The sequence below is a fragment of the Kitasatospora sp. MAA19 genome (genome assembly GCF_029894125.1).
GTDB lineage: Bacteria > Actinomycetota > Actinomycetes > Streptomycetales > Streptomycetaceae > Kitasatospora.
Genome location: NZ_JARXYZ010000022.1, coordinates 56468 through 141742, shown reverse-complemented (window position 1 = coordinate 141742; position 85275 = coordinate 56468). Strand labels below are relative to the sequence as shown.

84 protein-coding genes and 1 pseudogene (1 of these 85 running past the window's edge) are annotated in these 85275 nt (G+C 73.2%); 38 read left to right on the top strand and 47 right to left on the bottom strand.

Going from position 1 to position 85275, the window contains the following annotated elements; genetic code table 11:
• Window positions 1-2554 (top strand): FtsX-like permease family protein (locus P3T27_RS28245; protein ID WP_280683424.1); only part of this gene is annotated, 2554 nt, incomplete at its 5' end.
• Between the two features lie 175 nt (window positions 2555-2729).
• Here P3T27_RS28245 and efeU read toward each other — a convergent pair.
• The 4 genes from efeU to P3T27_RS28225 form a co-directional block, all read right to left on the bottom strand.
• Entirely contained in the window at window positions 2730-3563 is an 834-nt protein-coding gene (gene efeU, locus P3T27_RS28240; RefSeq protein WP_280683422.1) for an iron uptake transporter permease EfeU, read from the bottom strand.
• Between the two features lie 49 nt (window positions 3564-3612).
• Window positions 3613-4953 carry an iron uptake transporter deferrochelatase/peroxidase subunit gene (efeB, locus tag P3T27_RS28235; RefSeq protein ID WP_280683420.1) on the bottom strand — a complete coding sequence of 447 codons (1341 nt, stop codon included), beginning with the start codon at window positions 4951-4953 and terminating at the stop codon, window positions 3613-3615.
• A gap of 107 nt (window positions 4954-5060) precedes the next feature.
• Complete coding sequence (gene efeO / locus P3T27_RS28230; RefSeq protein WP_280683418.1) at window positions 5061-6209, bottom strand: iron uptake system protein EfeO; 1149 nt, start codon at window positions 6207-6209, stop codon at window positions 5061-5063.
• A 193-nt stretch (window positions 6210-6402) separates the two neighbouring features.
• Window positions 6403-7227 carry an ATP-binding cassette domain-containing protein gene (locus P3T27_RS28225; RefSeq protein ID WP_280683417.1) on the bottom strand — a complete coding sequence of 275 codons (825 nt, stop codon included), beginning with the start codon at window positions 7225-7227 and terminating at the stop codon, window positions 6403-6405.
• A gap of 418 nt (window positions 7228-7645) precedes the next feature.
• Here P3T27_RS28225 and P3T27_RS28220 point away from each other — a divergent pair, with 418 nt between their 5' ends.
• Window positions 7646-9238 carry a M4 family metallopeptidase gene (locus P3T27_RS28220; RefSeq protein ID WP_280683415.1) on the top strand — a complete coding sequence of 531 codons (1593 nt, stop codon included), beginning with the start codon at window positions 7646-7648 and terminating at the stop codon, window positions 9236-9238.
• Between the two features lie 7 nt (window positions 9239-9245).
• Here P3T27_RS28220 and P3T27_RS28215 read toward each other — a convergent pair whose 3' ends face one another.
• From P3T27_RS28215 to P3T27_RS28195, 5 genes are all read right to left on the bottom strand, one after another.
• Complete coding sequence (locus P3T27_RS28215; protein ID WP_280683413.1) at window positions 9246-10073, bottom strand: hypothetical protein; 828 nt, start codon at window positions 10071-10073, stop codon at window positions 9246-9248.
• 247 nt (window positions 10074-10320) lie between these two features.
• Window positions 10321-11289: a D-2-hydroxyacid dehydrogenase family protein gene (locus P3T27_RS28210; RefSeq protein ID WP_280683411.1), complete on the bottom strand. Its 969-nt coding sequence runs from the start codon at window positions 11287-11289 to the stop codon at window positions 10321-10323.
• Between the two features lie 105 nt (window positions 11290-11394).
• Entirely contained in the window at window positions 11395-12111 is a 717-nt protein-coding gene (locus P3T27_RS28205; RefSeq protein WP_280683409.1) for a rhomboid family intramembrane serine protease, read from the bottom strand.
• 160 nt (window positions 12112-12271) lie between these two features.
• Window positions 12272-12601, bottom strand: coding sequence for a hypothetical protein (locus P3T27_RS28200; protein ID WP_280683407.1), 330 nt, complete (start codon window positions 12599-12601; stop codon window positions 12272-12274).
• A 63-nt stretch (window positions 12602-12664) separates the two neighbouring features.
• The gene (locus tag P3T27_RS28195) at window positions 12665-13687 is read right to left on the bottom strand and encodes a DUF5937 family protein (RefSeq protein ID WP_280683404.1); all 1023 of its coding nucleotides are present in this window, start codon (window positions 13685-13687) and stop codon (window positions 12665-12667) included.
• Window positions 13688-13735: 48 nt separating this feature from the next.
• Here P3T27_RS28195 and P3T27_RS28190 point away from each other — a divergent pair, with 48 nt between their 5' ends.
• The 4 genes from P3T27_RS28190 to P3T27_RS28175 all read left to right on the top strand — a co-directional run bounded on the left by P3T27_RS28190 (window position 13736) and on the right by P3T27_RS28175 (window position 17338).
• Window positions 13736-14671: an aldo/keto reductase gene (locus P3T27_RS28190; protein WP_280683402.1), complete on the top strand. Its 936-nt coding sequence runs from the start codon at window positions 13736-13738 to the stop codon at window positions 14669-14671.
• Window positions 14672-14791: 120 nt separating this feature from the next.
• Window positions 14792-15445: a histidine phosphatase family protein gene (locus tag P3T27_RS28185; RefSeq protein ID WP_280683400.1), complete on the top strand. Its 654-nt coding sequence runs from the start codon at window positions 14792-14794 to the stop codon at window positions 15443-15445.
• A 61-nt stretch (window positions 15446-15506) separates the two neighbouring features.
• On the top strand, window positions 15507-16103 hold the full coding sequence (locus P3T27_RS28180; protein WP_280683398.1) for a TetR/AcrR family transcriptional regulator: 597 nt from the start codon (window positions 15507-15509) through the stop codon (window positions 16101-16103).
• 170 nt (window positions 16104-16273) lie between these two features.
• Window positions 16274-17338, top strand: coding sequence for an SDR family oxidoreductase (locus P3T27_RS28175; RefSeq protein WP_280683396.1), 1065 nt, complete (start codon window positions 16274-16276; stop codon window positions 17336-17338).
• A gap of 124 nt (window positions 17339-17462) precedes the next feature.
• On the opposite strand, the gene P3T27_RS28170 is transcribed toward P3T27_RS28175, so the two are convergent.
• Window positions 17463-18302, bottom strand: coding sequence for an alpha/beta fold hydrolase (locus P3T27_RS28170; protein WP_280683395.1), 840 nt, complete (start codon window positions 18300-18302; stop codon window positions 17463-17465).
• Window positions 18303-18359: 57 nt separating this feature from the next.
• Between P3T27_RS28170 and P3T27_RS28165 the strand changes: the two genes are divergently transcribed.
• The gene (locus tag P3T27_RS28165) at window positions 18360-18833 is read left to right on the top strand and encodes a MarR family winged helix-turn-helix transcriptional regulator (RefSeq protein ID WP_280683393.1); all 474 of its coding nucleotides are present in this window, start codon (window positions 18360-18362) and stop codon (window positions 18831-18833) included.
• 58 nt (window positions 18834-18891) lie between these two features.
• Entirely contained in the window at window positions 18892-19569 is a 678-nt protein-coding gene (locus P3T27_RS28160; RefSeq protein WP_280683391.1) for a phosphotransferase, read from the top strand.
• 115 nt (window positions 19570-19684) lie between these two features.
• On the opposite strand, the gene P3T27_RS28155 is transcribed toward P3T27_RS28160, so the two are convergent.
• The 3 genes from P3T27_RS28155 to P3T27_RS28145 all read right to left on the bottom strand — a co-directional run bounded on the left by P3T27_RS28155 (window position 19685) and on the right by P3T27_RS28145 (window position 21168).
• On the bottom strand, window positions 19685-20293 hold the full coding sequence (locus P3T27_RS28155; RefSeq protein WP_280683390.1) for a class I SAM-dependent methyltransferase: 609 nt from the start codon (window positions 20291-20293) through the stop codon (window positions 19685-19687).
• 116 nt (window positions 20294-20409) lie between these two features.
• Window positions 20410-20913, bottom strand: a complete 504-nt coding sequence (locus tag P3T27_RS28150) for a hypothetical protein (protein ID WP_280683388.1) — start codon at window positions 20911-20913, stop codon at window positions 20410-20412.
• Window positions 20914-20937: 24 nt separating this feature from the next.
• On the bottom strand, window positions 20938-21168 hold the full coding sequence (locus P3T27_RS28145; protein ID WP_280683386.1) for a hypothetical protein: 231 nt from the start codon (window positions 21166-21168) through the stop codon (window positions 20938-20940).
• Between the two features lie 272 nt (window positions 21169-21440).
• Between P3T27_RS28145 and P3T27_RS28140 the strand changes: the two genes are divergently transcribed.
• Complete coding sequence (locus tag P3T27_RS28140) at window positions 21441-21935, top strand: hypothetical protein (protein WP_280683384.1); 495 nt, start codon at window positions 21441-21443, stop codon at window positions 21933-21935.
• An 85-nt stretch (window positions 21936-22020) separates the two neighbouring features.
• On the opposite strand, the gene P3T27_RS28135 is transcribed toward P3T27_RS28140, so the two are convergent.
• From P3T27_RS28135 to P3T27_RS28125, 3 genes are all read right to left on the bottom strand, one after another.
• Window positions 22021-24303 carry an acyltransferase family protein gene (locus P3T27_RS28135; RefSeq protein ID WP_280683382.1) on the bottom strand — a complete coding sequence of 761 codons (2283 nt, stop codon included), beginning with the start codon at window positions 24301-24303 and terminating at the stop codon, window positions 22021-22023.
• Between the two features lie 159 nt (window positions 24304-24462).
• A complete protein-coding gene (locus tag P3T27_RS28130) occupies window positions 24463-26211 on the bottom strand; it encodes a cellulose synthase catalytic subunit (protein WP_348534141.1) in 1749 nt (582 codons plus the stop codon).
• Between the two features lie 199 nt (window positions 26212-26410).
• Window positions 26411-26977 (bottom strand): GNAT family N-acetyltransferase, encoded by a 567-nt coding sequence (locus P3T27_RS28125; protein ID WP_280683380.1) that lies wholly within the window; start codon window positions 26975-26977, stop codon window positions 26411-26413.
• Window positions 26978-27322: 345 nt separating this feature from the next.
• Between P3T27_RS28125 and P3T27_RS28120 the strand changes: the two genes are divergently transcribed.
• Window positions 27323-28234: a lysozyme gene (locus P3T27_RS28120; protein ID WP_280683378.1), complete on the top strand. Its 912-nt coding sequence runs from the start codon at window positions 27323-27325 to the stop codon at window positions 28232-28234.
• 119 nt (window positions 28235-28353) lie between these two features.
• Here P3T27_RS28120 and P3T27_RS28115 read toward each other — a convergent pair whose 3' ends face one another.
• The 3 genes from P3T27_RS28115 to P3T27_RS28105 all read right to left on the bottom strand — a co-directional run bounded on the left by P3T27_RS28115 (window position 28354) and on the right by P3T27_RS28105 (window position 31497).
• Window positions 28354-30189 carry a M1 family aminopeptidase gene (locus P3T27_RS28115; RefSeq protein WP_280683376.1) on the bottom strand — a complete coding sequence of 612 codons (1836 nt, stop codon included), beginning with the start codon at window positions 30187-30189 and terminating at the stop codon, window positions 28354-28356.
• Window positions 30190-30427: 238 nt separating this feature from the next.
• Window positions 30428-30793, bottom strand: a complete 366-nt coding sequence (locus P3T27_RS28110) for a hypothetical protein (protein WP_280683374.1) — start codon at window positions 30791-30793, stop codon at window positions 30428-30430.
• Between the two features lie 74 nt (window positions 30794-30867).
• A complete protein-coding gene (locus P3T27_RS28105; protein ID WP_280683372.1) occupies window positions 30868-31497 on the bottom strand; it encodes a maleylpyruvate isomerase N-terminal domain-containing protein in 630 nt (209 codons plus the stop codon).
• 213 nt (window positions 31498-31710) lie between these two features.
• Between P3T27_RS28105 and P3T27_RS28100 the strand changes: the two genes are divergently transcribed.
• The 3 genes from P3T27_RS28100 to P3T27_RS28090 all read left to right on the top strand — a co-directional run bounded on the left by P3T27_RS28100 (window position 31711) and on the right by P3T27_RS28090 (window position 33998).
• Window positions 31711-32454 (top strand): TetR family transcriptional regulator, encoded by a 744-nt coding sequence (locus tag P3T27_RS28100; RefSeq protein WP_280683370.1) that lies wholly within the window; start codon window positions 31711-31713, stop codon window positions 32452-32454.
• 125 nt (window positions 32455-32579) lie between these two features.
• Complete coding sequence (locus tag P3T27_RS28095; RefSeq protein WP_280683368.1) at window positions 32580-32909, top strand: hypothetical protein; 330 nt, start codon at window positions 32580-32582, stop codon at window positions 32907-32909.
• Window positions 32910-32924: 15 nt separating this feature from the next.
• A complete protein-coding gene (locus P3T27_RS28090; RefSeq protein ID WP_280683366.1) occupies window positions 32925-33998 on the top strand; it encodes a M14 family metallopeptidase in 1074 nt (357 codons plus the stop codon).
• A gap of 159 nt (window positions 33999-34157) precedes the next feature.
• Here the strand turns inward: P3T27_RS28090 and P3T27_RS28085 are convergent, their stop codons facing one another.
• Window positions 34158-34787 carry a TetR/AcrR family transcriptional regulator gene (locus P3T27_RS28085; protein ID WP_280683364.1) on the bottom strand — a complete coding sequence of 210 codons (630 nt, stop codon included), beginning with the start codon at window positions 34785-34787 and terminating at the stop codon, window positions 34158-34160.
• Window positions 34788-34943: 156 nt separating this feature from the next.
• Between P3T27_RS28085 and P3T27_RS28080 the strand changes: the two genes are divergently transcribed.
• From P3T27_RS28080 to P3T27_RS28070, 3 genes are all read left to right on the top strand, one after another.
• On the top strand, window positions 34944-35702 hold the full coding sequence (locus P3T27_RS28080) for an SDR family oxidoreductase (protein WP_280683362.1): 759 nt from the start codon (window positions 34944-34946) through the stop codon (window positions 35700-35702).
• A 68-nt stretch (window positions 35703-35770) separates the two neighbouring features.
• On the top strand, window positions 35771-36529 hold the full coding sequence (locus P3T27_RS28075; RefSeq protein WP_280683445.1) for an SDR family NAD(P)-dependent oxidoreductase: 759 nt from the start codon (window positions 35771-35773) through the stop codon (window positions 36527-36529).
• Entirely contained in the window at window positions 36526-37497 is a 972-nt protein-coding gene (locus tag P3T27_RS28070) for an NADPH:quinone oxidoreductase family protein (RefSeq protein ID WP_280683360.1), read from the top strand. Before P3T27_RS28075 ends, P3T27_RS28070 begins: the two co-directional genes overlap by 4 nt.
• On the opposite strand, the gene P3T27_RS28065 is transcribed toward P3T27_RS28070, so the two are convergent.
• From P3T27_RS28065 to P3T27_RS28050, 4 genes are all read right to left on the bottom strand, one after another.
• On the bottom strand, window positions 37498-38778 hold the full coding sequence (locus P3T27_RS28065) for an esterase (protein ID WP_280683358.1): 1281 nt from the start codon (window positions 38776-38778) through the stop codon (window positions 37498-37500).
• Window positions 38779-38862: 84 nt separating this feature from the next.
• Complete coding sequence (locus tag P3T27_RS28060; protein WP_280683356.1) at window positions 38863-39090, bottom strand: hypothetical protein; 228 nt, start codon at window positions 39088-39090, stop codon at window positions 38863-38865.
• Between the two features lie 143 nt (window positions 39091-39233).
• A complete protein-coding gene (locus tag P3T27_RS28055; protein ID WP_280683354.1) occupies window positions 39234-40445 on the bottom strand; it encodes an acyl-CoA dehydrogenase family protein in 1212 nt (403 codons plus the stop codon).
• The gene (locus tag P3T27_RS28050; protein WP_280683352.1) at window positions 40445-41473 is read right to left on the bottom strand and encodes a phosphotransferase family protein; all 1029 of its coding nucleotides are present in this window, start codon (window positions 41471-41473) and stop codon (window positions 40445-40447) included. The genes P3T27_RS28055 and P3T27_RS28050 overlap by 1 nt, the downstream gene beginning before the upstream one ends.
• 74 nt (window positions 41474-41547) lie before the next feature.
• Here P3T27_RS28050 and P3T27_RS28045 point away from each other — a divergent pair, with 74 nt between their 5' ends.
• Window positions 41548-41817: a hypothetical protein gene (locus P3T27_RS28045; protein ID WP_280683350.1), complete on the top strand. Its 270-nt coding sequence runs from the start codon at window positions 41548-41550 to the stop codon at window positions 41815-41817.
• 141 nt (window positions 41818-41958) lie between these two features.
• On the opposite strand, the gene P3T27_RS28040 is transcribed toward P3T27_RS28045, so the two are convergent.
• On the bottom strand, window positions 41959-42168 hold the full coding sequence (locus P3T27_RS28040; RefSeq protein WP_280683328.1) for a DUF397 domain-containing protein: 210 nt from the start codon (window positions 42166-42168) through the stop codon (window positions 41959-41961).
• Between the two features lie 3 nt (window positions 42169-42171).
• Window positions 42172-42471: a Scr1 family TA system antitoxin-like transcriptional regulator gene (locus P3T27_RS28035; RefSeq protein WP_280683325.1), complete on the bottom strand. Its 300-nt coding sequence runs from the start codon at window positions 42469-42471 to the stop codon at window positions 42172-42174.
• A gap of 90 nt (window positions 42472-42561) precedes the next feature.
• Between P3T27_RS28035 and P3T27_RS28030 the strand changes: the two genes are divergently transcribed.
• From P3T27_RS28030 to P3T27_RS28020, 3 genes are read left to right on the top strand one after another with little or no spacing between them, the layout of a single operon-like run.
• Window positions 42562-42933: a hypothetical protein gene (locus P3T27_RS28030; protein ID WP_280683324.1), complete on the top strand. Its 372-nt coding sequence runs from the start codon at window positions 42562-42564 to the stop codon at window positions 42931-42933.
• On the top strand, window positions 42930-43136 hold the full coding sequence (locus tag P3T27_RS28025) for a hypothetical protein (RefSeq protein WP_280683323.1): 207 nt from the start codon (window positions 42930-42932) through the stop codon (window positions 43134-43136). Before P3T27_RS28030 ends, P3T27_RS28025 begins: the two co-directional genes overlap by 4 nt.
• Window positions 43133-43333, top strand: a complete 201-nt coding sequence (locus tag P3T27_RS28020) for a hypothetical protein (protein ID WP_280683322.1) — start codon at window positions 43133-43135, stop codon at window positions 43331-43333. The genes P3T27_RS28025 and P3T27_RS28020 overlap by 4 nt, the downstream gene beginning before the upstream one ends.
• A 75-nt stretch (window positions 43334-43408) precedes the next feature.
• Here the strand turns inward: P3T27_RS28020 and P3T27_RS28015 are convergent, their stop codons facing one another.
• The 3 genes from P3T27_RS28015 to P3T27_RS28005 form a co-directional block, all read right to left on the bottom strand.
• Window positions 43409-44818 (bottom strand): solute carrier family 23 protein, encoded by a 1410-nt coding sequence (locus P3T27_RS28015; protein WP_280683443.1) that lies wholly within the window; start codon window positions 44816-44818, stop codon window positions 43409-43411.
• A gap of 152 nt (window positions 44819-44970) precedes the next feature.
• Window positions 44971-45951: a helix-turn-helix domain-containing protein gene (locus tag P3T27_RS28010; RefSeq protein WP_280683321.1), complete on the bottom strand. Its 981-nt coding sequence runs from the start codon at window positions 45949-45951 to the stop codon at window positions 44971-44973.
• 107 nt (window positions 45952-46058) lie between these two features.
• On the bottom strand, window positions 46059-46667 hold the full coding sequence (locus P3T27_RS28005; protein WP_280683319.1) for an RICIN domain-containing protein: 609 nt from the start codon (window positions 46665-46667) through the stop codon (window positions 46059-46061).
• Between the two features lie 270 nt (window positions 46668-46937).
• Here P3T27_RS28005 and P3T27_RS28000 point away from each other — a divergent pair, with 270 nt between their 5' ends.
• Both P3T27_RS28000 and P3T27_RS27995 read left to right on the top strand, forming a co-directional pair.
• A complete protein-coding gene (locus P3T27_RS28000; RefSeq protein WP_280683317.1) occupies window positions 46938-49271 on the top strand; it encodes a tetratricopeptide repeat protein in 2334 nt (777 codons plus the stop codon).
• Window positions 49272-49546: 275 nt separating this feature from the next.
• Window positions 49547-49912, top strand: coding sequence for a hypothetical protein (locus P3T27_RS27995; protein ID WP_280683315.1), 366 nt, complete (start codon window positions 49547-49549; stop codon window positions 49910-49912).
• Window positions 49913-50005: 93 nt separating this feature from the next.
• Here P3T27_RS27995 and P3T27_RS27990 read toward each other — a convergent pair whose 3' ends face one another.
• Window positions 50006-51148: a serine hydrolase domain-containing protein gene (locus tag P3T27_RS27990; RefSeq protein ID WP_280683313.1), complete on the bottom strand. Its 1143-nt coding sequence runs from the start codon at window positions 51146-51148 to the stop codon at window positions 50006-50008.
• 265 nt (window positions 51149-51413) lie between these two features.
• Between P3T27_RS27990 and P3T27_RS27985 the strand changes: the two genes are divergently transcribed.
• Both P3T27_RS27985 and P3T27_RS27980 read left to right on the top strand, forming a co-directional pair.
• Window positions 51414-52190 carry a MerR family transcriptional regulator gene (locus P3T27_RS27985; protein WP_280683311.1) on the top strand — a complete coding sequence of 259 codons (777 nt, stop codon included), beginning with the start codon at window positions 51414-51416 and terminating at the stop codon, window positions 52188-52190.
• 111 nt (window positions 52191-52301) lie between these two features.
• A complete protein-coding gene (locus tag P3T27_RS27980; RefSeq protein WP_280683309.1) occupies window positions 52302-53405 on the top strand; it encodes a hypothetical protein in 1104 nt (367 codons plus the stop codon).
• Window positions 53406-53524: 119 nt separating this feature from the next.
• Here the strand turns inward: P3T27_RS27980 and P3T27_RS27975 are convergent, their stop codons facing one another.
• The 6 genes from P3T27_RS27975 to P3T27_RS27950 all read right to left on the bottom strand — a co-directional run bounded on the left by P3T27_RS27975 (window position 53525) and on the right by P3T27_RS27950 (window position 58913).
• On the bottom strand, window positions 53525-54424 hold the full coding sequence (locus tag P3T27_RS27975) for a Gfo/Idh/MocA family oxidoreductase (RefSeq protein ID WP_280683307.1): 900 nt from the start codon (window positions 54422-54424) through the stop codon (window positions 53525-53527).
• 32 nt (window positions 54425-54456) lie between these two features.
• The gene (locus P3T27_RS27970) at window positions 54457-55125 is read right to left on the bottom strand and encodes an O-methyltransferase (RefSeq protein WP_280683305.1); all 669 of its coding nucleotides are present in this window, start codon (window positions 55123-55125) and stop codon (window positions 54457-54459) included.
• Between the two features lie 89 nt (window positions 55126-55214).
• Window positions 55215-55880, bottom strand: coding sequence for a DedA family protein (locus tag P3T27_RS27965; protein ID WP_280683304.1), 666 nt, complete (start codon window positions 55878-55880; stop codon window positions 55215-55217).
• A gap of 201 nt (window positions 55881-56081) precedes the next feature.
• Entirely contained in the window at window positions 56082-56894 is an 813-nt protein-coding gene (locus P3T27_RS27960) for a class I SAM-dependent methyltransferase (RefSeq protein WP_280683302.1), read from the bottom strand.
• Between the two features lie 184 nt (window positions 56895-57078).
• Complete coding sequence (locus P3T27_RS27955) at window positions 57079-57873, bottom strand: fused MFS/spermidine synthase (protein WP_280683441.1); 795 nt, start codon at window positions 57871-57873, stop codon at window positions 57079-57081.
• 53 nt (window positions 57874-57926) lie between these two features.
• Window positions 57927-58913 (bottom strand): alpha/beta hydrolase, encoded by a 987-nt coding sequence (locus P3T27_RS27950; protein WP_280683300.1) that lies wholly within the window; start codon window positions 58911-58913, stop codon window positions 57927-57929.
• A gap of 272 nt (window positions 58914-59185) precedes the next feature.
• Between P3T27_RS27950 and P3T27_RS27945 the strand changes: the two genes are divergently transcribed.
• Window positions 59186-60598 (top strand): selenium-binding protein SBP56-related protein, encoded by a 1413-nt coding sequence (locus P3T27_RS27945; protein WP_280683299.1) that lies wholly within the window; start codon window positions 59186-59188, stop codon window positions 60596-60598.
• Here the strand turns inward: P3T27_RS27945 and P3T27_RS27940 are convergent.
• Window positions 60589-61797, bottom strand: a complete 1209-nt coding sequence (locus P3T27_RS27940; RefSeq protein ID WP_280683297.1) for a globin domain-containing protein — start codon at window positions 61795-61797, stop codon at window positions 60589-60591. The two genes, P3T27_RS27945 and P3T27_RS27940, sit on opposite strands and share 10 nt — an antisense overlap.
• Before the next feature lie 79 nt (window positions 61798-61876).
• Complete coding sequence (locus tag P3T27_RS27935) at window positions 61877-62836, bottom strand: helix-turn-helix transcriptional regulator (protein WP_280683295.1); 960 nt, start codon at window positions 62834-62836, stop codon at window positions 61877-61879.
• A 195-nt stretch (window positions 62837-63031) separates the two neighbouring features.
• Here P3T27_RS27935 and P3T27_RS27930 point away from each other — a divergent pair, with 195 nt between their 5' ends.
• Window positions 63032-64117 carry an NAD(P)-dependent alcohol dehydrogenase gene (locus P3T27_RS27930; protein WP_280683439.1) on the top strand — a complete coding sequence of 362 codons (1086 nt, stop codon included), beginning with the start codon at window positions 63032-63034 and terminating at the stop codon, window positions 64115-64117.
• Between the two features lie 147 nt (window positions 64118-64264).
• Here the strand turns inward: P3T27_RS27930 and P3T27_RS27925 are convergent, their stop codons facing one another.
• From P3T27_RS27925 to P3T27_RS27915, 3 genes are all read right to left on the bottom strand, one after another.
• Entirely contained in the window at window positions 64265-64771 is a 507-nt protein-coding gene (locus P3T27_RS27925; protein WP_280683294.1) for a DUF6114 domain-containing protein, read from the bottom strand.
• Between the two features lie 2 nt (window positions 64772-64773).
• Window positions 64774-65430, bottom strand: coding sequence for a DUF6230 family protein (locus tag P3T27_RS27920; protein WP_280683292.1), 657 nt, complete (start codon window positions 65428-65430; stop codon window positions 64774-64776).
• Between the two features lie 141 nt (window positions 65431-65571).
• Entirely contained in the window at window positions 65572-66324 is a 753-nt protein-coding gene (locus P3T27_RS27915) for a TetR/AcrR family transcriptional regulator (RefSeq protein ID WP_280683290.1), read from the bottom strand.
• A gap of 417 nt (window positions 66325-66741) precedes the next feature.
• Between P3T27_RS27915 and P3T27_RS27910 the strand changes: the two genes are divergently transcribed.
• Complete coding sequence (locus P3T27_RS27910; protein WP_280683288.1) at window positions 66742-67413, top strand: Tat pathway signal sequence domain protein; 672 nt, start codon at window positions 66742-66744, stop codon at window positions 67411-67413.
• A gap of 100 nt (window positions 67414-67513) precedes the next feature.
• Here the strand turns inward: P3T27_RS27910 and P3T27_RS27905 are convergent, their stop codons facing one another.
• The gene (locus tag P3T27_RS27905; RefSeq protein ID WP_280683286.1) at window positions 67514-67903 is read right to left on the bottom strand and encodes a hypothetical protein; all 390 of its coding nucleotides are present in this window, start codon (window positions 67901-67903) and stop codon (window positions 67514-67516) included.
• Window positions 67904-68060: 157 nt separating this feature from the next.
• Here P3T27_RS27905 and P3T27_RS27900 point away from each other — a divergent pair, with 157 nt between their 5' ends.
• Both P3T27_RS27900 and P3T27_RS27895 read left to right on the top strand, forming a co-directional pair.
• Window positions 68061-68942 (top strand): MoxR family ATPase, encoded by an 882-nt coding sequence (locus tag P3T27_RS27900; protein WP_280683284.1) that lies wholly within the window; start codon window positions 68061-68063, stop codon window positions 68940-68942.
• The gene (locus P3T27_RS27895; RefSeq protein ID WP_280683282.1) at window positions 68939-70405 is read left to right on the top strand and encodes a VWA domain-containing protein; all 1467 of its coding nucleotides are present in this window, start codon (window positions 68939-68941) and stop codon (window positions 70403-70405) included. The genes P3T27_RS27900 and P3T27_RS27895 overlap by 4 nt, the downstream gene beginning before the upstream one ends.
• Window positions 70406-70566: 161 nt before the next feature.
• Here P3T27_RS27895 and P3T27_RS27890 read toward each other — a convergent pair whose 3' ends face one another.
• Entirely contained in the window at window positions 70567-71244 is a 678-nt protein-coding gene (locus tag P3T27_RS27890; RefSeq protein ID WP_280683280.1) for a GAP family protein, read from the bottom strand.
• 342 nt (window positions 71245-71586) lie between these two features.
• Between P3T27_RS27890 and P3T27_RS27885 the strand changes: the two genes are divergently transcribed.
• The 3 genes from P3T27_RS27885 (at window position 71587) to P3T27_RS27875 (ending at window position 74867) form a co-directional block, all read left to right on the top strand.
• Window positions 71587-72177 carry a hypothetical protein gene (locus tag P3T27_RS27885; protein WP_280683278.1) on the top strand — a complete coding sequence of 197 codons (591 nt, stop codon included), beginning with the start codon at window positions 71587-71589 and terminating at the stop codon, window positions 72175-72177.
• Window positions 72178-72324: 147 nt separating this feature from the next.
• A complete protein-coding gene (locus tag P3T27_RS27880; RefSeq protein WP_280683276.1) occupies window positions 72325-73677 on the top strand; it encodes a Dyp-type peroxidase in 1353 nt (450 codons plus the stop codon).
• A gap of 53 nt (window positions 73678-73730) precedes the next feature.
• The gene (locus P3T27_RS27875; protein WP_280683274.1) at window positions 73731-74867 is read left to right on the top strand and encodes a catalase family protein; all 1137 of its coding nucleotides are present in this window, start codon (window positions 73731-73733) and stop codon (window positions 74865-74867) included.
• Window positions 74868-74961: 94 nt separating this feature from the next.
• Here P3T27_RS27875 and P3T27_RS27870 read toward each other — a convergent pair whose 3' ends face one another.
• On the bottom strand, window positions 74962-76164 hold the full coding sequence (locus P3T27_RS27870; protein WP_280683272.1) for an MFS transporter: 1203 nt from the start codon (window positions 76162-76164) through the stop codon (window positions 74962-74964).
• Between the two features lie 289 nt (window positions 76165-76453).
• Here P3T27_RS27870 and P3T27_RS27865 point away from each other — a divergent pair, with 289 nt between their 5' ends.
• Genes P3T27_RS27865 through P3T27_RS27855 form a run of 3 tightly spaced genes read left to right on the top strand, consistent with a single transcriptional unit; the run spans window position 76454 to window position 79748 of the window.
• Window positions 76454-77230 carry a (5-formylfuran-3-yl)methyl phosphate synthase gene (locus P3T27_RS27865; protein ID WP_280683437.1) on the top strand — a complete coding sequence of 259 codons (777 nt, stop codon included), beginning with the start codon at window positions 76454-76456 and terminating at the stop codon, window positions 77228-77230.
• A gap of 8 nt (window positions 77231-77238) precedes the next feature.
• Window positions 77239-78642, top strand: coding sequence for an aldehyde dehydrogenase family protein (locus P3T27_RS27860; RefSeq protein WP_280683271.1), 1404 nt, complete (start codon window positions 77239-77241; stop codon window positions 78640-78642).
• Window positions 78643-78644: 2 nt separating this feature from the next.
• Entirely contained in the window at window positions 78645-79748 is a 1104-nt protein-coding gene (locus P3T27_RS27855; RefSeq protein ID WP_280683435.1) for an NAD(P)-dependent alcohol dehydrogenase, read from the top strand.
• A 42-nt stretch (window positions 79749-79790) separates the two neighbouring features.
• Here P3T27_RS27855 and P3T27_RS27850 read toward each other — a convergent pair whose 3' ends face one another.
• Window positions 79791-80768 (bottom strand): class I SAM-dependent methyltransferase, encoded by a 978-nt coding sequence (locus tag P3T27_RS27850; protein ID WP_280683269.1) that lies wholly within the window; start codon window positions 80766-80768, stop codon window positions 79791-79793.
• A 385-nt stretch (window positions 80769-81153) separates the two neighbouring features.
• On the opposite strand from P3T27_RS27850, the pseudogene P3T27_RS27845 reads away from it, so the two are divergent.
• Window positions 81154-81285 (top strand): annotated as a pseudogene (locus P3T27_RS27845) (helix-turn-helix domain-containing protein); the annotation flags it as partial.
• Between the two features lie 39 nt (window positions 81286-81324).
• Here P3T27_RS27845 and P3T27_RS27840 read toward each other — a convergent pair.
• Window positions 81325-82530: an MFS transporter gene (locus tag P3T27_RS27840; RefSeq protein WP_280683267.1), complete on the bottom strand. Its 1206-nt coding sequence runs from the start codon at window positions 82528-82530 to the stop codon at window positions 81325-81327.
• Between the two features lie 217 nt (window positions 82531-82747).
• Window positions 82748-83749 (bottom strand): MBL fold metallo-hydrolase, encoded by a 1002-nt coding sequence (locus P3T27_RS27835; RefSeq protein WP_280683265.1) that lies wholly within the window; start codon window positions 83747-83749, stop codon window positions 82748-82750.
• Between the two features lie 244 nt (window positions 83750-83993).
• Here P3T27_RS27835 and P3T27_RS27830 point away from each other — a divergent pair, with 244 nt between their 5' ends.
• Both P3T27_RS27830 and P3T27_RS27825 read left to right on the top strand, forming a co-directional pair.
• Window positions 83994-84203 carry a hypothetical protein gene (locus P3T27_RS27830; protein ID WP_280683263.1) on the top strand — a complete coding sequence of 70 codons (210 nt, stop codon included), beginning with the start codon at window positions 83994-83996 and terminating at the stop codon, window positions 84201-84203.
• Window positions 84190-85275 carry the 5' portion of an amidase gene (locus P3T27_RS27825; RefSeq protein ID WP_280683261.1) on the top strand. 312 nt of this gene lie beyond the right edge of the window, so the window shows 1086 of its 1398 coding nt (coding positions 1-1086); it begins with the start codon at window positions 84190-84192; its stop codon lies beyond the right edge, outside the window. Before P3T27_RS27830 ends, P3T27_RS27825 begins: the two co-directional genes overlap by 14 nt.

Genomic DNA, 85275 nt, shown 5'->3' with positions numbered 1-85275 from the left:
CGCACTGCGCAACGTGCTGGCCCACAAGGGCCGACTGCTGATGACGGCACTCGCCGTCATGCTCGGCACCGCCTTCGTCGCCGGGACCATGGTCTACACCGACACCTTCGGCAACGCGCTCAGGTCCCAGAACTCCAAGAGCTACACCGACATCGCCGTCACGGTCAGCGACCGCAACGCCGTCAGCCGGGGCTACGACCACGGCGGCAGGACCGCCTCCGGCCCGGCCCTGACCGAGGAGACCCGCAAGGCGGTCGCGGCGCTGCCCGGCGCCGCCGAGGCGCGCGGCGTGGTCAGCGGCTTCGCCGGCATCGCCGACCGGAAGGGCGCGCTGATCGGCGACGGCTTCTCCACCACCGGCACCAACTACGTACCGGGCGCCGACGGCACCGACGCACGCTACCCGCTGGTCGAGGGGCGCGGCCCGCGGACCTCGGGCGAGGTGGCGCTGGACGCCAAGACCGCCGAGAAGGGCGGCTACCGGGTCGGCGACACCGTCCGGGTGGCCGTCAACGGCCCGGTGATGGAGCTCAAGCTCACCGGTACCCTGCACGCCAACGACCCGCGCGTGATCTCCGGCGGTTCGCTCGCGGCCTTCGACACCGCCACCGCCCAGCAGCTCTACCTGAGCCCGGGCCGCTTCGCCGAGCTGGACGTCAAGGGCAAGCCGGGCGCCGACGACACCGCCCTGCTCGCCGCCGTCCGGCAGGCCCTCCCGCAGGGCGGTGACATCGAGGCCAGGACCGGCCGCGAGCTCGCCGACGAGCAGGACCGGATGATCGCCGAGGGCACCAAGGTCATGAGCACGGTGCTGCTGGGCTTCGCCGCGATCGCGCTGTTCGTCGGGATCTTCATCATCGCCAACACCTTCACCATGCTGGTCGCCCAGCGCACCAAGGAACTCGCCCTGCTGCGCGCCGTCGGCGCCAGCCGCAAGCAGATCACCCGCTCGGTGCTGATCGAGGCTCTGCTGCTCGGCCTGACCGCCTCGGTGGCCGGGCTGCTCGCCGGCATCGGCATCGCGGCCGGGCTGCAGTCCCTGTTGAACGGCCCGATGGACGCCAACCTGCCGGACGGCCCGCTGGTGATCAGCCCCTCCACGATCATCGCCTCGCTCCTGGTCGGCGTGCTGGTGACGGTGCTGGCCGCCTGGCTGCCCGCCCGCAAGGCCTCCCGGATCGCCCCGGTGGCCGCGATGAGCTCCACCGAGCAGCCCGCCACCCAGAAGAGCCTGCTGGTCCGCAACACGATCGGCCTGCTGTTCGGCCTGGCCGGCGCGGGCGCGCTGGCGGCGGGTGCGGGCGGCAAGGAGGCCAAGCTGGTCGGCCTCGGCGCGGGCGCACTGATGATCGGCGTGTTCGTGCTCACCCCGCTGCTGTCCCGGCCGCTGATCGCCCTGTTCGCCCCGCTGCTGCGCCGGCTGTACGGCACGCCCGGCAAGCTGGCCCAGGAGAACGCGATCCGCAACCCGCGCCGGACGGCGGCCACCGCCTCGGCGCTGACCATCGGCGTCACCCTGATCACCGCGCTGACCGTGGTCGGCGCCTCGGTGAACAAGGCCGTCGAGGAGGCGACCACGAGCGACCTCAAGGCCGACTACACGGTCGCCATGCAGAACTTCTCGATGCTCTCCCCCGAGGTCGCCGGCCAGATCGCCAAGGCACCCGGTGTCAGCGCGATGAGCGTGATGCGCAGCGTACCGGTGACGACCGGCGCGGACGGCTCCGACAACGAGTGGCTGACGGCGGTCGACGCCGCGGCCATCGACCAGCTGGCCACCGTCAAGGTCAAGGACGGTTCCGCGGACGCCCTCAGGCAGGGCCGGCTGATGGTGAGTTCGGGCACCGCCGAGCGCAACGGCTACAAGGTCGGCGACACCCTCGCCGTCACCTACCCGGACGGCACCAAGGGCTCGCTCACCATCGGCGCCGTGCTGGAGGCCAACACCGCGCTGGCGGGCATCGTCGCCCCGGACACCGTGGTCGGCCCGCACGCGCTGCCCGGCTCCGGCCTGCAGAAGATCCTGGTGAAGGGCGCCAACGGCGCGGACGAGAAGCTGAAGCAGGCGCTGCGCGACGCGACCGGCGGTAACCCGCTGATCGCGGTCAAGGGCGAGAAGGACATCAAGGCGGAGACCCGCCGGATGGTCACCGACGTCCTGAACGTCATGTACGGGCTGCTCGGCATGTCCGTGGTGGTCGCGGTGCTCGGTGTGGTCAACACCATGGCGATGTCGGTGTTCGAGCGGCGCCGGGAGATCGGCATGCTGCGGGCGATCGGCCTGGACCGGGTCGGCATCCGCCGGATGGTCCGGCTGGAGTCGCTGCTGATCGCGCTGTTCGGCGGCGTGGTCGGGGTCGGGCTCGGGGTCCTGGTGGCCTGGGCGGGCAACCACGCGATCGCGGACTCGTTCAAGAACATGACCACCGTGGTGCCGCCGCTGCAGATCGTCGGCTTCCTGGTCGCGGCCGCGGTGATCGGCCTGCTGGCCGCCCTCTGGCCGGCCCACCGGGCCGCCCGGATGGACATCCTGGGCGCGATCAAGAGCGAGTAGTCCCACCCGGAATACGCCTGGGGCCCCGGACGATCGGCGATCGTCCGGGGCCCCGCGCGTGTCCGGTCCCACTGCGGGACGGACCGTCGGTGGTGCGTACAAGGATGCGTCCGCCTACGACACCGCCCCGTCCGGCGGGTGCCGGGCGGGGCGGTGCGGAGGGCGAACGGGCCGGTCAGGCGGCCGGCTTGGGCGCGAGGGGCTTCACCTTGCGGCCGAGCAGGCCGAAGAAGACGGCGAGGGTCGGCAGCAGGTAGAGCAGCCAGACCACCAGCTGCAGCACGGTCGGGTCCGGCTGGAAGTTGAACACGCCCTTGAGCAGGGTGCCGTACCAGCTGTCCTTGGGGATGGTGCTGCTGATGTCGAAGGCCACGCTGTGCAGCCCGGGCAGCCAGCCGGCCTCCTGCAGGTCGTGCACGCCGTAGGCGAGCACGCCGGCCGCGACGACCACCAGCATCGCGCCGGTCCAGGTGAAGAACTTGGCCAGGTTGATCTTCAACGCGCCGCGGTAGAACAGCCAGCCGAGCACCACCGAGGTGAGCAGGCCGAGCGCGGCGCCGATCAGCGGGTTGTAGCCGTCGTTCGTGGCCTGCACCGCCGACCAGATGAACAGCGCGGTCTCCAGGCCCTCGCGGCCGACCGCCAGGAAGGCGGTGACCACCAGGGCCGTGGTGCCCATGGCGATGGCCGCGTCCAGCTTGCCGTGCAGCTCGGTCTTCAGGTGCCGGGCGGTACGGCGCATCCAGAACACCATCCAGGTGACCAGCCCGACCGAGATGATCGACAGCGAGCCGCCCAGCGCCTCCTGGGCCTCGAAGGTGAGCTGCGAGGAGCCGAACTGGAGCACGGCGCCGAAGGCCATGCTGAGTACGACGGCCGAGGCGACGCCGATCCAGACCGGCGGCAGCTTGTCCGTGCGGCCGGTCTTGACCAGATAGGCGATCAGGATGCAGACGACCAGGCTGGCTTCGAGGCCTTCGCGCAGGCCGATCAGGTAGTTGCCGAACACGCGGGCTCCTGGGGGGTCGAGGTGGTACGGGGGGAAAGCGGTCGGGGCGTCAGCCGAACAGGGCCTGGCCCCACCACTCCCCCGGCTTGCGGACGCCCGCCGGACAGGCGAAGTGGGCGGAGCCGACGTGCTGGATGTACTCGTTGAGCTTGTCGCTGGCCGCGAGCCGCTGCTGGAGCGGCACGAAGGCCTTGCGGGTGTCCCGCTGGTAGGCGAGGAAGAACAGGCCGGCGTCCAGGCGGCCGAGGCCGTCGGTGCCGTCGGTGAAGGAGAAGCCGCGGCGCAGGATCATCAGGCCGTTGTTGGCGTCCGGGTGGGCCAGGGCGACGTGCGAGTCGGCGGGCATCGCCTTGAGGTCCGGCGCGTCGTGCTCCTTGGCCTTGCCGTACGGGGCGCCCTCGCCCTTGGTGCGGCCGAAGGTGTCCTCCTGGTCCTTGAGCGAGGCGCGGTCCCAGGTCTCGACGTGCATCCGGATCCGCCGGGCGACCAGGTAGGAACCGCCGGTCATCCACTCGGGGCCGTCGCCGGGGGCGGCCCAGACGTGCTCGGCCAGCCCGGCGGCGTCGGTGCCCGCGATGTTGTGGGTGCCGTCCTTGAAACCCATCAGGTTGCGCGGGGTCTGGGCGTCCGGGGTGGTGGAGGAGGTCTTGCCGAAGCCGAGCTGGGACCAGCGGATGTTGACGGTGCCCATGCCGATCCGGGCCAGGTTGCGGATCGCGTGCACGGCGACCTGCGGGTCGTCGGCGCAGGCCTGGACGCAGATGTCGCCGCCGCTGCGCAGCGGGTCGAGCTTGTCGCCCTTGAAGGTCGGCAGGTCGATCAGGGCCTCGGGTCGCTTGGTCCGGAGGCCGAAGCGGTCGACGGGCTGACCGTCCGGTCCGGCCTTCTCGAACAGGGTGGGGCCGAAGCCGATGGTGAGCGTGAGCCGGGAGGCGGGCAGGCCGAGGGCCTCGCCGGTGTCGTCCGGCGGCGCCTCGGGCAGGCCGTTGGCGGCGCCGGTGCCGACCTCGCGGCCGCCGGTCATCGCGGCGGCGGCCTTGGTCCACTCCTTGAGCATCTTGACCAGCGACTCGCGGGTGGCCTTCTCGGAGACGTCGAAGGCGGCGAAGTGCAGGCGGTCCTGGACCGGGGTGGCTATGCCGGACTGGTTCTCGCCGTAGAAGGGCACGTCCGCGCCGGTCTGGGCGGCCGGTGCCGGGTCGGCGTCGTCCTGCCGGGTGGCCGCGGCGACCGAGCCGACGGCGGCGGCGCCGAGCGCGACGCCCGCGCCGGCCCAGCCGATCACGGCCCGTCGGCTGACGGCGCCCCCGGACGCACTCGGCGTCCTGGGCTGTTGCGCGGTGTCGACGGCCTGGGCGTTCTCGACGGCCTGGGCGTTCTCGGCGTCCATCGGCGGCGGATCCTTCTCTGTGCTGACTCGCCGATGCCGTGGCGGCCGCTTCGGGCCGCCACGGCGTCGGTGGGGTGGGGATGGTGCTCGGGGTGGAACCTGGGGCGCTACTTGACGACGACGGCGGCGGCCAGCTTCGACAGCGGCTCGCCCAGCGAGTTGACGGCGTCGGAGAAGGTCTTGCGCTCGGCCTCGGTGACCTTGTCGTACGAGGTGTAGGTGCCGTCGGCCTGCTTGTACTTGGCGAGCAGGGCCTGGATGGCGGCGAACTCGGAGTCCAGCGTCTTGGCCAGCTCCGGGTCCTTCTCGGCGGCGACCGGCTTCAGCAGCTCGTAGGCCTTCTGCGCACCCTCGACGTTGGCCTGGAAGTCGGCCAGGTCGGTGTGGCTGTAACGGTCCTCCTCGCCGGTGATCTTGTTGGTGGCGACCTCGTCCAGCAGTTCCTTGGCGCCGTTGGCCATGCTGGTCGCGGTGATCTCGGCCTCGGGGATCTTCTTCTGCCAGTCCTTGAGGTCGTTGACCAGCTGGTCGGCGAGCTTCTTCTCGTCGTCACCGATCTTGGCGTCGGCCCAGAGCGACTTCTCCAGCTTGTGCCAGCCGGTCCACTGCTGGCCGGCCTCCAGCTTGTCCTCGCGGGTGTCGGTCTTGGGGTCGACGTCGCCGAAGCTCTCGGCGACCGGCTCGGTGCGCTCCCAGCCGGTGCGCGACGGCGCGTACAGCGACTTGGCCTTCTCCACGTCGCCGGCCTTGATCGCGGCGGCGAAGGCCTCGACGGCCGGGATGGTGGCGTCGGCCTGCTGCTGGGCGTACGTGCGGTACGCGTCGACGGCGGCGGCCAGGCGCGGGTCGGCGGCGGCGGAGCTGCCGCCCTCGCCGGTCACGGTGATCTTCTGACGGATGCCGTCGCCGACCATGCCGGGCTTGCAGGCGATCTCGTACGAGCCGGCCTTGATCTCGGCGTTGATGGTGGCCTTGGTGCCGGGGCCGATGTTCTCGCGCTCGGTGACGATCTTGTCGCCGGCGGCGTAGACGTAGACCTCGGTGGTCTTCGAGCCCTTGTTGCCGATGTCCAGGACGACGTGGCCGGCCGGGAAGCTGGTCTTGGAGACCTCGCAGGCGGTGTCGGTGGCGTTGATCTTGACCGCGTCCGAGCCGCCCGCCTTGTCGTCCTTCTTCTCCGCACAGCCGGCCAGGGTGGCGGTCGCCACGGCGAGGGTGAGCAGCGCGGCTGCGGTGGAACGGCGGCGGGCGGACATGCGGGCTCCAACGGAAAAGGGCATGGGGGTGCCGGGGCAGGGCTGAGCGCCGGTGGGGCGACGAACGACGACCCCGCCTTAGCTAAGGCATACCTTACGTAAAAAGTTATTTACGTCTACACCCGCCCCCCAACCGGAAGCGAACCGCCCGCCCGCAGCGGCCCCTGGAAACCGCCGGCCCGATCGGGGCCCGTCAGCGCCCGGGCGCCCGGCGGGCGGCCGCGCGGGCCGTCCACCGGCCCTCGTGGCGGCTGATCCGGATCGGGTGGCCGAAGGTCAGGCTGATCAGCTCGGTGGTCATCACCTCGGCCACCGGTCCGGCCGCCACGCACTGGCCGTCCCGCAGCAGCAGGGCGTGGGTGGTGCTCTCCGGCAGCTCCTCCAGGTGGTGGGTGACCAGCACGCTGGCCAGCTCCGGATGCTGGTGGCGCAGCAGGTCCAGGCTGTCCAGCAGCAGCTCGCGGGCCGTCAGGTCCAGCCCGGTCGCGGGCTCGTCGAGCAGCAGCAGCCGGGGGCTCGGCATCAGCGCGCGGGCGATCAGGGCCCGGCCGCGCTCGCCCTGCGACAGGGTGGTCCACGGGGACTCGGCGATCGCGGTCATGCCGAGCGTCTCGATCAGCTGCTCGGCCCGATCCAGCACCTCGGGGCCGGGCTTGCGGTGCAGCTCCGGCTCGATGGTGTTGGCGTGCCCCGTCAGCACCACCTCGCGCACCGTCAGCGGCGAGCGCAGCGGGTGCCGGGGGTTGACGTGCCCGAGATGGGCGCGCAGCTCGCGGATGTCCACCCGGCCGAGCCGGCGGCCGAGCACGTCCACCTCGCCCCGGGTGGGGTGGGAGACCGCGCCCAGCAGGGCGAGCAGGGTGGACTTGCCCGCCCCGTTGGGCCCGAGCAGCGCCCAGTGCTCGCCCGGCTCGATGGCGAGGGTGATCCCGCGCAGCAGGTGGCGGCCGTCGCGCACGACGTCGACGTCCTGGGTGCGCAGCAGCGGGCCGTCGAAGGACGGGACGGACGAGCTCATGGGGGCGGACCTCCGGAATGCGGCGCCGGGCAGGGTACAGGGCGTGGCGCCGTACCGGACGGGCCGGCGCCGACCGTCCGCGTGCAGAGTACAACCACCGCTCCGCACCGGGCCGGGCCGTCCGAGGAGTGGACGGCCCAGAACCCTGCTGTGCGGCGGGAGTTGAGGAGATGATCGGAGGCGTCGACGGGGTCGAGGGGAGAACCGAGGCCGACGGACGGGGAAGCGGGCGGGGAAGCGGACGGGGAAACCGGCGGGGAAGCGTCGGAGCGTGACGGGTTGCCAGCTTCTGATCACTTTTGATTTGAGCAGGACACAACTTGGCAAAGATATGACCTTTCCTCTAGCTCCACCTGACTGATCGCCATCAATCTCAGTCCCAGCTCTTTTCCCTGCAGCTACCCCGACTGGAGTCAGAGTGAGCCCCACCTCCTCCTCCCGCCGCCCCCTCGCGGTCGGAGCCATCGCGGTCGTCGCCGCGCTCGTCAGCGTCGTCGTCCCCACCGGTACGGCCTCCGCCGCCACCGGCACGCGCGAGGCCGCGATAGCCCAGGCCCGCGCCAACGTCACCCGCAACGCCGGGGTGTTCGGCTTCGGCGCCGGCCAGGACCTCGTGGTCAAGGACGTCGTCCTCGACGCCGACGGCACCCAGCACGTCCGCTTCGACCGCACCTACCAGGGCCTCCCGGTGGTCGGCGGCGACCTGGTCGTCCACCAGGACGCCCGCGGCCGGCTCAAGGACTCCTCCCGCGCGGCCGCCCACGACGCCGCCGTCACGTCCACCGTCCCGAAGGTGCCCGCGCAGGCCGGCGCCGCCAACGCGATCGCGGCCGCGCCGGGCGTCCAGGACGCCACCAGCACGCCCGAGCTGGTCGTCTGGGCCGCCGACGGCACGCCCCGGCTCGCCTGGCGGACGACCGTCGAGGGCAGCGGCGAGCACGGCCAGCCGGCCGGCAAGGTGGTCGTCACGGACGCCACCACCGGCGAGCAGATCGAGACCTACGACGCCGAGCACCAGGCCGCCGGCACCGGCCACTCCGAGTACACCGGCGACATCACGATCGACACCACCGCCCAGAGCGGCGGCTACACCCTCAAGGACCCGGTCCGCGGCCACGTCACCAAGGACGCCAACAACGTCGCGGCGAGCGCGCTCAAGGCGACCTCCGGCACCCCGTTCACCAGCACCACCAACGTCTGGGGCGACGGGAAGAAGTTCTCCACCGACCGCTCCACCGCCGCCGTCGACGCCCACGCCAACACCGCCTGGACGTTCGACTACTACAAGAACACCTTCGGCCGGAACGGCATCAAGAACGACGGCAAGGGCGCCACCGTCTTCGTCCACGTCGGCACCAACTGGGACAACGCCCAGTGGTCGGACAGCTGCTTCTGCATGATGACCGGCGACGGCGACGGCAGCACCGACCCGGAGCAGGTCGACCTCGACACCATGGGCCACGAGATGACCCACGGCGTCACCAGCGCCACCGCCAACCTGCGCTACAGCGGCGAGTCCGGCGGCCTCAACGAGTCCACCAGCGACATCTTCGGCACCATGGTCGAGTGGTACGCCAACAACCCGGTCGACACCGGCGACTACCTCTTCAGCGACCAGTCCACCCCGCCGTGGCTGCGCCGCTTCGACAAGCCCTCCCTGGACGGCCGGTCGGCGGACTGCTGGAGCAGCTCGGTCGGCAAGCTCGACGTGCACAACTCCTCGGGCGTCGGCAACCACTGGTTCTACCTGGCCAGCGAGGGCAGCGGCAGCAAGACCATCAACGGCTTCACCTACAACAGCCCCACCTGCAACAACTCCACGGTGACCGGCATCGGCAACCAGAAGATCGCCAAGATCTGGTACCGCGCGCTGACCGTCTACATGACCTCCACCACGAACTACAAGGGCGCCCGCACCGCTTCCCTCAGTGCCGCCAAGGACCTCTACGGCCTCAACAGCACCGAGTACAAGGCCGTCGCGGCGGCCTGGAGCGGCGTCAACGTCAACTGACGCACCGTCAGGCGGTGAACCCGACGTGGACGTGGTCGTGGTGGGTGTCGTCGGTGAAGAACTGACTGCCGACGCCCGGGATCGCCACCGGACCGCCCACGTTGTACGAACCGGCGGCGGCCGCGTCCCGCATGAAGGACTCGACCAACTGCCGGGGCGTCGCCGGGTCCACCACCGCCCGGCCGTCGATCCGCCAGACGTCGAAGGCCCGGCCCCGCGGATGGTCGCTGGGCCGGGTCGTGCCGAAGACGTCCAACGGATGGCCGGTCCGCACCACGCTCACCGAGAGCGTGTACGGGCCGGCCAGCCGGAGCATCGCCTGCACCACGCTGTCGTGCACGGTGCCGCTGCGCAGGTCGGCGGCCGCCTCGGGCGGCAGCTCGATCCTCGGCTGGGCCAGCACCTGCGCCACCCCCGGGGAGGGCGTGGCGGTGGCCGGCCCCGGGTCTCCCGGGTTCAGGCCGGTGACGGTCCAGCGCGGCTCGGCCCGGCTCAGCCGGACGTCCACCGTCGTGCCGCCCTCCGCGATCGAGCCGTCGGACCCGCGGGTCCACTGCCGGCAGACCACCAGCACGCTCGCCGAGTCCGCGAGGATCCCGCCGTACTGGGCGTCGATCACCTCCAGGCTCGCCTCGAACACCGCCGGGGTCAGCGGCCCGGCCTGGTCCGCCAGCGCGGGCGGCAGGCCGAGCGCCGCCACCCTGGCCCGGGCCGCCTCCGCGCCCTGCCCGGCGGGCGGCCAGGCGCCGAGCGCAGCGACCAGCTCGACGGCGCGGCGCTTGACGTCGGGCTGCACCTCGGACGGGCCGGGCTGCCAGAGCGGGGGCTGCGGCAAGGGGGATGCCGCTGGCGTCGCCGGTGGCGTCTGCCCGGACGTCCCCGTCGTGGGCTGCCGGGTGCCCGAACTCGCCGACGCCACCGGCTTCCCGGCGCCGCCCGCACAACCCGCCGCGCCCAGCAGGAGCGCGGCCGCACCCGCCCTCAGCACACCGCGCCGACCCGTACCCCGTCCACCGTCTGTGCTCGTCACGCGGCCAGTATGCGGCCGGGGCACGCGCGGCGGGCGGACACCGCCACGGGTGTCAGCCCAGCCGGCGGATCGGCTCGCCGGCCAGGAAGGCCGCGATGTCCTCCACCGCCTCGCCGTAGTAGCGGCGGTAGTTGTCCCGCGACACGTACCCCAGGTGCGGGGTGGCCAGCAGCCGGGGCGCGGTGCGCAGCGGGTGGTCGGCGGGCAGCGGCTCGACGTCGAAGACGTCCACGGCCGCGCCCGCGATCCGGCCTTCGGTGAGCGCGGCCAGCAACGCGTCCTGGTCGACGATCGCCGCCCGGGAGGTGTTCACCAGGTAGGCCTCGGGCTTCATCAGGGCGAGTTCGGCCGGGCCGAGCAGCCCCCGGGTGCGCTCGCCCAGCGCGAGGTGGATCGAGACGAAGTCGCTGCCGCTCAGCAGTTCCTCCTTGGTGGCCGCCCGACGCACGCCGACCTCGGCGGCCCGCTCGTCCGTGAGGTTCCGGCTCCAGGCCACCACGTCCATGCCGAAGGCCAGTCCGACCCGGGCGACCAGGCTGCCGATCTTCCCCAGCCCCAGCAGCCCGAGCACCCGGCCGTGCAGATCGGCGCCGACGGTGCTCTGCCAGGGGCCGCCCTCGCGCACCGCCGTGCTCTCCGGCACGATGCCGCGGGCCAGGCCGAGCAGCAGCGCCCAGGTCAGCTCGACCGGCGGGGTGGAGGAGCTGGCCGTCCCGCAGACGGTCACGCCGTGCGCCTCGGCGGCCGCGTAGTCGATCACCGAGTTCCGCATGCCGGAGGCGATCAGCAGCCGGAGCCTCGGCAGCCGGGCGAACACCGAGGCCGGGAACGGCACCCGCTCGCGCAGGGTCACCACGATGTCGAAGTCGACCAGCGCGGCGGCGAGTTCGTCCTCCGAGCCGAGGTGCTCACGGAAGGCCGTCACCGCCACCCGGTCGGCGACCGGGGACCAGTCGACGACGCTGGTGGCGACGCCCTGGAAGTCGTCGAGGACGGCGCAGCGAAGTGTCCGAAGTGTCATACCCGCACTCTCGCAGTCCCCCCTCGGTGCACGGCACCCGGGGGAAGAGCAGCGGGTATGGCGATGACACCGGGACCAGCGGTCCGGGCCGTGGCAGCGGAACGGTCAGGGCGTGACGGGCTGCGAGCGGCCCGCCGTCCCGAAGGTCCCCGGGGCGACGGCCAGGCCGAGCAGACAGCCCGCCAGCAGGCCGGCGCCGTGGTTGTTCTCCATCGCGCACAGCACCAGCGCGGCCGCCGGGACGAGCAGCACGAACCAGTTGGCCTTGAATGCGGGGCCTCGGAGGTCCCCGCGCAGCAGGCAGGTGACGGCCAGGGCGCCGAGCAGACCGCAGACCGCCACGGAGTCGCCGCCACCGCGCGGCGACCAGCCGGCCAGGCTCACCACATGCGCGAGGACACCGCTGACGAGGAAGACCGCCAGGGTCCGCCACCACCCGAGGACCGCCTCGGCGACGGCACCGACCACGAGCAGCGCCGGCAGGTTCATCGCGATCTGCCCGAGGCCCGAGGACTGCACCAGCAGCGCGGTACCGGCCCGCCACCACTGCCCGTCGGACAGCGCACCCGGCTGCCGCATCAGATCGTCGACCACGGCGGGCACCGCGTACTGCAGGACGGCCAGCACCGCCATCACGGCGAACAGCGTGACCGTGACCCAGGGCCGCCGTGCCAGGGCGGCGCGGACGACGGCCAGCACCTCCCCCGGCCGGCCGGCGGCTGCGGAGCCGCCGGCCGGTCCGACGGCCAGCACCAGCAACCGCAGCCCCGAGCCGACCACGGCGGCCGCGCTCGCGTACAACCCGATCTCATGCGGCGACATCGCCGATCCCCCGTTCGAACACGCCCGGGGCGACCCGCCCCGTTGACCTGGCTCATCATCCCGATCCGGCCGGATCCCGCGCCAGTGCGGACGATCATGAACCAGGCGTGACAGTCGTCACTGCCGCGGCATGACGGCGGGAACCGCCGCCGGACAAGCCCTACGGGCGCTCCGGGGCGCGCAGGCCGTAGCCGTCCTCGGTCCGTTCGATCCACGACGGCTCGCCGAGCTTGAAGGTCAGGACGGCCATCGGCACCCGCAACTCGCGCGGGTCCGGCCAGCAGCCCCAGACCCGCTCGATGATGTCCAGCGGGTCGTGCACCCCCTCACCCAGCTCGATCAGGGCGCGCAGCACCCGGGCGTCCTGGCGGGTGAGGTGGACCTCGCGGCCGTCCACGGTGGCGATCCGGGTGTCCGGGTCGAGCAGGAGACGACCGTCGAGCGCGGTGAGCGAGCCCTGCGGCTCCTCGACGATGCCCTCCCAGTCCATGCCGGGCAGCCTACCGAGCGGCGCCCGACTGCAGCCAGGCCGCGTGGGCACCCCCGTGGGCGGTCAGGCCCGCATCAGCGGCGCCAGCAGGGCCTCCGCCGAGGCCGTCCGGGCGTAGAGCACCGAGCGCCCGGCGCGGTGGGCGCTGACCAGCCGGGCGTCCCGCAGCGCCGTCAGGTACTGGGAGACGGCCGAGGGCGACAGCCCGGTGCGGTGGGCGAGTTCGGTGGTGGAGGCCGGGGCTGCGAGCTCGGTCAGCAGCAGGGTCCGGGAGCGGCCGAGGACCGCGGCGAGCGCGGCCGTGCCGGTGGCCGGGGCGGCGCCGGCGGCCCACAGGGTACCGATCCCCCGGGCGGGGTAGGCGAGTTGCGGCGGGTCCGGCGGGGCGAGCCGGCTGAACAGCGCCGGGCCGGTGAAGGCGGACGGGATCAGCAGCAGGCCCGCCCCCGCCGTCCGGCGCGACAGCGGGCGGGACCGGCGGCGCAGCCGCAGGGTGTCCTCCGTCCAGCACAGTTCGGCGTGCAGGTCGTTCAGGGCCCGGGCCGCGCCGTGCTCGGCGACCTGACGGGCCCGGTGCAGCACGTCCGCGTCCAGGACGGCGCGGATCCGCGCCCAGTACGGCGCGAGCGCGAGATCCCAGTACGCCTCGATCGCCTCGGTGAGCCGGGCCAGGCCGGCCGCCGGGTCGGCGTACAGGGCGCGCAGCCGGGGGCCGAGCCGGCCCTGGCCGTCCCGCATCCGGTCGAGGTCGCGGCGCACCCGCTCGGCCGGGGTGGCCCGGATCGCGGCCAGTTCGCCCGCCAGGGTGGGCGCGGGCCCGGCCGGGGCGGGGTTGACGAAGTCGGGCACGTAGCCGGCGGGCGGGACGAGTTCGGCCAGCCAGCCGTGGGCCGGCCCGGCGGCGGCCAGCCGGGGCCGGACCTGTTCCACCCAGGGCTGGTGGACGGCGTGCGCGAGCCCCGAATGCAGCAGGCGCAGGCTCGGGCCCACCTCCCACATCGGCGAGACCGCGAAGCGCATCCGCGCCAGGTCGCCCGCCGTGAACAGCAGCTCCGCCGCCAACTCCGCCCCCGTGGATTCACACATGTCCGAATCGTTGGCGGTCAGGGTAGTGCAGTGGCGATCATGACGGGCATGACCTCCCACACCACCGCCCCGTCCGAACCCGCCGCCTCCCCCGTCACCGCCGCCGCCTCCGGCAGTTGGACGCTCGGTGACCGCGCCGTCCACCGGATCGGCTTCGGCGCGATGCGCCTGCCGCAGACCGGCCGGGCGCTCGTCCCGCACGCCGTGCCGCGCGACCGCGAGCAGGCCGTCCGCGTCCTGCGGCGCGCCGTCGAGCTGGGCGTCAACCACATCGACACCGCCGCCTTCTACTTCTCCCCGCTGCGCTCCGCCAACGAGCTGATCAACCGGGCACTCGCGCCGTACGCCTACGACCTGGTGATCGCCACCAAGGTCGGCCCCGGCCGGGGGCTCGACGGCGCGTGGGTGGAGCATGCCCGCACCCCGGAGCAGCTGCGCGGCCAGGTCGAGGAGAACCTGCGCCAACTCGGCCGCGATCACCTCGACCTGGTGAACCTGCGGATCGTCGGCACCGACTCGATCGCCGAACGCTTCGGTGCCCTGGCCGAGTTGCGCCAGGCCGGGCTGATCCGCGAGCTCGGCGTCTCCAACATCCACCCGCACCAGCTCGCCGAGGCGCAGGCCATCGCACCCGTCCGCTGCGTGCAGAACCCGTACGGCATCGGCGCCTCGCCGGAGCAGGACGCCCTCCTGCGGCTCTGCGGCGAACAGGGCATCGCCTTCGTCCCGTTCTACGCGATCGCCGGGGCCGGGCGGGAGTCCGGCACGGGCGAGACCGAGCCCGCCCAGGTACGGGCGGTGGCGCAGGCGCGCGGGGTCAGCCCGGCCCAGGTCCGGCTGGCCTGGACCCTGCACCGGGGCCCGCACGTCCTGGCCATCCCCGGCACCGGCGACCTGGCGCACCTGGAGGACAACATCGCCGCCGGGGCGCTGCACCTCGCACCGGAGGAGCTGGCGCAGCTGGACGAGGCCCACGCGGGCTGATCCGGAACCGGGCCGGGCCGCGACGGCGTCGCTCCGGGAGGAGCCCGTGATCGCCACCGCGAGCACGGGGGCGCCCGAGCGCACGTGGGCCCGAAGACCCGAACGAAGGAGTCCCGGAGCATGGCCGAGTCCGCCACCCGCTACCTCTACCTGACCCGCCACGGCGAGGCCGCCCCCGACGGCAGCGGGCTCACGGCCGACGGGCGCTGGCAGGCCGTCCTGCTCGGACGGCGGCTGGCGGACCGCCCGATCTCGGCGGTGCACCACGGGCCGCTGCCCCGGGCCGCGCAGAGCGCGCGGCTGATCGCCGAGCAACTGACCGCCGGGCGGGCAGCCAGTGGGCAGCTGGACCGCGTGAGCCCGACGGTCCGCGAGGAGGCCGGCGACTACCTCCCGTACGTCCCGTCGCGGCCTGAACTGCCCGCCGACAGCGCCGACTTCCTGCTGGACTTCCTCGCGCAGCCCACGGCGGAGGAACGCACCCGCGGCCCAGAGCTGGCGCGTCGGGCCGTCCGGCGGTTCACCGGGCCGGTGCCGGGCGGCGCGGACCGGCACGAACTGGTCGTCACGCACGCCTTCCTGATCGGCTGGCTGGTCCGGCACGCGCTGGACGCCCCGCCCTGGCGCTGGCTCGGCCTGAACTCCGGCAACGCGGCGCTGACCGTCATCCGCTACGCGCCCGGTCGGCCGTCGGCCGTGCTGCTCCACAACGACATGCGTCACCTGCCCGACGAACTGCGCTGGACCGGCTTCTCGCCCGAGCTGCGGTGCTGAGGACGACGCTGACGCTACGTCCCGTCGACAGGAATATGCAGACCGGTCTATTGTTTTCCGCATGGGAGTCAAGGGTGAGGAGACCCGGGCCCGGCTGATCGCCGGCACCCGGACGCTGATCGAGGCACAGGGCTACTTCGGGACCGGCCTCAACCAGATCGTGGCCGAGGCCGGCGCACCGCGCGGCTCGCTCTACTTCCACTTCCCCGAGGGCAAGGACCAGTTGGTCGCCGCCGCCCTCACCCAGGCCGGCCAGGAGGTCGGGGACCTGCTCGCCTCGCTGGCCGCCGAGGGCGCTGACAGCGGAGCACTCACCGAGCGGCTCACCGAGGTGTTCGCCGAGCGGCTGGCGCGGTCCGACTACACCAAGGGCTGCCCGATCGCGACCGTCGCCCTGGAGGTGGCCGGCACCAACGAGCCGCTGCGCGCCGTCTGCGCGGAAGTGTACGAGAGCTGGCAGCGCGTGCTGGCCGGCCGGCTGGAGACCGAGGGCTTCCGGCCGGCCGAGGCCGCGACGGCCGCCGGACAGGCGCTCGCCCTGATGGAGGGCGCGGTCCTGCTCGCGTCGGTCCGGCGCAGCCGCGAGCCGCTGGACCACGCCCAGCACGCCGTCCGCCACCTGCTGGGCACGCAGCCGGCCGCCGCCCGCACCGCGTAGGCCGTCGCACCGCGTAGGCCGTCGCACCGCGTAGGCCGTCGCACCGCGCGGGCCCTGACGAGGTGGGGCCGCCACCGTCCGGTGCGCGGCTCAGCCCTCTCCCCGCACTCCCAGGGGCGTCCTCGCGCCCAAAAAATATACAGACCGGTCTACAGATTCAGGAGCGCCGCATGCCGCCCCTCGCGCCACCGCCCAGCACCCTCGTCCTCGGCGCCACCGGCTTCCTCGGCCGCTGGCTCGTCCTCGAACTCCTCACCCGCGGCGAGCCCGTGGCCGCCGCCGTCCGCGGCACCGGTCGAGGCACCGACCTCCGCCACTGGCTGCGCGCCCACGGGGCCGACGACACCGCGCTCACCACCGTCGCCGCCGACCTCACCCGCCCCGGCCTCGGTCTCTCCCCCGAGGACGACGCCCGGCTCGCCGAGGTCCGCGACGTCCACAACCTCGCCGCCCGCTACCGGTTCGGCCTCACCCCCGCCCAGGCCGAACCCGCCAACGTCCACGGCGCCCTGCACGCCCTGCGGTGGTCCGCCACCCGGCCCCGGCTGCGCCGCCTGGTGCACCTCTCCGGCTACCGCGTCGGCCGCGACCCGCAGCCGCAGTACCCGCTCGACCCCCGCGCCACCACAGCCCTCTACGCGCGCCTCGGCGCGTACGAGGCGTCCAAGCAGCTCGGCGACGCCGCCGTCCGCGTCACCGCACCCCGCCTCGGGGTCCCGCTCACCACCGTCAACCCCAGCAGCGTGATCGGCCACTCGCGGACCGGCGAGGCCGGCCAGTACCTCGGCCTGGCCCAGCTCGTCCGCCAACTCCACCGCGGCCGCCTCCCCCTGCTGCCGGGCACCCGCCGCACCTTCCTGCCCGTCGTCACCGTCGACCACCTGGCCCGGTTCCTCGCCGCCGTCCCCGAGCACGACCGGGCACCCGTCCAGGCTCACAGCGTTCTGGACCCGGCCACCCCGGTCCTCCCCGACCTGATCGCCCTGCTCGCCGCCCACCTCGGCGTTCGCCCGCCCCGCGGCCTGGTCCCCGTCGGCCTGGTCCGCCGGCTCCCCCGCGCCCTCACCGGCGCCGACCCGGAGACCCTCACGTTCCTCTCCGAGGACCGTTACGACACCGCCTCCGCCGACCGCCTCACCACCGCCGCCGGTCTCACCCACCCGCCCCTCATCCCGGCCCTCCGGCACTGGGCCGCCCGGCTGGTCGCCGAGGACTTCGGTGCCCCGCCCCGGTGAGCCCCCGCACAGGACGTCGAGCGGGCCGACTTCCCGCGTGCCGCCCCCGGGCGGCGAGGAGCCGCCCGGCGGACGGGGAGGCTGCCGCCCACGGCCGCCGGGCCCGCTCCGAATTGACGCCAGGTCAGTCCGTCCGGGCGGCCGACACGGTCCGGAGAAAGTCCCCGAGGATCCCGTTGAAGACCTCCGGCCGTTCCATGTTGGGGTAGTGCCCGGTGCCCTCGACCGTCGTCGCCCGACCGTCGGCGACGATGCCCACCAGCCGTTCGGCCGCGCCGATGTGGTCCGCCGAGTCGAGGCCGCCGTTGATGGCCAGCACCGGGACCGTGATCTTCGCCGCCCGCTCCCAGGTGTCGGTGACGGGCACCTGGTGATCGGGTTCGTCGGGGGTGTGCTTGGTGATGGTCCGCCGGGTCATCTCCCGCAGCCTGTGCACGACGTCCGGGTCGACCTCGTCGAGCGTGCGGTTCGGGCCGGTCGAGAGCCGGGTGAACGCCGCGATCCAGCCCTCGATGTCGCCCGCGGCCAGCGCGCGCATCTCCTCGTCCCGGATCTCGCCGATCCACGGGTCCTGGAACACCGGCTCGCTGGTGCCGACCCCGCTGATGACCAACGCGCGGACCAGGTCCGGGTGTTCGAGCGCGGTGTCGACGGCGACGGCACCACCCATCGACAGCCCGACGACGAGCGCGGGGCCGGTGTCGAGGTGGCGCAGCAGGGCGGCGAGGTCGTCGGTGTGCCGGAACGGCCCGGTCGCGTTGGAGGACCCGCCGTGGCCCCGGGCGTCCGGCGCGATCACCCGGTAGTCCCGGGCGAGGTCGGCGATCTGGTCGTCCCACATGCGGTGGTCCAGGAGGCCACCGTGCAGCAGGACCAGCGGCTGCCCGGACCCGGCGTCACGGTGGACCAGGTGGCCGCGACCGTCGTCGAATTCGAATGAACAGACGTCAGAGGTGTCAGTCATGACAACCAAGTTGCCATCCTCTTCGGGAATTGGCAACCAAGGTGTCATGATGGGCGGGTGACCGATACTGACGCCCCGCTCCCGCCCGACGTCCTCGCCCGCCGGCTGATGGAGGTGTTCGACCTGGTCGGCCCGCTCTACCGGCGCGTGCTCCGCAAGGTGGAGCTGGCGGCGCCCATCGAGGGGCTGTCCGTCGGTGTGCGCGCCGTGCTGCTCCTGCTCGTGGAGCACGGGCCGATGACCGTCCCGCAGATGGGCCGCGCCCAGGCGCTGAGCCGACAGTTCGTCCAGCGCATGGTCAACGACGCGGCGGCCCTGGAGCTGGTCGAGATCACCCCGAACCCCGCCCACCAGCGGTCCTCGCTGATCCGGCTGACCGACCACGGCCGGGCCGCCGTCACCGCGGCGACCGACCGCGAGCACGATCTGCTCCGCCAGGTCGGCGGCGACCTGACCGACGCCGACCTGACCGCCTGCGTGCACGTCCTCACGCAGATGCTCGAACTCTTCGACCACGTCGACGTGAACTGACCCGAGCGCGCCGGGTATTCGCTGGCTCCACCCGCCCCGGCTCAACGATGATCAGCGTATGCATCCCATGCGGCACGGCTACACCAACCACACCACGGGCGACGGCAGTGTCGTGGTGAAGCGCTACCACGGACCGGGCCGGGAGGCCCGGCTGGCGCGCGAGCGGCAACTGCTGGCACACCTTCAGGGCGTGCTGCCGGTGCCGCCGGTGCTCGCCGCGCAGGGGGATGAACTCACCCTCGGGCACCTACCCGGGGTACCCGCCCAGGACTTGCTGGACGCCGGGCACGGGCCCCAGGTGCTCGCCACCTGCGGACGGGTCCTGCGCCGACTGCAGGAGCTCGACCCGGGCGTGCTCGCCAACGGACCGGCCACGGCCGGTGCGGTGCTGGTGCACGGCGACTTCGGCCCCAACAACCTCCTGCTCGACCCGGTCACCTTCGAGATCACGGCCGTCCTGGACTGGGAGTTCGCCCACCTCGGCGACCCGGTGGAGGACCTCGCCTGGTGCGAGTGGATCGTACGCATGCACCACCCCGGCCACCTGGACGCCCTCGACCACCTGTTCCGCGCCTACGACCGACCGGTCCCGCCCTGGCCGGAGCGCCGCCGCTCCATGCTCGCCACATGCGCTTGGCTGGAGGATTTCTGCCGCCGCCGGGATCCGAGCGGCCCGGGCGTGCGGCAGTGGGAGGAGCGGGCCCGGACCACCGCCGGGTGGTCGGACGACCGGTAGTCGACGCCCTGCGCCCCGCTTGTCGGCGCGGGCCGCCACGGGAGTGGCGCAGGACCGTGATCACCGGCCGGTCCACCACCGACAACCACTCGATCTGCTCGACCTGCTCCGCCGATCAGCACGGAGCGCGCTCGAAGACCAGGCCCGTCCAGCGGACGTCGGCGCGGCCGTGGAGGTCGGCGCGCTCGGTGCGGTGGAGCAGGTGCAGGCCCCGGGCGGCGGCGAGCGCGACGGTCTCCTCGGGCCGGATGTCGAACATCCGGCGGCCCGGCGGGACGGGGCCGTGGCGCAGTGTCAGGGCGAGGCGGCCGCCCGGAGCGAGCAGTCGGCCGATGGCGTCCATCGCCAACGGCCGTTCGGCGGGGGCGAGATGCATCCAGACCGCCGTCACCAGGACGAGGTCGAAGCGTTCGGCCCCGGCGCTCAGCTGTGGCAGCCCGGGCAGTGCGTCGGCGACCCACCGCACGCCGGAGCCGGCGTGCAACCGCTCGCCGACGGCACGGAGTTCGGCGGTCGGCTCGGCGGCCACGACCGGGTGGCCGAGGGCCGCGAGGGCGGCCGCGTCCCGCCCGGTGCCGGCGCCCACGTCGAGGACGGCGGCGGGCGGCCCGGGGTAGCAGTGCAGCAGGTCCCCGTGGACCTCGGCGAACGTCACGCTCTCGTACTGGACGGCGAGCTCCTCCGCCGCCTCACGGTAACCGGCCGTGCTCGAAAGCCCGTTCAACCCGTCCGCCCCTTCCACCCCGCGCAACCCTTCCATGCTCCGCAACCCTTCCATGCTCCGCAGCCCCTCCATGCCCCGCAGCCCTTCCACCCCGCGCAGCCCCTCCGCCCCCGCGTTCACTCCGCCTCCCGGACGACCACCGCGTCACCGGCCGCGGCCGCATCGCCAAAGAAGTCGCGCAGCTCCCGCAGGTCGGCGACCACCCGCGCCGCCCAGGACTCGGACCACGGCGTCGGGTACCCGAGGTGCGCGACCGTACGGGCCAGCACGGTGTCCTGCTGGCGCACGAGTTCACCGAGCGCCGAGTCGCGCAGGAAGGTGAAGGCGGCCGCGACCTGCTCGGGGCGCAGCACCAGCGGGCCGGTCTGCGCGGCGTCGGGCTCGCGGCGCTCGCCGCCGTACACGGGCAGCCGCGCGGCCGGGTCGGGGTGCAGGCCGTTCTCGGTGAGCGCGAGTTCCATCAGCCGGGCGGTGCTCCGCACGCCGAGCAGGAGGCCGGCGGCGGCCAGCTGGTCGTACCGGACGTCCTGCCGGTCGGGCACGAGCTCGCCGAGTTCCTTCGGCGAGCAGGTGTCGACGGCCGGACCGGGCAGGCGGCACCAGAAATGATCCACACTCACCCGGACAGCGTAACGAACGGCGACTCACGCCTCACCGGGGTGCCAGGCGGGCCACTCCCAGGGGCGGTCGGCCCAATGGACGCGGATCGGATCGCGCGGGTCGAGGTCGGGAAAGAGCTGGTGGATCCGGGGCTCGAACTCCTCGGGGGCGAGCGGCTCCCAGCCGTGACCCTCGAAGTGGACCAGGCGGTAGCGGCTGTCGGTCCGGAAGTCGGCCACCTCGACCAGGGGCTTGGACGTGCTGTTGGTCTCCATGCCCCCAAGCATGTGGCGCGGTGGCAATCGGCGCCCGTCCAGAACCCTCTTCCGGGTCATGTCCCGGAGTCGGCGCGCTCGTTGAGCACAGGTAAAGGTACGGCGGGGGTTCGGCGGGGGTTCGGCGCTGGAAGGACGGGAACATGACTGGGCAGCCCACCGGAGGACGATGGCAGTGGCCGCAGGACGCGTGGCAGCCGCCCCCGGTACCGGCCGGTCACCCGCCGGCCCCTGCTCCGGCGCCGGCACCGGTCCGACGGCGGTCCCGGAAGGTGTGGGCCGCCGCAGCCGTCGGGACGGTCGCCGCACTCGCCGCGGTCCTGGCGACGTACGGGCCGGGGACGGGTGACGAGCTGGACGTGGTGACGCTGCCGCACACCTCGCCCTCCGCCTCCGACTCGCCCGCCGACCCGGCGGGACGGCCCGCGTTCTCCCCGCCGGCCACCACTCCCGCGCCGTCCCCGCTGCCGCCCCCCACTCCGGAGGGCGCCGGACCGGCCCCGGCCGCACCGGCCACCGCGCCGGGCGAGGACGAGTCGGCCGACGCGCAGCACGCGGCGACCCCGCGCGCGAAGCCCGGCCGCACCCCGCACCCCACCCCGTCGACCCGGGGCACCCCCGCCCCGGCCACGCCCGGCGCCGCCCCAGCTGCCCAGGCGCCCGGCGCGAGCCTCGGCCCGGGCGGCATCTGCGACCAGGCCGAACGCATCGGCCGCTGGCCCGCGGGCTCGGAGCAGGCCCGACTTTGCCGCAGCATCTACGGCTGAGACGGCCGCCCCGGCCGCCGCTCCGCCACCCCGGACCGACGAGGCGGCGGAGCGGCGGGACGGCGGCCGAAACAGCGGGCCGGCCCTACCCGGCCGCCTCCAGGAGCCCCTTGTCCAGCCGCGGCGCCAGCACCCGGGCCAGGGTGTCGGTGATGTGGCCGGTGTCGCGGTACAGCACCACGCCCTCCAGCACCGCCGGGCAGTCCGGACCGCTGCCCGGGCACAGCAGCGGGCCGAGGTCGAGGGTGCGGACGCCGTAGCGCGCGGCGAGGCCGCCGTCGAGCATCGGGTCCGGTTCGAAGGCGGTGTCGCGCGGGAAGAAGCAGGCGTCCGAGCGGCCGTCGGAGGCGGCGAGGCAGGTCGGGATGTCCTTGCCGGGCATCGGGGTGTCGCCGAGGTAGGCGAGCGGCGCCCCGAGCGCGGCGAGGCGGTCGAGGGTGCGGGTCCAGCCCTGGACGCGTTCCTCCTGGCTGCCGTAGCGGTTGAGCCCGGCCATCAGGACGAGGCGCGGTCTGGGGCCGGAGGTGAGCCGGGTCAGGGAGTTCTCGCGCCAGCGGTCGCACTCCTCGAAGGTGCGGCCGAGGACGTTGTTGCGCACGGTCAGGGTGGCGAGCGGGCAGCCGGGCTTGACCAGGACCTCCAGGGCCCAGTGCCGTTGCCCGGCCATCGCGAGTGCGGCCGATATCCACTGGCCGGCGTGCGAGTCGCCGATCAGCACGATCCGGTCGGGGCTGTCCTCGGCGCCGAACAGGCAGCGCGGGCTGCTGTCGGCGTTGAGCGCGATCTCGCAGCCCTTGCCGGGCGGGAAGTCCTCCCGGGCACGGGCCAGCGAGGGGGTCAGGCCGAGCACCCGGGCGCCGGGGGCGAGCAGGGCGGGGCCGGACGGGGCCCCGGCCGGGGCGGCGACGGGTGCGTCGGCGGTGCCGCCGAGGGCCCGGACGGTGCCGCCGCCGAGGGTGAGGGCCGCGATCAGCGGAATGACGAGGGCGCTGGCGCCGACCGCGAGGCCCCGGCGCGGCGCCGGGCTGCTGCCGTACCGCAGCGGCTGCTCGACGAGCCGCATGGTGAGCCAGGCGGGCAGCGCGCTGGCGGCGGCGAGCGCGGCCAGGGTGGTCCAGGGCAGGGCGCCGTACCGGGCCTGGGCGATGGTCAGCACCGGCCAGTGCCAGAGGTACCAGGCGTACGAGAGGCGCCCGGCGGCCCGCAGTGGGCGGGTGGCGAGGAGGCGTCCGACGTCGGTGGCGCCGAGCGCGCGGTGGGCGGGCCCGGCGAGCAGGACGGCGGCGGTGCCGAGGACGGGCAGCAGCGCGGCGGTGCCGGGGAAGGGGGTGTCGCGGTCGTAGGACAGGACCGATCCGAGGACGGCCGCGGCGCCGCCCCAGCCGAGCACCCGCAGCGTCCAGGCCGTCCCGCGCCCCCGCTCGCGGCCGCCCGGTACGCGGCCGGCCGGCTCTCGGCCGGCCAGGGCGCGGTTGGCCAGGGCGCGGTTGGCCAGGGCGCGGTTGGCCAGGGCGCGGTTGGTCAGCGCGCCGCCGAGCAGCGCCGCGCACGCGCCGGCCGCGAACTCCCAGAGCCGGCTGGCGGTGGAGAAGTAGGCGAGCGGCGCCGAGGTCGCCGTCCACCGGACGCACAGCAGGAGCGAGACCGCGCCGATGGCCGTGGTGGCGATCGTGATCGCGATGGTGCGGCGGCGGCCGTGCAGGTAGCGGGCGAGGCCGAGCAGCAGGACGCCCCAGAGCAGGTAGAACTGGTTCTCCACACCGAGCGACCAGAAGTGCTGGAGCGGACTCGGGTCGCGTCCGGCGGCCAGGTAGTCGGTCTGCTGGCCGACGAAGCGCCAGTTCGCGAACTGCCCGGCGGCGGCGATCAGGTCGCGGGCGAGGTCGGTGCCGCGCAGCGGGTCGAGCAGCGCGCCGCCGGCGGCCGCGGTGGCGACCAGGACGGTGGCGGCGGCGGGCAGGATGCGGCGGGCCCGGCGGGCGGCGAAGTCCCACAGGCCGATCGGTCGGCCGAGCAGCAGGCCGGTGATGAGGAAGCCGGAGATGACGAAGAAGACGTCGACGCCGACGTAGCCGCCGGCGAGGCCGGGAACGGCGGCGTGGTAGGCGAGGACGGCGAGGACGGCGACCCCGCGCAGTCCTTCGATGTCGGGACGGAAGGCGGAGCGACGGCCGGCCTGCGACGGCGCGACGGCGTCCGCGGCGGCGCGCCGCTCGGGCGCGGCCGGCCGGTCCACCCGGACGACACCGGGCAGCAGTTCGGACGGAGCGGAGGAGTCGACGGAGGCGGAGGCGGAGACGGAGGCAGCGGCGACAGAAGAGGCGGCGGATGAGGACGGCGACGACGGTGGTGGTACGGCCGTTGACACGGCGGTGCTCCTTGCAGGGGCTGGCAGCGGTGGTCGGGGCCGCCGGGCCGATGGGGCGGCCGGGCGGCGGAGTCCGCGCCGGTGGGGCGACGCGCAAGGAAACAGGGGAGGATCCGGCCGAGTTGACGATCCGTCACCTCAGCAGCGGAGAATCGGGGTTCAGAAGATCAGCGGATCGGCCCAGCCGGACGCCAGCAGACCGCAGAGCAGCAGCACGGCGGTGACGGCGACGGCCTCCGCGTGGCCGAAGCCCAGGTCGGACCGGCGTCGCACGGGCGGGGCGACCTCGCCCACGGCGGCTCCGTTGCCGCCGCGCAGGAGCGGCCGGAGCGACCGGACCAGCGGGATCACGGTGTACGCGGTGAGCGCGAGCAGCGCGGTGAGCGCCCAGTACGGCTGCCAGCCGTACAGCGCGACGGCGCGGACGAGTCCGGCGACGCCCGCGAGGACGACGAACCCCAGCCAGCCGACCCCGATCCGGGCGACCGTCCGGGCGAGCGAACTGCCGCCCGACACGGCGCCGGTGGGCACCCAGTCGGCACTGCGGCGGCGCAGCGCGTGCGCGATCGCGACCACGTGGCAGAGCCCGCCGAGGAGTTGGACCCGGGTGACCTCGAAGCGCCAGCGGGTGCGCGACATCGCGGGCAGCAGGACGAGCGAGACCCAGATCGGCGGCAGGAACGGCAGCACCTGCCAGGGCTCGATCTCGCCGGGGGCGAAGAACAGCATGATCAGGGCGGGCAGCGGGACGGCGAAGACGTTCACCGCACTGGTGACGTAGCCGAGGATGCCGTTCCAGAAGCAGAGCCGGGCGGAGCGGGACAGGGTCCGCCGGTCAGGCCTTTCCGATCCGCGGCGGAAGTCCGGGTCGCGGACGAGCGCCAGGGAGCCGAGGCACCAGCGGTACTGCTGGCTGATGAAGGCGGGCAGGCCGGTGGGCGACATACCCTTGGCGACCAGGGCGGGCACGTACCGGGTGGTCCACCCGGCGCGGGCGAGCGAGAGGCCGGTGTAGAGGTCCTCGCTGTGGTCGATCTCGGCGAAGCCGCCGACGCGCATGAGTGCGGCGCGGCGGTAGAGGGCGTTGGTGCCGCAGCAGACGGTGCCGTCCTGCGCGTCCCGGGAGGGCTGGATCCAGCGGTAGAAGATCTCCTGGGTGGCTCCCGCGGCGCGTTCGAGCCAGGACATGTCGGCGTCCGTGTCGAAGCACTGCGGGCTCTGCACGATGCCGACCTCGGGGTTGTCGAGGTAGGGCACCAGGTGGTGCAGGAAGTCGGGGCGGGGGCAGAAGTCGGCGTCGAGGACGGCGATGACCTCGCCGCTGCCCTCGGCCAGGCCGTGGTTGAGGTTGCCGGCCTTCTTGAACCGGCCGCGGTCGGGGCGGGCGCGGTACCGGAAGCCGTAGGACTCGGCGAGTTCGCGCACCTCGGGGCGGGCGGCGTCGTCGAGGACCAGGACGGTCAGCTCGCCGGGCCACCGGACGGCGGCCGTGTGGCGGTAGGCGTTCTCCAGGACGGCCAGCGGTTCGCCGGCGGTCGGCAGCAGCAGGTCGACGCTCGGGTGGCGGGCGGGCCGCCAGGCCCGCATCAGCAGGTCGTGCGAGTCGCGGGTGAAGCGGCGGGCGCGCTGGCCGTCGGCGAGCGAGAGCAGCCAGGTGGCCGCGTTGAGCACGGTGAGCACGAGGAAGGGCCAGAGCAGCGGCCGGCTGAGGGCGAACAGGCCGAGGGTGGCGGTGGCTCCCGCGTAGGAGAGGGTGGCGCAGAGCAGCACCCAGCGGCGCTGCGGGCCGAAGTACCAGTAGAGCTCCTCGTCGTCGGGCGGGCTGGGGAGGCGGAGGACCGGGTCCTCGGGTATCCGGCGCGAACCGGTGTCGGGTGCGGGCATGGCGGTGCCATGGAGTACGGGCATGCGGAAATGGCCCCCCTGGGCATGGGACGGAACGTGGCCGTTCGCCCTCAGCCTCTCACATTGGCCTAGACCAATCATGAACGAGGTATGACATCTCCGCATCGGCCCTGGTCAGTGGCTTGACGTGGCATCACGTACCGACCGACCGTCCAGCGATCACGGATCCGATCCCGAGCACCGCCCGCCCGCACCCCGCTGATCACGCCTCCTTCAGCACCTTCGTCAGCTTCTCGAACCGCAGGTCGGGGCGCAGCGGGACGCCGAAGCGCTCGTCGCCGTACGGGAACGGGGTGTAGACCCCGGTCCGGCGGAAGCCGCGCCGCTCGTACCAGGCGATCAGGTCGGACCGCTGCTCGATGACGGTCATCTCCAGCTCGTCGACGCCCCACTCCCGGCCGGCCACCCGCTCGGCCTCGGCGAGCACCACCCGGCCGAGCCCGCCGCCCTGCAGGCCGGGGCGCACCGAGAACATGCCGAAGTAGGCGCGGTCCCCGCGGTGCTCAAGCTGGCAGCAGGCGACCAGCTCGCCGTCTCGCTCGGCCACCAGCAGGACCCCGTCGGAGCGGCCGATGACCTCGGCGACGCCCTCGGCGTCGGTGCGCTGCCCCTCCAGCAGGTCCGCCTCGGTGGTCCAGCCGGCCCGGCTGACGTCGCCGCGGTAGGCGGACTCGACCAGCTCGACCAGGGCCGGTACGTCGGCGAGGGTGGCGGGGCGGAAGACGGGTTCCCCGGCGGGCCGGGCGGGGCTGGGGATGGTCTCGGACATGGCGGGTCCCTCTCTGCGTGCACGGGCGCCGCCCGCCGCTCGATGCCTGCGGCGTGGCGCGGGCCGTCCCTGCTGACCGGCCTGCGGGCATCGTGCCACAGCGCGCGGACCGGCCCCGAGGCGCGGGACCTGCGGATACGGGCCCCGGCTCCGCCTTCGCACCCCCGCCCGCGCGGCGACGCCGGGGCGCGCGACGGCGGCCGTCCACCCGTGACGGAGGTTCAGGAAGTGGCCGGGGACACCTGGCGACGCTGGCGGGTACATGGCTACTCTGCTCCCCGGCCGGACCAACCCCCGGCCGTCCCAGGCCCCTTGGGCCCACCAGCACGGACCAGAGGAGTGTTCATGCCCCGCACTTCCCGCTCCGCCGGCACCACCGGAACCACGACCCGCCGCCGACTGCCCGCCGGAACCACGACCCGCCGCCGACTGCCCGCCGTGGCCGCGCTCGCCGCCGCCACCGCCCTGGTAGCCGGCGCCACCGCCCCGGCCTACGCGGCCGAACCCGCGCCCGTCGCCCCCGTCGTCGAGGGCCGGGCGGCCTTCCACCCCGACCGCGACTTCGCCGGCTCCACCGTCGCGGCACACGAGGGGCGGTCGGGCACCGCGCCCCTCGCCGCCCTCGCCGCCACCCAGACCCCCGGCCTGGACGTCTCCAGCTACCAGGGCAACGTCAACTGGTCGGGCGCGGCCGCCAACGGCGCGCGCTTCGCCTACGTCAAGGCCACCGAGGGCACCGGCTACGTCAACCCGTACTTCGCCCAGCAGTACAACGGCTCCTACAACGCCGGACTGATCCGCGGCGCCTACCACTTCGCCCTGCCGAACAGCTCCTCCGGCGCCACCCAGGCCAACTACCTCGTCGACCACGGCGGCGGCTGGTCCGCCGACGGCAGGACCCTGCCACCCGCCCTCGACATCGAGTACAACCCCTACGGCGCCACCTGCTACGGCCTCAGCCAGAGCGCCATGGTCAGCTGGATCCGCTCCTTCAGCGACACCGTCCACACCCGCACCGGCCGCTACCCGACCATCTACACCACCGTCAACTGGTGGTCCCAGTGCACCGGCGACAACGGCGGCTTCGGCGCCACCAACCCGCTCTGGCTAGCCCGTTACGGCTCCACCATCGGCGCTCTCCCGAACGGCTGGGGCTACCAGACCATCTGGCAGTACTCCGACTCCGGCACCTTCCCCGGCGACCAGGACCTGTTCAACGGCGCCGCCGACCGCCTGCGCGCACTCGCCCTCGGCTGACGGCCCACGGGTCGGTGCGGGGCCGCCACAGCGTGCCCCGCACCGACCGACCCCGCGCGGAGTCAAGGGCGCCGACCCCGGTCCGGGGGCCGGGGTCGGCGCGAGGCGTGCGGCTGCGCTCAGCCGTCGATGCGGTGCTGGCTCCAGAAGGAGGTCAGGTCGACGGTGGTGGCGGCCTGCGCGGCGGCCTTGAACTCAGCGGTGGTGGAGACGCCGTACCAGTGGGACTGCGCGTAGTCCCGCAGCAGCTTGGCCATGGCGGTGTCTCCGAGCAGGCGGCGCAGGTCGTGCAGGGCGCACTTGCCGTAGCCGTACACCACCGTGGAGTAGCGCGAGGAGTTGGCGTCCCAGTACGCCATCGAGTTGGTGATCTTCTCGGCGGACGAGGCCCAGGACACGCTGTTCCAGCAGCCGGAGCCGGTCTTGCCGAGGGCGAGGTCGGTGGCGTAGTCGGTGAAGGCCTCGTCCAGCCAGGGGCCGTTGTACTCGTCGTCGCCCACGATGCCGTAGAACCACTGGTGGCCGATCTCGTGGGTGAGCGCCGTGGTGCTGACCAGGTCGAGGACGAAGCCGGGGTACTCCATGCCGCCGAACCAGAAGTTGTTGTCGATCACCGCGTCCAACTCCCCGTACGGGTAGGCCCCGAAGCGCTGGGCGTGCGCGTCGACGGCCGAGACGGCGGTGGAGAGCATCGACTGGGCGTCGGCGGCGCTGATCCCCGCCACCGAGTAGACGTTGACCTTCACCCCGGCCGGCGAGGTGCCGGATATCCGCGTGAACGGCCCGGCGCCCCAGGCGAAGTCGCGCACCTTGCTCGCGGTCGCCCTGGTGACGGTCCGTCCGGCACTGCCGGGGGTGTCCACCGAGGTGCCGGTGGCCGGCACCAGCAGGCTCGACGGGTGGTCCAGCGTGACGGTGAAGTCCGAGGCCAGCGAGTAGAAGGACTCACCGTTGTTGGTGTACGGGTCGAGGTGCCAGCCGGCCGCGTCCCGGACCGCCAGCACCGGCAGGGCGTTGCCGATGAAGGCGAACGCCCCGTCGCGGCCGAACCGATCCGCGCCGCTCGGCACGGTGATGCCGAGGTCGAAGCCGACCGTACCGCTCTGCCCCTGGGCGAGCGGCGCCGGCAGCGCGATCCGCAGCGCGGTGCAGTTCACCGAGAGCGCGGACGGCGTCCCGCCCGTCACCTTGGTCACGGTGATCGGGGTGCTGGGGCAACTGCCGTGGTAGTTGTCCCACAGCCGCAGGTACACCTCGTTCAGCGGGGCGGCCGAGGCGTTGGTGAAGGTCACGCTCTCGTGTCCGGTCCAACTGCCGCCGGAGGCGTCACTGCTGAGGTCGACGGTGTAGGCGGGTGCGGCCGGGGTCCGGGTGGGATCGCCGGGCTGCGGCGGGGTGGTGCCGCCGGAGACGTCCAGGGTGACGTCGTCCAGGACGAAACTGGTCTGCAGGCTGGAGTCCTCCGCCCCGGTGAAGGAGAGCGTCACGGTCTGCCCCGCGAAGGCGGAGACGTCGACGGTCTTGTGCACGTAACCGGCCTGGGCGTCCAGGTTCGAGTACGTGGCCACCGTGGTGGAGCCGAGTCCGACGGCCAGTTTGTCGTAGGCGGTGCTGGTGCTGGTCTCCGCCGTGTCGACGTGCAGCCAGAAGCCCAGCGAGGCGGTGCCGCACCCGGCGGGGAGGGTGACGGACTGGGAGAGCGTCTCGGTGTGCGTGGAGCCGTAGCCGTCGAGCCAGGCGAAGGAGGCGCCGGAGTGCGCACTCTGACCGCCACCGCCGGTGATCGCGCCGCTCGGCGCGGTCCAGGGCGAAGTGCCGGACTCGAAGCCGCCGTTGGCCACGACCTGGGCCGCCGTGCAGTCCGCGGCGCTCGCCACATTGGGGGTGGCGAGGGCCGCGGCGCCGGCCGTGACGAACAGTGCCGCGCCGGCCAGCGCGTGCAGGAGTCTTTTCATCGAAACCTCTCGGACGATCGAACCGGGAGCAGCAGCGTGACAGCAAAGCCCCCTCTTTGAAAGGGCCATGACAGATACTCCGCCACCGATCGCCCCCCCAGCCCGGCACCACGCGCTCCCGCGCCCCACCGGGCCACCGGAGAGAAAGGAGAGGAAGGGAGGATCGGGCGACCCGAACCGCCGCCCCGCCTGCGAGGGCGGCCCCGCGCGGTGAGCCGACGCCAGGGGCCGGTGCCGGTCAGCGCGGGTCGGTGAGCTCCGGCGCGAAGACCGTGTTCAGGGGCTCGGGGCCGATGTACTGCTGGCAGTTGCAGGGGCGCGGCTCGTACTGGAGCGGGCGGCGCTCGGCGTCCCATGCGGTGGGGGCCTCGACCACCTCGTGGCAGCGGCCCTGCCTGTCGTGCTTGGCCAGGTGGTGGGTGCAGCCGCAGACCGGCTCCGGCGGGCGCTGGGCCGCCTCCACGGACAGCCGGCGGCGCTCGGCCGCGTCGAGCAGCTCGATCCTGCGCTCGTGCCGGACCTTCAGCGCCCGACGGGCATTGTTGGCGACCCAACCGCCGCCGTACAGGGCTGCGGGCAGCATCCACCATGCGATGTCGACCATCGACCGTTCCCCCGGTTCCCCCGTTGTGGCCTCGGCCAGATGATACGCCCGGCCTCGGCAGGCGGGGTCTCGGGTCAGCGGATGACCGGCAGCACCGCCCCAGTGCCGCGACCCGCCGCCGCCTCGATGAAGGCCACCGGATCGGCCACCTCGACCAGCAGGGCACGGGTCGCCCGCAGGGCGCCGTCGGCCGGAGGCGGGCCACCGACCGCCGCGATCAGGTCGAGCAGGTGGACGGTCGCCTCCATCAGCGCCACCTCGCCGAGCGCGCCGACCGTCACGCTGCCGAGCAGCGGGTGGGCCACCGCGGTGGCGGGCGGCAGGTCGGCGATGCCGGCCAGGGCGGCCGGGCCCTCGACCCCGAACCGAGCGATCAGCTCGGCGGGTTCGGCTGCCGAGGCCGCCAGTTTCGCCGCCTCGGCGACCTGCCCGGCGGCGGTGTGCGCGATGCCGTCCGGCCGGTTGTAGGCCCGCAGGATACCGGCCCCGCTGGTCACCTCGGCCGGGCCGTCCACCACGGCCTCGCGCAACCCGGCGAACATCGCCGGCACCGGTGCCACGTGCGCGTACAGCTCCCGGACGCTCCAGCCGGGCAGTCGGGTGGCGAGGTCCCACGACGCGGCATCCAGGGTCGCGCCGCGCTCCGCCCAGGAGGCCCAGGCCTCGGCCAACAGGGCTGGCACGGAGTCGTTCTGACTGATCATCGGTCCTCCTCGGAACGGCGGCTCATCGGGCTGCCACGCTACCCGCCGGTGGTCGAGGACCGGCGGCCACCCCCGCCCGACGTCCCCGAGCGCCCACCCAAGCCCGCTTACGTACGTTTACGCTGGAATCGTCCCTTGTATCCTGGTGGTGTATCCGCCTGACCGCTCAGACGCGGCCCGACGGTGTCGGCACCGAAGCGGAGGAGTCCGGACGTGGCTGAGCAGGACGGCCCGGCGAAGCGGGGACGCCTGAGTCGCCCGCTGGTGCTCGACGCCGCCGTGGCGCTGGTGGACCGCGAGGGCCTGGCCGCGCTGACCATGCGGCGGCTGGCGGCCGAACTCGGCGTGGAGTCGATGGCCCTCTACCGCTACACCCCCGGCAAGGAAGCCCTGCTCGACGGCCTGATCGAGGCCTTCTTCACCGAGATCAACGCACGGCTGCGCACCACCGCCGACACCCCCGCGAAAGGATCCGGCGACCGGCCGGACGAGCCCGCCTGGCGCACCGAACTGCGCCGGATCGCCCGGGCGTTCGCCGCCGTGGCGCACTCCCACCCGGAGATCCTTCCGCTGGTCGCGACCCGGCCGCTCAGCGTGCCGGTGGCGCGCCGGCCCCCGTCGATGCTCGTACTCACCGAGCACCTCCTCGCGGTGCTCGGACGGGCCGGCTTCGACGACGCCACCGCGCTGACCGTCTACCGCGCCTTCGTCGCGTGGAACCTCGGCTGCCTCCTGGTGGACAAGCGCCAGGTGGTCGACAACCTGGCGGAACCGGACCCGGTCCTGCGTTTGGGCCTGCACCGGCTGTCCGCCGCCGACTACCCCCGGCTGCGCGCGCTGGTCCCCCGGTTCGCCGACTTCGACCCCGAGGCCGAGCTGCTGACCGGCCTGGACAGCCTGCTGGACCTGGTGCCCGAGGCGCCCCTTGACGCCTTCTACGGCGACGGCGCATCCTGAGGATACGAGGTACACGTCGGACGTATCCGCTCATCAGCACGGCGCCGCCACCCACGTCACGGGCCGCGATCGCTGAGGCGTGACCGGCCGGGGCGCGCGCCCGACGGCGCCCGGAAGAGGTCGCCATGTCCGCTCCCTCACCCACCCCACCCCGGCACGACATCCTCCGGCTCCGCGTGACCGCCAAGGACGCGGACACCCTGCTCGCGCTGCTGCGCGAGACCCGTCCCGACACCGGCGGCCGTCCGCACGTCGAACCGGACGGGCGCATCAGCATCGACGCCTACGTCCCGGACGACCGGGTCGCTGGCCTCGAACGCGAGGGCGTCTCGGTCACCCGGATCGGGAACGCCAGCGAGGCCGGGCGCGCCGCCCAGGCCGAGGTCGGCACCGGCGACCGGTTCGCCCCCGCCGACGCCGTCCCGCACGGCCTGGCCGCCAAGCTCGCCGGCTGACCGGGGAGGAACGCCATGCCGTACCTGAACATCACCGAGGTGGAGTCCGCCCTGACCAGCCTGGCCACCGCGTACCCCACCACCTCCCACCTGCTCACCCTGCCCGAGCCCTCGATCGAGGGCCGCACCGCGCACGCCCTGCAGATCGGCGCCCCCGCCGGGACCCCCAGGGCCTGCGTGATGATGATCGGCGGCGTGCACGCCCGCGAGTGGGGCAGCTGCGAGATCCTCGTCCATCTCGCCGCCGACCTGCTGGAGGCCCACCAGAACGGCACCGGCCTCGGCTACGGCGGCACCACGTTCACCGCCGACCAGGTCGGCGGTCTGCTCCAGCGGCTGGACCTGGTGTTCTTCCCGCTGGTCAACCCGGACGGCCGGCTGCACAGCCAGACCGTCGACCCGATGTGGCGCAAGAACCGCGACCCGGCCAACTCCGGTGGAAGTGCCGACCCGAACTGCGTCGGCGTCGACCTCAACCGCAACTACGACTTCCTCTTCGACTTCGCCACCGCCTTCGCCCCGACCGCCACCCCGCAGGTCTCGGCCAGCCCGTGCGACCCGCAGGTCTACGCGGGCCCGAGCGCCTTCTCGGAGCCGGAGACCCGCAACGTCCGCTGGCTGCTGGACCAGTACCCGCGCACCGGCTGGTTCGTCGACGTGCACAGCTACTCCGAGGACATGCTCTACAACTGGGGCGACGACGACAACCAGTCGATCGACCCGACGATGAACTTCGGCAACGCCCAGTACGACGGCAAGCGCGGCCTGCCGGGCGACGTCGCGTACGCCGAGTACATCCCCAAGACCGACGCCGACAACGCCGCGCTGCTCGCCGAGCGGTTCTGCCAGGGCGTCGGCGGCGTGCGCGGACGCCCCTACAAGCCGCTGACCGGGTTCCACCTCTACCCGACCAGCGGGACCAGCGACGACTACGTCTTCTCCCGGCACTTCGTCGACGGCGACCAGGGCAAGGTGCTCGGCTTCACCGTCGAGTGGGGCACCGCCTTCCACCCGCCGTGGGCGGAGATGCGGAACATCGTCCTCGACGTGGACGCGGGACTCGTGGCGTTCTGCCTGGCCACGACCTGACCACCCCGACCATCGCCCGGCAGCAGGGCGTCCGCCGCGACCTGTCGTGGCGGGCGCCCCACGCCGTACCGTGCCGCCCGAGCCGGGCGCCTCGGACCTGAGCTGCGCCTCGGACCCGGGCTGCGCCTCAGACCCGGGCTGCGCCTCAGACCTGGGCGATCAGACCCGGGCGCCGAGCATTCTGAGGACCAACTCGCCGTAGCGGCGCCCGAGTTCATCGGGCGTCTCGGTGGACCGGTCGGTGTACCAGCGGGAGACGTCGATGCCCAGCGAGGTGACCGCACGGGCCGCCGTCCGGACCTCGGACACCTGGAAGGCGCCGTCCGCCACCCCCGCCTCGATCAGCGCGCTGACCTCGCGCTCGATGTCCAGCCGCAGCGCCGCGACCACCGCGTAGGCGTCCTCGGGCAGCGCGTGCAGCTCGTAGTTGACCACCCGGCCGACCGTACGGGCCCGGGCGTGCCAGGCGGTGAACTCCTCGACCAGCCGACGCATCCGCTCCGCCGGGTCGCCCTCGCCGGCCGCCGCCCCCCGGACCAGCTCCAGCGTGGCCGCGTGCCCGGCCTGGCTGATCTCGGCCAGCAGCCCGGCCTTGGACTGGTAGTGGATGTACAGCGCGGCCGGGCTCATCCCGGCGGCGGTGGCGATGTCCCGGGTGGTGGTGGCGTGGAAGCCACGCTCCGCGAACGACTCGACGGCCGCCTGGAGCAGCCGGTACGCCGCCTCGGGGCGGGTGTCGGCACCGTCGGGCAGGGTGCGCCAGAGGTCGGCGATGGGCGTGCTGGTCATGGCGCCATCCTCCCAGAGAACTCGTACACACATTCCCGCCGACCGGTCGGCGGACTGTTGACAGGCTCCCGCACCGACACCATGCTGAGCAAGCGCTTAGTCAGCCGGTGAACCGGCATCCCCGTCGAACGTTCCGCGCGAAAGGCAGGACCCTCCGTGGCGTACTCCTTCAAGGGCCGGGTGGCCGTCGTCACCGGATCGAGCCGGGGCATCGGCCTCGGCATCGCGCGCGAGCTGGTCGCCCGCGGCGCCAAGGTCTGCCTGACCGCCCGCAACCCCGAGCCGCTCGCCGAGGCCGTGCGCGACCTGGGCGGGCCGGACAACGCCATCGCCGTCGCCGGCAAGAGCGACGACCCGGCCCACCAGGAGGAGGCGGTCGCCCGCACCCTGGAGGCCTTCGGCCGGCTCGACCACCTGGTCAACAACACCGGCATCAACCCGGTGTACGGCCCGGTCCTCGACACCGACGAGGCCGCCGCCGCCAAGATCCTCGCCGTCAACGTCCTGGCCCCGCTGGCCTGGACCCGCCGCGCGCACGCCGCCTGGATGGGCGAGCACGGCGGCTCGGTGGTCAACGTGGCCTCCGTCGCGGGCATCCGCTCCTCGCTCGGGATCGGCATGTACGGGGTCAGCAAGGCGGCGCTGATCCGGCTCACCACCGAGCTCGGCGCCGAGCTGGGCGCCCAGGGCATCCGGGTCAACGCCGTCGCCCCCGCCGTGGTCAAGACCAGGTTCGCCGAGGCCCTGTACGAGGGCCGGGAGGAGCAGGTCGCCGCCGCCTACCCGCTCGGCCGGCTCGGCGTGCCCGAGGACGTCGCGGGCGCGGTCGCCTTCCTGCTCTCCGCGGACGCCGCCTGGATCACCGGCCAGACCCTGGTCGTGGACGGCGGAGTCACCCTCGGCGGCGGCCTGTGAGCGGCGGGCCGGCGGCCGGCGCACCGGAAACCAGCGCGCCAGCGCCCGAGGACTTCACCGGCCAAGGCGTGGTGGTGACCGGCGGCGGGCGCGGCATCGGCGCCGCCCTGGCCCGGGCGTTCGCCGCGGCCGGCGCCCGGATCGTGGTCAATGACCTGGACGCCGACGCCGCCCACGCCGTGGCCGAGGACTGCGGCGGCACCGCCGCCCCCGGCGACGCCGCCTCCGCCGAGGGCCTGGCCGCCCTGGTCGGGCAGGCCCGGGCCGCGCTCGGCGAGATCGACGTGTGGTGCGCCAACGCGGGCGTCGCCCCGATCGGCGGGGCCGACGCGCCCGCCGCCGCCTGGGCGAGCGCCTGGGAGGTCAACGTCCTCGCCCACGTCCGGGCCGCCGAGCTGCTCCTCCCCCGCTGGCTGGAGCGCGGCGGCGGCCGCTTCCTCGCCACCGTCTCCGCGGCCGGGCTGCTCACCATGCTCGGCTCGGCCCCGTACGCGGTCAGCAAGCACGGCGCGCTCGCCTTCGCCGAGTGGCTGTCCGCGACCTACCGCCACCGCGGCCTCCGGGTGCACGCGCTCTGCCCGCAGGGCGTGCGCACCGACATGCTCACCTCGACCGGCGCGGTCGGCGAGGCGCTGCTCGCGCCCACCGCGCTGGACGCCGAGGACGTCGCCGCGGCCGCGCTGGCCGGGCTGCGCGACGACCGCTTCCTGATCCTGCCGCACCCCGAGGTCGCCGAGTACTACCGGGGCCGGGCCACCGAACCGGACCGCTGGCTCGCCGGGGTGAACCGGCTCCAGCAGGGGCTGGAGAGGAGCGGGGCGCTATGAGGGCCTGGCAGGTGGACGCGCTCGGCGAGCCGGTCGAGGTGATGCGACTGGCCGAGGACATGCCCCGGCCGGTGCCCGGGCCGGGGCAGCTGCTGGTCCGGGTGCGGGCCGCGGCGGTCAACTTCCCGGACGCGCTGATGGTGCGCGGCCAGTACCAGGTCCGCCCGCCGCTGCCGTTCACGCCCGGCGTGGAGCTGTGCGGCGAGGTGGCGGACGGCGCCCGGCGGGGCGAGCGGCTGATCGGCAACCCGGTGCTGCCGCACGGCGCCTTCGCCGAGTACGCACTGCTGGACGCGGCGGCCGCCTTCCCGGCGCCCGAGGCGCTGGACGACGCCGAGGCGGCCGCGCTGCACATCGGCTACCAGACCGCCTGGTTCGCCCTGCACCGCCGGGCCCGGCTGCGGGCCGGTGAGACGCTGCTGGTGCACGCGGCGGCGGGTGGGGTCGGGAGCGCGGCGGTCCAGCTGGGCCGGGCCGCCGGGGCCAGGGTGGTCGCCGTGGTCGGCGGTCCGGCCAAGGCCGCGGCGGCCCGGGCGCTGGGCGCCGACCTGGTGGTGGACCGGACGGCCGGGGACTTCGTCGCCGCCGTCAAGGAGTTCACCGGCGGGCGCGGCGCGGACGTGGTCTTCGACCCGGTCGGCGGGGACGCCTACACCGGCTCCACCAAGTGCGTGGCCTTCGAGGGCCGGATCGTGGTGGTCGGCTTCGCCGCCGGGCGGATCCCGGCGCCGGCCCTCAACCACGCCCTGGTGAAGAACTACGCCATCCTCGGCCTGCACTGGGGCCTCTACAACACCCACGACCCGCAGGCCGTCCGCGCCGCCCACGACGAGCTGACCGGGCTCGCCGGCCAGGGCGTGGTCCGCCCGCTGGTGAGCGCCCGGGTGCCGCTGGCCGGGGCCGCCGAGGCCGTCCAGTTGGTCGCCGACGGGCGCAGCACCGGCCGGATCGCCGTCCTCGGGGAGTAGCTACCTCGCGTACTCCATCTCCGGGAAGCGCGGCGAGGGCCCGTCCAGCAGGTGATCGTCGTGCCCGCGCAGCCAGCGGTCGAAGAAGGACGCGACGTACGACCGGGTGGCCAGCACCGCCCGGTCGGGGCGGCCGTCGCCCACGTCCCTGCCCAACTGCTCGGGGGTGATCGCACCCTGCCGGGCGAGCTGTGGCAGCAGGGACTGCGCGTCGGTGTAGGAGCCGTGCCGGGAGTCGTTCAGCGTGACGTCGGCGTGCCAGCCGGTGCTGTGCTGCCAGAGGGCGTCCCAGCCGGGCTGGTGGTGGTAGTCCCCGGAGTCCTCGTTGCGGGTGCCCATCAGCAGGAACGGGCGGTCCAGCCCGTCCTGGGCGACGGTGGGCAGGACCACCCCGGTGTGGCCGTCCGGCCCGGGGAAGTGCAGTTGGCCGTCCAGGTTGACGGCGGCCGCGATCCGCGGGTCGTCGTGCATGGCCTGCACCGCGGTGAAGCCGCCCGCCGAGTGGCCGGCCATGCCGATCCGGTCGAGGTCGAGCGAGGCGGCGAGGCCGGCCGGCAGCCGCGGGTCGTGGCGCAGCCCGCCGAGTTCGTCCAGCACGAAGCGGGTGTCGTCCACCCTGGTCCGCAGTGAGGTGCGCAGCACGTCGGCGACGTCGAGGTCGGCCTGGCCGAGCAGGTCGGGGAAGACGGAGGTGGCGAGGTCCCCGTTCGGGAACGCGACCTCGGAGGCCTCGTAGGTGTGGTCGATGGTGACGACGACGTAGCCGCGCGAGGCGAGGTCCTCGACCAGGCCGGTGCCCCAGGTGCGCGGGTCGCCGAGCCCGGCCGAGTAGAACACGACGGGACGCTTGCCGCCGGGCAGGGCGGGCGCGTCGGTGCGGGCGTGGGTGCGGATGCCGGCCCAGTCGGTGCGGCCGGGTTCGAAGCCGTTGTTCATGCGGCCGACGCTCCCGGCGCTGCCGAAGTGCTCGGCGGCGGCGGGTTCCATGTACCGGGCGCGGTCGGCTCCGGTTGCGGGGCGGGCGGTCGGGTACCAGAAGCTGATCATCAGCTCGCGGGGCTGCCCGGGCTTCCAGCGGTACTCCCGGCCCGGGTCGGTGAGGTGCAGGGTCGTGGTGCCGACGGGGTACGGGCCGGTGGGCTGCGGCAGCCAGGCCCGGGCCTGCTTCCCGGTGCCGCCGTCCTCCGGCACCGCCGCCACCGCCCCGGGCGCGCCGACCACCCCGAGCACCGCCGTCGCCGCCAGCAGTGCCGCTGCCACGGCCCGTCCCCGCCTGCTCATGCCGTCTCTCCTCGTCCCGCGTCGATCCGTTGGCAGGACGGTACGGGCGGGGACGGGCCGAAGCCGTCATACCGGGGAGCCAAATCAACCCTGAGTACCCTGGTATGACCCCTGGGGGTAGGCGACGGGGGCCGGGTCGCGGGGCAGGCCGGGGCGGAAGATCTCCGTCGGCGACGCCGTTTCCCGCCGCCGCTGGTCGGCCGTGGGGTCGGCGATCCCCCGGCGGCGGGCGAGCACCAGCAGGGCGGGCAGCACGCCGAGCCAGAACATCGCCCGCCACGCCCAGGCCTGCGGCAGGACGGCGACCAGCACCGAGTAGGCGACGAGGGTGAAGGCCCAGCCGACGGCCCAACCGCTCTGTACCGCCCCTGATCGGCCGGCGGCGGCGCAGTCGCGCCAGCCGCACAGGGTCGGCCGGACCGCGCTCGGGCGCGCCGGACTCGGGCGCGCCGGACTCAGGCGTGCCGCTTCAGCTCCCGGCGGGCCAGCGAGCGCTTGTGCACCTCGTCCGGGCCGTCGGCCAGCCGCAGGGTGCGGTTGCCGGCCCAGAGCTGGGCGAGCGGGGTGTCCTGGCTGACGCCCGCGGCGCCGTACGCCTGCACGGCCTTGTCGAGGATCCACTCGACGGTGCGCGGGGTCGCGATCTTGATCGCCTGGATCTCGGTGTGCGCGCCCCGGTTGCCGACGGTGTCCATCAACCAGGCGGTCTTGAGCACCAGCAGCCGCAACTGCTCGATCCGGACCCGGGATTCGGCGATCCAGTCCTGGACCACGCCCTGCTCGGCGAGCGGCCGACCGAAGGCGACCCGCCCGCTCACCCGGCGGCACATCAGCTCCAGGGCGCGCTCGGCGATGCCGATCGCGCGCATGCAGTGGTGGATCCGGCCGGGGCCGAGCCGGGCCTGGGCGATGGCGAAGCCCGCGCCCTCCTCGCCGATCAGGTTGCCGACCGGGACGCGGACGTCCTCGAACAGCACCTCGGCGTGGCCGCCGTGGTCCGCGTCGTCGTAGCCGAAGACCGTCATGCCGCGCTTGACGGTGACGCCGGGGGTGTCGCGCGGGACGAGCACCATGCTCTGCTGGCGGTGCGGCTCGGCGTCCGGGTCGGTCTTGCCCATGACGATGAGGATCCGGCACTGCGGGTTCATCGCGCCGGTGATGTACCACTTGCGGCCGTTGACGACGTACTCGTCACCGTCACGCTCGATCCGGGTAGCGATGTTGGTGGCGTCCGAGGAGGCGACCTCGGGCTCGGTCATCGCGAAGGCGGAGCGGATCTCGGCGTCGAGCAGCGGGCGCAGCCAGCGCTCGCGCTGTTCGGCGGTGCCGAACTGGGCGAGCAGCTCCATGTTGCCGGTGTCGGGGGCCGCGCAGTTGAGCGCGGGCGGGGCCAACTGCGGGCTGCGGCCGGTGATCTCGGCGAGCGGGGCGTACTGCAGGTTAGTCAGGCCCGCGCCGCCCTCCCCCGGGAGGAAGAGGTTCCAGAGGCCCTGCTTCCGTGCCTCGGCCTGGAGTTCGGCGACCACGGGCGGGACGTTCCAGGACGGGCGGGCGGGGTCGGCGAGTTGTTCCGCCAGGACGGCCTCGGCGGGGTGCACGTGCCGGTCCATGAAGGCCAGCAGCTGCTCGCGGAGCGCGTTCGTGCGGGCGTCGTAGGCGAAGTCCATCAGTTCTCCTTGAGGGTACTCAGGCCGTGCCGGGCGAGGATCGGGGCCATCTCACCGGCCCGCTCGAAGCCGGCGCCGAGGGTACGGCCCTGCTGGTAGCGGTAGTGGATGCCCTCGGCGACGGCGGCGAGCTTGAAGGACGCGAAGGCGACGTACCAGTCGAGGTCTTCTGCTTGACGCCCTGTCGATTCCGCGTAGTACGAGACGACTTCGTCGGCCTTCGGGAAACCCGGGGCGGTCATGGCGGAGGGGATGATGCCGCCGCCGACGCCGGCCAGTTCGGTGTACATCACCAACAGGCCGATGTCGGTCAGCGGGTCGCCGAGGGTGGACATCTCCCAGTCCAGCACGGCGGCGATCGCATCGGTGTCGTCCACCAGCACGTTGTCGAGGCGGTAGTCGCCGTGCACCAGCGCGGGCGCCGGGGAGGCGGGCAGCCGGTCGGCGAGCAGCCCGTGCAGCCGGTCGAGCTCGGGCAGCTCGCGACTGCGGGACGCGGCGAGCTGCTTGGACCAGCGGCGCAGCTGGCGCTCCAGGTAGCCCTCGGGGCGGCCGAAGTCGGCCAGGCCGACCTCGGCCGGGTCGATCCGGTGCAGGACGGCGAGGGTGTCGACGAGCCGCAGGCCGAGGGCGTGCACGCGCTGCTCACCGAGGGCGGCGAGCGGGGCGACGTCCCGGTGCGCGACGCCGGGGACGTACTCCATCAGGTACCAGGGGGCACCGAGGACGTCCGTACCGGGGTCGAGCAGCAGGGTGTGCGGGACGGGCACGCCGGTGTCGCGCAGCGCGGTCATGACGCGGTGCTCACGGCCCATGTCGTGCGCGGTGGCGAGGACGTGCCCGAGGGGTGGGCGGCGCAGCACCCAGCGCGCGGCGCCGTCGGTGAGGACGTACGTGAGGTTGGAGCGGCCCCCCTCGATGAGCTCGGCCCGCAGCGGGCCCTGGACGGTGCCGGGCAGCTCGCGGTCCAGGTGGGCGCGCAGGCGGGCCAGGTCCAGGCCGGGCGGATCGGCGGGGATCTCGGGCATCGGGCGGCTCCTCGCGGTGGGACCTCGTTGACTAAGCGCTTGCTTAGCATTCAACCGGACGCCGCCCCCTGTCAATGCCACCCGCCCGCGAGGAGCCCCCGGACCCGAGGGGCGGCGACGGCCGCGCAAGCAGCCCTGACGCGCGGGAAGCCGGGCGGGCCGACTTCCCGCGCGGGGCCACGCTCAACGAACTGGCCGAAGTCCCCGGATTCAAGCGGAACTTCGACCACGCGGTGCAGGACGGGAAGATCACGCTGGCGGGGGACTTCGCGCAGGCCGCGGCGGACAGCGTCTTCGAGACGCCGACCCTCCCCGACCCAAGGTGCCCGATCGTCACTCCGTAGTCGTCCGGAGTAGTCCCCAGTCGCTCGACCGGCGGCCCCTCGCTCCCCCGAGGGGCCGCCGCCGCCACTTCGCGGCGCTTCGCCCCGCATCAACCAACAGCATCCCCAGGGGTCCCGGGGGCTCGTCGGACAGATCGTGGATCAGATAGGGCCGAACTCGCCGGCAACGGTCGCGGCCACGAAGGACTGCCACGCCTCGATCGGGAAGAGGAGCGCCGGCCCTTCCGGATCCTTCGAGTCGCGGACGGGAGCGACACCAGGGAAGTCAGCCGAGACCTCTACGCAGGAACCGCCGTTGTCGGAGTGCGACGACTTGAACCAGGAAGCGCGGGACAGGTCTGGGCGGGTCATGGGTCAGAGTTCCTTTCGGGCCTTGTGAATCAGGTCGAGGGACGCAGCTCTGGTCAGTGCTTCCACCCGCAACCGATCGTAGGCCCTTTCCCATGCCCTGACAGTCCTGTCCTCCCTCACCACGAAGCCGTGATCCGCAGATTCCGTGTAACCGACCACAGAACGGTCGGCGAACGTCAACAGAGTGACGAACGCACGGAACGGGGCGTGCTCAGCCAGGCTGAACGGGGCGCGTGACCTTCGAAGCAACGCCCCGAAGGACTCGCGGGGAGATGACGCCGGATCAAGCTCCTTGCGGTTCACCGCTCACATCCAATTCCACTTGAGCGGTTGCCAAGCCTAGAGGACATTGGGCACTCCTGGTAGTCACAGAACTACGGAGAGGAGTGGACGTTGAAGACCCACAAGCCCTCGCAGACCTTGCACACCACCCGAGTTGAGGTCGTCGATCGCCTCCAGGTGGTGATCTACCTGGCCAAGACCGATTCCGACTTCCCCGAGCGGGAGTTGCGCATGTGCGAGGCCTACGCGCACGCCTTCCGCTGGGACGTCGCCCTGATCGTCGTCGACGACGAGGTCGACGCGCCGGGGCCGGAGCGGCGCCCCATGCTCCAGGCCGCCCTGCAGCGACTCCTGGACAACCGGGCCGGCGCGATCCTGGTCCCGAGCAAGGCGGCGATCTCGCCGATCGAGGGCGAGTTCAACGAGTTCGCCGAGCGCGTGGAGAAGGCCTCCGGGTTCATCCAGGTGGCGACCCGCCGATGACTACCCGCTACACGATCATCCCCGCCGACGCCCTCAACGGCGCCTCGTACCCCGTGTGGGCCATCCGCGACCACCAGACCGGCCAGCTGGTGAAAGCCCTTCCGCCCCGCCCCGAGCCGCTGCGGTTCTACTCCTACGACCGGGCGGAGACGTGGGTGCGCAGGAACGAGACGCCCACACCGGCCGAGGGAGTCGCGCGATGACCACCCGGACCGACCACCACGAGGTCCGCCTGATCGACTCCTGGAGCCCGCACTTCCTCCTCCTGGAGCGCTGGGGAATCTGGGACCGCGAGCGCCACGAGTACCTGCGCGTCCCGGGCTCCTCCCGCCGGATCAGGCGCTTCTACACCCTCACGTCCGCGCAGGCCTACCTGCACATGCCGCCCGCGGCCGCCTGACTCCAGAGCTGCCGCCGGCCGGAGCCGGTCGGCGGCAGCCGCTACCCGTCGCTGCGCCGCGGCGCAGCGCGGCGGTCAGCCGGTGGGACGACCCGGGTCGCCGTCGGCCCCGGCCTCCGCGTCGTACGAGGACGTGCCGGAGTCCAGCAGCGGCTCCTGCATCTTGAGGTGCGCGGGGGCCAGTGCCCGCAGCGCGTGGTAGCCGGTGATGACGACCAGCGTGCCCAGCGCGATGCCGCTGATGGTGAAGGTGTCGGTGAACTTCATGCTGACGTTGCCGACGCCGATGATGATGCCCGCGGCGGCCGGCACCAGGTTCAACGGATTGCGCAGGTCCACCCCGGACTTGGTCCAGATCTGCGCGCCGAGCAGGCCGATCATGCCGTACAGGATGACGGTGATGCCGCCGAGCACCCCGCCGGGGATCGCGGCCACGACCGCGCCGAACTTCGGGCAGAGGCCGAAGAGGAGCGCGAAGCCCGCTGCCGCCCAGTAGGCGGCGGTCGAGTAGACCCGGGTGGCGGCCATCACGCCGATGTTCTCGGAGTACGTCGTGTTCGGCGGGCCGCCGACCGCGGTCGAGAGCATGGAGGCGACGCCGTCCGCGGAGATCGCCGCGCCCAGCTTGTCGTCCAGCGGGTCGCCGGTCATCTCGCCGACGGCCTTGACGTGCCCGGCGTTCTCCGCGACCAGCGCGATCACCACGGGCAGCGCGACCAGGATCGCGGACCACTGGAAGGTCGGGCCGTGGAAGGAGGGCAGACCGATCCAGTCCGCCTTGCCCACGCCCGACAGGTCCAGGCGCCAGTGGTCGGTGAGCTTGCCGCTCGCGTCCACCGAGTGGATCCTCCCGGAGATCCGGTCGAACGCCCAGGAGATCCCGTACCCGAAGACCAGCCCCAGGAAGATCGCGACGCGCGACCAGAAGCCGCGCAGGCACACCACGGCCAGCCCCGTGAAGAGCATCACCAGCAGCGCCGTCCACTGGTCCTGCGGCCAGTACGTCGACGCGGTCACGGGGGCGAGGTTGAACCCGATCAGCATGACGACCGCGCCGGTCACGATCGGCGGCATCGCCGCGTGGATGATGCGCGCCCCGAACCGCTGGACCATCAGGCCCACGAGGAACAGCGCCACGCCCACCACGAACACCGCGCCGGTCACCGTCGCGCTGGTGCCGCCCTGCGCCCGGATCACCGCGGCGACGCCCACGAAGGAGAGCGAGCAGCCGAGATAGCTGGGCACCCGGCCGCGGGTGGCCAGCAGGAAGATCACGGTCGCGACGCCGGACATCATGATCGCGAGGTTCGGGTCGAGCCCCATCAGCACGGGCGCCACGAAACTCGCGCCGAACATGGCCACCACGTGCTGGGCGCCGAGCCCTACCGTACGGGGCCAGGAGAGCCGTTCGTCGGGGCGGACGACCGCCCCCGGCGCGGGCGTGCGCCCGTCACCGTGCAGCTTCCAGCGCACGCCGAGATCCATGGTGAGGTTTCGCTTTCTCTGTACGTTCAAGAACTTCCGGACCATTGTCAGGGGTGCCAGGCGCTCCTACGTCCACACGCCCCGCTCGGGGGCCACCTCGGCGTCACCGGTCGGCGCGGCGCGGTGCTCGTCCTCGGCGTCGGGGCGAGCCGTCAGAGCGGGTTGGCCGTGAGCAGGCCGGTCCCGAGGGGGGTGAGGGTGTGGACGACACACTGTCCGTCGCGGATCGACGTGATCATTCCGGCCGCGCGCAGGGTGGCGGTGTGCTGGGAAGCGGCGGGGGCGCTCACTCCGAGGCGGACGGCGAGCTCGGTGGTGGTGCATCCCGCGCCGATCGCCCGCAGCGCGGCGGCTTTCCCTTTGCCGATGAGCGCGGTCAGGCCGTCGACCGCGGGGGGCGGCGGCTGGACGGCCTCGGAGGCGGTGTAGGCGAACAGGGGCTGCTGCCACGGGCTGGCGATCGACGGGGAGATCATGCCGCCGAGGAACAGGTTGGGGGACAACACGAATCCGGCCGCGGCGCTGCGCTTCAGGTGCTCCGGGACGGTCGGGGCGGTGCCCTGGAGGGTGAGCTGGAAGCGCGTGGGGTCGCTGAACGCCTGGTGGACGTCGGCCAGCATCCTTCCCGTCCCCTGATCTCCGAGGGTGCCCCGGCGCATGCTGATGTCGGCGTTGAGCCGCTTGACCATGTCGGGCCAGTCGTCGGCCAGACAGGCGCGGTAGAGGGCGTGGACGGCCTGGATCAGACGGTTCACCTGTGCGGAGCCACCGTCCAACAGCTGCGCCACCGGTCTCGGGGTGGGACCCAACTCGGCGTACCGGCACAGCTCACCGTGCACCTGCTCCGTGCTGACCGCGCTGATCACGTCCAGTTCGTCGGCGATCGACACACCGCCCGGGACCAGTGGTATCGGGGGCGTCAGGAAGTCCGGGAGGTACAGCGGATGGGCCGCGACCAGCTCGATCAGCGGTAGGGCCCGGCCGGGCACACGGGAGCGGACCGAGCGCCACCACCGCCGGGCCGGCAGCGGAGCCCCGCTGTCCTGTTGGAGCCCGATCACCAGGTGCTGGATCGGCGAGATCGCGAACCGCACGTTGGCCAAGTCCCGTGCCCCGAACGCCACTACAGCCACTCGCACTGCTTGCCGCCCCCTCGGTCCGCTTGATCACCTTGCGCCCTGCGAGCGGCACCGGCCTCCCCCGTCCTGGGACGGGGGAGGCCGGTGCCGTGTGCCGTGGGTCAGGTCTGGTCGAGGACGGTCCAGCCCTGGTAGCCGGAATCCTGGGAGGGACCGTTACAGGGATAGCCGCGGGTGCCCACGTTGGAGACGTCGAGGCACATGTCCGTGTTGTCCTCCTCCCAGCGGCCGCTCTTCAGGACCGACTCGTAGGCGCCGGCCGCGGTGTAGCGGTTGACCATGGCCCACTGCTGGAAGCCCGAGTTGAAGCTGGGGCCGTTGCACTCGTAGGTCCGCAGGCCGAAGTGGTTGCCGTCGTTGGAGTAGTCCAGGCACCGACCGGTGGCCAGGTTCATGAGCTGCGCCCAGCCGTTGGCGTACTCGGTGACCTTCCACTTCTGCCAGGCCATGCCGTTGCAGGTGAAGGCGCGCAGGTTGTCGGTGCCGTCGCCGTTGTTGGAGTCGTCCAGGCAGGAGTCACCGGCGTCGGGCGACCAGGACACGAAGGTGTAGGTGTGCGCGGACATCCAGTAGTAGGCCCTGGTGCTGGCGCTGGCGTGGGCCGTCCCGAGGTCGGCGGTCCCGGCGTCGGCGGTCCCGACGTTGGCCATGCCGAGGCCGGCGGCCAGGGCTATGGCGGTGGCTGCGGAGCCGAGGGTACGGAGCTTCAACGGAGGTCCTCTTTCTCGTGTGGCCGAGCCGAGGCTCACGGCGAGATGAGCACGTGGCCCGGTCAGAGGTGATCGGCTGGTGCTTCGGTCATCCCGTCCGTGCGTGCGCTGATCGCACGTGAAGTGGCGGGTCCATGCTGCCCGGGGCGGTCGGCTGAAGTCCTGTTTCCCACACAACCCCACACACCCCGGCAGCTCGCTCGTAGACTCAGGCTGTCAGGAACACGGCACCACGGGTCGGGGGACAACGTGAGTGAGCAGCGGAGCCGTATGCCGGATCCCGGCAACGCGGCCGATCTGACGGAGTTCATCGGCATGCTCGGGGAGCTGCGCGCGTGGGCGGGGATGCCGTCCTACCGGTCGCTGGCCAAGCGGGCCGGACCGTTCATGAGGCCAGCGCGCGTCGTCTCGCCCTTCACCGTCGTGGACGCCTTCAAGCCCGGGCGCCGCCGCCTGGACCTCGACCTCGTGGTGGCGATCGTACGGGCGCTCGGGCTGGAGGGGGCCGAGGCCGCCCAGTGGCGGGATGCCTGTCTGCGGGTCCATCGCGGGGCGCGGACCCGCGGCCCGAACGGGGTGCCGCGGCAACTGCCTGCCGCGGCGCGGCATTTCACCGGGCGAACCCGCGAGCTCCAGGAGCTCGACGAGCTGCTGGGCGATCGGATTCCCAGCTGCGGCGCGGTCGTGATCTCGGCGATCGCCGGCACCGCCGGAGTGGGCAAGACCTCCTTGGCCGTGCACTTCGCACACCGGGTCGCCCACCGCTTCCCCGACGGCCAGCTCTTCGCCAACCTGCGCGGCTTCGACCCCGCCGGACCCCCGACCGAGCCCGCGAACGTGGCCCGCGGCTTCCTGGACGCGCTCGGCGTTCCGGCCCCACGCATCCCCGCCGACCCGGACGGACGACTCGCGCTCTACCGCAGCCGTCTCGCCGGCACCCGGACACTGATCGTCCTCGACAACGCCCGCGAGGCAGCACAGGTCCGCCCGCTGCTCCCCGGCTCGGACACCTGCCTCGTTCTGGTCACCAGCCGAAACCGGATGCCCGGCCTCGTCGCCCTCGACGGCGCCGTCCCGCTCGCCCTCGACGTGCTCTCCCGCGAGGAGGCCCGCGAACTGCTCGCCCGCCGCATGGGCCCCGAGGCCGTACTGGGCCAACCGGACGTGGCCGACGAGCTGATCGATCTGTGCGCCCGGCTGCCGCTGGCCCTGAACATCGCCGCCGCACGTGCGGCCGAGCGCGCCGACACCCCGCTGAGCACCTGGACCCGCGAACTGCACGACACCCGCGCCCGCTTGGACCTGCTGTCGGCCGACGACAGCCAGGCCGACGTCCGGGCGGTGCTCTCCTGGTCCTACCACGCCCTCGCCCCGCAGGCCGCCCGCCTGTTCCGCCTGCTCGGTCTGCACCCGGGTCCGCGCATCAGCGCAGCCGCGGCCGTGAGCCTCGCGGGCCTGCCGCTCGCCGAGACCCGCCGCCTGCTGGACGAACTCCATCGCGCCCATCTGATCACCGCGGTGGACCGGGACTGGTACACCTTCCACGACCTGCTGCGCGCCTACGCCGCCGAGCTGGTCGCCACCGACTCCACGAGCACGCAGACCGAGGCGTCACGGCGGATGCTCGACCACTACCTCTGCACCGCGCACCGGGCCGGTTCCCTCGCCTACGCCGACGACGCCTCGTGGCATCCGCTCGACCTCCCGGCGCCGGCCGTCGGGGTGACGCCCGAGGTTCTCACCGACCGCGGGCAGGCCCTCGCCTGGTACCAGGACGAACAATCCGTGGTCGAGCAGCTCGTCTCGTGGGCCCACCGGGCGGGGTACGACGATCACGCCTGGCAGCTCGCCGCCGCGCAGGTGTCCTACCTGCAGAAGTCGGGGCTGTGGCAGCAGTGGCAGCAGGTCAGCGAGACCGCGCTGGGAGCCGCTGAGCGCGCTGCGGACCTCGCCCGGCAGGCACACGCGCACCGCTGGCTCGGCCAGGTGCACCGTTCTCAGGGCCGCCAACCCCAAGCCCACCTCGAACTGCGCCTCGCCTGCGACCTGTTCGGCACCCTCGGGGAGCTGACGTGTCAGGGAAAGACCCAGCTCGACATCGCCATCACCCACGGTGAGGAACACGCTTACGCAGAGGCGGTGGCCGAGGCCCACCGGGCACTGGCACTGTTCGAGTCCACCGGGGACTCCTCCGGACAGGCCCTCGCCCTCAACCTCGTCAGCTGGTACCTGACGCGACTCGGCCGGGCCCGCGAGGCCCTTCCGTACGGCCTACGCGCCCTGGAACTCGCGCGCAGCTGCGGCAGCCTGCCCGCCCAGTCCTCCATCTGGGACAGCATCGGCTACATCCACCACCACCTCGGCGAGTACGAGCAGGCGCTCCCCGCGTACCACGAGTCACTGCGCCTGCGCCAAGCCGCCGGGGACTACTTCCTCCAGGCCGAGATTCACACCCACATCGGCGACGCCCACCTCGCGCTCGGCGACACCGAGGCCGCCCGGCACGCCTGGACCCAGAGCCTCGCCATCCTCGAACACCTGCAGCATCGCGACGCCGACGCCGTACGCGCCCGTCTGGACACGAACACCGCCCGACAACCGTGACCGGGACACGGTCCGCGCGGGCGAACCGGGCCGCGTCCACGGGCTGTCCTGTTCAACCGGGTCCAAGGGCTGTCCTGTTTAAGGCGAGAGCTTCATGGCTGTCCTGTGCGCGGGAGAGAGGAACACCATGGGCCGCAGACGCCACCGCGACGGACGCCGTGCCCCTGCGGCCGAGCCTCCTCGGCGGCGCCAGCACCTCCACACCGGGCCGACACCCGGTGTCACGACGCCCCGGCACCGAGTCCGGGGCCAGACCGAGTAATTGGGGGAGCTCCATGCGACTCACCAGGACGACGAAGCGCGCAGTGGCCGTCACCTTCGCGGCTGCCGCGCTCGGATTGGGTGCCACAACCTCGGCCTACGCGGCCGAGGGCACCTGGACCGTCACCAACGGCGGCGGCTGCCAAGCGCTGGAGAAGGTCCAGCTCATGAGCGGCCACGACTACATGGCGAACGACCCGATCGCCAACAGCGGCGGCTGTTCCTTCGGCATCTACAGCTGGAACACCTCCAGCTGGGTGTACGGACCGACCGGCAGCGGCGCCCAGTCGCCCTGGATCTACGACGGCCCGGGCAACAGCCTGTCCGCCTGCGTGTGGTCGTCGGGCAACCCGAACTGGGTGTGCGGCCCGGCCAACTGAGCAGGGTGCGGTGACGGAACCGTAGCCATCGGCGAGGCGGGAGCGGCCCCGGGTCCGCGCCCGCCTCGCTTGCCCGTCGGAGGTCCGGGGTGCTCAGTCCGTCGGCCGGGCCGGCCCGGTCTGCCCGCCGCAGAACACCTCCGTGACGAGCCGCTGCTTCACCTTCTCGAACACCGCGGCCAGGGCGGCCCAGCCGAGCTCGGCGCCCCCGAAGGTCAGCGAGCCGGTCAGGGTCCTACGGCCGTCGGGCGTGCTGTACATCAGCGACGCCCAGCCCCAGAAGCCGCCGTTGTGCTGGAGGATGGTGCCACCGCCGTCCGTCTCCTCCACGAACACCCCCAGCCCGTAGCCCATCTTGGGGTGCGGCGTGCACATCTCGGCCAGCAACGGGGCCGGCAGGAGCCTGCCGCTCATCAGCGCGGAGAAGAACGTGTGGAGGTCCTGGCTGGTCGAGATCATGTCGCCGGCCGCGGAGATCCAGGAGGGGTTGAAGCGGGTGGTGTCGATCACCTTCCACCGGCCGGCGTCCTCGAACCCGTAGTAGCCGTGGGCGTGCGGCCGGGGGATCTCCGGCGAGGCGCCCGGCAGCACGGTGCCGGTCAGCCCGAGCGGACCCAGGATCAGCCGCTGCATCTCCTCGGCGCAGGAGCGGCCGGTGGCCTTCTCCACCAGCAGCCCGGCCAGCACGTAGTTGGTGTTGGAGTAGTTCCAGTCCGCCCCTGGCTCGAACCGCGCCGGCTTGGCCAGCGCCAGCCGCACCAGCTCCTCCGGCCGGTAGGTGCGGAACTGATTGTCCGCCCACTCCTTGCCCACCCCGGGGACTCCGCCGGGCACGACCGTCCCGTCCTCGTAGACCTCGCCGGTGAAGCTGAACAACCCGCTGGTGTGCTGGAGCAGCATCCGCACCGTGATCCGGCGGTCGAGGCCGAACTCGGGCAGGTAGTCGTCCGCCGGGGTGTCCAACCCGATCCTGCCCTCGGCGACCAGTTGCAGCACCAGGGTCGCGATGAAGGTCTTGGTGATGCTGCCGATCCGGAAGTGCCCGTCGGTCGGTGGCTTCGCGGCCTCGCCCAGCTTGCGCACCCCGGCGGCGCCGACCCACTGCCCCTGCTCGTCGTGCACGCGCACCTGCACCCCGGCGAAACCGGAATCGACGATCTCCTGGAGGGCCTTCCGCAGCTCGGGGCGATCCGGCGCGGCAGCGGTGTTCTTGATGGTGTGGAGGGAGTCCCCCATGATCGTTCCCTATCTCGCGACGGTAGGTGTTCGGCACGGCTCAAAAGCGCCGCGGTGGCCCTGGCGGCCACCGGCCCCTTCGCGGCGGCCATGTGATGAGCGTGCACGTTGACCCAAGGTCAAGGTCAACCCCGGCTGCCGGCCTCGGCGACCAGGGTGATGAGCTCCGAACGGATGCGCGCTACCCTCACCCCTGTGATCGCCCGCAACCCGCACCTCCAGGCAAGCGCGAAGGCCGCCCACGATCCGGAGGTGCGCTGAACCGATGGCGACCGGGCTCACGATCGGTCAGGCGGCCGCGTTCGCCGGTGTCACGATCAAGACGGTGCGGCACTACCACCGGCTCGGTCTGGTCCAGGAGCCGGAACGCGACGGTTCCGGCTACCGGCGTTACCGGTCGACCGACCTGCTGCGGCTGGTCCAGGCCCGGACCCTGGCCGGGGCGGGCGTGCCACTGGCCGAGATCGGTGACCTGCTCGACGCCGATCCCGAGCGGTTCGCCGCCGCCCTGGACGACGTCCATCGCCGGCTCACCGAACGGATCGAGGACCTGGTCGCGCGCCGCGACACGCTGCACCGGCTCACCCGAGGTGACCGGGCCCTGCTGCCCGACCGGGCCTGCGCGGTCCTGGACCGGCTCGCCGACCTCGACTTCAGCCCCGACTACGTGGCCACCCAACGGGAGGCCCTGGTGCTGGCCCAGGCGCTGGTCCCGGAGGTCTTCGACCCCTTCCTGACCCAGCTCGAACACTGGCTCGACGACCCCGAATGGATCGAGCTGACCAAGCGGGGCTGGGCCGCGATGTCCTGGGACCCCGACGACCCACGGATCGACGGGCTGGCGTCCGCCCTGGCCGCCAAGCTGCTGGCGAACCGCGCACTGCTGGCGATGCCGAACGGGGTTCAGTACCGGTCCGACACCGCCTCCCGGTACGGACTGGTGAACCACCACCGGGAAGAGCAGTCGCCGTCCATCGCCCGGTTGAACGCCCTGGTCGAGGCGAAGCTGCGCGCGGCCGGCATCGACGTCCCGCGTCAATGACGGCCGCCCGGCTCCCCGGAAGCCGCCGCCGACCGGGGCCGGTCGGCGCCGGCCCGCCCGTCGAGGGTGCCCGATGCCTCATCTCCCCCGCGCGCCCGACAGAATGACGCCATGAGGATGATCCACACCCTGGCCGGCGTGCTGCTGCTGATCGTCGTCGTCGGCAGCATCCTGCGCACCCTGGTCGTCCCGCGCGGGCTGTACTCGGCGCTGGTCCACCGGCTCTGGCGGGCCCTGCGGACGGCGCTGCGCTGGTCCGCCCTGCCCTTCGACACCTACCGCGCGCAGGACCGGGTCCAGACCTGGCTGGCCCCGCTCATCCTGGTCGGGATGCTCGCGGTGTGGCTGGGCGGCATGCTCGTCGCCTACACCCTGCTCCTGCACGGCACCTCGGACCTGAACTGGTCGGTGTCCTTCCGCGAGGCCGGGTCCAGCCTCTTCACCCTCGGCTTCGCCAGCGGCGAGCGGCTCCACCTGTCCGTGATCGACTTCCTGGCCGCCGCCACCGGCCCGCTCGTGATCGCGCTGCAGATCGCCTACCTGCCGACGCTGTACGCCGCCTACCAGCGCCGCGAGACCGAGGTCACCCTCCTGCAGTCCCGGGCCGGCGAGCCCGCCTGGGGCCCCGAACTGCTCGCCCGGCAGTCCCTGGTCGACACCGAGACCGCCCTCCCCCAGCTCTACCGGGACTGGGAGCGGCTGGCCGCCGACATCGGCGAGAGCCACTCCAACTACCCCGTGCTGCTCTCCTTCCGCTCCCCGCAGCCCAACCGCAGCTGGGTGGTCGGCCTGATCGCGGTGATGGACGCGGCCGCCCTCCACCTCGCCCTCTGCCCCCGCTCGGCGCCGCCCGAGGCCCGGCTGCTCCTGCGCGCGGGCTTCACCGCGATGCGCGACATCGGCCGCTCGCTGCGCGTGGACTTCGACCCGGACCCGGACCCGGACGTCCCGATCCGCCTGACCTACACCGAGTACATCGGCGCCGTCGCCATGATCACCGCCGCCGGCTTCCCCCGCGAGCGCGCGGTCGAGGAGGCCTGGCCGCACTTCCACGGCTGGCGGGTCAACTACGAGACCGTGGCGTACGAACTCGCCCGCCGCAGCGACGCCGTCCCCGCCCTGTGGACCGGCCCGCGCGACTTCCGCGCCCCCGTCATCCCCCCGGCCCGCCCCACCGACCGCCGCCCGTCGAACCCGCCCCACCCCACCCTTTGAGATCCTCGTGGTCTCCGCCAGGAGAGGCCCCGCCTTCCCCCGGGAGTATCACCTTTGGTGCGTGCAGCGGGCGGCGGGCGTGGAAACCGCCGTGGCGATAAGCGAGGCATGACGCAGGCTCAGACCTCCACCGGCGCGCCGGTGGCCAGCGAGCGCTCGGCGCCGGCGAGGATCTCGACCACCCGCAGGCCGAAGTCGACCCCGCAGGGGTGCGGTTCGCCGGTGCCGGCCGAGGTCTGCAGGGCGTCCAGCGCCCGGTGCAGGGCGGCGATCGGGCCCTCGCCGCGCTCGGGCAGGTGGGCCACGCCGTGCTCGCCGCGCAGCTCCATGCCGGTGCCGCCGGCCGCGACCGGCGCGGTCAGGCTGAGCGCGAGGGTGCTGGACGCGCCGGCGGCGTGCCGCACCACCAGGTGCACGGTGTCCAGCGGGCCGGCCACCGCCGTCACCTGCGTCACGTCGCCCAGCACCGGCAGCAGCACCGACAGCGCGTGCGGGCCGACATCCCACAGTGCGCCCTTCTCCTGCCGCCACGGCGAGGCCGCGTACGGGCTGGCGCTGCCGGGGGCGAACACCGAGCCGAGCCAGTCCGAGCGGCCGGTGAACCAGCCGCCCAGCGCCGCCTGCCGCTCGATCCACGGGATCTGGTCGCCGCCGAAGCGGACGGTGAAGAAGACCACCGAGGCGACCTCGTGGGCCCGGACGGCCTCGGCCACCGCGCGCGCGTCCGGCACGGTCAGCGCCACCGGCTTGTCCAGCAGCAGGTGGCACCCCGCCTGCGCGGCCCGCACCGCGAGGCCCGCCTGCACGGTCGGCGGCAGCGCGATCGAGACCGCGTCCACCTCGTCGAGCAGCCGGTCGAGGTCCGCGTACCCGGGGACCCCGTGCGCCTCGCCGAGCGCCGCGGCCGCCTCCGGCCGACGGGCCCAGACGCCCGTGAACTCCAGCCCGGGGTGCGCGGCCAGCACGGGCGCGTGCACCCGCTCCGCCCAGGGGCCGGTGCCCAGCAGTCCGATCCGCACGATGTCTCCGTTCGTTCTTGTCGTTCTGTGGTTCAGCTCTGGACGCGGGCCAGCGTGAAGCCGTCGTAGCCCTTGCTGCCGACCGTCTGCACCGAGGTCGCGGTGACCCTCGGCTCGGCGGCGATCAGCTCGTGCAGCGCGCGGGTGCCGACGACCGCCGGGTCGGTGCTGTCCGCGTCCGCGACGGCGCCGCCGCGCACCACGTTGTCGACGATGATCAGCGAGCCCGGCCGGGTCAGCTGGAGCGCCCGCCGGAAGTACTCGGGGTTGCTGGGCTTGTCGGCGTCGATGAAGACCAGGTCGAAGGGCTCCACGCCCTGCTCCACCAGCGCGGCCAGCGAGTCGGCGGCGCGGCCGAGCCGCACCTCGGCGACCTTGTCCAGCCCGGCCCGCACCAGATTCCCGCGGGCGACCTCGGCGTGCTTCGGGTCGATCTCCAGGGTGATCAGGGTGCCGTCCGCGGGCAGCGCCCGGGCCAGCCAGATCGCGCTGTAGCCGCCGAGCGTGCCGACCTCCAGGATCCGCCGGGCGCCCTGGGTCAGCGCCAGCAGGTGCAGCAGCTTGCCCTGGTTGGGGGCGACGGCGATCTCCGGCAGTCCGGCCGCGTCGGCGGCGACCGCCGCCTCCTCCAGGGCCGGATCGTGCCCGACCAACTGCTCGGAGAAGTACGCGTCCACGGCGTCCCACGTCGACTGGGTCATCGGGCCCTCCAGTGTGCAAGATCGGCAGGTACCCGCCGATGCTACTCCGGGGGCCCAACACCCCCTCCGCGGTCAGGCCCTACGATCCGTCACTCCGCGACCGGCGCCTTGGCGGCAGCAGCGGCAGCAGCCGCCTCCTCCGCCTCGATCTTGGCGTGCGTCTTGGCCGCCCGACGCTTCATCACCCACGCCGAGAGGCCGCCGACCAGCACCGCCGCGGCCAGGCCCGCCCAGGAGAACCGGGACAGCCACGGCTCGATGCTCTTGCCGACCTTGTAGACCAGCAGCGTCGTCCCGCCGGCCCAGACCACGCCGCCCAGCACGTTGGCGACCAGGAACTTCCAGTACGGCATCTTCAGCGCGCCCGCGAGCGGCCCGGCGAAGATGCGCAGCAGGGCGATGAACCGGCCGAAGAAGACCGCCCACATCCCCCACTTCTGGAAGGAGCGCTCGGCGGTGGCCAGGTGGGACGGCCCGAAGTGCTTGGGGAACTTCCGCCCGAGCTTCTCGAACAGCGGCTTGCCGCCCTTGCGCCCGATCGAGTAGCCGATCGAGTCGCCGATGATCGCTCCGAGGATCGCGCACACCGCGACCCCCATCGGGCTCACCACACCCTTGACCGCCATCAGGGAGGCCGTGACCAGCGCGATCTCGCCGGGCAGCGGGATGCCCAGCGACTCCACCCCGATGATCAGGGCGACCAGGGCGTACACCGCGGTCGGTGGGACGCTCTCGATCCAGGCGTCGATGTGCAAGGCCAGTACCTCCGTGGCAGGACGGGACCGGCGCGGCCCTCAGCGGTGCCGCACGCCGATCCCGGCAGTTGTCCGATGGCGGCAACGCGGCCGCTTCCCCATCAGGGCAGCCTAACGTGCCGGGCGGCCTGTCCCCCGGCCGATCACCCGTGGTTACGACGTGTGGCGCCCCGCCGTGGTTCCAGCCCGACCAGGCTTTCCTCAAGATTCGGCAAAGAGCAGTGCGACCACGGACGGCCGCCCCTTCGCCCGGCGCACGAAGGGCAGCAGGGCACGCACCAGGCCCCGCCCGCCCTCCGGGTACACCTCGCGGGCCTCGCTCACCGCCGGGTGGGCGGTGAGCAGCTTGCCGCGCTCGTCCGCGTCCATGCCGAACGGCATCGGCGGCGCCTGGTAGTGCCGGTCGCGCAGCTTGCCCCGGACGGACCGGTCGCTGAACCAGCGCGGCACCGCGTCCAGGACGAGCGAGGCGCCGGGGAAGCGCTCGGCGCAGGCCGCGATCAGCGTGCGCACCTCGTCCGGCTGCAGGTACATCAGCAGCCCCTCGGCGCAGATGATCACCCCGCGGCCCGGGTCCACCTCCTCCATCCAGGCCGGGTCGGTGGCCGAACAGGCGAGGATCCGGTGCCGCTCGTCCGGCGGGAGCAGCCGCTCCCGCAGCGCGGCGGTCTCCGGCAGGTCCACCGACAGCCAGTCGGCCCGGCCGTTGTCGACCCGCCAGGCCTGGGTCTCCAGGCCGTCCCCGAGGCCGACCACGGTGCCGCGCGGGCACCGGGCGAGGAAGTCCGCCACCTCGCGGTCGAAGCAGGCCGCGCGCAGCGCCTGCAGCTGGCTGACCAGCGCGCCCTGCCCGAAGCGCTCCGCGAACGGGAAGTCGATCCGGTCGACCAGCTCGACCGCCTTCGGATCCTCCAGCACCGTGTCCGGCCGACGTGCCTCCACCGCCCGGTGCCACAGCGTCCACAAGGCCGTCTCCGGCACCTGCGCCAACTCCGGCCGCTCCCCACCGCTCATCGCTCACTCCCTCGGACGTGCTCCGCGCTGGACGTGCTCCGCGCTCCGGCCTGAACCCGCCGATTCTGACACCCCGGACGTGGGGAGGCTCGGGGCGACGCGCGGACCTGCGGACGACCGCCGCGGCGCCGCCGGGCCCGGCCGGGCGGCCCGGACGGCCCGGCCCCGTCGACCGGCGTGCGGCTCAGCCGATGCTGAAGGCGCCGTCCGGCGGGGGTGGGGAGTCGGTGGCGTCGGCGTCCGTGACGGGGGCGGTCCGGCCGACCAGCGCCGTCAGGTCGGCGCCCTCGGTGAGCCGGGCCGGGAAGATGTCGCCGGCCAGCAGCCGGGTCAGCTCGGCCACCGGCAGCGGCGCCGTCGAACCGGCCAGCAGGATGTTGCCGTACCGGCGTCCGCGCAGCACCGGGGCCTCGGCGACCAGGCAGGTGTACGGGAACACCGCGCCGACCGTCGCCGCCTGTGCCCGGGCGAAGGCGAGCGGCGGGCCGTCCGCCAGGTTGGCGGCGTAGCAGCCGCCGGGCCGCAGGGCGGCCGCGGCCAGCCGCAGGAACTCCACCGAGGTCAGGTTCGCCGGGGTGCGCGAGCCGTGGAAGACGTCCGCGATCACCAGGTCCTGGGAGCCGGCCGGGGTCTCGGCCAGGGCCGCGCGGGCGTCGCCGACGGTCGCGGTGATGTCCGCGCCCGGCCCCTGCCAGGGCAACTGCTCGGCGACCAGGTCGAGGAGCGGCCCGTCCACCTCGACCACCCGCTGGCGGGAGCCGGGGCGGGTGGCGGCGAGGTAGCGGGGCAGGGTGAGCGCGCCGCCGCCGAGGTGCAGCGCGTCCAGCGGCCGCCCGGCGGGGGCGAGGGCGTCGGCGAGGTGGCCGAGCCGCCGGGTGTACTCGAACTCCAGGTGGGTCGGGTCGGCGAGGTCGACGTAGGACTGCGGGGTGCCGTCCAGGGTGAGCAGCCAGCCGCCGTCCCGGTCGAGGTCCGGCATCAGCTTGGCGAAGCCGAGGTCGGTCCGCCGACCGACCGGCACCGGCTCGTTCGTCACGCCTTCTCCTCCACCGGCTGCTCCCCCACCGACGCGACGTCCAGGTAGGCGGCGAGCCAGCGGTCGAGTTCGGCGAAGACCTGGGTGCGGGCGGCCTCGCCGGAGAGGACCAGGTCGTGCATGCCGCCCTCGATCCGGACGATGGTGACGTGCCGGCCCAGCCGGGGGCCCTGGTCGGCGATGTCGTCGGCGCGCAGCACGGCGTCGGCGTGGTGCAGGGCGTTGTGCCACTTGGTGGTGGCGATCGACCTGGTGGAGGCCATCAGCAGCACCGGCACGTCGATCCCGAGCCCCTGCCGCAGCCGCCGGTGCCCCTGGTGGATGGCGGCCAGCCAGCCCGCGAACAGCGGGAAGCCCTCGGCGGGCTTGAGGGTGAGGTCGAAGTCCCACTCGCCCTTGTGGTCCTTGTGCAGGCTGTGCGTGTAGTGCGGGTTGAGCGTCGACGGCAGCACCCGGGTCGGCGCCAGCCGCCCGATCGCGATCACCGCCGGGCCGCCGACCGTCCGGACGGCGGGCGCGGCCGGCATGGACAGGAACGGGCTGTTCAGGAACAGCCCGTCCACCAGGCCCCGCCCCGATCGCCGCCCGGCCCACAGCGCCCCGATCAGCCCGCCGGTGGAGTGCCCGTTCATCAGCAGCTGCCGGTGCCCGTCCACCTCCCGGATGATCCGCACCGCCTCGTCGATCTCCTCGTCGTACTCGGCGAGGTCCCGGACGAAGTTCGGCGACTGGTGCGGGCGCAGCGAGCGGCCGTACTTGCGCAGGTCCAGGGCGTAGAAGGAGAACCCGAGCGCGGCGAAGTGGTCGGCGAGGTTGGTCTGGAAGAAGTAGTCGTTGTACCCGTGGATGTACAGCACGGCCCGCTCCGCCCCCGGCACCACCCGCCGCACCAGCGTCGCGCAGACCTCCCCCTCCTCGTCCGCCCGCAGGGTCAGCTCGGCCGCCTCGTAGGGGGCACCCAGGACGTCTTCCCGAAACTCCATCTGCGCCGCACCCGTTCTCTGCTCTGCCCGCCGACCTGGCAGGCGACCACCGTTCCGAGCCACGACCATACCGGCCGGTAGCCCCCCACTGCGCGGCGGCGTCCGCCTCCGGGGCACATCGGGCCGGTTCCGGGTGGGGCGGGGCTGCGCGGGGGCCGGTCCGCGCGCACCCCGGCCGCTCCCCGTGCGCCTGCTGTGCGCCGGTGGTCGTGTGGAACGCTTCCCGGACAGATCCGACTCCGGTTGTCACGCAGGCGAGTTGAGGAGAACACATGCCGCAGGCCGGCCAGAGCCACACCGATCCGTCGCTGTACCGTTCGGCCGCTGAGGCGATCGCGGCGCCGCCGGAGCGGCTGGCGTACGTCGCCGGGTTCGACCGGGCCGGGGAGCGGCCGGACGCGCTGCTCACGGTGGACACCGACCCGGCCTCGGCGAGCTACGGGAAGGTGGTGAACTTCGCCGAACTTCCCACCTTGGGCGACGAGTTGCACCACTTCGGGTGGAACGCCTGCTCCAGTGCCCTCGCGCACGCCTGCCACGAGAACCCGGAGCGGCGGTATCTGCTGCTGCCGGGGTTGCGGTCGTCGCGGCTGCATGTGATGGACACCAGGCCCGACCCGGTGCGGCCGCGCCTGGTGAAGACCGTCGAGGCGGAGGAGCTGGCGGCCAAGGCCGGGTACTCGCGGCCGCACACGCTGCACTGCGGGCCGGACGGGGTGTTCCTGTCCTGTCTGGGCAGCGGGGACGGCACCGACGGCCCGGGCGGGGTGGCGCTGCTGGACCACACCACCTTCGAGGTGCTGCGCCCCTGGGAGACCGAGCGCGGTCCGCAGCACTTCGCGTACGACGTCTGGTGGCACCTGGGCACCAACGTCGGCGTGACCAGCGAGTGGGGCACCCCGCGGATGGTCGAGGACGGGGTGGTGCCGGAGCTGCTGCTGGGCCGCAAGTACGGGCACGCGCTGCACTTCTGGGAGCTGGACTCGGGGCGCCACCTCCAGCGCGTCGACCTCGGCGACCAGTACCAGATGGTGCTGGAGCTGCGCCCGGCGCACGATCCGCAGGCGGAGTGGGGCTTCGCCGGGGTGGTGACCAACGTCGAGGACCTGTCCTCCTCGGTCTGGCTCTGGTACCGGGAGGGACCGGCGTTCACCGCGCGCAAGGTGATCGAGATCCCCGCCGAACCGGCCAAGGTCGAGGATCTGCCGCCCGCGCTGCAGCCGTTCGGCGCGGTGCCGCCGCTGGTCACGGACATCAACCTGTCGGTGGACGACCGCTGGCTGTACGTGTCCGCCTGGGGCACCGGCGAGTTGTTCCAGTACGACGTCTCGGACCCGTTCCACCCCCGCCTCGCCGACTCGGTGCGCCTGGGCGGCGTCACCGCGCGCACCCCGCACCCGGCCGAGCCGGGGCGCCCGTTGAGCGGCGCACCGCAGATGGTGGAGATCAGCCGGGACGGGCGGCGGCTCTACCTCACCAACTCCCTCTACGGCGCCTGGGACGACCAGTTCTACCCGGACGGCATCGAGCCGTGGATCGTCAAGCTGGACGCCGACACCGAGGCGGGCGGGCTGCGCATCGACGAGCGCTTCTTCCCGCACGGCGCCGACTTCCGGGGCCTGCGCGTCCACCAGACCCACCTGGCGGGCGGCGACGCCTCCTCTGACTCGTACTGCTACCGGTAGAGCGCCTGGTCGTACCGGACCCGCGCCAACGGCAGCCCGGCCGCGAGGAGTTCGGAGCGGACGGCGGCGACCATGCCGACCGGGCCGCTGATGCAGGCCAGGTGTTCGCGCCAGTCCCCGGCGCCGGCGACCGCGTCGGCGAGCCGCCCGGCGGTGACCGGGGTGAGCGCCAACCAGGGCTTGTGCAGGCCCAGTTCGGCGACGGCCGACCAGTCGTAGAGGTCGGTTCGGTCCCGGGCGCCGACGAACAGGTGCACCCGGCGCCCGGGCGGCCGGTGGGCGGCCTGCTGCTCGATGATGGCTTTCATCGGGGCCAGCCCGGTGCCGCCCGCGACGAGCAGCAGGTCGCGGGGGTCGTCCTCGGGCGGCAGGCCGCCGCGCGGCGGGCCGAGGCGCAGCCGGTCGCCGACGGCGGTGCGCTCGACCAGTGCCGCGCTGACCCCGTCCGGGCCGGTGCGGCGGACGTGGAACTCCAACTCGTTGTCGGTGCGCGGGGCGCAGCCCATCGAGTACTGCCGCCAGGTGTGCGGCAGCCGCGGGTGTTCGACGGTGCCGTACTGCCCCGCCCGGTACGGGTACGGCTCGCCGGTGCGCACCCGCAGCACGGCGAGGTCGGGGCGGCGGCGCTCGTGGCCGGTCACCACGGCGTGCCAGTACGGGGGTTCGGTGAGGGCGGAGTCGGCGCCGGCGGTCATCGCGCCGACGGCGAACCGCAGCATCCGCACCCAGGCGGCTTCCAGTTCCCCGCCCCACCGCTCGCCGGCCCGGTGCCGGATCGCCGCGCACAGGGCCTCCTCGAAGGCCTCGTAGTGGACCGGCCGTACGCCCAGTTTGCGGTGGTCACGGCCGAGTTGGCGGAGCATCGACTCCAGTTCGGCCGGTCGGTGCAGCTGGTCGATCAGGTGCCGGAAGATCCGCTCCAGGTGAGCCTGCTGGAAGTCCATCGAGGCGGGGAAGAGCGGGCGCAGGTAGGGGCGTTGGCCGAACATGACCGCGTAGAGGTGGTCGATCAGGCCGGCGAGCGGGGAGACCAGGCCCAGGCCGCGTCGGATCACGCGCTGGTCGGCGGCGCCGTCGTAGCCGTCGCTCCCGGTCTCGGCCTCCGACGGCGAGGCGGGGGTGAGGAGTTGGCGTCGCAGTCGCATCGCGTGGTGGCGGGCGATCAGGCGGTCGTACTCGTGTGTGCTGCTGTTGTCCATGACCTGCCCAGTCAACCGCCGTCCGCCGAAACGGTGAAGGGCCGATGGCCCCGGACGCTCCCGGGACCATCGACCCCGCTCAGGCGCCCTGGCCGGCTTGACCGCCCTGGCCGCCCTGAACGGCCTGCCCGGCCCGGGCCACCCCGCCCGTCGAACCGCCCGTCGAACCGCCCGTCGCCGCGGCCGCCTCGGCGTGGTCGTCAGTGGCCGCCCAGCTGGCCAGCAGGCGCAGGGACTCGGCCGAGCTGGAGCCGGGCTCGGCGTGGTAGGTGACCAGCACCTGGTCGGGCTCCCCCGCCGGGCGCAGCGTCTCGTACTGGAGGCTGAGCCGGCCGACCACCGGGTGGTGCAGCTGCTTGGTGCCGTGGCCCTTGTCCTGGATGCCGTGGGCCGCCCAGAGGCGACGGAAGTCGGCGCTCTTGAGGGAGAGTTCGCCGATCAGCGAGGCGAGCCGGGGGTCGTCGGGGTCGCGTCCGGCGTCCAGCCGCAGCATGCCGACGACGTCGGTGGCCTTGCCCTCCCAGTCCTGGTACAGCTCGTGCGCGGCCGGGTCGAGGAAGACGTGCCAGGCCATGTTGCGCTGCTCGGGCGGCATCGCGGCGAAGTCGCCGAGCAGGGCGGTGCCGAGCCGGTTCCAGCCGATGACGTCCAGCCGCCGGCCGATGACGTACGCGGGCACGCCCTCCATGGCGTCCAGGAGCTGCTGGAGCGCGGGCCGGACACACTGCCGGCGGGCGGCGGCCCGGCCGGGGCGGCGGCGGGCGGGCTTGGTGAGCCGGCCGAGGTGCTCACGCTCGGCGGGGCTGAGCCGCAGGACCCGGGCGATGGCGTCCAGGACGGCGACGGAGACGTTCTCGCCGTGGCCCTGTTCGAGCCGGGTGTAGTAGGCGGTGCTGACACCGGCGAGCTGGGCCAGTTCCTCCCGGCGCAGCCCGGGCACCCGCCGCCGGGTGGTGGTGCCCGGCAGGCCGACGTCCTCGGGCCGCAGCCGGGCGCGGCGGGATCGGAGGAACTCGCTCAGTTCGGTGCGCTGGTCCATGTCTGCAGTATGCGGGGGATCCGCGCGGACAGGGCGGGCCAGGGTGACACTGCCATGCGTACGCTCCCTGGTCGTACGTCCGGTTTCCCTACGCCCGGGGTTCGTACGTCCTGACTTCGTACGAAGACCTCGGGACTGGTTGGCCGCTCCGCGCCGCCGCAGGCTGGAAGCATGACGAACACGACGACGAACGCCATGACGACGAGCACCACCGAGGTCGCCCCCGAGGGCACCACCCGCACGGTCGCCGCCTACGCCGCGGCGCGGCCGGACGCCCCGCTGGAGAAGACCACCATCACCCGCCGGGCGGTGGGCGAGCACGACATCGTGATCGACATCAAGTTCTCCGGCATCTGCCACTCCGACATCCACCAGGTCGGCGAGGACTGGGGCTCCGGCATCTTTCCGATGGTGCCGGGCCACGAGATCGCCGGCGTGGTCCGCGCGGTCGGCCCGGGCGTCACCCGCTGGCAGGTCGGCGACCGGGTCGGGGTCGGCTGCTTCGTCGACTCCTGCCGGGAGTGCGACAACTGCCGGGCCGGCCTGCAGCAGTACTGCACCGGCCAGGGCGGCGCCGTCTTCACCTACAACGGCGTCGGCCACGACGGCCTGCCGACCTACGGCGGCTACTCCTCGGAGCTGGTCGTCGACGAGGGGTACGCGCTGCGCATCCCCGACAACCTGCCGCTGGACGCCGCCGCGCCGCTGCTGTGCGCCGGGATCACCCTGTACTCGCCGCTCGCGCACTGGGGCGCGGGCCCGGGCCGGAAGGTCGCGATCGTGGGCCTCGGCGGGCTCGGCCACATGGGCGTGAAGATCGCCCACGCCATGGGCGCGGAGGTCACGGTGCTCAGCCAGTCGCTGCGCAAGCGGGAGGACGGGCTGAAGCTCGGCGCCGACCACTACCGGGCCACCTCCGACCCGGCCACCTTCACCGAGCTCGCGGGCACCTTCGACCTGATCGTCAACACGGTCTCCGCCGACCTCGACCTGAGCGCCTACCTCGGCCTGCTGCGCACCGACGGCACCCTGGTGCAGGTCGGCGCACCGGAGAAGCCGGTCACGGTGAACGCGCACGCGCTGCTCACCGGCCGCCGCTCGCTGGCCGGCTCGATGATCGGCGGGCTGCCCGGCACCCAGGAGATGCTGGACTTCTGCGGCGAGCACGGCATCACCGCCGAGATCGAGCTGATCCGCGCCGAGCAGATCAACGAGGCCTACCGGCGGGTGCTGGCCGGCGACGTCCGGTTCCGCTTCGTGATCGACGCCGCGACGATCTGATCCCGCAGGTCCGCAGCCGGAGCCCCGACCTCAGCGGCGCCCCGGCGCCCCGTACCCGGCGACGCCCGCCCCCCGGTGCTCTCCCAACACCAGGGGGCGGGCGTCATCGCGGGCCGGGGCGCCCTACACCCCGACCGCCGGGGCGCCCTACACCCCGACCGTCTTGGCCCGGGAGGATCGGCGTTCCTGGCGCCGGTCCTCCCGCCGCTGCCGCCCCCGGCGCAGCGGCTGCTCGGGCAGCCAGCCGAAGGTGAGGCAGGAGCCCACCAGCCCGAGCAGCATCCCGATCAGGAAGCCGCCGAAGTTGGAGGTGAGCCAGCTGGCCAGCGAGGCGAGCACGCCGATGACGGAGTAGAACAGCCGCTGAGCCGGGTTGAACAGGATCAGCAGACCGCACACCACCATCACCGCCGGTACCAGGTACCCGGCCAGGCCCTGGATCCCGACGTGCAGGATGACGGGCAACGGGGCGCGCTCGACGAACAGGATCTCGGCGCCGCCGAGGAACACCAGCAGCCCGCCCCAGAACGGCCGCTTGCCCCGCCAGTCACGTTTGACCGGGCGGGTGGCGGGGGCAGGGGCGGGGGCCGTCCCCTCGGCACCCGCCGCCACGCCCTCGCCGGGGCCGGCCGGCTCCGGCACGGACTCCGCCATGGTCAGCAGCCCTTGGAACTGAAGCTCAGCCGCAGGTTGGGCAGCTTGAACCCGACCGCCGTGCTCGCGTAGTTGTGCTGGTTGAGGTGCGTCAGCACGACGGTGTCGGCCTGCTGCCCGAAGACACCGGGGTTGCCCTTGCCCTTGTCGCCAGCCTTGGTGTACGTGCTGGCGTCGCCGCCGATCTCGATGTTGGTGAACTCCGCGTCGCCGGACAGCATGTCGGAGTCGGTGGTGAGGTCCGTGGCGCTGACGGGAGTACCGCCGTCGCCCGCGTGGATCACCAGGTTGACGCCGCCGAGGTCGACGCTCTGGCACAGGTTGGTGATCTGGGCGTTCTTGATCGCCGAGACCGCGACCAGGACCTGACCGCCGGTGGAGCCCTGGTTGGGGCTGTCGGGGATCATCGAGTCCAGGCCGCCGAACTGCGCGAAGCCCTTGCCGTCGAGCCTGTCCGCAGTGATCGTGAACGGCATGCCGCTGATCGAGAACTGGGCGGCGAGTACGCCCTGGGCGGTGAGGGTCATCAGCACGGCGCCCGCCGCGACGGCCGGGACGGCCATCAGGGCGCTGCGCTTCAGCCGTACCCGACCTCTCCTGGCGCCGGTCGGCGTCTCCGGTGCCTCGGCCGCGGCGGCGGCCTCCTCGGACATGGCCATGTGTGCTCCCTGTAGGTGGGTGGGGTGTACAGGCACTGGCACGGTGCCCTGGCGCGGACAGCGTTCCACGGCCCGGCCGGGCCGCCCGCCCCTCGGCAGCGGGGCGGGCGCGGTCGGACCGCAGGTTGAGTAACTGGGAAGCTACTGCTCGGTATTGGCCGGGTCAATACGGGTGCACGAAGGATCTTCACCAATCGGCAACCCGAGCCGACCGGCCGCTTCCGCCGCCCCGAGGAAGGGGGCGAGGCAGAACATGCTCAACACCGGTAGGAGTTCCGGCAGTTGAACGGTCCTACCGGAGTCGATCCGCCGGTAGACCGCGCTGTAGACACCACCCACCACGGCATCCACCATCTCCATCAGCCGTACACCAGCGGGTGGTTGGGGAACCTCTGCGAAGAACGCCCGGAATCGGGTGAGGAGTTGGTCTCGCTCGCGGCGCCCGGCCGGGCCGACCGCCTCGATCTCGATCACCGCCATGGTCGCGAAGGCCGGTGTCCCCGCCAGCAGTTGGAGCATCGCGCCGAGCGCCTGCCGGATCCCGGCGCACCAGTCGGACTCCGCCGCGAAGGCCGCCGCCATCCGCCGGATCACCACCCCGGTGCCGTGCCGGTGCGCGGCCAGGAAGGCGTCCTCCTTGCCGCTGAACAGCTCGTAGAAGACCGGCCTGGTCACACCCGCGGCGCGGCAGATGTCGCTGACCGTGGCGTGCTGGTAGCCGCGCTCGGCCACCGTGTGGACCAGCCCGTCGAGCAGCCGCTCACGCTGGGTGGCGGCGACCACGCCCGGGGGCAGCCGGCTCGGCCCGCGCTTGATCGACCGGGCCGGGTCACGGCCGGTCCGCGCGCCCGGCAGCAGGATCACGTCGGCACTTCGGAGGTGTTTCCGTTCCATCACCAACTCCTGTGACCTGTCTTGACATTGACGCAACGCCGGGTTTACAACACTGACAGGTTTCCAACCGGTGGGCGACCCTGTCACCACCGGATGACCTCCAGGGCTCCGACGGCCCCGGGCCAACCGCCCGGGCCACGGGACCACGAGCGGACGCAGGCCCGCGGCGGTGGCAGCCGCCGACGTGCACCCCACTGCACTGCAGCGCACGTCCGCACCTTCACGCCGTTGTGCCTTCACACCGCTGTGCCGTACGAGCGGGCCCGTGGCGCCGGGCCCGCCGCACCACGGGCCCGCGGAGCCCCCGGTACGCCGGGCCACGCACGCCATGCCCACGCACCTCCCCCGCCGTGCACGCCATCACACCCGCACCGCGGGCATCCCCCACCCGTCTCCGCACGGAGAGAAGTCACCCTCATGCGCTTTCGCCGCACCCTCGGTACCGCCGCCCTCGCCGCACTCGCCCTCACCTGCGCGGCCGTCGCACCCGCCCAGGCCGACGGCTCCGCGGTCCTGACCACCGGCAGCTCGACCGGCCCGGACGTCGCCGTCGGCGACGTCCTCACCGCCAACCTGGTCTCGGGCACCAACGCCACCTTCTACAACAGCGCCACCGGCTCCAGCGGCATCAGTTGCGCCAACTCCGCCTTCTCCGCCACCGTGACGGCCAACCCGGCCGCCCCCGGCAACGCGGTGGAGCAGCTCAACACCCAGACCTTCGGCTCCTGCTCCTCCAACGTCCTCGGCGTCACCGGCGTCAAGAGCATCACCGTCAACAACCTGCCGTTCACCAACACCGTCGGCGACGGCCCCGGCAACCCGGTCTCCCTCACCCCCGGAGCGGCCGGCGCGATGAAGACCACGGTGGTGCTCAACACCATCCTCGGCAGCATCAACTGCGTCTACCAGACCACCACCGGCATCTCCGGCACCACCTCGAACACCGGCAACACCATCGGCTTCTCCAGCCAGCCGTTCAGCCTGGTCTCCGGCTCCGGCCTGTGCTTCTCGACCGGCTACTTCAGCGCCACCTACGGCCCGGTCACCGACACCTCGGTGGCGGGCAGCCCGCTCGTCTTCGTCAACTGACGGTCGGCTGACGGTCGCCCGACGCCCCGGGCGGGCCGGAACGAACGAACGGCGTACGGCGACCCGGGGTCGCCGTACGCCGCTTCGTCAGGTCCAGGGTCTACGGGGCGATCCAGACGCAGTACACCGCCACCATCACGGCGGCGGCCAGGAAGGTCTGGCCCACCATCGTCGGCGGCCAGGTCCTGTCCTCCGACTCCCCCTTGCGCTTCGCCTCCATCAACCGCCGGGCCAGCTCCTTGCGGTGGCCGATGGCACCCAGCGGGAAGATCAGCACCACCGACGTGTACATCGCCAGGACGGTGGCCTCCTCCAGCTGCTTCGCCGCGTAACTGCCCAGCGCGAAGACCGCCATGGCGAACGGCGCCAGCGCGGTGCGGATCCGGTACTCGCGCGTGGGCATCTCCGGCACCATCAGCACCAGGAACACCGCCGTCGCCAGGATGGCGATCCACCACCACGACACGGCACCGAGCCCCAGCACGTCCACCTCAGACCCCCTTGTCACGGACGTTCGGTCACGCACGTCCACTCGCAGGCAGCCTAGCCATGCACCAGGGAGGCGCCCGCGCCACCCCCGCGACAGCGAAGTGACCGGCGGGTAGGGTGCTGCCGCACGGACACGGCCGACAGGAACGGGGCGGGGCATGGGCAGCGGCGACGGCGACGGCACGGGCTTCTTCGCATCGGTGGCGGACACCGCCGACCAGCTGGCCGCCACCGGCTACCTGGCCTCCACCGCCGTGGCCACCACCGTCTTCCTCGCCGACCGGCTCGGCAAGCCGCTGCTGGTCGAGGGCCCGGCCGGCGTCGGCAAGACCGAACTCGCCAAGGCGGTGGCCGCGGTCGGCCGGGCCCGGCTGGTCCGGCTGCAGTGCTACGAGGGCATCGACGAGGCCCGCGCGCTCTACGAGTGGAACCACGCCAAACAGCTGCTGCGGATCACCGCCGGCCGCGACGAGGGCTGGGACCAGGCCCGCACCGACATCTTCGCCGAGGAGTTCCTGCTCACCCGCCCCCTGCTCACCGCCATCCGCGGCGACGAGCCCACGGTGCTGCTGATCGACGAGATGGACAAGGCCGACGTCGAGGTGGAGGCGCTGCTGCTGGAGGTGCTCAGCGACTTCCAGGTCACCGTGCCCGAGCTCGGCACCATCACCGCGAGCCGGCGGCCCTTCGTCCTGCTCACCTCCAACGCCACCCGCGAGCTGTCCGAGGCGCTGCGCCGCCGCTGCCTCTTCCTCCACCTCGACTACCCGGACGCCGAGTTGGAGCGCCACATCGTCCGGCTCAAGGTGCCCGGCCTGGACGACACGCTGGCCGCCTCGCTGGTCCGGGTGGTCGGCGCGCTGCGCGCGATGGAACTGCGCAAGGCGCCGTCCGTCGCGGAGACCATCGACTGGGCCCGTACCCTGCTCGCGCTCGGCGCGGACACCCTCGACGAGGCGGTCGTCCAGGACACCCTCGGAGTGATCCTCAAGCACCAGGACGACATCCGGAAGGCCGCGCAGAAGCTGACCGTCGCATGACCACCGCCCCGCCACCGGCCGACACCGCCACCCGGCTCACCGGCCTGGTCCGCGCGCTGCGCGGGCACGGCCTGCGGATCGGCCCGGCCGAGACCGTGGACGCGGCGGCCGTCCTCGACGTCCTCGGGCTCGCCGACCGCGAGCAGATGCGGGCCGGTCTGGCCGCCGCGCTGCTGCGCTCGGACGGCCAACGGGCCGTCTTCGACGCCACCTTCGACCTGTTCTTCCCGCTCGGCGTCGGCACCCCCGAGGCCCTGCGCACCCACCCGGCCGGACACCCGGCCGAACACCCGGACGGGAACCCGCCCAGGAAGCCGGACGACCCCCCGCCACCGCGCTTCGGCCGACCCGACCCGCTCCGCGACGACCTGCGCGAACGCCTCGCCGCCGCCCTCGCCGCCGACGACCGGACCGCCCAGTCCCGGCTGGCCCGCGAGGTGGTGGAGGCCTTCGGCCGGTACGGCACCGGCAACACGCCGACCTCGGACGGCTGGTCGGCTCACCAGGCCCTCGGCCGGCTCGCCCCCGAGACGCTCCTCGCCCGGATCCTCGCCGCCCTGCGCGAGCAGGCCGGCGCCCCGGACCTCTCCGACCGCGTGCTCGCCGACGAGATCCGCCGCCGCATCCAGGACTTCCGCGCCCTAGTCACCACCGAGGCCCGCCGCCGGGTCGCCGAGCTGCGCGGCGCCGAGCGGATCGCCGAGCGCGCCGTCGCCCCCACCGCCGACCGGATCGACTTCCTCGCCGCCGGCCGCGACCAGCTGGCCGAACTGCGCCGCACCGTCCACCCGTTGGCCCGCAAGCTGGCCACCCGGCTGGCCGCCCGGCGCCGCCGCGCCGCACGCGGGCAGATCGACCTGCGCCGCACCCTGCGCCGCTCGCTGTCCACCGGCGGGGTGCCGCTGCGCCCGGCGTACCGGCTGCGCCGCCCGGCCCGGCCGGAGCTGGTGCTGCTGTGCGACGTCTCCGGCTCGGTCGCCGGGTTCGCCGACTTCACCATGCTGCTGGTGCAGGCGATGAACGAGCAGTTCAGCAAGGTACGGGTGTTCGCCTTCGTCAACCGCACCGCCGAGGTGACGGCCCTGCTGTCGCGCGGCGGCGCCGACCCGGCCCGGCTCGCCGCCCGGATCCTCGCCGAGGCCAAGGTGATGGGCCACCACGGCAACAGCGACTACGGCTCCGCCCTGGGCGAGTTCGCCGAGCGGCACCTCGACGCGGTCGGCCCGCGCACCAGCGTGCTGATCCTCGGCGACGCCCGCAACAACCACCGCGACCCGAACCTGGACGCGCTGCGCCGGATCGCCGGCCGCGCCCGGCGGGTCTACTGGCTCAACCCCGAGCAGCCCGCCCTCTGGCCGACCGGCGACTCCGCCGCCCTCGCCTACACGGACGTCGTGGAGATGCACTCCTGCCGCAACGCCCGCCGCCTCACCGAGCTGATCGCCCGCCTGCTGCCGGTCTAGGGCCAAGGCCACTGACTTGACAGCGCCCGAAAGTCGTTGACCTGCGGCGATGCCGGGGCCCAAAGGCTCCGGCAGGCCACCAGGTCAGTGGCATTGGCCCCAGGGTCCGCACGTCTGCGCGGACCACACGGCCACGCCTGTCAGGACCACCGCCACGCCTGTCAGGAGGTGAGGATGGAGATGCCGTCTCCGAGCAGTTTCAACCCAAGAACGAAGAACAGGGCCGCCATCACAGCGACATTGTGCTGGGCCGCCCAGTCTTTCCAACCGCCGAGCGTGGTTCTCGCTCGCTCTCCTCCGAGCAGGAAGACCCCCAGTGGGGCCAGCAGGCCGAGGGAGGCGATCAGGACGAAGATCGCCAGCGACGCGATCTGCTGCCCGACCGGTAGTCCGGCTGAGCCGATCGCGGCGCCTGCGGCGATGGTCAGCGGGGCGTTCTTGGCGTTGAGCGCGGCCAGGGCCGTTCCGAGTCCGAACACCTTGACCGGCGTGAGGCGGTCGATCGCGCCCATCCACTTCGGCAGCTGAGCTTGCGAGGGATCCACCGGGCGCCGGTGCCACTGCCGGGCGCCGAAGAGGACGAGCAGCACGCCCAGAGCGAGCTTGAGAACTCCCACCCAGGTGGCCGGGTGATCGCGGGCGGAGGCACCTGCGGGGGAGGCGATCGCCAGCATCACCGCGCCCAGTGCCGAGAGTCCCAGGATCCAGCCGGCGGCGAAGAGCAATCCGTTGAGACGTCCCCGAGGCGTGGCGAGGGTGAGGATGATGGCGATGATCGGGAGCGGGCTGACCGCGACACCGGCCGCAAGCCCCAGCACGTCACCGAGGACTTTGCCCATGCTTGCCTCCAGCTGAGGGGTCGGGTGGCGATCGAGTTGAGCACGGCCGGCGGGGAGTGCGAGCCCTGACCGCCGGCACGCGGCGCGGCGGGACCGTCGTGGACGTGTCCGGGGCGTGTTGAGCGGATCGGCGGCTCCCCGTTCCATGGTCCTGCGCCATTCCGCATATGTCCTCCGGAGCTTCTCGGAGGGCTCTCGACAAGCCACTCCCGGTGACCACCTCGCCTCGGGCCGGAAGTGCGAGGCGGCGCGTGGGCGGCCAGGATGAAGGGTGAGGGCGATGGCGCCTCGTGTCGGGTGCTTGGCGTCTCTCGCACCGATCCGTGGCAGGAGGATCTCACGATGACCGCAACGGCAGGAGCAGCCCAGTCGGCTCAACCCGAGCGTCCGGGCAGGAAAGATGGGGTCTGTGGCGAGTTCACGGTGTTCACCAGGATCAAGCCGGGCCATGCGGATGCGCTGCGTGAGGATCTCGCCAGGATCGCCGACACGTCGGACAACGAGGGGAACCGTGCGGCGTTGCGCCAGATCGGCACCCTGCACGACGCACGCCATGTGATATTCGACAACGACACCCGGTTCATGTTCGCCAGCGTCTTCGACGGCTCCTGGGACACCTACATCGACGACTTCGGCAAGACGGCGGTCGGAGCGAACTTCGAGAGGGTCTTCTCGCACAGCGAGGGGTTCCCCGGCGTCAGCGATCCAGGGGCGAAGGACTGGTTCGTCGCTCACCAGGAACCCGCGGGTGTCTTCGTCAGCGCCTATCCCGATCTGACCGTTCAGCAGATCTGGAAGGACCAGCACGTGAACGAGGCGTTCCAGGAGGTGCTGGACACCCCTGAGTTCCGGGCGGCACTGGAGAACCCGGCCAACGCGGAGCTGCTGGCGACGCCTGCCTTCCAGAAGCTGCTGGAGGAAGCCGCGGTCTAGGGCCTGTCCGGCCCTAGCACCCGGACACGACCAACCCTCACAGCCGGCCCGACACCATCGGCCCCACGCGGGCGGTGGTCGGCCGGCTGCGGCTGGGCTGTCCGGACCGAGACCGAGACCGAGACCGATACGGAGGCAAAGGCACACATGAATACGGCGGACAGCAGCAGCGCAGCCGCGGTGGGCGTCGAGATCGACGACGTCCAGAGCGGCGCGCTGCGTCCACGCCCAGTTCCGTACCAGGGAAAGTTCGTCTTCCTGCACGTCGACGACCGCCACGCCGGGCGTGCCCTGCTGCAGCGGCTGCTTCCGTTGACCTCGGGTGGTCTGCCCAGCGTGGACTCGAACCAGGGCGCCTGGGTGGCGGTGGCGTTCACCTACCAGGGACTGAGGGCCCTGGGGGTGCCTCAGGAGTCGCTGGAAAGCTTTCCGCGGGCGTTCCGTGAGGGCATGGCCGCTCGGGCGAAGCTGATCGGTGACGTGGGCGAGAGCGGCCCGGCCCACTGGGAGGCACCGTTTGGAACGGGCGATGTTCACATCGCGTTGAGCGCCCTCTCCTCCGACGCGGCACAGCTGGACCAGGAGCTGGAGCGGGCCCGGGTCGCCTTCCAGGACACGCCCGGTGTCCAGGTGATCTGGCAGCAGGAGGTCCATCAGCTTCCGACCGGGCGCACCACCTTCGGCTTCCGCGACGGCATCAGCCATCCGAACATCGAAGGCGTCGGACTGCCCGGCTCCAACCCGCAGGAAACCCCCATCAAGGCCGGTGAGTTCATCCTCGGCTACCCCGACGAAACCGGCAATCTGCCGCCCATGCCCAGCCCCGAGGTGCTGGGGCGCAATGGCACCTACGCGGCCGTGCGCAAGGTCCACACCAACGTGGCGGCCTGGCGCCGGTACCTGCGCGCGAACAGCTCCAGCGCCGAGGAGGAGGCACTCCTGGCGGCGAAGATGGTCGGGCGCTGGCCCAGCGGGGCGCCACTGACGCTGACGCCGGAACGCGATGATCCGGAGCTGGCGGCCGATCCGCACCGCGTCAACGACTTCCTGTACCGGGAGAACGACGATCGTGGCTTCCGGTGCCCCGCCGGTGCGCACATCCGGCGCGCCAACCCCCGCGATGCCACCATCATCGGCGATGCCCGGATGCACCGCCTCATCCGCCGCGGCACCACCTACGGCCCGCCGCTGCCCGAGGGCGTGCTGGAGGACGACGGCGCCGACCGGGGCCTGGTCGGAGTCTTCATCGGGGCTCATCTGGAACGGCAGTTCGAGTTCATCAAGGCCGAGTGGGTCAACGACGGCAACTTCATCGGCTACCCCGGCGAGAAGGACCCGGTAGCGGGGCATCACGGCGGAACCGGCAGCGTCACCATCCCGGAGAAGCCGGTCCGGCGTCGTCTGCGGAACCTGCCCAGCTTCGTGGTCACCCGGGGCGGTGAGTACTGCTTCGTGCCGGGTCTGCGTGCCCTGCGCTGGCTCGCGGAACTGGAAGGCTGAGGGGGATTTCCGCCCCCTCAGACCCCACTACGCTCCGAGGAGAGGTCGAAGCCATGGCAGCACAGTTCGTCCCCTACACGCCGGATGTCGAAGACGATGATCCGCATTTCGACCGCGCCCTGCGGACGGTGATCGAAAGGACCGAGAGCTACATCAGCGAGTCGGTCAGCGCCGGTGGCACCGGCCGGGCCCTCCGCGACGCCCATGCCAAGGGCTACGGGCTGGTCCGAGGGCAGGTGGAGATCCTGGACGGGCTTCCTCCCGAATACGCCCAAGGCATCTACGCGACTCCGGGAACCCACGATGCGCTCATCCGCTTTTCCAACGGTTCGCCTCACGCCGGAGCCGACGCGCGACTGGGCAGCGCCACCGGACTGGCGCTGAAGATCTTCGACATCGCCGGCCCGACCCTGCTGGACGACGAACCGGACACCGGCACATTCGACTACGCGAACATCAACGCGCCGATCTTCTTCTGCAATACGGTCGAGCACTACCTGTTCATCCAGGAATTGTTCTTGAACGCGCCGTCCTACTTCTCCCAGGGCCGGCCCGGAGCACATCGTTTCTTCACCGATTTCGTGACCGGAAAGGGAACGCTGGACCAGGACGACTGGGCGTGGGACGAGTTCCTGGCCTTCGTGCGTCTGTCGAAGATCGCCCCGGTCAACGTACTGCTGTCGAGCTACTGGACCATGGGAGCGGTCAGGCACGGAGACTACATCGCAAAGGTGCGCATCGCCCCCGACCCGCGCTTCGCCGCCGCGGTGGTTCGGCGTGCCATCGACCCGGCCTCCGCGGCGGAGGTCTTTCGACCGGCCCTGCAAGCCGAGCTGCAGGAACGCCCCTACGCCTTCGACATCCAGGTCCAACTCTGTACCGACCTGGAGCGCATGCCGGTGGAGGACACCACCGTGGAGTGGCCCGAGCAGCTCTCGCCATCCGTCACCGTGGCCAAGCTGCGGCTGCCACAGCAGGACATCTCCGGCCCGGAAAACCTCGAGACGATGGATGCGCTGTCCTTCACGCCCTGGCGGGTCACCGCCGAGCACGCACCCCTGGGCAACATCATGCGGGCCCGCAAGGAGGTCTACCGGCATTCCTCCATCGAGCGCCACAAGCTCAACCGGCAGCCGCGCACGGAGCCGCGCAGCATCGACGAGGCGCTTGGCCCGGCGCGCCACGGCTAGGTCCGGTCTGGGGCCTGCCCGGCAGCGGCCGCCGGAGGGGCGGCGGCTCAGGTGGTGACGACGGTTCGGCGGTGGTTCACGTGGTGCCGGCGGTTCAGCTGGTGGCGCCGGCCCGGCGCAGCAGGTACGCCCCGGAGGCAGCGGCCAGGAAGGCCGTGCAGACGGCGACGGCCAGACCGGCGTCGGCCAGGCCGATCAGTTCGGCGAGCAGGCCGACCCCGAGGACCGGGATCGAGATGCCGAGGTAGGCGACGACGAAGAGCGCCGAGAGGACGCCGCCGCGGTGCTCGGCGGGAGCCGCGACGGCGACCTCGCCCACCGCGCCGCGCAGGCCCATGCCCTGGCCCGCGCCGCCGATCAGGGCGCTGAGCACCAGGGGTGGCAGGGTGGTCGAGGCGAGCGAGGCGGCCATCAGGGCCAGCCCGGCGATGAGCACCAGGCAGCCCAGCGGGATCGCCCGTGCGGTGCCCAGCCGGGGCACCAGGAGCTGGCCGAGGGTGGAACCGAGGAAGGCCGTGAAGACGATGAGGCCGACCACGGCGGTGTCGTGCACGTGCAGGACCGTGGCGAGGAAGGCGGGGCTGACCGCGGTGAACACGCCCAGCAGGGAGAAGCCGGCGAACGCGGCGATCCCGGCCGGGACGAACACCCCACGGACCTCCGGCGGCAGGGACGGCCGGCACGGCCGGGCGGTGCGCAGCCGGCGGGCGCCGGCGACCGTCTCCGGCAGGAGCCAGGTCACCGCGAACGAGACGGCGAGCAGCCCCAGGTGCACGACGAAGGGCAGGACCAGGGGGCCGGGCGCGTACCGGGCGAGCACTCCCGACAGCAGCGGTCCGCAGCCCAGGCCGCCCATGTTGGCGGCGGTCGCGGCGAAGCCCGCACGGCCCCGGTCCCCGGGCGGGGCGAGCTCCAGCACGTACGCGGTGGCGGTGCCGGTGAACAGGCCCGCCGACAGGCCGGACAGCAGGCGGCCCAGGGACAGCAGGGGCAGGCCGCCCTCGGCCAGGAAGGCGAGGGCGCTGCCGGCCGAGAGCACCAGGCCGCACAGCAGGACGGGCCGGCGTCCGACGGAGTCGGAGACGTTGCCGACGAGCAGCAGGACGCCGATCACACCGACGGCGTAGATCGCGAACACGACCGTCACCATCAGTTCGGAGAAGCCGATCTCCTCCTGGTACAGCCCGTACAGCGGGGTGGGCAGGGTGGTCCCCGCCATGGCGACGGCGAAGGCGCCGGCGGCTCCGAGGTAGCCCGCCCGGCCTGCGGCGGGCCGCTTGGTCCGACGATCGGTCATCCGCCCACGGTAGGCGCCCGCCCGGGCCGGGCCCGCGACGCGCGGAGCCGGCTGCGCCGAATGGCCGTCACCTGCCGCTGGAGGAGGGCGGGACGCCGCGGCGGCCGGCGGCGGGCACGGGTGTCCGGTCGGTTCGAACTGGTGTGGACGGCGCGTCGGGGGGCGGACACGCCGTGGCAATGATCCGGTCGGGCAGCGCGCGCCCTACCAGCGGCCACGGGCCGCGGTGATGATGAGCGGACCACGCGTGATCCAGACGACTCCGCAGGCCGGCCCGGCACGGGCGGACGTGCGGTGGAAGGAGTCCACGTTGTTGCTTCTCATCTCCCCGGACAGCGTCGAGGAGGCCCTCGACTGCGCCAAGGCGGCGGAACACCTCGACATCGTCGACGTCAAGAAGCCCGACGAGGGCTCGCTCGGCGCGAACTTCCCGTGGGTCATCCGGGAGATCCGCGACGCCGTCCCGGCGGACAAGCCGGTGTCCGCCACCGTGGGGGACGTGCCGTACAAGCCCGGTACGGTGGCCCAGGCGGCGCTCGGCGCGGCCGTCTCCGGGGCCACGTACATCAAGGTCGGCCTCTACGGGTGCACGACGCCCGAACAGGCCGTCGACGTGATGCGGGGCGTCGTCCGGGCGGTGAAGGACTACCGGCCGGACGCGTTCGTCGTCGCCTCGGGCTACGCCGACGCCCACCGGATCGGCTGCATCAACCCGCTCGCGCTGCCCGACGTCGCCCTCCGCTCCGGCGCCGACGCGGCCATGCTCGACACCGCGATCAAGGACGGGACGCGGCTGTTCGACCACGTCCGGCCGGACGTCTGCGCGGAGTTCGTCCGGCTGTCCCACGAGGCCGACCTGCTCGCCGCCCTCGCGGGCAGCGTCAAGGCGGCGGACCTCGGCGAGCTGACCCGCATCGGCACCGACATCGTGGGAGTGCGCGGGGCGGTCTGCGAGGGCGGCGACCGCACCACCGGACGGATCCGACCGCACCTGGTGGCCGCCTTCCGGGCGGAGATGGACCGGCACGCCCGGGAGCACTCGGCCGCCGTCACCGCCGCGAGCTGACCGCCGGCATGCCGACACGTCAGCCCCGCCGCGCACCGCTGGCCGGCGCGGGTCGCCTCGCCGTCCTCGATCCGGCCACGGGTGAGGCCTTCGACGAGGCTCCCGACCAGTCGCCGGACGAGTTGGACGCCGTCGTCGACCGGGCCCGCGAGGCCTGGCGCGGCTGGCGGGCCGACCCCATCGCCCGCACCACCGCCCTGCTCGCGGCGGCCGACGCCGTGGACGCGGCCGGGGCCGACCTCGCTCCGCTGCTCACCCGGGAACAGGGCAAACCCCTGGCCGAGTCGTCCGCGGAGGTCGCCCGGACGGCGGCCCGCCTGCGCTACTTCGCCGCACTGGACCCCGGGCCCCGGCCGATCACGGACGGTCGGCCGGTGCGCAGCGAGGTCCACTGGCGGCCGCTCGGGCCCGTCGCCGCGATCGTCCCGTGGAACTTCCCCCTCCAGCTCGCGGCGGCGAAGTTCGCACCGGCGCTCGCCGCGGGCAACACGATGGTGCTCAAGCCCTCCCCGTTCACGCCCCTCGCCACCCGGCTGCTGGGGTCCGTCCTCTCCGCCGCCCTCCCCGAGGGCGTCCTGACGATCGTCACCGGTCGCGAACCCCTCGGTGCCCGCCTCGTGTCCCATCCGGGGATCCGGCATGTGACCTTCACCGGTTCGATCCCCACCGGACGGGCCGTCGCGCAGGGCGCGGCGGCCTCGCTCGCCCGGGTCACCCTGGAGCTGGGCGGCAACGACGCCGCCATCCTGCTGGAGGACGTGGAGGTGGACCGGATCGCGGACCGGCTGTTCTGGGCGGCGTTCCGCAACTGCGGGCAGGTCTGCATGGCGGTCAAGCGCGTCTACGCCCCGGCCCGGCTCTACTCCCAGGTGGTGGAGGCCCTCGCCCAGCGCGCGAGGTCCGCCGTCGTCGGAGCCGGGCTCGATCCCGGCACCCAGCTGGGGCCGGTCAACAACGGCCCCCAACTGGCCCGGGTCGAGCGGTACACGGCCCGGGCCCTGGCGGACGGCGCCCGGGCCGCGGCCGGCGGCCACCGGCTGGACCGGCCGGGCTACTTCTTCGCCCCGACGGTCCTGGCCGACGTCCCGCCCGACAGCCCGGTGGTGACGGAGGAACAGTTCGGACCGGTCCTGCCGGTGCTGCCCTACGAGGACCTGGACGACGCCGTCGAGGCGGCCAACGACACCGGCTTCGGGCTGGGCGGCTCGGTCTGGGGCAGCGACCTCGACCGGGCCGAGGCGGTGGCCGACCGGCTGGAGTGCGGGACGGCGTGGATCAACCACCACGCCGAACTGTCCCTCGCCCAGCCCTTCGCGGGCACCAAGGAGAGCGGTGTCGGCGTCGCGGGCGGGCCGTGGGGGCTCTACGGGAACCTCAGTCCGTTCGTCGTGCACCGCCCGGAGGAGGCGTGACCGTGAAATTCGCCGCGGCGGTGCTGCGTTCGTACAAGAGCCGGTTCGCCGTCGAGGAGGTGTGCCTGGACGCGGGACCGGCCGACGGCGAGGTCCTGGTCAGGATCGCGGGCTGCGGGATGTGCCGGACGGATCTCGCGGTCCGGCGCTCGGCGGGCCGCTCGCCGCTGCCGGCGGTGCTCGGTCACGAGGGGGCCGGGGTCGTGGTGGAGGCGGGCGGCCCGGACACCGGCCTGAGCATCGGCGACCACGTCGTGCTGAGCTTCGACTCCTGTGGGCGCTGCCGGAACTGTCTGGGCGCGGCCCCCGCCTACTGCGACTCCTTCGCCCCGCTCAACCTCTTCGGAGGCCGCGAGGAGAACGCCGCGAGGTTCACCGACGCGGCCGGGGGCGCGCTGGCCCCCCGGTGGTTCGGACAGTCCTCGTTCGCCGAGTACGCGGTGGTCGCCGCCCGCAACGCCGTCCGGGTCGACCCCGACCTGCCCGTCGAGCTGCTCGGACCGCTCGGCTGCGGCTTCCTCACCGGCGCCGGGGCCGTCCTGAACTCCTTCGGCGTCGGCCCCGGCGACACCGTCGCGGTCTTCGGCGCGGGGGCGGTGGGCCTGGCCGCGGTGCTGGCGGCCACCGCCGCCGGGGCGGTGACCGTGGCCGTCGACCGGCAGCCCGAACGCCTGGCCCTCGCCGAGCGGTTCGGCGCGATCCCGCTGCACGCCGCTTCGGCGGACCTGCCAAGCCGCATCCGGCGGCCGACCGGCGGCGGCGCGCAGTACGCGCTGGACACCACGGGCTCCGCCCGGCTGATCAACGACGCACTCCGGGCGCTGCGCCCGACCGGCCACCTCGGACTGGTCGCGCGGCTCCACACCGCGCTGGCGCTCGAACCGGGGACGCTGGACCGGGGCCGGCGGATCTCCCACATCTGTGAGGGGGACGCGGTGCCGGGGCTGCTGATTCCGCGGCTCACCGGGCTGTGGCGGGCCGGGCGGTTCCCCTTCGACCAGCTGATCCGCACGTACCCGCTCGCCGACATCAACGAGGCGGAACGGGACTGCGAGGCGGGCCGGGTGGTCAAGCCCGTCCTGGTTCCGGAGGGGCCGGGGCGGTGAACGGAGGCTCCGCCCCCGCCGCCGGGCCGTCCGACAACGGCGTTACGGGATCGGCTTGTCGAGAGGCCCGTCGAGAAGCTTGTCCACGGGCTTGTCGAGGGGCTTGTCGAGAAGCTTGTCGAGGGGCTTGTTCGCGAACACCCACCGGTTGCCCGCCAGCGCGTCGTTCGGCTCGGGCAGCGGGCCCCGTCCGTGCCGGTGGGTGAACTCGAAGGGGGTGTGCACCGAGGTGGACCAGCCCCTGTCCGCGAGGTCGCCCGCGGAGTCGGGGCGCGGCTCCCGGTCGAACAGGTTGAGCAGGTCGATGCCGATCTGGTGCTTCGTCGAGGTGTAGAGCGGGCTGTCGCGGTACTCCAGCAGGTCCTTGTCGAGCTTGACCTCGAAGGCCAGGGCACTTCCCGCCGGGCTCAGCCGGTCCACCGTGTCGATGAGGGACGTCTCGACGGCGTTGGGCAGGTAGAACATCAGGCCCTCGGCCAGCCAGACGCTCGGTGCGGCGGTGTCGAAGCCGGCGGCGGTCAGCGCTTCGATCCAGTCGGCGCGCAGATCGGTCGGGACCGGTACCCGCGCCGCCGTCGGGGCGGCCGACAGCCCGCCGAGCACCCCGTGCTTGAACGCCAGCACGCCCGCCCGGTCGATCTCGAACACCACGCAGCCGGGCGGCCAGTCGAGTCGGAACGCCCGGGTGTCCAACCCCGCACCGAGCAGGACCACTTGGCGGGCTCCGGCGTGCGTCGACCGGAGGAGGAAGTCGTCGAGGACCCTCGTCCGCAGACCGAAGTAGCGCGCGAACCGCCCCCACAGCGGGTCCGCGTCCCCGTCCGCCACCTCCTGGATGCGGACCGGCCAGGCCGCGGACGCCGGAGCGGCGAGCACGAAGTGCTCCGCGTAGACGTCCTGCGCCAGGCTGTCGTGGCGGTGGGTCTCGATCGCCCGGGCCGCGGCGACCAGGAGGGCCGTCAGGCCGACTCCCCCCTCCACGCCTTCCACACCGGTGCTCGGATGTGCTGTGCCGACCATGTGTCCTCCCTTGGGGCGAGTCGAGACCACGAACAGCGATGCGGATTGGTGCCCGGTCGTCACCTCGACCGGCGGTCGGGCGCCGAGGCGGCGCGGCGTCGAAGCGCCGAACCGTCGAGGGCGTCCAGGTCCCTGCGGTCGTGGCCGATGGGGTTGGTCCACGCCGTGGGGGTCGGCCGTTCAAGGCGAGCCCGTCGCCGTCCGGGCCGCCTCCCGAGACCCCCTCACTATCCAGCCGACGATCGGCCCCCACCGGCAAAGGCCAGCGGCGTTCACCTGAAAGGGTGAACACCGTGGGCGCCGCAGGTCAGGCGTCCAGGTGGGTGGGGGCGAACATCCGCAGCACGGCGGGCAGGACCAGCACGTCGGGGTCCGGTGCGGCCCTCGTACCGCCGCGGCGCTCCCGCTCCACCGCAACACCGTGCGCCAACGCATCGCCCGGGTCGGCGAGTTGCCGGAGCTCGACCTCCGCGACGCGGACGTCCGGATGGAGCTCTGGTTCGCGCTGCGCTGGCTTCCGCCCGACACGGACCGACCGCCGGCCGGCCGGCGGCACTCACATGAGGGGCGCGCTGCGGGGGCCCCGGAGCGGAGCCCTGAGGCGGTGGGCCAGGGCGCTGGCGGCCACGCAGAGGCCCAGACCGGCCCACAGCTGCGGGGGGTTGTGCAGGCCCAGGCCGATGACGGCGGGCCCGACGGCGTAGGACACGGTCCAGGTCACCTGGAACAGGGACATGTACGGTCCTTCGTCGCCGGTGGGGGCCATCGTCACCGCCTCCGCGGCGGCGGTCGGTTTCGACGCGAGTTCCGCCAGGGCCAGGACCGCCGCCACCAGGACGGCGAGTGGCCCTTGCAGGGCGTGCGGGGCCTCGGAGATCGTCGCGGTCAGGGCGATGGCCCCGGCCACCACGCCGATCGAGAGGCGCAGGACCCGCGACCGGGTCCAGCCGCGCAGACGGCGGCTGATCGGCATCTGCAGGCAGGCGATGGTGGCGTAGCGGACGGCGACCACGGCGGTCGGCCAGTAGGCGGGCTGGTCGAGGGACTGAACGAGGTAGACGGGGAAGGCCACCGTCGGAATCAGCCAGGCCGCCGACAGGAGCGTCTGCGACACGACCAGCGACAGGAAGAGCCGGTCGCCGATCGCGCCTCGGATGCTGGACCTCGCCGCCTTCGCGTCCTGCGGTCCGGGCTCCGGTGCCGTGACCCCGAGGAGGAGGACGGCGGAGAGCAGGGAGCTCGCACTGTTCAGCGCCAGCGCGATCTCCAGGCCGCGCCCGCCGGCCAGGGCCATCAGCGCGGTCGCCCCCAGGGTGCCGGCGCCGAGGCAGGTCGTCCTGAGGGCGCTGATCGAGGAGAACCACTGGGTGAGCTCCCCCGGTTCCGCGAGCCGCGCGAGCAGCGTCGGCCAGGCGGCTCCGTAGAGGCGGTCGGCGACCATGACGACGAAGGCGGCGGCCGCCACGACGAACAGGTCTCCGGCCGCGAAGTACAGGGCGTATCCGCACGCGGTGAACACGTTGCTGATGAGGAGGCAGGATTTCGGCCCGGCGGCCTGGACGATCCTGCCGCAGACCGGCACGACGGCGAAGGAGGCGATCGATCCCGCCGTCACGGCGGTACCTGCGGCCGCCGCCGAGAAGTGCTGGACGGTGACGAAGAACAGCAGCGACAGGGGCATGAAGACACCGGCGCCGACCGTGTCGATCCCGACGGCGAGGAAGAGCCTCCGCTGCCGGCGCAACTGCTCGGCGCCTATCACTCCACCCCCACCTCGGACCGGATCCGCTGCGCAGACGTCGACGCCGCGGCTGCGCCGGTCGCACAACAGGCGTGCGCCGGCGCGCTTTTGGGGCGCACCTGTCATGACCACTTATAGGTCTAGACCACGACTGCCGCAAGCGGTTCGCGGGCGGAGCGATATTTTGTGACGCCGGTCACGTGGTTCGACGGTGGCTTTTGGGCGAGTGCGCCAGGATTCACGGGCACCTGGCGGTATTCGGGGGTTGGCGGCCGGTTTCGGCGCAGTCGCGGCGGACGCCGCCCTCCCGGGCTCCTCGAAGGGCTCGGCCGCGCGGCGGCCAGACCGCGGGCACGGGCAGGAGCCGGTAGGCACCCCCGTGCGTGATCACGCGGCCGGCGGTGGGCGGCGCGAAGTGGGTGCCGAGGACGAGGGTGTCCGTGTCGGCGACGGAGGCGAGCAGCGCGCGACGGGAGGCCTCGGACCGCCTCGGGTCGATGTCGACGCAGGCGCCGATCGCGGGGTGGGCGAGCTGGACCGGGTGGTGGATGCAGTCTCCGGTGATCAGCGCCGCCGCACCCCGGCTGGTCAGTTCGACGGCGACGTGGCCGGGGGTGTGGCCGGGCGTGGGGATCAGGCGCAGACCAGGGGCTATCACGACGCCCCCGGCCGGGACGTCGACGGCGTCCAGCAGTCCCGCCCGCTCGACCGGGATCACGGAGTCGCGGAACATCTGCGCACGCGCCTCGTCCATGGCGTACCCGGCCCAGAACTCCCGCTCGGCACGGGTGGTGAGGTAGCGGGCGTTGCGGAAGGTGGGGATCCACTCGCCGTTCACCTCCCGCGTGTTCCAGCCGACGTGGTCGGCGTGCAGGTGAGTCAGGATCACCAGGTCGACGGATTCCGGCGGGAAGCCGCCGGCGGTGAGGCGCTCCAGGTAGTCGGTCCTCAGGTCGTGCCAGGCCGGGTTGGCCCGCTCCTTGCCGTTGCCGATGCCGGTGTCGACCAGGACCCGCAGGCCGTCCACGACGAACGCGAAGCTGTGGCTGGCGAGGCGCAGGGCGCCCTCGTGGTCGGCGAAGTGGGGGCGCAGCCAGTCCTGGCCGGCCACCACCTCGGGGGTGGCGTCGGGCAGCAGCCACTGTCCGGTCGCGGGCGGCAGGAGGACCTCGTCGACCCGGTGGACGGCGACGTCGCCCACGGCCCAGAAGGGGATGGGGGCGGCGGGGGAAGTCTGCATGATCCGTCGTTCCTTTGCTCTCGGCGGCCGCTCTCAGCGGCGCAGGCGGTTGCCTGCGGGGCGCGGGCGGGTCGACACATCCCGCTGGACGCGCGAGCCCCGCTCCACAAACGCAAGGGATTTGCTTTAAGCCACGATAGAACCTACAGTCCACCTAAAGCAAACCATTAGCTTTTGGAGCGAGGGCCATCTCGCTCCAGCCCCGACCAGGCCCCTACCAGGCCCCGACCAGGAGAGATCGCCCATGCCCTCCGCTGACCTCACACCGCCCGAGGCCGCCCGCTGGGCCGCCCGCGCCGGACTTCCGCTGCCCGCCGACCGCCACACCGCGGTCGCGGCCACCGCCAACCACCTCCACTCCGTCGTCGCGCTCCTGCGGGAGCTCGACTTCGGGGACACCCCACCCGCCGGCGCCTACCGCGCCGGAGAGGAGCAGCACGATGCGACCGTATGAGCTCTCCCTCGCCGCCGCCGCGGAGGCGATCCGGGCCCGGCGGCTCTCCCCCGTCGAGCTGGTGGACTCGGTCCTCGACCGCATCGAGCAGGTCGAACCGCAGCTCGGCGCCTACGTCACGGTCACCGCGGAGCAGGCCCGACGGGCTGCGCGCGAGGCCGAGCGCGAAGCAGCGCTGGGCCGGGACCGGGGGCCGCTGCACGGCGTCCCGGCCGGGCTCAAGGACCTGATCGACGTCGCCGGGCTCCCCACCACGGCCAGCTCCCGGGTCCGCGCCGACCACCGCGCTCGGGCCGACAGCACGGTCGCCGCGCGCCTGACGGCGGCCGGCGCGGTCCTGGTCGGCAAGACGCACACCCACGAGTTCGCCTACGGCCTGACCACCCCGCAGACCGGCAACGCCTGGGACCGCGGCCGGGTCGCCGGCGGCTCCAGCGGCGGATCCGCCGTCGCCGTCGCCTCGGGCACGGCGACCTTCGCCCTGGGCACCGACACCGGAGGGTCGATCCGCGTACCCGCCGCGCTCAACGGGGTCGTCGGCCTCAAGCCGACCTACGGCCTGGTCCCCCGCCACGGCGTCACGTCCCTGTCCTGGTCGCTGGACCACGTCGGCCCGATCACCCGTACCGTCGAGGACGCGGCCATCGTCCTGAACGCCCTCGCCGGGCACGACCCGCGCGACCCCGCCTCGCTGGCCACCCCCGCCGTCGACCACCGGCCGGGCGCGGACACGGATCTGACGGGGCTGCGCGTCGGCGTGCCGCGCACCTACTACTTCGACCACGTCGACGCCCAGGTGGAGGCCGCCGTCCGGCGCGCCATCGGGCAGTTGGAGGCGCTCGGCGCACGGCTCGTCGAGGTCGACATCCCGATGACCCGCTACATCCAGGCCACCCTGTGGGGCCTGGTGGCGCCGGAGGCCAGCGCCTACCACGAGGCCGGCCTGCGGACGGTCCCCGAGCTGTACCAGGCGGATGTGCGCGTCCTCCTGGAGGCCGGCGAGCTGATGACCGCCGGCGACTACCTGCGCGCCCAGCGCTCCCGGACGCTGATGCGGAGCGAGTGGGGCCGC

Coding starts and splice junctions, on each gene's coding strand:
- efeB (WP_280683420.1), bottom strand. CDS start 4,953: ATGGACGCCGAGAACGCCCAGGCCGTCGAGAACGCCCAGGCCGTCGAC.
- efeO (WP_280683418.1), bottom strand. CDS start 6,209: ATGTCCGCCCGCCGCCGTTCCACCGCAGCCGCGCTGCTCACCCTCGCC.
- P3T27_RS28225 (WP_280683417.1), bottom strand. CDS start 7,227: ATGAGCTCGTCCGTCCCGTCCTTCGACGGCCCGCTGCTGCGCACCCAG.
- P3T27_RS28210 (WP_280683411.1), bottom strand. CDS start 11,289: ATGACACTTCGGACACTTCGCTGCGCCGTCCTCGACGACTTCCAGGGC.
- P3T27_RS28205 (WP_280683409.1), bottom strand. CDS start 12,111: ATGTCGCCGCATGAGATCGGGTTGTACGCGAGCGCGGCCGCCGTGGTC.
- P3T27_RS28200 (WP_280683407.1), bottom strand. CDS start 12,601: ATGGACTGGGAGGGCATCGTCGAGGAGCCGCAGGGCTCGCTCACCGCG.
- P3T27_RS28195 (WP_280683404.1), bottom strand. CDS start 13,687: ATGTGTGAATCCACGGGGGCGGAGTTGGCGGCGGAGCTGCTGTTCACG.
- P3T27_RS28190 (WP_280683402.1), top strand. CDS start 13,736: ATGACCTCCCACACCACCGCCCCGTCCGAACCCGCCGCCTCCCCCGTC.
- P3T27_RS28185 (WP_280683400.1), top strand. CDS start 14,792: ATGGCCGAGTCCGCCACCCGCTACCTCTACCTGACCCGCCACGGCGAG.
- P3T27_RS28180 (WP_280683398.1), top strand. CDS start 15,507: ATGGGAGTCAAGGGTGAGGAGACCCGGGCCCGGCTGATCGCCGGCACC.
- P3T27_RS28175 (WP_280683396.1), top strand. CDS start 16,274: ATGCCGCCCCTCGCGCCACCGCCCAGCACCCTCGTCCTCGGCGCCACC.
- P3T27_RS28170 (WP_280683395.1), bottom strand. CDS start 18,302: ATGACTGACACCTCTGACGTCTGTTCATTCGAATTCGACGACGGTCGC.
- P3T27_RS28160 (WP_280683391.1), top strand. CDS start 18,892: ATGCATCCCATGCGGCACGGCTACACCAACCACACCACGGGCGACGGC.
- P3T27_RS28145 (WP_280683386.1), bottom strand. CDS start 21,168: ATGGAGACCAACAGCACGTCCAAGCCCCTGGTCGAGGTGGCCGACTTC.
- P3T27_RS28130 (WP_348534141.1), bottom strand. CDS start 26,211: ATGCCCGTACTCCATGGCACCGCCATGCCCGCACCCGACACCGGTTCG.
- P3T27_RS28125 (WP_280683380.1), bottom strand. CDS start 26,977: ATGTCCGAGACCATCCCCAGCCCCGCCCGGCCCGCCGGGGAACCCGTC.
- P3T27_RS28120 (WP_280683378.1), top strand. CDS start 27,323: ATGCCCCGCACTTCCCGCTCCGCCGGCACCACCGGAACCACGACCCGC.
- P3T27_RS28115 (WP_280683376.1), bottom strand. CDS start 30,189: ATGAAAAGACTCCTGCACGCGCTGGCCGGCGCGGCACTGTTCGTCACG.
- P3T27_RS28110 (WP_280683374.1), bottom strand. CDS start 30,793: ATGGTCGACATCGCATGGTGGATGCTGCCCGCAGCCCTGTACGGCGGC.
- P3T27_RS28105 (WP_280683372.1), bottom strand. CDS start 31,497: ATGATCAGTCAGAACGACTCCGTGCCAGCCCTGTTGGCCGAGGCCTGG.
- P3T27_RS28095 (WP_280683368.1), top strand. CDS start 32,580: ATGTCCGCTCCCTCACCCACCCCACCCCGGCACGACATCCTCCGGCTC.
- P3T27_RS28090 (WP_280683366.1), top strand. CDS start 32,925: ATGCCGTACCTGAACATCACCGAGGTGGAGTCCGCCCTGACCAGCCTG.
- P3T27_RS28085 (WP_280683364.1), bottom strand. CDS start 34,787: ATGACCAGCACGCCCATCGCCGACCTCTGGCGCACCCTGCCCGACGGT.
- P3T27_RS28070 (WP_280683360.1), top strand. CDS start 36,526: ATGAGGGCCTGGCAGGTGGACGCGCTCGGCGAGCCGGTCGAGGTGATG.
- P3T27_RS28065 (WP_280683358.1), bottom strand. CDS start 38,778: ATGAGCAGGCGGGGACGGGCCGTGGCAGCGGCACTGCTGGCGGCGACG.
- P3T27_RS28055 (WP_280683354.1), bottom strand. CDS start 40,445: ATGGACTTCGCCTACGACGCCCGCACGAACGCGCTCCGCGAGCAGCTG.
- P3T27_RS28050 (WP_280683352.1), bottom strand. CDS start 41,473: ATGCCCGAGATCCCCGCCGATCCGCCCGGCCTGGACCTGGCCCGCCTG.
- P3T27_RS28045 (WP_280683350.1), top strand. CDS start 41,548: ATGCCACCCGCCCGCGAGGAGCCCCCGGACCCGAGGGGCGGCGACGGC.
- P3T27_RS28040 (WP_280683328.1), bottom strand. CDS start 42,168: ATGACCCGCCCAGACCTGTCCCGCGCTTCCTGGTTCAAGTCGTCGCAC.
- P3T27_RS28025 (WP_280683323.1), top strand. CDS start 42,930: ATGACTACCCGCTACACGATCATCCCCGCCGACGCCCTCAACGGCGCC.
- P3T27_RS28020 (WP_280683322.1), top strand. CDS start 43,133: ATGACCACCCGGACCGACCACCACGAGGTCCGCCTGATCGACTCCTGG.
- P3T27_RS28015 (WP_280683443.1), bottom strand. CDS start 44,818: ATGGATCTCGGCGTGCGCTGGAAGCTGCACGGTGACGGGCGCACGCCC.
- P3T27_RS28000 (WP_280683317.1), top strand. CDS start 46,938: ATGCCGGATCCCGGCAACGCGGCCGATCTGACGGAGTTCATCGGCATG.
- P3T27_RS27995 (WP_280683315.1), top strand. CDS start 49,547: ATGCGACTCACCAGGACGACGAAGCGCGCAGTGGCCGTCACCTTCGCG.
- P3T27_RS27990 (WP_280683313.1), bottom strand. CDS start 51,148: ATGGGGGACTCCCTCCACACCATCAAGAACACCGCTGCCGCGCCGGAT.
- P3T27_RS27985 (WP_280683311.1), top strand. CDS start 51,414: ATGGCGACCGGGCTCACGATCGGTCAGGCGGCCGCGTTCGCCGGTGTC.
- P3T27_RS27980 (WP_280683309.1), top strand. CDS start 52,302: ATGAGGATGATCCACACCCTGGCCGGCGTGCTGCTGCTGATCGTCGTC.
- P3T27_RS27970 (WP_280683305.1), bottom strand. CDS start 55,125: ATGACCCAGTCGACGTGGGACGCCGTGGACGCGTACTTCTCCGAGCAG.
- P3T27_RS27960 (WP_280683302.1), bottom strand. CDS start 56,894: ATGAGCGGTGGGGAGCGGCCGGAGTTGGCGCAGGTGCCGGAGACGGCC.
- P3T27_RS27955 (WP_280683441.1), bottom strand. CDS start 57,873: ATGCCGGACCTCGACCGGGACGGCGGCTGGCTGCTCACCCTGGACGGC.
- P3T27_RS27950 (WP_280683300.1), bottom strand. CDS start 58,913: ATGGAGTTTCGGGAAGACGTCCTGGGTGCCCCCTACGAGGCGGCCGAG.
- P3T27_RS27945 (WP_280683299.1), top strand. CDS start 59,186: ATGCCGCAGGCCGGCCAGAGCCACACCGATCCGTCGCTGTACCGTTCG.
- P3T27_RS27940 (WP_280683297.1), bottom strand. CDS start 61,797: ATGGACAACAGCAGCACACACGAGTACGACCGCCTGATCGCCCGCCAC.
- P3T27_RS27935 (WP_280683295.1), bottom strand. CDS start 62,836: ATGGACCAGCGCACCGAACTGAGCGAGTTCCTCCGATCCCGCCGCGCC.
- P3T27_RS27930 (WP_280683439.1), top strand. CDS start 63,032: ATGACGACGAGCACCACCGAGGTCGCCCCCGAGGGCACCACCCGCACG.
- P3T27_RS27925 (WP_280683294.1), bottom strand. CDS start 64,771: ATGGCGGAGTCCGTGCCGGAGCCGGCCGGCCCCGGCGAGGGCGTGGCG.
- P3T27_RS27920 (WP_280683292.1), bottom strand. CDS start 65,430: ATGGCCATGTCCGAGGAGGCCGCCGCCGCGGCCGAGGCACCGGAGACG.
- P3T27_RS27915 (WP_280683290.1), bottom strand. CDS start 66,324: ATGGAACGGAAACACCTCCGAAGTGCCGACGTGATCCTGCTGCCGGGC.
- P3T27_RS27910 (WP_280683288.1), top strand. CDS start 66,742: ATGCGCTTTCGCCGCACCCTCGGTACCGCCGCCCTCGCCGCACTCGCC.
- P3T27_RS27900 (WP_280683284.1), top strand. CDS start 68,061: ATGGGCAGCGGCGACGGCGACGGCACGGGCTTCTTCGCATCGGTGGCG.
- P3T27_RS27895 (WP_280683282.1), top strand. CDS start 68,939: ATGACCACCGCCCCGCCACCGGCCGACACCGCCACCCGGCTCACCGGC.
- P3T27_RS27890 (WP_280683280.1), bottom strand. CDS start 71,244: ATGGGCAAAGTCCTCGGTGACGTGCTGGGGCTTGCGGCCGGTGTCGCG.
- P3T27_RS27885 (WP_280683278.1), top strand. CDS start 71,587: ATGACCGCAACGGCAGGAGCAGCCCAGTCGGCTCAACCCGAGCGTCCG.
- P3T27_RS27880 (WP_280683276.1), top strand. CDS start 72,325: ATGAATACGGCGGACAGCAGCAGCGCAGCCGCGGTGGGCGTCGAGATC.
- P3T27_RS27875 (WP_280683274.1), top strand. CDS start 73,731: ATGGCAGCACAGTTCGTCCCCTACACGCCGGATGTCGAAGACGATGAT.
- P3T27_RS27870 (WP_280683272.1), bottom strand. CDS start 76,164: ATGACCGATCGTCGGACCAAGCGGCCCGCCGCAGGCCGGGCGGGCTAC.
- P3T27_RS27860 (WP_280683271.1), top strand. CDS start 77,239: ATGCCGACACGTCAGCCCCGCCGCGCACCGCTGGCCGGCGCGGGTCGC.
- P3T27_RS27850 (WP_280683269.1), bottom strand. CDS start 80,768: ATGGTCGGCACAGCACATCCGAGCACCGGTGTGGAAGGCGTGGAGGGG.
- P3T27_RS27835 (WP_280683265.1), bottom strand. CDS start 83,749: ATGCAGACTTCCCCCGCCGCCCCCATCCCCTTCTGGGCCGTGGGCGAC.
- P3T27_RS27830 (WP_280683263.1), top strand. CDS start 83,994: ATGCCCTCCGCTGACCTCACACCGCCCGAGGCCGCCCGCTGGGCCGCC.